Here is a 115343-nt window from a genome sequence, read left to right as displayed (position 1 = left end):
GGAGTTCCCAGCGGGTTCTAGGCATGTTTACAGGAGGATTTGTTTACACCATTATCCTGCTGCTTTTAGTCAGAGATAACGGAGGAGACTTATTCATTGTTCCAAGCTTGTCGATCCTTGTGGCATTTGCTTGTCTGGGAGCGTTCGTCTTCTTTATTCATCACTCCGTTACCTCTATAAAAGTGAGTAACCTGATTCTCCAGATTACGAATAAAACCATGGCGGCCTGGAAAGAAAATTATGAGGAAGATCAAAAGCTGAAGGCATCCGCAGAGTGTGAAGAATCAGACTCCCTTAAAGCGGAAAATGGAATTTCCCTAAAAAGCAGAAAAGCCGGCTATATCCAGCATGCGGAATTAAAAGAGCTGATTCGCCTTGCAAAAAAAGGGGATTTAGTGATTGAAATTACGAAAAAACCCGGCAGCTATGTCGATGAGGGCACCCCGCTTCTGAAAGTCTGGAAATCCGGACATTTACAAGATGAGATGAAGGACCACTTGATCAGTAAAATCATTATCATCCCTGAACAGGAACCCATCAAGGATGTAGGATTTGGCATTCAAAAGCTCTCTGAAATTGCAATTAGGGCCATTTCTCCTGCCTTTAACGACCCTTATACAACCGCAAATGCCATTGAACACATTGCCAGGGTATTATCAAGACTTGGTAAAAACTACGTTCCGCGTCCGTTCTATATGGATGAGGAGTCCTCTCTCCGGGTGATTTTCCATAAGCCGTCATTTGAAGACTTACTTTATAAAAGCTTTTACTTAATCCGGCACTACGGCAAGGAAGATACGGCAGTCATGAGCGCTGTCATCAATGCCCTGACAATTGTCGCTGATTCCAACGGAAAAGAAATAAAGGCTGTAATATGGGAATATTCCTGTTACATTCTTGAGGGATTAAGAGAGATCGAGCGGGTTAGCTACGATAAAAAATTTCTCGACCTGAAGTTTCAAAGATTGGCCGAAGCGTGTTTACAGGAAAATAGTTTTTCAGGTATATGATGAAGGATCAGACCGTACAGGAATTCTCTGCACGGTCATCTTTCTATCCGGCCAATCCCTTTTGCTCCATGGCTGTTCATAATGTTTACGGCCTGCTCTGCTAAAAAGTCCTCGATATGAATGATGATGACAAATTCCTTCTCTGCTTTCCCCATTCTCTTACTCGCTCCTTTTTTTTTATAGAAAAATTCAATGGAAAATCCGAACGCGAGTCCAAATACAAGCCCCATCAGTCCCCAGATCACCGGTCCCCAATAAAAAACCAGACCATAAATCACCCCGAGCAGCATAAAAATAGCCCCAAAAACTCCGGCTAAATCTAAAAGACTCTTTCCATCATCTGAAAAATCCGTATCAAAAACGGACTGATTGTCATCATACCGCTCTAAAGGGACTGCCAGGATTTGTTCACTGGCCACACCGGATTTTTCAAGCTCGGTAACCAGTAATTCAATCGAAGTAGAGTATGTGAAAGTCGAGAATAAATAATTCAGCTTCACCACATCCTTCTTTACAGCGGCATTTTAAAATAGCTATGCTGATACCTGCTTTTTACATGCTTCTCAAGCTCACGATCAAATAATTTATTATGTTCGACAGCATTCACGTAGCTGTCATAAGCAAGAAACACATATATAGACGGCAGAAATAAAAACCACTGCGGCTCTGCAGTTTGCTGGATGAGTTCGAAATCACCTGTAAAAGAATAAAACAAGCACTTATAAAATCCGGCAAAATACGCGGTAATCATCCATAAAAAAACACCAAATACGATGGCTGGAAGACGATTCAGGTAAAAATGACCGAGTCCGGGGGCCATAAGGGACCAGAAAAGGGCAAGAAAAGGCTTTTTTTTCTCGAGTATGCTGATCTCCATTGCAGATATGTTCGTTATGTTAAGAGGAGAACCCTCTCTGATAGATAGTATGTAATACTTGTTGAACTCAATTGTTTGCCTGTAGCTGTCCCATATAATAAATACGTAAAATACTGCATACAGCCAAAGCCATTCTTCATTCATAACATTTACCGCCTTCTCAGTGCGGCCTGTCATGCTGTAGAAAATGCCTTCATTCAGATGGGCCATATTATTGGCAAAAATTTCCCACACCATTAGCAGTATACCTGTGATGTATTTCCCTAAAAGAACATGCCCAAATCCAGGGAATGATGCAGACCACCAAGCAATGATAAAAGGATTCCTTAAATGAAAAAGGTTCGTCATATAGGGGTTAACGGTGGCGATGAGTCTCCGTCTATGATATGAATCTGCCGGCATCGGGCGTCTCCCCTTTTCTAAAAGTTCCACCTTATTTTGTACGTAACGATACGATCCTATTCCTCTTTCACTCTTTCCTGATAAGTTAGTACATCGGACAGTTTGATTCATGAGAATCGTTCTTGCCTGAATCAAGCCGAAAGTTTCCAAAATAAAAAAAACTGCCGGTTGCGGCAGCAGGTTTTTGCTAGGAATCGTTTGATTCTTTTCGCTCTTTATCTGCCAGTTCTTCAAAGGATTTAACCTTCCCATGCGGATGCTGATTCTGCTTGCGGTTTTCCCATTGCCTTTCTTTCTGGCTTTTTGATTGAGTCAGCGTAATCATCCTTTCCTGGTTGTACTGCCTTTAGTTTAAAACAGAAGAGCGAATTTATTCTCTTCATTTAAGTTTTACTGAACCCAACTCTTAAATTCCGCTGCAGGTGACTGGCATCCTTCTCCTGCTCCAGCTTTTGAAGGCGGCTGAAAAGGCTCCCACCCGACCGTGCCGGACATGAAAATGGATCCTGAGCTGGAAAATAAGCAGAAAAAAACCCGGGAACTCACATTGAGTTTCCCCGGGTTTTTATTATGACCGCCACATTAGCGATCCTTTCAAGAGGTGCTGGCCACGCTTTGATCCACCTGTTCCAAAACTGTTCCGGGACTCTCTTGAACTTTCCTTGTTAGTTCGAGGTATTTAATATGGTGATTCTCCATGTCCCGTACCTTGAATGAAAGGGAGTCGAGCTGGACGATGTCACCCTTTTGAATATCAAACTTCTCAGTGAGTACCCAACCGCCAATTGTATCCACATCTTTATCATCGATGTCCAGACCAAACAGGTCGTTGACCTCGCTGACAAGAACTTTTCCGTCAAGGATATAGCGGTTTTCGTTGATTTTCTGGATGTTTGGAACCTCATCCATATCAAACTCATCACGGATTTCGCCAACAATTTCCTCCAGAATATCTTCCACGGTTACCAATCCTGCAGTCCCGCCATATTCATCAATTAATATAGCCATATGAATCCGTTCTTTTTGCATTTTTACAAGCAGGTCCTGGATAGGAATGGATTCGATTACCTGTATGATTGGCCGCACGTATTGCTGGAGAGAAAAAGATTCCCTGCCTTGGTTCTGAATTAGATTAGTGAACACTTCTTTTATGTTCACCATTCCAATAATATGATCTTTATCACCGTCTGTAACCGGATACCTTGTATATTTTTCATTTTGCATCATTTCAATGTTCTCTTCCATTAGTGAATCGATGGAAAGGGAGACGATTTCTGTTCTCGGCACCATAATTTCTTTAGCAATCCGATTATCGAATTCGAAGATTTTATTGACATATTTAAATTCAGATTGATTAATCTCACCGCTTTTGTAGCTGTCTGAAAGGATAATGCGCAGCTCTTCTTCACTATGCGCCAATTCATGCTCAGACGCAGGTTTAAGACCGAACAGCCCTGTAATGAATCTTGCTGATCCGTTCAAAGACCAAATAAACGGGTACATAATGGTGTTGAACCATGTCAGAGGACGGGCAAGCAAAAGGGTGATTTTTTCTGCTTTTTGAATCGCGAGCGTTTTCGGAGCCAGCTCTCCAATAACCACGTGGAGAAATGTCATGATCGCAAATGCGAATGCTATGGAGAAAACAGGGGTCAGCGCAGCTGGCATTCCTGTTTGTTCAAAAAGCGGTTTAAGCATATGCTCAAACGTTGGTTCTCCAAGCCACCCAATACCCAGTGCTGTCACGGTTATACCAAGCTGACAGGCGGAAAGATACCCGTCAAGATTCGTAATCACCCGTTTTGCTGCTGCGGCATTTTTGTTGCCTTCCGCAACGAGCTGGTCAATACGAGAGCTTCTTACTTTTACAATAGCGAATTCAGACGCCACGAAAAACGCGGTTAATCCAATCAATATTGCAATGAGCAATAAATTTACTATGTCCAAATATGTTCCTTGTTCCGTTCAATACGGAAAAGGAAGTCACCTCCTGGGTTAATGAATAAAAATTCCTTTTATAAATGGGGAAATCCGCATGTATTAAAGGTGCTGGGCTAACCAGCTGATAAAATACCGTTCCAAGGTTTATTTAATGCGGTTTTCAAATACTATTCCACACCTGATCTTTCTCCATGTGAGTTCCTGCGTTTCTTCAACGCAATGAATACTCTTTGGCTGAAGATCTTATCGGTGCTTCAGCTGAAAAGCTTAATGTCATTTCACCGGCCCAACGACTGCAGCCAATAAGGATGAAGCAGCTTGCTGAGTATGTGCTGATCTTAATTTAACGGCCTTGTTCACTGCCCCATCTTATCACTCCAATCTGTAGATAGTTACTAGAATCATATACGATAGAAAAGTATAGAGTCAAACATAACAATTTCTCAATTTCCTTATAAATATGACGATTATCCTTGAAAATGACTTGTTTATATAGGTTTCACGCAATTTTTCAGTGTTTTGGAAGGTTTTTCATCCCTCCATGTTATTTTACTTCTGACCTGCTTTACATCCCGTTAAGAAAACCCGCAATCCGCGGGTTAGTTGATCTGTCTAAAGATCCTGTTAGCCAGGCGGCGGAAGGATCGTCTACTCTTGCACCTGCAGCAGATGGGCTGATTTCTTCTGCTTATTTAAAAGCAGGAACAACTTTTTCAGAAAACTGCCGGTAATCAATCAGATAAAAGTCTGCTCCCTCAGAATCGTTCTGAAAAAGACAAGTTTTGATTCCAAGCATTTTCGCAGGCAAAATATCCAGCTCCCGGTCCCCAATGGCAAGATCTATTCGATGCCTTTTATGCAGATACTCGTAAGAAGCAGGGTGGGGTTTACGGGGGAATCCATCATCCCCTGCTACAATTTCAGAAAAATAGTGCTCCCACCCATAATGGCTTAAAATCGCAGCAACCTCATTCCTTGGCTTATGGGTCATAATCACATTCCTGGATGCAAACCGCAGCACCTCTTCCACATAAGGAAATGGCGGCTTTAAGCCAGGTGATAACGCTTTTTCAGCCTGCTTAAATTGAGCAATTTCCTGTTCTGAAAGTCCGAAAAAATCAGCAGCATGCGAAAAAGATATTTTCAGCTGTTCAAAAATGCGCTCCTTTTTAACTTCAGGCTTCAGGAGCTTATACATCGTTTCGGTAAAAGCTGGATATGTGTTAAAAAGCGTCCCATCAAAATCCCATAATATATTCATCTTCTCTATCACCCTTAGTTTTAGCTGAGTCCTCTGTACTTAGCCGTTGTGAGTTCCTGAATGTATGGTTCTAAATCCGGCATTTCCATTTCTCTTGCTATGCGTATTGAACGTTCAATGTCATATGGTACCCTGACGAGCTGTATTGAAAAAGGAGCCGTTTCTTCGTCCCCTTCTATCCCTTCCATAATGGCATAGGATGCCTGCGGCATATCAAGCGGATTGCCCACACTTCCGCAATTAAACAGCATCTTATCTTTATACTGATGGATAAAAGCCTGATGGACATCCCCATAGGCTGCGATATCCGGAGTCTTTGTCTCTGTTCCAGTCATTTCGGTACTCTCAAACATGCTAAGACGGCGCTCCAATGAATCCCATGGCTGGATTCTTGTGTACACGCTGAACGGTGAGGCGTGAAAAAGCCGGATTAATTTTCCGCTCATCATCAGTTCTGCTGAGAAAGGCAGCGCTGTTAAATAATTCATATCCTCATCAGTGAGCTGCTGCTGGTGCCATTTAAGTGTTTCAAATTCTGTTTCCTTCGTAATAAAATCATCCCAGTTTCCCTTCACTGTTATTTCACAATGAAGTTTAATTTTTGCAATAGCATCGTGGGATTGCGGCCCTTTGCCGACCAAGTCCCCAAGGCACAATATTCTATCCAGCTTTCTTTGATGAACATCCTCTAAGACCGCCTCTAGTGCCGGCATGTTTCCATGAACATCTGAAATCACAGCGATTCGATTCATGAATGGTCACTCCTTTTTCCAGACAGCTTCAATTTTAACACAGGATTCATTTGATTGGCTTCTTTTTAAAAAGCAGAGCAGCCAGGTACAACAGACTGATATATCCCAGCACCGGATAAATGGAAGAAATCAATTTTCCGTATCCAATAAAGCTCAGGAAAAAGCATAATGCTAAAATAATGGCGATCACGGACATTCTCGGAAGCCTTATCAGCTTAGAAAGACGGCGTTCCATGCCATACAGATTCCCGATGATCGAGGTCAGGACTTCCCCGAATATGACAAGCACATATAAATAATACGCTGCCGAGAAGACGCTATTCATTACCTCAGCCATCGGAATTTCAAACTTGATTGCGCCGGGTATATGAATTAGCGCCAAATGGCTTCCGAGCATGATAAACATGAGAATCATTCCCCCAAGCATCCCTCCGTGTTTAAGCACGTCCTCATCCTTGACTTCATAAGCAAGAGGCACGAGTACTGCCTGGGCCAGAGCAAGGTTATAGGCGGCATAACAAACAGCAGAGAGAATCCAGCTGAAGTCGTGCCAATTTACAGCAGAATAGAGAACAGGCAGGCCACCGTCTTTAATGGAGCTGCCCATGATCGCAGCGCTCAAAAGAATCAGCATAGGCACCACAAGCATATTTACACCAACGACTCCGTGCAGCCCCCTCGACATAACCAGTAACGTAATCAGAATACTGGCCAGTACACCAGCGGAGGAAGAAAGTCCGAACCGTTCTTCAAAAATGGCACCTGCTCCGGAAACCATCACAGAAGTCACGCCGAAAAGCAGCAGCAGCATAATGCTGTTAACAGCCTTTCCGGCTTTTTTTCCCATTAGATATTCATTCATCTCTTTAAAGGAGGGTGCTCTCACTCTTGCTGCAATAATCATCAGCTTTGTGCCGAGGTGGACAAACAGCCCCCCTGCAAGAAGGATTCCCATTGTGCCCGCTGCCCCAAAACGTGAAAAGAACTCTACAATTTCTTTTCCTGTTGCAAATCCTGCTCCTACTACTGTTCCAACATAGACAAACGCAATTTGCACAATTAAGAACTGTTTATTCCGCATACAGGTTCGTCCCCCCTCTTCTCTTCTATAAAGGTATGAGACAAGTTTCTTGAAAAGAAGGAAATGATGCAGTAATGTCTGTACAAAATCCTATAAAGAAATAATCTAAGCAAAATACTTGAAAGTCAAAAAAGGTCAAACTATAATAAAAGTCAAAGATGGTCAAAGTCCATTTCTAAACTAATATCAGGAGGTTGTTTTTTCATGCAATGTCAAAACTGCAAGCAGCATCAGGCAACCGTTCAATTAAATGTTCAAGTTAACGGGTCACTTAAACAAATGCACCTTTGTGATACATGCTTTTCTCAATACCAAAACCAGATTCCTACCGGGTTCAGCGGAGGTAATTCAGGATTCTCTTCCTTCCCATTTGACCAGCTGTTCAAAAATATGGGCAGCGGGCAAGAACAGGGAGCGGCAGATAAAACAAAAACTCATTCAGCCCGAAACGGCGGAGGTCTTCTTGACCAAATGGGCCGGAATTTGACGAATGCAGCAAAAGCCGGTCTAATTGATCCAGTAATCGGGCGTGAAGAAGAAGTCAGCCGCGTTATAGAGATTCTTAACCGGAGAAATAAAAACAACCCTGTTCTGATCGGAGAACCGGGAGTTGGGAAAACAGCTGTCGCTGAGGGGCTGGCACTTAAAATTTCTGAAGGAAAAGTCCCTTCTAAATTAACGAAAAAAGAAGTATACCTGCTTGATATAGCATCACTCGTGGCAAATACAAGCATGCGCGGCCAATTTGAAGACCGGATGAAAAAGCTGATTGCCGAACTGCAATCCAGGAAGAACGTCATCCTGTTTATAGACGAAATTCATCTTGTCGTCGGAGCCGGATCTGCTGAGGGGTCCATGGACGCAGGAAATATACTGAAGCCTGCATTGGCACGCGGTGAAATGCAGCTGATCGGCGCAACGACGTTAAAAGAGTACCGCCAGATTGAAAAGGACGCTGCTCTTGAGCGCAGGTTCCAGCCAGTAATGGTTCATGAACCATCCCTTGACAAATCTGTAGAAATTTTAAAAGGCATTCAATCCAAATATGAAGATTATCATGGAGTCACATTCAGTGAAGAAGCGATTCGCGCTTGTGTAACGCTGTCCCACCGCTACATTCAGGACCGCTTCCTTCCGGATAAAGCAATTGACTTGCTGGATGAAGCCGGTTCAAAAGCTAATTTAAAGGCGGATCGAGTTGAGGAAGCAGATATCCACGAACAATTAAGCAAACTGGCTTCTGAAAAGGAAAAAGCAGCTGCCGAAGAAAATTATGAACTGGCAGCCAAGCTTCGCCACGATGAAATTCTGCTCGAGAAACAGCTTGAGAAACAAGAGGATCAGGAAAAAATGATAGTAGGTTTAAATGAAATACAGACAATTATCGAGCAAAAAACGGGCATACCCGTTGGTAAAATTCAAGAAGACGAGCAAACGAAAATGAAACACCTGGAACAGCATCTGGCGAATAAAGTCATCGGCCAGGAGGAAGCGGTAAGTAAAGTAGCAAAAGCCGTCCGCAGAAGCCGGGCAGGATTAAAACGGAAAAACCGCCCGATTGGTTCCTTCCTGTTTGCAGGACCAACCGGAGTCGGTAAAACCGAACTGACAAAAACGCTTGCTGAAGAACTCTTCGGCACGAAAGATTCAATGATCCGTTTGGATATGAGCGAATATATGGAAAAACATGCAGTATCAAAAATTATTGGATCGCCGCCAGGTTATGTAGGGCATGACGACGGAGGTCAGCTGACAGAAAAAGTCCGCAGGAATCCGTACAGCATCATCCTTCTGGATGAAATTGAGAAGGCTCATCCAGATGTTCAGCATATGTTCCTTCAAATTCTGGAGGATGGACGCCTTACAGACAGCCATGGACGCACAGTCAATTTTAAGGATACAGTCATTATTATGACAAGCAATGCCGGCTCATCTGAAAAAAGGATTACGGTCGGGTTTGATACAGAAGCGACTTCTGCAATTAAAGAAAGCACACTTCTCGATTCATTGGGTTCCTTCTTTAAACCCGAATTCCTTAACCGTTTTGACGGCATCATTGAATTTCAGGCTCTCGAAAGGAAGCATATGCTTTCCATCGTTGAACTGATGCTGGAAGAACTTCAGGAAACACTAAACGAAAAAAATCTTAAGTTGACAGTTACATCTGAAGCAAAAGACAAGCTGGCTGAACTCGGGTATCATCCTGCGTTTGGTGCCCGTCCGCTTCGCCGCGTCATACAGGAACAGCTCGAAGACCAAATTACAGATCTTCTCATCGAACACAGTGAATTGAATCATGTGATGGCAGATATCAAAGATGAAACCATCAGCGTCAGCAAATCAGAATAACTAATATCCCCGGTTCGTCATGAACCGGGGATTTCTTTGAGAAAGTTTCTTTAATCCAAAAGGATTGGTTAGGCTGATGGAATTGGAAGATGCCTGACTCCTAGGCAGGGCATAAAAACAGCAAAATGACTGTCTGGAATCACCAAAAGAAATCAAAAACAAGGGAACGCCAAAATGGCATTCCCTTGTTTTCCGTTTGAAAGCTTAAGCCTTGAAAGAGAGCTTACAGCATTTTGTCATCCACCTGATCAAGCCAGTTTGTAATCTCACCCACGACTGATTTTACGGTTCCCTTATCAAAAGGGGATCTCAGGCCGGCCGCTTCAACAAGACTGAGGAAGGACTTGCTTCCGCCCTGCTTGCACAGGCTAAGATAGCTGTCCCAGGCAGCTTCGCGATCTTCATGAAGCTGCTTCCAATATTGCAGCGCGCATATTTGAGCCAATGTGTAATCAATATAGTAAAATGGAGAATTATAAATATGACTCTGTTTCTGCCAGAACCCGCCATTCTCCAAGTAATCACTGTCTTCATACTTGCGGTGTGGCAAGTATTTCTCCTCGAGGTGCCTCCAGGCTTTATTTCGTTCCGCAGGGGATGCGTCCGGATTTTCATAGATAAAATGCTGAAACTCATCAACCGCAACCCCGTAGGGAATAAATGTAAGCGCTCCGCTTAGATGAGAGAATTTGTACTTCTCGGCATCCTCTTTAAAAAACAGCTCCATCCATGGCCAAGTGAAAAATTCCATGCTCATCGAGTGAATTTCACAAGCTTCATAGGTAGGCCACTGGTATTCCGCTACTTCAAAGCCCCTGCTCATGTAAACTTGAAAGGCATGGCCGGCTTCATGGGTCAAGACGTCGATATCTCCTGAGGTCCCATTAAAGTTGGCAAAAATGTAAGGGGATTCGTAGTCAGCGATATATGTACAATACCCCCCTCCCGCCTTTCCTTTTTTGGCAAGAAGGTCTAAAAGGTTTTTATCTGCCATAAACCTGAAAAATTCATCTGTTTCAGGAGAAAGCTCCTTGTACATTTTCTTGCCGTTCTCAACAATCCATTCTGGATCCCCTTTAGGAACTGCGTTGCCTGCTGTGTACTCTGCTGCATCATCATAATAGGCCAATTCAGCAAGTCCCAGCCTGTTCCTCTGGCGTTCATACAGACTGGAAGCGATTGGAACAATGTATGTAACAACCTGATCACGGAATTCTTTCACCATATCAGCGTTATAATCCACCCGGTTCATTCTTGCATATCCAAGCTCGGTGAAAGTACGGAACCCTAATTTTACGGCGATGCGCGTTCTTACTTGAACAAGCTTATCAAAAATTTCATCAAACTGTTCATTTCTGGCTGAAAAGAATTCGAATTTTGCTTCATTGGCCCGCTTTCGCAAGCTTCGATCAGTGGATTCTGCAAGAGGCTGCAGCTGGACAAGGGTGTATTCCTTGCCTTCAAACTCTATTTTTGCTGAAGCGACAAGCTTTGTATACGCACTCGACAGCTTGTTTTCTTCCTGGAGATCTTCAAGTACTTCTTCTTTGAACGTTCTCAGCTGCATCTCAGCCAGACTGAAAAGCTGGGGACCCCATTTCTGTTCAAGCTGTTTGCGGAATTTTGATGAGATGAGTTCTTTATAAAAGTCGGATATTAAAGCTTGCAGGTGCGGCTGAAGTTCATCCATAAAATCCTGCTCAGCCTTATAAAATTCATCGTTCGTATCGATGGAGTGCCGAATATAGCAAAGGTTTACCATTGTATCGGCTTCGTTCCGGATCCGATACATTTCTTTCATTGCCCGGTCCTGATCCGCAGCATTTTCTGCCCGCCTAAATTGGTCAAGAGCTTTATGGAAATGGTGCTTAACTGTATTCAATTCGGGTCTTTTATATATGTATTGTTCAAAACGCATCTCATCACTGCCTTTCCTTCTATTAGCCTGCTTCTGTATTATTCTTCACTCATTCGCAAATCCCTTCCTTTTTCCTATTAAGATTGGCACGATTGTTCCGATATAGGAAGTAGATAAAGGGAATTAACCCTTTTCGGTAAATTTGCCGAAATAAAGATATAAAAGGTTTGGTGAATGAACGAATGGATAAAACATCGCTGATAGGTCTTGTTTTAGGAGTTGTTGGAGTTGGAGTCGGAATGGTTATGAAAGGCGTAAGCCCGGCTGTTCTTTTAAATCCCGCTGCCATCCTGATCATCATTGTCGGAACGATAGCCGCTGTTGTAACAGCCTTTCCGATGGATGAAATTAAGCGCGTCCCTAAATTATTCGGGGTCTTATTCAAAGAAAGAAAGATTCCATCCATCCAGGAGCTCATTCCAATGTTTTCTGATTGGGCTCAAGTTGCCCGGAAGGAAGGCTTGCTTGCACTGGAAGCAAAGCTTTCAGATGTTGAGGATCCATTTTTAAAAAACGGCTTGAGTATGGCGGTGGACGGACAAAATGCAGATTTTATCCGGGATGTCATGAGTGAAGAAATCGAAGCGATGGAAGACAGGCACTCCTCTGGAGCCGCCATTTTCACACAGGCTGGGACCTATGCTCCTACACTTGGTGTTCTCGGAGCCGTTGTCGGATTAATTGCAGCTCTTTCCCATATGGACAACACAGAAGAGCTGGGCAGTGCAATCGGAGCGGCCTTTGTTGCAACCCTGCTCGGAATTTATTCAGGCTATGTTCTTTGGCATCCTTTTGCCAATAAACTAAAGCGCAAGTCCCGTCAGGAAGTTAAAATCAGGGAAGTGATGATTGAGGGAGTCCTTTCCGTCCTTGAAGGACAGGCACCAAAAGCAATCGAGCAGAAGCTTGCCACGTACCTTCCTGCAGGAGAACGCTCAAAGCTGATAACGGAAGGAGAAAATCCGAATGGCTAGAAGGAAGAGAAAGGAAAAGCATGAGGAGCATGTAGATGAATCCTGGCTCATTCCCTATGCGGATCTCTTGACTCTTCTCCTTGCCCTGTTCATCGTTCTCTTCGCAATGAGCTCAATTGATGCAAACAAATTTCAGATGATGGCCAGAGCTTTCAACAGTACATTTGTCGGAGGAACCGGAGTATTGGAGTACCCCAGCCCGACACCTGATGGAGAAATGGAGCAGCTGGATATGACAAAAACTGAGCAGAAGCAAGAAAGCGAGCAGGAGATTGAAAAGCTGAAGGAAGCAGAAAAGAAAATCAGGGAGTATATTGATAGAAAAGGGCTTAACGACAAACTGAAGACCTCTCTTACAGACGAAGGGCTCCTTATTACCATCAATAATGATATTTTGTTTGAATCAGGCAGTGTTTTTGTACGAAACCGTGATGAAGACCTTGCAAAGGAAATCTCTCAGCTGCTGGTTATGGAGCCTCCGCGAAGCATCATTGTAAGCGGACATACAGATAATATACCCATTAAAAACGCTCAGTTTGAGTCGAACTGGGAACTAAGTGTCATGAGAGCTGTTGAATTCATGAAATTGCTTCTTACAAACCCCTCTCTTTCACCGGAATTATTCAGTGCAAAGGGGTATGGAGAATTCCGGCCCATATCTGATAATGGGACTAAACTTGGAAGACAGAAAAACAGACGGGTTGAAATTTTAATACTGCCTCTCGTTCAAAAGCAGCAGCCGGTTTAAATCATTTTATTACATGATTAAAAAACCAGCGGAGCAAAAAAAGAAGAAAACGCAAGAGCCGCTCATTCAGACAGCGGTTCTTGCGTTTTCAGTTTCAGAATTGCCTTATTCTATTTTATTTCTTTAGCATGGAATCCGATTCTCTTCAGCATCTCAATCGCCTGATCTTTTTCATCTGCTGATAGTATTCCTATTATCTCATCTATTTTTTCCTGATGAGAAGGAAAAATTTCTTCAATTAATTTTTTCCCATTATCCGTAATATGAGCATACGTTACCCGGCGGTCTTTTTCACATGCCTTACGGGCAAGCAATCCTTTTTGTTCAAGCTTATCTACCACATACGTTATACTGCCGCTGGCCAGAAGTATCTTCCCGCCAATTTGCTGCAGCGGCTGGTCTCCCTTATGGTACAGCAGTTCAAGCACACCGAATTCAGTAGGATTTAAGCCAAACGAAGTAATGTGCTTATTCATTCGGTCGTTTATTGCACGATAAGCACGGGATAATACGACAAAGAGCTTCAGTGATTGTTCTGATCCATTCATATATATCAATCCTTAAAGTAAAAAAATCTTGAATTCTAAATAAATAATAGTAAACTATTCATCCAAAGTCAACCTTCTCCACTTAGTCAAAGCTCCCGCCAATGCTGACGATCGGCAAGTTACTCTCAATTCTTCTCTGGAGGTTTCCAACCACTTCCTTCATCGCTTTATCCCATTTTGCTTCATCGTACTTCTTGTGAAAATACACATAAAGAACAAAATCCCTTAATTTCAGAAAAATTGGGATGCTGGTGGCCATTTCACTGGAATAACACCGCTTAGTCTCATAGCCTTTGATAAGCTCATGAAAAAAACAGCTGCACTTATCTTCAAAGCTGTTTTCTCCTTTTCGTTCGAGTCCCCACGCATAATAATAAAGAGGGATAGCCAAATCACTTGCAAACCAATGATAGGAGCTGTCATCAAAATCAAACAAGTGCAAGGCACGGTCATGCCAATGAAAATTGCCCGTATGAAGATCAGAGTGAATAAGTCCAAAATCATGTCTAGGGAGGCTTCTCAGCATTTGCAGCAGCCTCTCCTTCTGCTGAAGTACGGCATTGCCTGGTCTCTGCTTAAAGCGCTCGATATCCAAAAGCTCTTCTTCATCCCATTCAGGTCTGGCCGGTGCTGCGGAAGATTTCTTAAGCTGATCAGCGGCGAGGTGCAAAAGGCTGATGGTTTTCCCCCATTCATGAAATAAATCAGACTTCCATTCCGGTCCGTCCGGTACAACCCTTTCTCCAGGTGCTTTTTCAAATAGGCAGCTGTAGAAGGCCGATCCATCTGAACAAGAATGAATACAAATGCGTTTTCCATTAGAAGATATGGGGCGGCACACACGGACTCCTTCCTTATATAGAAAAGCAACAAAGTCCAGTTCCCCTTCTATCTGCTCAAGGGACCGGTGGCTTGAATGGGTGATTCTCAGGATTGCAGGCGCCCCGTCATAGCAGATCTCAAACACATAGTTTTCTGCTTCCCCCAGTTTCTTTAGAATGGACAGCTCCACACCAAAAAAGCGGGCTGATGTTTCAATGACCTCATCAGTAAACTGTTCTTCCACTGCCTTTTCCATATCAGATTGCCAATATGCTTTCGATTTCATTCAAAACTTCATATGGAAGAATCACAGAAGAAGCCTTGGCATTCTCTTCAATTTGCTCCGGGGTGGAAGCACCGACTAACGTGCTCGCTACATTTGGATTCCGCAGTGTCCAGGATAGCGCCAGCTGGGCTATCGTTATTTCGAGACTGGAAGCCAGCTCAGACAGAAGAGTGACTTTCCGGTTCATGATGTCATCCAAAATTTCTTTCACCCACGTATTCACTTCCTCATTCGATGCCCTGCTGCCCTTTGGAATTTTTCCTTCCATATACTTTCCTGTCAGAACTCCCTGTGCAAGCGGCGACCACACTACTTGCGATATGCCGTTTTTTTCGCTGATGGGCATTATTTCATCTTCAATGTCACGGTGCAGCATATTGTATTGAGGCTGGTTAACCACGATTCGTTCGAGTAAATACCTGTCCGCTACATGCACCGCTTCCTGAAGCTGTGCAGCTGACCATTCGCTTACTCCCGCATAGAGGATTTTCCCCTGCCTGATTAAATCGTCTATAGCCCGAAGCGTCTCCTCAAGGGGCGTTTCCGTATCGTATCTATGACAATAAAAGACATCTACATAGTCTACATTCATCCTTTTCAAGCTGGAATGAACCTGTTCGATAATATGCTTTCTTGAAAGTCCGCGGTCATTCGGCCCTTCGCCAACCGGCCAAAAAGCCTTCGTAGTAATGACATACGATTCTCTTTCAAAAGATTTAAGCGCTTTTCCCATCACAGTCTCAGCCATCCCTTTTGCATATACATTAGCGCAATCAAAAAAATTGATTCCCATATCATAAGCCTTATGTATAATCAGTTCAGCAGACTTTTCATCGATCGTCTGCCCAAATGTAAGCCAGCTTCCCAAACTGATTTCCGAGACCTTCAATCCTGACCGTCCCAATCTGCGATAGTTCATCCCGTTCCCCCCAAAAGTATTCAGCGTTTTTTGCAGTCAAATGACAGCTATCTATAAAATCACTCTTAACTTATCAGAAATTTCCAACATCGTAAAGGAATTTTGACATGAATGATTCAACGAATAGTGACACGAGTCGCTAGGAAACGGCAGAATTGTCGAAATCTAGTGAAGGGATTATAATAACAGGAAGGATTGTGTTATATTTTAATGAAATGATGAAATTAGAGGTGCAGAATGAACGACGTTTACATTGGAAGTATTTTATCAGCCTTGTCCACCGGATTGGGTGCTGTGCCGATTCTATTTTTGAAAAATACGCTCACTCATAAATGGAGAGACATCCTGCTCGCTTTCTCCGCGGGGATTATGATGACGGCCTCTATGTTCAGTCTAATCCCTGAAGCTTTGAGAATTGGAGGAATGCTCCCGGTTATACTGGGCTTGTTTCTGGGTGTGCTCACCCTTACCATTCTAGAGAAGCAGATCCCCCATATTGACCTGGAGCATAATAAGAGCGGCATTCAGTTTGATGAAAAAGCGATGCTGATTGTAGCGGCCATCACCTTGCATAATTTACCGGAGGGCCTTTCAGTCGGAGTAAGCTACGCTGCAGATGCCAGCGATACTGGCAATTTAATTGCATTTGCCATCGGGTTCCAAAATGCCCCCGAAGGGTTTTTAGTTGCGCTATTCCTCATAAACCAGAATATAAGCAGGCTGAAAGCATTTTTAATCGCGACCGCAACAGGTGCTGTTGAAATAGTTACCTCTTTAATTGGATTCTATCTAACTTCTTATGTAAGTATGCTCGTACCATATGGCCTTACTTTTGCAGCTGGTGCCATGCTATTTATTATTTATAAGGAATTGATTCCGGAAAGCCACGGGGATGGGAATGAACGTACTGCTACCTATGCCTTTATAACCGGCATCGTGTTTATGCTGCTTCTTGTAGAGGCTTTCTAATGTTTCCTTACGCTTAGTCCACAGCAAAAAATACAAAAAAAGCAAGACTGGCTTATTTACATTGCCAGTCTTGTTTAATGTTCTGCAGCAGTCTGTCTCTGTTCTGTTGAAAATCTCCACGATGCCATCCGGTTGACGAATTTAGATAAGGAAGTCGAACTCTCATTCTCCGCCCATTCTATTTGCTGAAACTGGTTCAGGAGCTCGTCCAGCTCCTGGCTGAACCTGACTACTTCACAGCTTGTATAGCTCATTGATTCGGCTGCGGCAATCATTTCTTCTCTTTTTTTATCAATCTCCGTAATCAGCTGATCTTTCTGGAATTGTGGGATCACGTCTTTTCCTCCTCTTAGGATTTAGAAGCTCATTAATAAAACCTAAGTATTCATTCATTCCTAGAGAAAAATTTGCCGAATCATATATAAATATGTTACATAATTGTTAATATTTAGATTTTATTATTTTATTCCCAAACTTGGAAGGCTTTAAACCATTTTTTTATATAAAAACATATAAAAAGATAGTATTTGGACTAAAATTCTCCAAAAACTATCTTTTTTGGTTTTTCTATTCGTTCATGACAGGTGAATCCTGTAAGCTGCTAAAATGCTTTACTCTGCCTTACCAGCCGCTGCTTTTCCCTGTCTTACATCATCAATAAAGGTTACACGAAATTCTTTTTCCTCCAGCTTGCTGATGATCTTATTCAGTTTTTTCTCTGTCAGATCATGAGACAGATTGACGACAATTCTTCTGAGATAGTCTCCGTTATCCAATGTCAGGAGGCCTTCGATGTTAACATCCTTTATGGTGCTGACCAGCTCTTTTATCGCGCCTTTATGTTCTTTTGTTGCTACCGTCAGAAGGTATCCGCCCGTCCTCAATCCGAAGGAATCTTCCAGAACATCCATAATATTTGCGTGGGTCATAATACCGGTAAATTCCTGATCCTCCGTAAGTACAGCGAGAAATGGCAATCTCTTAATGGACATAAATGCTTTAATAAAAGAATCTTCCTCGAGAATGTATGCGTCCTGGTCCTTAACTAATGATGCGATGGAATCGTTGTCCTGACCCTTTTGTTCGTAGTAATACTCCAGGAGGGATGCTTTATAAATCAGGCCAGTAAATTTTTTCCCACCTTCATCCAGCACTGGGATGCAGCGGTATCCTGTCTCCTTTAAGCGGTCGTATGCTTCTTTTACGGTGTTTGAAAGATTACAGTATTTTACTGCTTCCTTTTTCACGTAATTGTAACGGATTTTCATGATAACCCTCCTAGTAAAGTAGACTGATATCGATTGTAGAAAATTTTACACATAAGAATGAAATAAGTAAAGAATATTTCGATTTTTCTGTTAAGAAGATCTTTTGTCCATCTATTACATGTGTGATCAGTGTGATTTATGACAGCTTCCAATCCTATCTGTACCCGCTCTAAACAGAACCGTTCGCCAGCTATTACACACACTCTCCTTATATCCTTAGGCTTTATGCCTGATTTCCGCTCCTCCAATTTGTTTTCGACTCACAGAAAAACCCCGGTATGCTTCACTTTACGCATACCGGGGCTTTAGCCTTTCTCTCAGCAGGACTTTTCAGACAGCCCCCTCATTCGTTTAGTTTGCATTCGATTCTTCTTTATCATAAATCGGCACCCAGCCTTCTTTCGTGACGAAAATTCTGACCGCTACTACTTTGCGGTCATCCTGAAGGGTGAAATAATGACGGATGTTCTCGGGTACTGATATTAGATCCCCTGGAACAAGCTCGACATTAAAAAAAGAACCGTCCTTAGCCTGAATAATAAAAACCCCATGCCCGCTGACAATAAATCTAACCTCGTCATCTGAATGGTGATGCTCCTGCTGAAAATTCTTCAGCAGCTCATCAAGATTAGGCGTTTTATCTGAGAGTGAGATTATGTCCTGCGCCTGGTACCCCCGCCTTTTGGAAATATCCACAATTTCCGCCTTGAATACTTCCAGAATTTCTTCTTTATTCTCATCGGTCAATTCAAAATTTTCCTTAAGGTGTGCTGGAAGCTTTTCGATATCCCACTTTTCATAAATGACTTCCTGGCTTTCCAGAAAAGCTGAAACCTGATCCTGATCGGTGATTCGCTCTCCGCTTTGCTGATAAAGAATTGAGGCCATTGCTGTTTCCCCCTATAGTTTAATAGATTGGTTTACCCTGCATTGCAGAAGCTTAACATGATACGAAAATAAAAACTCGCATGCTTCCAGATACTTCTTTGCTTCCAGCGCTGTCCGTCCCCAAACCGTTATTCCGTGATTCCGGATCAAGACGGCACCCGCATCTTTATGAACATGCACTCCAAAAGCTTTGGCAAGAGCGGGGATATCTGCATGGTTTGGAATAATCGGCACCGAAAAGGATGCGTTTTCCTCCCACAGGCCGAATGCTTTAATGATCTCCTGATTCGTGAAGGTAACCATCCCTTCATTTGCAAAGATTTCCGAGATGACATTGTTATCAACGGTGTGGACATGAAGGCTGCACGCGGCGTGTGTTTTCTTGAATATCTCTAAGTGAAGCAGTGTTTCAGCCGAAGGCTTTAAATGGGTTTCCCCAGCAGGCTCTCCATGCTCATTCACTAAAAGGAAATCATCATCGGTTTCTTCCCGCTTGTCCTTGCCGCTTGCAGTTACATAGAACGCCAGCGGGTCGTTCCCCGTTCTAATAGCCAGGTTTCCGCTGGTGGCTGGAAACCAGTCTCTCTCAGCCAGTTCTCTTTTTATAAGTGCCAATTCCTTCAGCGGCTGTTTTTCTTTTTGACTCACGCTCTTCCCCCCTTTTTTTCAAGCAATCCGGTCAATCCATTACACCGCCAACATTAAATCGTCACCGGTCCATCAGAATCACAGAAAATGACAGGCTTCATTTTTCAGCGTTGCCATATTGACCCCATAATTCAAGGGCCAGAGCCAATGGTTTATCGGTTTTTGCCCGTTCTTCAAGTGAGATGTGTTCAAGAACGGCTTCTCCTGCGGAACGGAAGGCCGCAGCTCCTCCAGAAGCACCAAGAGGATGCCCATGGATGCCGCCTCCTGCATTAATGACACAGTCTGTTCCAAAGTCGTTCATGATAACCGGAACTAGACCTGGATGTATGCCGGCAGAAGGTACCGGAAAGGTTTCCCTGATGCTGCTTTGGACGGTGCATTCCTCAGCAATTCCCAATGCTGCTTTTTTCTCCAAAGCTACACTTCCGTATGGAGATGGAAACAAGGAAAGATCTGCGCCAGCCAAACGTGTCAGCTTCCCTAAAAGGAGCGGATAGGAAAATCCATAAAATGGCGAAGAAGCGAAAGCGCCGCTTACCGCCGGATGGGACATGACCGGAACATTCACTTCCTCATCCTCTGCCAGAGCCTGAAGAACGTCCAGTCCATACGCGTGCACATTCAATAAAAGAGCTGTCGCGCCAGCTTCGGCCGCCCATCTTGCCCGGTCCCGGAGCTCAAATGTCCTTCCCGTCAGATTCACTGCATATAAAGAACGTTTCCCTGTTTCTTTTTGCAGTTGGTCAATGATTTCCCGTCCTTTCTTAACCCGTTCCAAAAACGGAGTCAGGGGATTTTCAAACAGGATTTCATCGTCCTTTACTAAATCCATCCCTCCTGCAAGCTGCTCATAAAGCTGCTTTTTCAAATATTCCAAGTCCTTGCCAATCACGCCTTTAAAAATGCTCATAAACAGCGGACGGTCATTTACACCAAGCTTTTCTCTAATTCCGCTGATTCCAAATTTAGGGCCCGCAAATTTCTTTGCAAGTTCACTGGAGAATTCGAGATCCAGAAGCTTGATTTCCCCATCCAGCGACAATTTCCCAAAAGCAGTCGTTAAAACAGCGGGAAGGTCTTCAGAAAAATTGGCTGCAGGGTAGGCAATTTTAATGAGACCGCGCGTCAGCTTTTTACCGAAGAATTCATTCGCACGCACGTCTCCGCTTAATCTTTCCACGGACAGTACTGTGCCTTTATGTTTTTTCAGCTGCTCCTTTTCAAGCTCGTGAAGATCTGTCCACGAGCCTATGGTCAGCCCGAGCGCAATCCCCTCCGCTTTTTCTTCCAGGCGGTCATTTGAAGTGTGTACAAGATAGGTCGCAATCAGTTCACTCATCGTCAAGCCTCCGTCTTCATAGCAATATAAAAGCCTCTTCGTCATAAGAGAAGAGGCTTTGCATAATAGTTATGCAGTACCTTATCTCTCAGTGCTGACACTGCAAGATTTAGCACCGTGCTTGAACGTTCAGTTCAAGTCGGTTGCCGGGCTTCATAGGGCTAGTCCCTCCGCCTGCTCTTGATAAGTACGGTATAGGCCTGCAAAAAATCCGCAGGCGAAATTTTCAATTAATTTGGATTATTGCAGGGATTTGGAAATGTGTCAAGTCATAATTGAAAATCATTCCATTACGGCCGGAAAATGTCAAGCTTCCCAATCCTTTCGGCCGCCTCCCAGATCCTGGCTTCATCCGTAAGCAGACCAGCACGCAAATATCCTTCGCCAAATTGGCCGAACCCGCTTCCCGGTGCGGTAAGAACATGAGCTTTTTCCAGAAGAAGATCTGAAAATTCCTGGGATGTAAAGCGCTCGGGAACGGGCAGCCAAGCGAAGAAACTCCCCTTAGGAGCTTGAATGTTCCAGCCGATTTCCTTAAAGGCATCCACCAGTGTATTCCGGCGTCTTTCATACATCCGGACAAGCGCTTTTAAGCTGTCCCCTCTATCCAGCAAAGCTGCTTCGGCCGCATCCTGAACAGCACCAAAAACACTTACATACATATGATCCTGAAACAGGTTGATTGCTTCTATAACACTGGCATTTCCAGCTGCAAACGCTACCCGCCACCCCGCCATATTGAACGTTTTCGAAAGAGTATAAATTTCAATTCCCGTTTCCTTTGCACCAGGGGTCTGAAGATAACTTAACGGCTTTTCGCCGTCAAACCCAATCGCTCCATAGGCAAAATCATGAATGGTACAAATATGGTGCTGCTTGGCAAAATCAGCGGTTTCTCTAAAAAAAGCTGCATTGGCTGCTGCTCCCGTAGGATTGTTCGGATAATTTAAAAACATAAGCTTTGTTTTAAGCAAAACAGGATCAGGAATTTGATCATAATCCGGGAGGTACTCATTTTTTTCAAGCAGCGGAAGCATGTGCATCCCTGCGCCGGCCATCTCTACGCCAGACCAGTAATCCGGGTATCCAGGATCTGGAACAAGCGCCACATCACCAGGGTTTAGTAAACATTGTGGAAGCTCAACAAGCCCGGCTTTCCCACCAAACAGGATGGCTATCTCCGTCTCCGGATCTAATTCAACCCCATATTCTCTCTTGTAAAAGGTTGAAGCAGCTGCTCTTAAAGACTGTTTACCTCTGAAAGGGGAATATTTGTGATTGGCCGGTTCTTCTGCAGCTTTTTGAAGCGCCTTAACGATATGTGCAGGTGCAGGCTGATCCGGGTTTCCCTGGCCCAGATTGATGATGTCACAGCCCTCTTTAATCTTTTCAGCTGCTTTTAAAGACAAGGCAGCGAAAAATTGCTCAGGAAGCCGTCTTAGTAAGCGGGATGGTTCAAAATATGTCATTCTATTCCACCTTCTCGAAAAATTCTTGAAATGATAGTCACAAATCATATAGTGTTAATACAGAAAAGTAAAGAAAATTCTGATTGAAAGCGGGGGTCAAAGTGAAACAGTCAATTGCGTGCATCCAATTTGATATCGCATTCGGCAATCCGGAAGAAAATAAAAAAAGAGCGGCAGCTGCGATCAGGGAAGCCGTTAAAGTCAATCCGCCGGACATTCTTGTATTACCCGAATTATGGAACACTGGATACGATTTGACAAGACTGGATGAGATTGCGGACCCGGCAGGAAGGGACTCGAAGGCTTTTCTTTCGGCCTTGGCTAGAGAGCACCATGTCCACCTGGTGGCAGGGTCCATTGCCAAAAAGTCCGGTAAAGAGATAACAAATACAATGCTCATTTTCAGCAGGAGCGGAGAGCTGGTACATGAATACAGCAAAATTCATTTATTTAAACTGATGGATGAACACCATTATTTGACAGGCGGCAAAAGCAGCGGACTTTTTTCTCTGGATGGAATCCAATGCGCAGGCTTTATATGCTACGATATCCGCTTCCCTGAATGGATGCGGGATCATGCAGCCCATGGAGCAGAAGTATTGTTCGTCGCCGCTGAATGGCCCCTCCTCCGCCTTAACCACTGGCGGGCGCTCCTCATAGCAAGAGCCATTGAGAATCAGGCCTTTGTCGTTGCCTGCAACAGATGCGGGTCCGACCCCAAAAATAAATTTGCCGGACATTCTATAATCATTGATCCATGGGGATCAGTTTTGGCCGAGGCGGGGCAAGGAGCAGAAACACTCCGCGCTGAATTGGATTTCGCAGAAATTGCTGAAATCAGAAGACAGATTCCCGTATTTCAGGACCGCCGGCCTGAATTGTACCAATCGTTCTTTAAAAGCTGACCTCCCTATTTAATTTTTTATATATAAGGGTTAAATCACTCAGCCTGAAGCTTATGAATGGTTTTATCAGATTCTTTCTGATGCCGGGCCTTTAAAACATACTAAAAAAAGATTGACAGACTTATTGTGGAGCTGGTAAGATTTTCATCAATGATTGATTGCAAAACAATTAAAACATTCAAAAAAATCTAACACATATACTCTTATCGAGAGTTGGGAGAGGGAATTGGCCCGTTGACCCCAACAGCAACCGACCGTAATTCCATTGCGAAATGGGGCGCAGCAAGAAGCGCCGGAGCAAGACGCTCCAAAAGGCACGGTGCTAAATCCGTCAGAAGCTTTATGCTTTCTGGGAGATAAGAGGTGCGGAGACAGCCTCTTCAAGCCTCTTTCTCAAAACGAAAGAGGCTTTTTGTATTTGCACTTATCTAAAAAACGGCTTTTCAGGAGGCGAAAAAATTGGGTATACCACATTCAGCATTTTATGAACCGTTAACGGAAGCCGCCGCTGCGGCACTCGCGGTCAGGCTGGGCCTCGTTCCAGACACGATTCTTCACTGCAGGGAAATTGGCGATGGGAATTTGAACCTTGTTTTCAGAGTACATGATCCAAAATCAGGCAAAGGGGTGATTGTTAAGCAGGCTCTTCCATACGCAAAGGTAATCGGTGAATCATGGCCGCTTACCCTTGACCGGGCACGCATTGAAAGCAGCGCCCTCGTTAAGCATGCAGAGCTTGCACCAGGGCTTGTCCCGGAGGTCTATTACACCGACCAGCCCCTAGCCGTAACTGTAATGGAAGACCTGTCACACTTACAAATTGCCAGGCAGGCATTGATCGAAGGAAAACAGCTCCCGCATCTCGCTCAGCACATTGGAGAATTTATGGCCAGGACGCTCTTTTATACGAGCGATTTCGCCCTTGAGCCTCATGTGAAAAAACAGCTTGTTAAACAATTTACGAATCCTGACCTTTGTAAAATTACAGAGGACTTTGTGTTCACCGATCCATTCTTCGATCATGATTCAAATGACTTTGAACCGGAGCTCCGGAAAGCGGCGGAAGAGATCTGGGCAGACACCCATTTAAAACTGGAAGCTGCCAAGCTTAAAAAGAAATTTTTAACGCAGGCGGATGCCTTAGTGCATGGAGACCTCCACACAGGAAGCATTTTTGCAGGAGAAACAGAAACGAAAGTCATTGATCCTGAATTTGCGTTCTTCGGCCCGATCGGCTTTGATCCAGGACAGTTTATTGGAAATCTCCTGCTTAATGCCCTATCCCGTGAACCGGATAAACAGGAGTTTCTGTTTCATGCGATCGAAACAGCATGGAACACATTTGCGGATGTGTTTAAAGAAGCTTGGAAAAACAGCAGTCTGGACTGCTACTCTGAAGTGGAAGGCTATCTTGAACATACATTGGCGCAGATATTTGAGGATACAATCGGCTTTGCGGGCTGTGAGGTGATCAGAAGGACAATCGGCCTCGCCCATGTGGCCGACCTCGATGGCATCCAGCCGCACAGCCGGAGAATAGAAGTGAAAATTCAGTCGCTGGAGCTTGGGAAAAAATTGATCAAGCAGCGGCGCAATCTTACGGAACCAGGGCAGCTCAAACGGTTTTTCCGTCATGCTATTGCCCCCTGATTAGGAGGACTATAAACATGCTTCAGCCATCTTTCATCGTACCCCGTTCAGTTGAATGGAAGGATACTTATATTTCCATGCTTGATCAGCAAAAACTGCCGGCCGCAGCCGAATACATTCGCCTGAACAACATAAAAGACGTTTGGGAGGCTATACAAAGTCTGAAAGTGAGAGGCGCCCCGGCAATCGGAATAACAGCAGCATTCGGGCTTGCCCTTTCTGCATCCCGCTACAGTGAAACAGAAATTGGTTTATTCCTGAAACGGCTAAAAAAAGAGCAGGAATATTTAGCTGGGTCGAGGCCAACGGCCGTAAATCTGTCCTGGGCTCTTAACCGTCTTCTGAAATCATGCGGCAATGTTCAATCAGTGAATGAAGCAAAAACCAATCTTATACATGAGGCCATTCAAATTCAGGCAGAGGATGAAGAAACCTGCAGACAAATAGGAGAGCATGCGTTAAAGCTCTTTTCTAAAAACGACCGGATCCTGACCATCTGCAATGCAGGTTCAATAGCGACTGCCAGATACGGAACAGCGCTTGCTCCCTTCTACTTGGCAAAGGAGCAAAATTTCCCGCTTCAAGTGTTTGCATGTGAAACCCGGCCGGTGCTTCAGGGATCAAGACTCACTGCATGGGAGCTTATGCAGGCAGGGGTCGATGTTACTTTGATTACAGACAGCATGGCTGCCTTTACCATTAAAAACAAGAAGATCAGCGCCATCATTACAGGAGCAGACCGCATTGCGAAAAACGGTGATACCGCTAATAAAATTGGAACATACAATCTTGCTATTTTAGCAAATGCCTTCAGCATCCCGTTTTATATTGCTGCCCCACTCTCTACTTTTGATTTAAACATGGAAGTCGGAGAACAAATCCCAATTGAGGAACGCGACGCTAAGGAAATTACTCATATAGCAGGAACCCAAGTATCCCCAGACGGCGTCCAGGTCTTCAATCCTGCCTTCGACGTAACTCCTGCAGAGCTGATAACAGGCATAGTGACAGAAAAAGGGGTCATGAGAGGAAATTACAGCGTTAAAATCGAAGAGCTTTTTTTACCCGAACCATCTGTATGAAATCCGGGAATCCGTTCGAACGGGCATGCTGAGGAACAATCAGAGCTGAAAAAACTGAGGATGCCGGCTTTTATGTATCCTCAGGTTTGCATGTCTGAACGCTGTTCAGCCGGATCAGCTTTGCAGCTGGGGATCCTCCCAATAAAAGATTTGAGTGTTCATTCTTCAATCTTTGCCCATAGCTCCTTTGGATTGAGCTCATAAATGCTGTTTTCACGGTACATGATTGCATTGACAATCATTTCCCGCCGGAGGGTGGCATAATCTTCATGATATTTGGTGATCGCTTCATTCACTTCTTTTTCTGTATACTTCTTCCCAGCTTCAAAATCTTTCGCAATATAGCAGAGAACCATAAGCTTTCGTTTGCGCTGGGATGGAATGGTTTTAAACTTCCCCTCACTAGTTAAATAATTTTGCACAATTTTCAACTGATCCCCCGTTAGCTGCTTCACTTTGTTTTCCTCCTCAGCATTGATAAGTTTTCCAATATCGTTTGCATAATTTTCAATAACCTTGCTTTGAAGAAAGTAATAAATGGTGTTTTTTTCTCTTTCTTGACGGACCAGATTGACTTCTTTCAGTTTGGAAAGATGGTGGGTGATGGTCGGCGGAGTGAGTCCGAGAATCCCTGCTAATGCCTGGCCGTGTTTAGGCCCGTTTGCCAGGATGGCAATGATTTTTAGCCTTGTTGCATCTCCCATTGCTTTATGAAATTGGACTAAGCGGTTTAATTGCATGTATGCACCTCATAATTAGATATATATCTAATTAGATAATAGTCTTATTTGTATTCTATTGTCAATTACTTCTGAAGCTTTATAATGGCTTGAGCCTGTTCTTTTGAGATGAGGCTGCACTTATTAAACAGCGCTGCACAGGCTGCAATTTTCACATTTCTTGCCGGCCGGATGATCACAGTAATCCCTCCCCCTTCTTGCGCTCAGGAAACTTTTTTACCCTTGTTAAATACTATGTCACGGCTCCATATTTGTGACAAGTTTCCGGCAGCGTGAATCAAAGCGCCAATGCACGGGTAAAACGGGAATTGGCAGCCGGTAACCAGCATTCCAATACAAAACACCGGATTAGTCATCCGGTGTTTTGTATTATGCCTTTTTGTATTCTGTTTTTTCGAGCTCCAGTAACGCAGCTTTTAAGTCTGTTTTCGACCCTGCATAACCGGTGAGAGATTTATTTTTTCCTATTACCCGGTGACACGGGACGATAATCGGGAGTTTATTGTTCTTATTGGCCTGTCCGACGGCGCGAACTGCTTTTGGGCTTCCAGCTTTTTCAGCAATTTCGGAATAGCTTAGGGAACTTCCGTATGGAATCAATTTTAATGCTTCCCACACACGCATTTGAAAGGGAGTCCCTTCGGATTTAAATGGCAGATCAAATTCAGTCCGCCGGCCTTCAAAATATTCTTTCATCTGGGTTTTAGCTTTCTCTAACACAGGAAAATCAGCCTCTTCACATGGCAAACGGGATAAATCAGAGCCTGGAAGCAAAACCTCCAAAATATCAGTCCCGTCCGATACAATCGTTATCTTTCCTATAGATGTATAAACCTGAGCGAATCCTATCACTTATTCCACCTCTTTTTTTCCTGCAGGAAGAGTAATATAAAAGGTAGTACCTTTTCCTACATAACTTTCCACTTCTACCTTGCCCCGGTGTTCCTCGATTATCTTAAAGCTTACCATAAGACCAAGACCTGTCCCGCGGTCTTTTGTTGTGTAAAATGGCTCTCCTAATTTTCTTAGCTTGTCTTCAGGAATTCCGTTCCCTTCATCCTCAATGGATATGATTAAGTGATCGGGGTCCGGCATTTTCAGCTTAGTCCGTACCTTTCCACCGTTTGGCATCACTTCAATCGCATTTTTTAAAATATTAATAAAGACCTGCTTCATTTGATTGGGCTCGCAGAATATGGATGGGATCTCGCCTTCTGCTGTCAGCTCCAGCTGAACATTGGAAAAAATGGCTTGTGCGTTTAAAAGTTCCATTGTCTCCTTCATAATTTTCACAATGCTGTTTTGTTCAAAATGCACAGCCTGCGGTTTAGCCAGCACTAGAAACTCGGTAATGATGCTTTCAATTCGGTCCAGTTCGGATTTTATCACATGAAAATACATGCCAAAGTCCTCTTTCACACCGCTTTCCAAAAGCTGGATGAATCCTTTCAGCGCTGTCATCGGATTTCGGATTTCATGGGCAATTCCTGCTGCAAGCTCCCCGACAACATTTAACGTATCTGATTTTCTAAGCCGCTCTTCGAGTTCCTTTCTTTCAGTTACATCCCTGAATATGGCCAAATGCATATTTTCATTTAAATTCAGCTTTAATGAAAAATCAAGGATTTTTGTATGCCCTTGTTTGGATTGCAGGCAGATTTCATTTGTGCCCTCCTCTTCTTTTTGAAGCTCAGCAAAAAAATCGGAAGGAGCTTTAGTCTGATTTGGAAACAATAACGTATACAGGTTGCATTTCTCAATTGCCTCATGATTCATCTCAAAAATTTTGGCTGATACTGGATTGGCAGCCATGATGGAAAAATGGCTGTCAAAAAGGATGATTCCCTCCATAGCTCCATTAAAAATTTTACGGAATTTTTCCTCGCTTTGCCGCAATTCTTTCTCCATGCGGTTCCTGTCGCTTACATTTCGTAAAATGGTAATATGCTGGCCTTTAAAAATATTGGCTTTAGAAGTGAATTCCAGCTGTTTGTACTGTCCGTTCGGCATATGGAAATTAAGTTCCTGGCGGATGGATCCTGTATTTAAATATTCATCAAAAGCATCATGATAACGCGGGTCTCCCTGATCAATAAAGTCTGTAATTGAGCTTTTCAGCAGCCCTTCCATCGGAAGTTCGAAAATACGTGTCGCCCATCTGTTCGCTTTTTGGATTTTCCCCTTTTTATCCCATATGATGATGGCATCCATAGCGTTTTCAAAAATTTCCCGGAAGCGGACTTCGCTTTCATAAAGCTGGGCTTCCATTTCCCGTTTCTCTGTAATGTCCCTCATGATCGACATATAATAGCCATTGAGGATATTCGCCGTAGTTGTAAACTCGAAGATTTTTCTTAGGCCGCTTTTCAGCCTGACTGGCAGGTCGCCTTTCGCTTTTCCTGATTTAGAAAGAAGTGACCAGGTTTGATCCATTTCCCCTTGACTTTCCTTATCAATGAAATCCTTCAGCTTATAGGAGGAAAGCTGGTTTTTCTGCAGTTCGAAGCTCTCGCAAAAGGAGGTGTTTGCATCTACGAGCCTGCCATATTGATCGTAGATCACAATTCCATCCAGTGCCCGGTGAAAAAGATCCTGAAACATTTGCTCATTGATGGTTCTTTCTCTTTCCAGTATTTTCTTTGAAGAAATATCCCTCATGATCGATAAATCAAACTCACCGATCGCTTTCTTTTTTGCGGCAAATTCAATAAACTTTAGCTGTCCGTCATCGAGCTTTATCATTAATTCCTCTTTTAAAGCACCTTTTTCCGATAGCACGTCCCTTTGTCTTTTTATTTCTTCATTAGCAAACAAAGCAAGATAATCATACAATGATTTTCTAAGGAGCTTATCTTTCGTTTCTTTAAACATTAAGCAGGCTGCTTCATTTGCATCTATAAAATTCATGTCCTGATCAAAAATAATGATCGCGTCCAGTGCCTGATTAAATATGACCTGGTGCTTAGACAATTCTTTTTTAAGTTGGGTATTTTCCTCTTTTAAGCGTTCCAGTTCAATCGTTAACCGAGCAATTTGTGCCTCCTCTATCAGCTGACTCATTCCCCGTACACTCCCTTTTTAACTTCCATGTTCATATATGTTTTATTTCTACAGCAAATTCCATAGTCCTTCATTCCTCTATCTTATATTCCATGATTTATCCGAAAAGGGTTATTTTTCCTTAGAGATTTATCGTGAGAATGTTGATTTACCTTCTATCAGGCATCGGCTTTCCCGCATCACCAGAAAATCTCAGCAGAGCTTATCGGAAACACTACATATTTCTCAATTATGTAACAGCAGGATTAAATCTCTCTCACAATGAATGATTTTTAAGGTTTGATGCCGCCATTCTGTTTTACACTAATCAGGCATGGGTAAATGGTCTTTACAGTATTTCCCGTAACTATTAGCAGAACAGGCAGGTGATGTGCATTGAAAACAAGAGACAGTTACTTTGATAACGCGAAATTCTTGTTGATTATTCTTGTTGTATTTGGCCATCTCATCCGTTCATTTATTGATAATAATGATGTGATGCTTCACCTTTATAAGTTTATCTACACCTTTCATATGCCTGCATTTATTCTGGTATCTGGCTATTTTGCCAAGGGGTACAAGAAAAAAGGCTACGTTCGAAAAATCGCCAAGAAACTCATTATCCCCTATTTAATTTTCCAAGGAGTTTATTCGGTATATTATGTTCTTATTCATAAACAGGATAAGCTGGAGCTGAACCCTTTAGACCCGCAATGGTCCCTTTGGTTTTTGCTAAGCTTATTCTTCTGGAATCTGATGCTTTTCCTTTTTACAAAGATTAATTGGAAGGCGGCTCTTGGAACTTCCTTTCTGATTGGGATCGCAATCGGTTATGCTGATTTTGACAGCAGCTTTTTAAGCATCGGAAGAACCTTTGTATTTTTCCCGCTGTTCCTTATGGGGTTTTATATGAAAAGAGAGCACTTCCATCAATTAACCACGGTGAAAGGAAGAACCGTGTCCGTTCTCTTCCTTGCGTTAACCTTCAGCATGTATTTTTTCCTGGAGTTTGATTTTGAGTGGCTTTTCGGTTCAAAGCCTTACTCGGCATTTGGAGAGGAAATTGCAGCCAGTGCTCTCATACGCACAAGCTTTTACATGATGACCGTCGCTTCTACACTGAGCTTTCTGGCCATTGTTCCGCAGCGGGAAGCGTTCTTCACCTCTTGGGGCACAAGAACCTTTTACGTATACCTCCTGCATGGATTTATTATAAACGGGATTCGGAACAGCGCTGCGGAGGAATGGCTGAGCGATTACCAAAGCATCGCGATATATGCTGCAGCCGCTGTGCTAGTCACATTCATTCTGTCATCGAATTTCGTCAAAACCTTAACGGAGCCTATTGTAGAATTAAAAGCCACACGCCTTAAAAACAAGTTTAAATCTATACAGCAAACATAGCACGCTGGCTGGTCCCAAGTAATGCGGGATCAGCCTTTTTTAGATGAAAAACGTTTCCCGCAGGCTGGAATGTGTTAAAATGAGTAATGTTTTAAAGCAGAATAATCTTATTAAAAGTGGTGGAAATTCATGAACATTGTGCTTAGCACATTAAATGCAAAATACATTCATACAAGCTTGTCGATCCGTTGCCTAAAAGCCTATGCGCAGCCGGAATACGATGCTGAACTGGCAGAATATACGATTAAAGACCCTTCTATAAACATCGTAAGTGATTTATTCAATCGAAACCCTGATGTTATCGGGTTTAGCTGCTATATCTGGAATATTGAAGAAACCATCAAGGTCATTAATATGCTAAAGAAAATCAGGCCGGAGCTTATCATCGTTTTGGGCGGTCCGGAAGTCACCTATGATACGCTCGAGTGGATGGAACGGGTTCCACAGGCAGATTATATCGTTATTGGAGAAGGAGAACAAACATTCAAACAGCTTCTTCAGGCTATTGAACAAGGTCATCCGATGAATGCTGTGAAAGGGGTTGCCTACAGGGAAGACGGGAAAATCAGGATTCAGCCTCAAGGAAACAAAGTGGATCTTAAAGAGCTTCCATCCCCTTTCCGCTTTCAAGAAGATCTCGGCAGCCTTGCCAAGCGTGTTACGTATATAGAAACAAGCAGAGGCTGTCCGTTCAGCTGTCAGTTCTGTCTTTCCTCGATTGAAGTAGGGGTACGTTATTTTGATCGGGAGAAAGTAAAAGAGGACATTCGTTTTCTCATGAACCACGGCGCGAAAACCATTAAATTTGTAGACCGGACCTTTAACATAAGCCGCAGCTATGCAATGGAAATGTTTCAGTTCTTAATTGATGAACACAGACCCGGCACGGTCTTTCAATTTGAGATCACCGCAGATATCATGCGTCCCGAAGTGATACAGTTTTTGAATGAACATGCTCCTAAAGGGTTATTCCGGTTTGAAATTGGAGTACAGTCCACAAACGATGAGACAAACGATTTAGTCATGCGAAGACAGAATTTCAGCAAACTTACCCGAACCGTTACGATGGTTAAGGAAGGGCAAAAAATTGAACAGCATTTGGATTTGATCGCCGGGCTGCCAGAAGAGGATTATCATTCCTTTAAAAAAACATTCAACGATGTCTTCGCAATGAGGCCTGAGGAACTCCAGCTTGGGTTTTTAAAAATGCTGAGGGGCACCGGACTTCGTCTGAGAGCGGCCCAGCATGATTACGTTTATATGGACCACTCTCCATATGAAATCTTAAAGAATAATGTACTGAGCTTCCATGATATCTCCAAAATTAAACAAGTTGAAGATGTGCTGGAAAAATACTGGAATGATCACCGGATGGATCAAACGATTGAATATCTGGTGGAGCACGTTTTTGAAACTCCTTTTGACTTCTTTCAGCAATTCGGCACGTTTTGGGATGAAAAAGGCTGGAGCAGAATCGGTCATCAGCTGGAGGATTTGTTCAGACGACTCCGTCTGTTCATTACTTCCATAGCTCCTGATCATTTAAGTGCTGCTGTCGCGCTTATGACATTTGATTATTTAAAAAACCAGCGCTATAAACCAAGAAAAGCCCTTTGGGAGGATACTATGCTTCCGAAAGAGGAGCGGGACCGGTTTTATAAACAATTGCTCAAGGAGCCCCAAAGACTCGGCTCTGTCTATGAGCAGAACCCTCTTACAGAAAAAGAGCTCTATAAGCACACAATAGTCGAGCAGCTTCCCTTTGACCTTGAAGAATACAAGCTGCACGGGAACTTGATCTATACTCAGACTTGGATGCTCATTCATTATGATTCAAATTCAAATGAAACACATATTTACACAACGAATGTGAACCTGGATCAGACCCGGGCCATATAAAGGGGCTGCCTGGATCGTCCTAATGAAAAAATGATTGGTATGAGTCCCCCGGTGTTCACAAGCATACCGGGGGGTTTTTGTATACATTCTAAGCAGTTTCTCCCGCGCTTAGCTGATCTCCCATAGAGCTGCTTGAAGCTATTATTCCTTGCAGGAATTCCGTTTCAATTGTTCTTTTATATCATATATTTTTCCTGAGTTGGCGTCACCAAATTCACTTCCGAATTCTTCTTGAAGTACATGAGGATCCATTGGCTTTTTGTGATTCTGCATCTCTTTGCTATGCTGTTTCTTGCTCATTTGGCTGTCCCCGTTTTACCCTGCAACCCTTTTTTTGAATTGCGGTTGGCATATTTCTTAGGATTTTCATGATTGAATTCTGCAGAAAATTCCGCATCAGCCATGCTTTCTGTCGGAGTATGATTGTTTTTTAGAGCCTGATGATTCGCAGCCTTTCGTTTCATAAACATCCCCCTAATGATTAAATTACGCAGCATCTCACTGCAGAATTATTTTTTCTCGGGAACCGCTTTTTCATGCTGGCAGTTTTTTCAGCGTCGTTCCTGGTGCTCATAAGCAATCAGGACAATATTTTCTCCAGTCCGATTGCGAAAATCATCCTCAAACTTCTGAAGCTTGCTAAGCTCCTCTGCATTAAGCTCAGCTACGGGAAATTGCGCAGGTTTATCCATTAAACTCCCTCCTTTCTCCGTTCATTGTTCCCTCTGTATAAGAACTTATGAAACAGCACGATGTCTGCTGAAAGAGGCAATGTCACGCTTCCTTTAAAAGAAGGATCTGCTGCAAAAAATAAAAACCTGTGCGTTTTCCCACACAGGTTATCCGATAATAATTCTTTCGGTTGGGTACTTGAAATTAGCTTCGGTTTCATTTTTATTCATCATCAGCAGCAATGTGACAATCCCTACTCTCCCTATAAACATAAGCAGAATAATGATGCATTTTCCTCCAGTGCTTAATCCCGCAGTAATGCCGAGCGAAAGCCCCGTCGTTCCAAAGGCTGATGCCACTTCAAATATTATTTCAAGCAGTGTAAAAGGTTCCGTAGCCGCAAGAATGACAATGGATACAAAACAGATGAAAATCGCTACAAGGGTCACAACCATGGATTTGATAATATCCGCGTGATGGACCTCCCGCTTAAAAAGCTTAATGGATTTCGTTCCTCTTGCAAAATGATAGATGAAAAGGAGGTTTAGAGCAAAGGTAGTCGTTCTGATTCCCCCGCCTACAGAGCTCGGTGAAGCACCGATAAACATCAGAAAGCTGATGAATAGAAGCGTTGCGTCTGTGAACTGGGAAACATCCATCGTTGAAAGTCCGCCGCTTCTCGTTGTAGATGATTGAAAGAGGGCATAGAAAAATGACTCATGCCATGGCCTGTACTTAAAAAAGCTTTGAGATTCCAGAATTAGAATGCCAACGGTTCCTAAAAGAAGGAGTCCGATGAAGGTTAGGGTCGTTACCTTTGCAAACAATGTAAACCGGTGTTTTTTCTCGTGGAACAGGTAAGCTTTTAATTCAATTAATACCGGAAACCCAATGGCACCGAGCGTAAGCAGCAGAATGTTAATAAACTGGATAAAGTAGTCTTTTGCAAAAGGGATGAGAGACTGTCCCGTTATATCAAACCCTGCGTTCGTAGTCGCGCTTACTGATGCAAAAAAACCCTGTAAATAAGCCTCTTCCCATGAAGGGAAATACTTCAGCATATATGTGCCTAATATCAGACCGCCTATCACCTCTATAGCAATGATCAGGATCAAGATTTGTTTAAGCAGATTGACCAGACCGGATAAATTGGACTGATTTTGGTCTGTCATAATTAAACGTCTTTCTTTTAACCCAATCCTCCGGCGTAAAATAAGCCAGATGAATGTGCTTAATGTCATAATGCCAATGCCGCCGAATTGAAGAATAAACGCTAAAATAAATATCCCGGGAGTCGTAAACGTGTCTTTTATGGAAATGGTTGTCAGACCGGTTACACTTACGGCGCTTACAGAAGTAAAAAGCGCGTCAATAAAGGTCCATTTCGCCTCTGGATTCCTTGCGAACGGAAGGCTGAGGAGCATTATAGATGCTGTAACAGCAATAAAATAATACGAAACAATGATTTTGGCCGGAGAAAGCTTTTGCCTTCTCAGCCTTTCAGCAATATGCATAGTAGACCGTCCTTCAACTTTAGTAGCTTTTACTATCTTAATGAATATTTCCCCTAAAAAAAAGGCTTATTCAGCAATTCGTTTATGAAATGTCTTTATAATGCCGTCATATATGCGTTTCTGATCAAAATTCCAACTATTGAGATAATTGAAAACGCACCGCTTTAATCCTCTGATCGTGAGGACGGTGGTATTATTATTTTCCTTCTCTTATCCCATTTAAACCATCCATCTCTGACTTAATGACTGAAGAAGAACGGCCATCCAGCATGATCTCTTTTACAAGGACTCTAATTGATAATCCGGACAAAAAAAACAAGCCTCTATGAGAGGCCTGTTATGAGGGATCAGCGCTGCTCCAGTCTCGCTATTCGATCCTGAAGATCAGGGTGAGTGGAGAAAAGAGAACGTTTGCGCTTGCTATTAATTTTAAGCGTTGCTAAAGAACTGTCTTCATCCCGGGTGCGTTCTGAATACTGCTGCAGGCTTCTTAGAGCATGAATCATTTTATCTTTCCCTGCAAAATCTGCTCCTCCGCGGTCAGCATGATACTCGCGATATCGGGAATATCCGAACACGACAAGGCTTCCTAATATGGAGAAAAGAATTTGGAACACGAGGATAGCTATAAAATGAACAACACCTGCTAATTCTTCCCGTACAAATCTAGATACAGCCCAGGCAGCAATTCTCGCGAGGAAGACTACAAACGTATTGACAACCCCCTGCAGAAGGGTCATCGTGACCATGTCTCCATTTACAATATGGGCAATTTCATGGGCGAGGACGCCATCTATAGCATTCTCATCCATTTCTTCAAGCAGTCCTGTAGAGACAGCTACAAGAGAACGGTTTTTAGAGGGGCCTGTCGCAAAAGCGTTAACTTCCCGTGAACGGTAAATACCGACTTCCGGCATTTTTCTCATCCCCGCAGTGCGGGCAAGTCTGTGTACACGCTCTACTAGATCCCTTTCTACAGGGGAAAGATTGTCATCAGGCTTTAATACTTGAACGCCCATCATCATTTTCGCCATCCAGCGGGAGATCGCCAGTGAGAACAGTGCTCCGGTAAAACCTACGACGGCACTAAACGCAAGAAGGGTTAAGAGATCGATTCCACCAGAGGCCGTTATATAATTGCCAACGCCTAAAACCGATAGAACAATTCCAATGGTCGTAATGACAAGAATGTTGGTTAATATAAATAATCCTATTCGCTTAAACATTTTTCACCTCATGGTTTCAAGTTCATATGAACTTATTATACAATAATTATAATCCCATCCTAATTTTATGACAAGCAATATGATCTAATGCTAACTTTCCAAGTTTAGAATAAACAAAAGAGGTGTGCGATGAACGAACCAAAACTAACCAGATTGGAAATGTCAGGCTTGCTCCATGCACTTGACCGGCAAAACGGTATGGAACTTGATAATTTTTTAAATACAAGGAACCAGCATACATCAAGTCTCATACCGGATTTTGTGAAACGGTATAATCGGAATAGAGCTAGCGCTTCAGGGCTTTCAACAAATGATATTGTGGCCTTAGGAAATCTTTGTGAGCTGACCGCCTTTAAATCAACCTCAATTCAAAACTGGATTAAACGTGATGTTAAAGAGCTGATCGGCCAACCGGCGCTCGGGAAAAAATACTCGATTGATCAGGCAGTCATTCTTTTGATCGTCCGGGATTTAAAGTCCATATATGATTTCGATACAATCCGCAAAATGATGAATAAGCTGTTTAATACTCTTTCAGACCGCACAGATGATCTGATAAGCCCTGTCGATTACTATGAAGCATATGCTGTAGTTCTTGACAAGCTCATTAACGAATCGTTCCACTTTCCGCCGGCTACGGACTTGGAAGAAAAAATCGAAATGGAAGCAGATATCATCCGGACAGCCTTTACACGCATTCCCCAAGACTCTTGGATTCAGATAAGACCCATTTTAGTGCTAACCGTTTTCTCTGTCCTTTATTCCCATTTGCTGAACAGAGCCCGGCAGTATCAGGAGCATTTTCTCGATCCATCCTAAGCAAAAGGTCTCGTTTGCGTATAAAGTCCAAGATCCTGGCTTTTGCCTGTAACGATTTGTTCGCAGATCAGTTTAGACAATACCATACTGTATACCGTTCCATTATCACCGTATCCCATCAAAAAGAAACAATCCGGCCAGTTTTCGTACATTCCGACAACTGGCAGCCCATCATGGGTACCCCCGTACAAAGCGCTCAAATAATAGTCTGCTTTTACATCATAATCAGGAAACAGTTTGTTTAATTCCTGAATAAGCAGGTCTCTTTTGTTTAGAAGCTTTGCGTCTCTTTCCTCAGGAATATTTGTAGCTTCGTCAAGGCCCCCTGCAATAATTCGGTTATCCGGAGTCGTCCTTAAATAGATGTATGGACGGGCCGACTCCCAAATCAGGCTTCTCTCATGCCATCCTTCAAAGTCCTCCATAACATTTGTCACGATCGTATACGTGCTTTCCATAACGGCATTTTTCTCTTTCTTCATTTCCAGCGTCTCGTAGCCGCCGCAAATGATGGCATACTTCGCCGCTATGGTTCTCCCTTTATCGGTGTAAAAGTGATTCTTCTGGCCTTTTCGTTTCATTCCATTAATTTTTGTTTGTTCAAAATATTTTGCCGCTGGCTTAGCTGCTTCAAAAAGCCCGTGAACAAATTTTAAAGGATTCATTTCCGCATCATTTAAATAATAAAGAGCGGCTTTCTTGCTGAAAGGATAACGGGAAGCAATTAGATCTTCATCCCACCATTCGACACTAAATCCGTGTTTTATTAGATACGAATATTCTTCTTTGAGCTTTTTCACATCATCTTTGTAGCTGGCATAGTAAAGACTGTTCCGGCGGGTGAAATCCGCTTGAATCGGCAGATCAGCACAAATGGCCTCAATGTCGCTGATTGCTGTCTCACAAAGCTTTAAATGTTTCGAAGCATTTTTTTCCCCGAAAGTATGAATCAATTGTGTAAATGTTTTATCTCCTGCATATTGGATGAGGGAAGTATTGGAAGATGTGCTGCCTTCGCCGAAAGACCTCTTGTCAGCTACCGCAACCGAAAGCCCTTGCTTGGAAAGCAAATAAGCACATTGGGCACCAGATCCCCCTCCTCCGATAATAAGGACATCCACAGTCATGTCTTCTTCAAGACTTGGATAGGAGGCAGGTGATTGAAATGTATCAGGCCAATACAATTTTCCGTTTTGAAGGTTCATTGGTTCATCCCCTTTTTACCGATAGCATGTACCAATGAATGACTTGTTATAAGCAAACAACTGAATGAAACCCTCTGTTTTCCATGAATAGTTTCAACTGGCAGACGGACAATAGAAGTACAGCTGGAAAGCTGAAAGGAGGGTTTAATTATGGCTAGAACCAATAAATTGCTGGTCCCTGGGGCAGAGCAAGCTCTTAATCAGTTCAAAATGGAGGTAGCTCAGGAGTTTGGAGTGAGTCTTGGAAAAGACACAACTTCCCGTTCCAATGGCTCAGTAGGCGGCGAGATGACTAAACGTCTGATTACACAGGCTCAGCAAAGCAATCACGGAAAAACTGAATAATGTGGAAATGCGCCGTGCGAATATGCCCGGCGCTATGTATGTAAGTTATGCATGAGAAAAGTGTGTGGCTGATAAACAAGGGGACGTCAATTTTGAGTCACCTTAAGAAGGCTCTTTTTTTAGTTCTCTTTTTGCTTTTCCTGGTTTCTTATCACCTGCCTGTAATAGCCCCGATCCTCCTCAAGCTCTTTCCTCATTTGATATTGTATCCTGATTTTTTCTCCACTAACATAGTGCACGGACTGTGCAACCTGTTTGTTTTTCTCTTTTCCAGATGAATCCCGCTTGTTTTCAGATCTTGAATCATTTGATCCGTCATCCTCGTCATCATCCGATTCTCTTCCATCTTCTCTTTTGTCATCTGAATCCTCATCGTCTGATTCTCTTTCGTCATCCGATTCTGAGTCCTCATTCCTTGATTTCAGGTCATCTTCTTGAGGCGGATACACCTTCTTTTTATCATCTTTTTGCTGTTTCTTTTCGTTTTTTTTGCGGGCATCTGATTCAGGATGTTCAGGAGCGGCTTCCCGCTTTGGCGGGACAGACGGAGGCTGTTTGGCCTTCTTTTCCATCTCTTTAACAGCATCCGGATCAGGCTTTGGTTTATTGGTATCCTTTTTTGGCTGTGGCTCTTTTTTACAGGAAGGTTCCACACATGGTCTTTCCCCATCTTCTGTATGACTGTTGGTGTTATTTTTCTCTGAGGCTGGTTTTTCAGGGGAATCGGGTTTTGGGGCAGGCTCATTTTTTCTTTCCGGTTCCTTCTGCTCCTGATTATTGTCAGGTTCATCAGTTGCCTTTTGATTTTTAATATACGCGCCTGTCGAGATTCCTTCAGCTAATGCTTTATTTCGAGTCATCATATCAGACTGCAGCGTCTCAATTGAGAGCTTGTTTTTAACATAAGAATTTTTTACAGACTGCACTTGATTCAGCAGAATTTTTCTAAAATGATCATCTTGGTGATCAATTACTGTCGTAATTAAAATGTTTTTTCCGTTTTTTACATATCCCATCGATTGGCTTTGAGAAATAATGCTATCGATTACTGACTGAAAGCGTTTTTTGCTCCAGTCAGGGAACGAAGAAAGCAGCTTCTCTCCCTCTTCATTTAGAGGGTCTAGCTGTATAACCTCCATATTCCCATTAATCGCCAGCTCAAAGCTGGGATTGATATCGATCGTCATGTAGGCGTACACTTTGTCAGAATTAAAAACTGGATACAGGCTGAAGAAAATTAAAATAATAGCAATAGCTGTAATAAAACCAATTCTTAATTGCTGCAAACCCAATAGTCCTGTGCGTTTAGGAAAAGAGGATCTCTCCGCTTCTGCAGCAGAAAATGAAATTTCTTCTCCGATTTGATAGTGGCTTTTCACATCCAGGGTTTTGACAAAGTGCCCGTCTGCAGTGAGGACAATGGCATAACTGTCCGTAAGATCGATGATGACCCCTTGTTTCATGCTTCAAGCACTCCTTTAATGTAATCCTTCAGATAGAGATAATCCCCTGTCATTATAACGGCCATGGCAATGATATATTTCCGATTCCGCTCAACCGTTTTTCGGCTGACTGAAACAAGCTTTTCAAGCTGTTTGACCGGGAGCTGTTTTTTTTGGAACAAAATTTTAACCAATTCCTCATGCTCTACAAGGGTTTTGGCCACTTGAATGGCATTTTGTCTTGCATCTTTATGCTTTGGCGAATGATCTATCAAATCCGCAATCGTTAAGTGAAACTCTTTTAAGACAGTCTGAAGGTGCAGGATTTCTTCTTTTCGGTGCTCTTGCTCGACTATTTTCTGATACTCCCCAATGGACAGATCTGCTTCGATCTTACTCTGGGAGGCTTCTCCTTCTTCATGCTCCTGAAGATCCATATTGACGGTTTGCGCATTCCGGGCTTCTTTTCGAATGTAGTCGATTACTTTTCTTTTTATAATCAATTCTGCAAATGCGAGAAGAGAATTTCCCCGCTCTGTTGAATACTTTTCTATCGCTTCATTAAAAGCAATTAATCCAATACTGAATTCATCATCTGTTTCATCTATATATCTTTTGCACACTGATGAAACGGTTTTTGCAATAAAAGGTTTATATTGGTCTATTAATTTATTTTGTAAATCCAGGTCTCCGCCCTGAATTTTGAAAACACTGTCTTCTAATGTATGCTTTTTCCTGCCAAATTTAAATAAAAGGCTGAGCAACGGATTCACCTCAGTTTCTCCCGATCATACTGCGTTTATCATAGCTAAATTATGATTAGAGCGCAAAGGAAGAAATTTGGAATTATCTATATAACCAGCACCAATGCTGATTTCAGCCCTTTTTCACAGGTGAAAACACCGATATAAAAGAGTGTTTTTCGTTATTTTTATCATTTCCCCTTATAAAAACCCTTATTTACGGGGTTAAACTGGTTTTTGTTACTTAAATGTAACGCTAATGACACATTGTTACATAGACCATCACGATATTCCCCTTACTCACTTAAGGAAGAAAGAACCAAGTCTATTGAACTGCTTCCTGCATCAAGCTTACCCTTCACCTCCTGATAAACGATTCGCATCCGTTTTTCAATTTGAGGGGAGTGTATGGAAAAGTTTTTATAATAAGCAAAAAGAACTAAACCCAGCCGTCATTTTAAGAAAGGAGTGACCAATGCGTAATTGGCATTGCGTAACAAAAATGTAATAAAAAAAGCTTGCTGATGATCAGCAAGCTTTTTTACATTATCCGTTTTCCGCTTTTTTATATGATGCTGATTCTTCATCAGCAGCGGGGTCTGATTCTTTTGAAAGGAACCAGCCACCGATTCCTATCAGGGCAAGGACGGTCCAGAAAATCCCTTTCCATAGCGGCGATTCAATAAAATGCTTTGAAATGAAATCTATTTCAGGATGAGCAAGTGTATACAATCCAAGCTTGACTCCTACCCAGCCTACAATCATAAATGCTGCAGATTCAAGATTCGGGCGCTTTTTCAGCAGCGTAACAAATGCATTTGCGGCAAATCTCATTATGATGACACCGATGATTCCGCCTGCAAGTATGATAATAAACTGTCCGCCGTCAAGTCCGCCAATTTCAGGCAGATTTGTAGGGGAGAGGGTTACGGCTAATGCTACCGCAGCGAGGATGGAATCAACAGCAAAGGCAAGATCCGCAAGCTCGACCTTAAGAACAGTCCCCCAAAATCCAGATTGCTTTTTAGGCTTGCTTTCCTCATTTTCGTCCTTTTTCAGTACATGGCGTTTTACTAAGTGGCTGATGGAGATATATAGAAGATATAAAGCTCCTATAGCCTGCACCTGCCACACATTTACGAGGAATGAGATCGCAAACAGTGCCCCAAACCTTAAGACCACGGCTCCGGCAAGTCCATAGAACAGTGCCTTTTTCCGCTGCTCTTCCGGTAAATGCTTAACCATAACTGCCATAACGAGTGCATTGTCTGCTGCCAGTATTCCTTCCAGAACAATCAGGATCAGCAGCACCCATCCATACTCTAAAAACAATGAAGCATCCATATTTTTCTTCCTCCTAATGGGTTTTCTCTTTCCGTCCCATTAGCGGCGCAAAAAAGACCTTTGCCGCTAATGGGCAAAGGTCTTGCGGAACATGTTTAAGATAACCGTTCATGTCAACAAAGCCGATGGATAGAAATCCATGAAATGACGACTTTGCTCTCAGATTTTAAGATCTGAGCTGCTACTCCCCTTTGACTGAGAGAGAATATTAATTTGTTACCTTCATAGTAACGAAGTTTTAAAGACTTGTCAATGGAAAGGCAAACAGGCAGGTATTGTTCTAAACCTTGCAGGCTCGTACATAAAATGAGTAAGAACGTCTGATAATGAAAGGATGCTTTTGTTCATGAACTGGCTTGAAGCCGCAATACTCGGGCTGATTCAGGGGCTCACAGAGTTCCTGCCGATCAGCAGTACGGGCCACCTGTACATCTTCAGAAACCTTTTTGGCCTGCAGGAAGCCGGCCTCTTTTTGGATACGATGCTTCACATCGGTACACTTATCGCATTACTTGTTTTTTACAAGGACCTGCTATGGCGCCTTATAAAAAAACCTTTTAGCCGGCTTGTATGGCTTTTAGCTGCCGGAACGGTTCCTGCAGTTATAGCAGGACTGCTGTTCAGCAGCTTTTTTGATGAAATTTCCAAAACAGGTGTGACGATTGGCTGGGAGTTTTTATTTACCGGGCTATTTCTGTTATTTGCAGACAAGATGAAAAAAGGAGCTCGCGGGCTTGAAAATTTAACACTGACAGATGCTTTTTGGATTGGTTCCTTTCAGGCACTTGCCATTTTCCCCGCCATATCCCGGTCCGGCCTCACAATCGCTGGAGCTCTGATGAGGGGGATCGAAAAGGAAACAGCTGCTTACTTTTCATTTTTGCTTTCCATCCCCGCCGTTTTCGGTGCTTTATTATTTCAGCTGAAGGATCTATCCGGGTATACAGGCCCTGCCATCGGCTTTCCTGCGATGCTTCTCGCTACCTTATCTGCTGCTTTTTTTGGATATTTAGCCGTCGCTTTTATGATTAGTTTTGTAAAAAAGCATTCACTTCGATGGTTTGCCTTCTATGTGTTCATTTTAGGCGGAGGCATACTGCTTCTTCAGGGTTTTGGAGTCTTTTAGTGACACGCTTTTCAAACTGGACTTCCCGCTTTAAACAGAAAAAACCCGAGAATACTCATGCAGCCGGGTATTCTCGGATTGATCATTAGCTGCTCTTCACTGGGTTTCCTCCGAATCCATCCCTTTATTTCGAAGCCTTCATGATTTCCCTATATGCCTGCCCGGCTGCTTTCCAGTTTTTATTCCGGCCAAACATTGTTTGAAAAAGGGTTTTGAATGGTTTGTATTTGCCCTTGTATGGAAACCATTGAATCTCGGTGTTCCGTTTCCCGCTATCTGTCATGACAGATTTCTCATGGCAAAAGATTCGGAGACCTTGCTCACCATGGTAGCGGCCGATTCCACTGTTTTTTGCCCCTCCAAAAGGAAGATTCGGGTTCATCACCGTCAGCATGACATCGTTTATTGCGGCATTCCCAGTCACCAGGCTTGCTACGACCCGTTCAGCCTTTTCCATATCCCCCGACCAAACACTTGCGTTGAGTCCATAGCTGGTACCGTTCGCAAGCTCTATAGCTTCCTCTTCTCTGTCAAAAGGCATGATTGGCATCACAGGGCCAAACGTTTCCTCCTTCATGATGTCCATCTCTTGATTTACGTTAAGGAGAACCATCGGTTTTATGAACATGGAATCATTATCCCAATTTTCCGGTGCATCGCCTGCAGCAAGTACCGCTCCTTTATTCAGCGCATCTTCAACCTGTTCTTTGACAATCTGAATTTGCTTGGGAAACGTCATTGAACCAAGATCATCATGAATCGACGTTCCTTGTTTCAGGTTCATCGTCAGCTCCTGTACTTTCCGGACAAAGGTTTGATACACAGAGCGCTGCACATACACCCTTTCCGTACTCATACATACCTGCCCGCTGTTCGTAAAAGCTCCCCAGACCGCCGCTTTTGCTGCCCGTTCCAAATTAGCATCCTCAAATACAATCATAGGATCCTTGCCGCCAAGCTCAAGCGTTGTCGGGATCAGATCCCGGGCCGCTTGCTCTTGAATAATTTTCCCGGTCTTTACAGATCCAGTAAAGAAAATATAGTCCGGCTTCTCTTTTATGAGTGCCTCCCCAAGCTCTTTTCCTCCCTGGGCGACCTGGACAATTTGATCAGGAAAACGGGATTCCTTGAAAAGAAGTTCAATTAGTCTTCCTGTAAGCGGCGTCACCTCGGAAGGTTTTAAAACTACGGCATTCCCGCCTGCCATTGCACTTAAAACAGGAATAAGAGAAAGCTGCAGCGGATAGTTCCATGGAGAAATAATCAGCACTGTACCCCTCGCCATGTATTCTATATAACTTTTCTTGCCCCAAAACAGCACGGGAGTGGATTGGCTCTGCCTGTTTAATGAAGCTTCTGCCGTTTTTTCTATATGCTGAATATAATCAATGACAGGCATTATATCTGTAGCCAGTGCTTCTGCCTTCGGTTTTCCTGTATCGGCATGTATGATGGTGCTCAGCTGGTCAAGCTTGGATGCCATTAGCAGTCTTAATGATTGAAAATAGGCAAGCCTTTCGCTGACAGATTTTCCTTGCCAATCTTTTTGTGCCTGTTCAGCCTGCTGATAAATTCTTGCTGTACTGCTTAACGAAACCTCTTCAATTTCTTTCATTTCTGTACCTGTGGCTGGATTGATTGTTTTAAGCATAATTTTTCTCCTCCTCAGCTGATTGCTTGTTTTTATAATAATGAACGAGTGCCGGTGCGTATTCCCTTATATTCGGGCATGTGAGTCCTGAGCCTTCAAGGTGAGCAAGTAAATTGGTGCAATCGTAGCGGACATGATACTGAAAATAATCAAGTGCCTCTCTTTTCGTATTCAGCCAGGAGCAAACCCTTTTAGAAAGGCCCATTTTTGCCACCCTCAAAGGCAAGCTTCCTGCGGGGGAAATGCTGAGCAATTCTTTCAAAAACTGTTCATACAGTTCTCCTATTGTACCGGGATCAGGGTCTGTTACATGGAAAACATGTCCTGCCGCATTCTTTTTATGGGAAAGGTATAAGACGGTTTTTACTAGAAAATCTACAGGAACCGTGTTAAACGGCACCATCCCATTACCGAGTCTGGGCATGCAAGGCAAAAACTTCAGTTTGCTGAACATATTCAGCATATAATAAGGGCCGTCAAATTTGCTGGTAACTCCTGTAAGAGAATGGCCTGTTACGATTCCGGGCCGGATGATGACTGCAGGCAGCTCATTCATCCTTTCCCGGACTTTCTCCTCTGCCGTAAACTTGGTCGATTCATAATGGTTTTTAAACCCGTACTGCCTGAAGTAATCCTTCTCAAGGATCAGCCCCTCCCTCTTACCGGACACGTAAGCCGTACTGAAATATGTAAAACAATCCAGCTTCATGCCGCATGCCCACTCTACTACATTCTCCGTTCCGGTTACATTCACCTTTTTTGCCGATTCGGGTTCGACTGCCAAATCATAAATAGCAGCTAAATGAAAAACGTGAGTGACCTCATTGCTGATTTCTGATTGTAAAGCCTTGCTGATCCCAAGCCCTTTTAGCGTGATATCACCCGTGACCGCTTTTGCCTTCCCGCCAGTTAAATACAGAATCTCCTTCTCGGCTTGCTTTCTCCATTCCGGCAGTACAAGTACGTAGTAAAAATCAAATAGATTTTGGATGACCGCTTCTTTAACCATTTCCCTCGCAATGAATCCCGGGAAACCTGTTATAATACATTTCTTCATTTATTCCCACTCCCTCCCGAATTTGCATATTTTTCTATTCATCATACCATGGAAACGTATACAAACTAACGGTATTACTTACGGAAGAGGCGATGCGGATGCATACAATGTGGAAAGGGTCTGTCAGGTTTGGATTAGTCAATATTCCAGTAAAGCTCTATGCCGCTACGGAAGACAAGGATGTCAAACTGCGAAGCCTTCATAAAGAGTGCCATACCCCTATTAAGTATGAAAAAAAGTGTCCGAACTGTGACCGGGAGCTTGAAGCCGGGGATATTGTAAAAGGGTATGAATACGTAAAAGGAAAGTACGTCATTTTATCCGACGATGATTTAAAGGAAATAAAGGGGGAGCACGGGGACAAAGCAGTGGAAATCGTAGATTTTGTCAAGCTTGAAGACATTGATCCCATTTATTTTAATCGCAGCTACTTTTTAGGACCTGGCGAAAATGGTTCTAAAGCATACGCGTTACTGCGGGAAGCCCTGCAGCAATCCGGAAAAATAGGCGTGGCTGAAATGACGATCCGGTCTAAGCAGCAAATGGCGGTTGTCCGTGTTTATAAAAATTGCTTAGTAATGGAAACCATTCACTATCCGGATGAAGTTCGTTCAGCTTCAGAGGTGCCTTCAGTCCCCGAAAAAACGGATATTCAGAAAAAAGAACTCGATACGGCTATGCTGCTTATTGATCAGCTGACGGCTGAATTCGATCCTGAGCAATACAAAGATGATTATAGAGAATCGATGCTTAAGCTAATAAAAAGCAAAATAGAGCAAAATGAAGGGACAGCCATTCCGGAAGATGATTCCCGGGAAAATGTTGTTGACCTAATGAGCCAGCTTCAGGCCAGCATTGAAAAATCGAAGCCGAGACCCCCAAAAGCAAAGGAAGCGGAGCCTGAAAAAAAAGAGAACGGAACAGCAGGGAAAAAGAAACGGACGGCAAGAAAGAAGGCTTAACGTTCTGCAATCCAATGAGAAGCCTCCCACAATGAAGCAAACTGAGCATCCCCAAGATCTGGCTGATCACCAATATACAAAACGGTGGTTCCTGCACTGCGGCCTGCAGCGATATCAGCCTCCCGGTCACCAATCATGTAAGAACGGGATAAGTCTACATTGTGTTTAAGAGCAAGCATAAGAATCATTCCCGGCTCAGGTTTTCGGCAACTGCAGCCGCTCCCTGGAGTATGAGTGCAGCTAATTGTTTCGTGAATGACTCCCCCTTTCTCAGCAATCTGCTTAGTCATTTCTTTATGCACTTCCTGAAGAGCATGCTCTGACATGTATCCAAGGCCAACTCCGCCTTGATTAGTTACGACAAATACCAGGAAACCTTTGTCATTCAGCAGTTTAACTGCCTCACCCACTTTATCAAGCAAATAGAACTGATCCGGCCGATTCACAAATTTAACACGCCGGGTCAGAACTTCATTGATCACTCCATCACGGTCAAGAAATACAGCTTTTTCCATAGCAAGCACGGCTCCTTTTTAAGCTTTTCTGCATTCCACAACAGCAAGCAAACGGTCTCGATTAGGTTATTTCAATGAATGAGGTGTTCATCTTGAAGCCGATGCTCCCAGTTTTGTCATCCAGGATCCCCGAAGGCCCTGAATGGGTCTATGAAGTGAAGTATGATGGCTTTCGTGCCATTTTATACATAGAAGAGGAATCCGTTTCCATGGTAAGCAGGAACGGGAAGGACTTAGCCGTGCTATTTCCTGAAATCATTGAATTTGTGTCTGGTAAACTGCCTGCATTAAAGCCTTATCTTCCCTTGACCATGGATGGGGAACTGGTGTGCCTTAAAACAGCCTTTACTGCCGATTTTCAGGAGCTCCAAACTCGCGGACGCCTCAAATCCAAAGCCAAAATCCAGCAGTACTCCTCAGAACAGCCTTGCAGACTGCTCGTTTTCGACCTTCTTGTTCTAAATGGACAGTCAATTTCAAACGAGCCTTATTATAAAAGAAAAGAAAACCTTCATATGCTGTTTAATCAATTATTGTTTCCACTAATGCCATCAGCTGACTCCTTGACCCCGCTCCAAATGATCCCTTATACACTCAATCCGGCAGAACTTTGGGAGCAGATTGAGCTTCATGGTGCAGAAGGAATGGTCGCAAAACAGCCAAAAGGAAGATGGGAAGCAGGGAAAAGAACGGAAACGTGGAAAAAAATAAAGAACTACCGCCGCACTGCTGTTTTCATCACTGCGTACAATCAGGAAAACGGCTATTTCGAGACAGGTTTGTACAAAGATGATACTGTGATTTCTCCAGGATCTTTTTCACATGGGATAAAAGGAAAAGAAAGGGAGGCCCTTATTCAAACCATTAAGAATAATGCCCTTTCCCGCAGCAGGGATCATTTCAAGATCGCGCCTGCATTATGCGTTCAAATCAAATTTCTATCCTTTTTAAACGAATTCAGGGAACCCTCGTTTGATTCTTTTCTATTTAAAGGGGATCCTTCCCTCTGCACATGGGAGCAGCTTCAGCTCGACAGCTCCCCTCTTCATCATGACGTCCAGATTACTCATCCAGACAAACCGGTATGGGAAAACCCATCTATTAATAAAAGGCAATATATCCTTTACCTCATCCAAATAGCCCCCCATATGCTGCCCTTGTTGAATAGCAGAGCTCTCACACTCATCCGCTATCCTCATGGGACTTCAGGTGAAAGGTTTTATCAAAAGAATGTACCGGATTACGCTCCCTCATTTGTGCAGACTGCTGAAGATGAAGGGATCGAATACATAATTTGCAGGCATCTTTCAGATTTAGTCTGGCTTGGAAATCAGCTTGCGCTTGAGTTTCATCTTCCATTTAAACGGTATTTTGAATCGATGCCGATGGAAATTGTTTTTGATTTGGATCCTCCATCAGGAGATAAATTCAGCCTTGCGATTATGGCAGCCAAAGAGATTCATCAGTTATGCAAGGAGTTCGGCCTCGCCTCTTATCCGAAGCTGTCCGGCGGAAAAGGGATTCAAGTTCACATTCCCCTATCCGGTAAAAAATTGACCTTTGAAGATACGAGAACTTTTACAGGTTTTATCGCGGATTATTTAACTAAACGCTTTCCAGATCAATTCACAACAGAGCGGTTTAAGAAAAAACGCGGAGGCAAGCTTTATCTGGATTATTTGCAGCATGGAGAAGGGAAAACCATCGTCGCTCCCTATTCACCTAGAGGAGCTGAGGGAGCCCGGGTGGCAGCACCCCTTTTATGGGAGGAAGTAACTGATGAGCTGTCTCCGGAAGAATTTACGATTGTTTCCGTTTTTGAGCATATTAAAAAAAGAGGCTGCCCTTTTGAAGGATACCTAAGCAGCCCCCAAGACGAAGCAGTCTCAGACATAATAAAATTTATTAAGAAGGCAAAACAGCAGCTATGATGATTGAATCGTTCAGAGGTTTTTTTTGCTGCCGTCCGCTCAATTGATTAAAACGTAACTTTTCTCCTCGTTTCCTGATCAAAAAGACTATAAAGCACTGGGATCACATAGAGTGTCAAAAGCGTACTGACAAGCAAGCCGCCAATTACGGTCATTCCCATCGGACGGTTGATTTCGGTGCCTTCCCCAATTCCTAAAGCAAGAGGCAGCAATCCGAGAATGGTAGTGAGCGCGGTCATTAAAATAGGGCGCAGCCTGACTGAGGATGCCTCAACAAGAGCATTCGGCAGGCTCATCCCCTGCTTTTTCCTTTGATTGATATACTCCACTATGACTATCGCGTTGTTGACGACGATTCCAACCAATACGATAATCCCAATCACAGACGACAAACTGATCGGGGTATCTGTCAGTAAAAGCGCACCCGCCACACCGATGGTCATCAATGGAATCGTAAACATGATCACGAACGGAAATTTGAATGATTCAAACTGGGCAGCCATCACAATATAGACGAAAATGACAGCAAGAACAAGAGCAAGAACCATGTCATCAATTGAGCCTTCCAGCAGTTCCCTGTCACCGCTAAAAGAGATTTCCGTTTCAGCAGGTATAGATAAATCTTTTATTTTTTTATCTGCTTTATTTGAAACCTCGCTTAAATTAGCGGAGTCCTTGTAAAGGATAGAAAATTGCACCGCATCCTGTTTATCGATTCGTTGAATAGATGCCGGCGCCTCTCCGCGTTTTACTGAGGCTACCTCGCCGAGTTCGATAAATCCCCCTTGTGGCTTCTTGATCAGCAATTTCTTCAGCGATTCAGCACTGTCCGTCACCTTCCCGCTATAACGGACGGTAACGTCATAAATTTCATTGTCCTCCTTGCTGTCAAGCTGGAAAGCATTCGTTCCTCTTGTAACGGTTTCGACGGCCATTCCTATCTGGGCTGGAGTGAGCCCTTGATCCAGTGCCTTCTTCCTGTCTACTTGAATCTGAATTTCTTCTCTTGTTTCATTTAAATCTGTTTCAACTTTATTTACCTCAGGCAGTTCCTTTAATGCCTGCTCCATTTTAAGAACTGTTTCATCCAACCGCGCTTTATCCGCATCCTTCACATTGAATGATAATGTATTAGGTGTTGAACCGGTTGTAGACTGGAGGTTAAAGGATAGCTCTGCTGAAGCATTAAGATCAGCGGCTTTTTTTTCGAGTTCCTCTTTCACCTGGTCCACCAGCTCAAAAGCCGTCACCTTCCGATTTTCTTTTTTGGTAAGCTTGACATACGTTTCTGCGATATTGGAAGAATTCGTTCCTCTAAATGATTCTTCCTGTGTAGTCCCGATTAAGCTTACGGTCACATCCACCGCTTCATTCTCAGATAGGCTGGACTCGATGGCATCCACTACCTTCTCTGTCTCAGCCAGGGAAGTCCCATTGTCCAATTCAGTACGGATCGTGAAAAAACCTTCATCTGTGTTCGGCAGAAAAACCGCTCCAACATTGGTTAATCCGGCTATACTTGCGGCAAAAAGGGCTCCTGTTGCGGCCAGAACAACCAGCCGGTGCCTCAAGCACCAGGAAACCGACCGCTCATACCCTTTCATCACGCGTGATTCTCTTCTTTTCGACTCAGTCATTTTTGGAGGCTTTATCAGCAATTTAGAAGCAAGCATCGGCACAACGGTTAAGGCAACGACAAGTGATGCAAAAAGACTGAAGGCAATCGTCAACGAAAACTCTTTAAATAAATCGCCGATCAGCCCTGTTATAAAAATAACCGGGACAAACACTGCAATCGTGGTTAAAGTAGAGGCAATAATCGCAGGCCCCACTTCCTTCGCTCCTTCATAGGCTGCCTTTTTTGGAGCTTTTCCCATTGACAGATGCCGGTAAATGTTTTCGATTACGACAATCGCATTATCGACAAGCATGCCAATCCCAAGGGCAAGACCGCCGAGGGTCATAATATTCAGGGTGAACTTTGAAAAATACATCAGCACAAACGTCACAATGACTGAGTAAGGAATGGCAATACCGATAATAAGCGGACTGCGGATATTCCGAAGAAATAAAAACAGTACAATCATGGCAAGCGCACCGCCAATAACGAGCGTGCTGAGCATATTGCCGATGGCGCGGTCTATGTAATCCCCTTGATCAAATATAATGTTATATTCAATATTTTTATATTTATCGTTCTTGAGCAATTCCTCCAATCTTTCCTGAAACTCAGCAGAAACGGCTGCTGTATTTGCATCAGATTGCTGAAGGACGCTCAAAAGCAGCGAAGGCTCCTGATTTTCCCTCGTAATGGTTTCCTGTTCCTTCTGCTTTAGAGAAACATCTGCCATATCTTTAAGCAATATGTTTTCCCCTGTTTCAGGTGATTTCCCAATTGCCAGGTTTTCCAGAATATCCACAGAATCTATAACACTAAGTGTTCTCGTCGTCAGCTCTTTACCGTCAGAAATAATTGGATCACCAGGTGACGATACGGAATTTGCCCGGATTCTATCGACTATATCAGCCTGGGAGAGCTGATACTGTTTCAGCTTTTCCTGGTCCAGTTCAACCGCTACCTCATTTGTTAATTCACCGGTAAGGCTTACGCTGGCAACCCCTTTAATTTTGGCTAGTTCCTCTTCCAGATCCTCTGAAAGGACCTGCAGATTGTCTGATTCGTCTGTTTTAGCGGACAGAGACAGCTGGATAATGGGGAACTGTGATGGATCAAATTTAAGAAAACGCGGCTTGTCTGCCCCATCAGGAAGAGGAGCAGATGTCATTCTCTCAATGATCTCATTCTCCAAATCCTCAATATTGGAAGTCCAGGAAAACTGGAGCAAAATCAAGTTGGAGTTTTCTTCAGAGGTTGAAGTCATCCGGTCCAGCCCCTCAAGGGTTGAAAGGGATTCTTCGAGCGGCTTGCTGACCTTTTCTGAAATTTCCTTTGGTCCGGCTCCCTGATAGCCTGTAACGACAACGCCAACAGGAGGGTTTAATTCCGGGATTAGCTTGAGCGGAATCCCGATAAAGGATACTGCACCTAAAATAAGGACAAGGATCATCGTGACCAATGTAAAAATAGGTCTTTTTATAGAAAAGAGGCTGATTTTCATTTAAGTGACTCCTTTTAATCATTCGTTAACCAGATTCTTTCATAGTTTTCCTTTAAATACAATTTTTAACTCGTTTATCCTTCCGGAGATTTATCCCGCAGCCGGCTGGTGCCGCTATTCTGCCAGGGTCAATGAACAGGAGCTTACAAAAAGATCTGGGATGCCCGCTAGCCTGATTACCCCTCTTCAGGGTCCTGCTGTAAGCCTCTTCTCTCGGTCCCTTGGGTACCTGCTCCGGAGTCCGCAGGAAGTGGGGTGCTTCTCGCCTAAGATGATAAAAGGGAAACGCCGGTATGCGTCTCCCTTTTAACGGTCTGCTTTTTCCAGACAGCCTCTTCCTTCTTCTGTCAGCTTCCTGTAATTCAATGCAGCTGTGATTTGGATTGTTTTGCAAGCAATTCCGTTATTTGATGCTCCGGGAGCGGTCTGCTGAACAGAAACCCTTGCATATGATGGCAGCCATGGGTCCCCAGAAAATGCGCCTGCACTTCTGATTCCACTCCTTCTGCAATCATTTGAAGACCTAGATTTTCAGCAAGCCCGATAATCGCTTTAATGACAATTTCATCTTGCTTGCTGCTAAGCATATTGTGAACAAAGCTGCGGTCAATTTTTATTTTATCGAGAGGAAGCTGAGTAAGGTAGCTTAATGAGCTGTAACCTGTTCCAAAGTCATCAATGCTTAAATGAATCTTAATGTTTTTCAGTTCCTGAATGGTCCGGATAAACATTTCACTGTTATGCATGGACAGACTCTCTGTAAATTCAAGCTCGAAATGATTCGGGCTGATTCCATTTTCTTCTAACACACGGGATACCATTGAAACGAGATCCGGCTGGTAGAACTGTTTGATGGATAAATTCATGCTGAGACGCAAAGCAGGGGAATTTGTCGCCTGCCATTCCTTTAGCTGACGGCAGGCTTCATGCATGCTCCACTTGCCTATTTCAATTATCAGTCCCGTTTCTTCCGCGATCGGAATAAATTCAACTGGAGAAACAATTCCCAGAAGCGGATGGTTCCATCTCAGCAAAACCTCCATTCCGGTAATACTGTTTGTCCTCGTATCGTATTGCGGCTGGTAATAGAGCAGGAGCTCCTTCCTTTTTAAAGCGTGCATAAGCTCTTTTTGCAAAAAATACCGTCTCTCTATTGCCTGGCTTTTTTCTTCGCTGTACGTCCCAATAGCCGACTCTTTATTTATTTTTAATGCCAGATCACTCTTCTTCAGCAGCATATCCGGATTTGTTCCGTGGTCCGGATGAATCGCTGCGCCAAAGCTGACCTTCACTTTGTATTCGCGCCCTTCTGTAAAAAAACGGGTTTTGAAGTTCTCTGCCGTTTCGTTTGCGAGTCTGTAAAAAACATCTATATCGGTAATGTTTTCGATTACAACCACGAATTCGTCATTGAAAAAACGCCCGACAAAATGAGGGGCTGGGACACTGCTGCGAAGCTCCTGCCCAATTTCTTTTATGATTTTATCGCCAATGTTCTTTCCAAACATTTCATTGATATATTTAAACCGGCTAATGTTAACTTTAATAATTGCTGAACGGCCGGAATCATTTAACGTTATTTCCTCTAATTTTTTCATAACGGTCCGGTCATTAGGCAGCATCGTAAGTTCATCGAAGCAAGAAGAAGCGCGCAGTTCCTCATAGGCATTTCTCATGTCCGTAACATCATGAAAATTTAAGAAGACCCCGCCCTGCTCATCATCTTGGGTTAATACAGGAACAGACGTAACACAGCATACCCTGCCGGAGGGAAGACAGACTTCACCTGAATATGGCGTTTGTAATTTCACAGAGGAATGAATCAATTTTTCAGATTCAGAAAAACACTCCTCTGTCAAAACACATGATAAACTGACTCCTGACAGCTCATGGACGGGAAGATTAAAAAGCTTGGCTGCCGATATATTTGCATTCAGAATCCTTCTATCTTCTGCAAGATGTAATATAGCATCAGGATGAAATTCATACAGGAATTCAAAAGAGTTCTCCTGCTTAAAGGCTTCCTTTTTTAACGGGCGATTTAGAGGCATTAAACTCCCTCCTTCCAAAAAAACAGATTATGTATTATGTATCGACATGTTTTGGTCTTTCTGCAGGGTAAAAAGGCTTATTCTGCAAGTAAAGGAGAAGTTTGTTTAAAAAGCACGGTTTTGCAAACACTACCGGTATCGTTCTGTCTAGGAGATGTCTGATATGCCCAATTTCTTCTGGTACCTTCTCCTGTTCATCTTCACCGGTTTAATGCTCTATTCAGCAGGGATAAAAGATAAAAAAAGAGCCATTGTGCTATGGCTGTTCAATTCAGGTTTATCCTACTTATTTGAATTAGTCGTGTACGTCATGTACAACTGTTATCTGTACAAGCCTGACGTGTTTAAGGATCCCTTTGTGGATAGTACCTTCGGTTCCATATTCAGTCAAGGTCTCTCAGTCCCAGCTGCCGCAACCGTAGCTGCTCTTTTTAAATCGGGGGCAGCTTCCATTCTTATATTCAGTTATATATTTTCAGCCATTGAAGTCCTTTTTCTGCATCTGGATATATATGAACATGTTTGGTGGAAAACTTCATATACCTTTTTCTTCATACCGGTCTTATTTTCCATATCAAAACTTTGGTATTGGCTCCTAAAAAAAGGACGGATCCAAACTCTTTTTATTACCCATTACGTCTGTATGATTACCCTCTCAACCACCATTACATGGCTGTTGTTCGCAATCCGCCCGACCGTACTGTTTCATTTCGGTCTTTTTGAGGAACCAAGCCGGGATCATACGTTTGCAAACGCCATCTACTTTATAGCAGTCAGCCTGTTCTATTCGATTTTCGCTTTTACAAAATGGAAAACCTTAAAGCTTCTGCTCTTTATCCTTTTACTGGCTGCTGATTATTTGCTGGTTCAACATCATGTGATTCTGATTCATCATGCTATGGATGGTGCAGGTCTTGTCCTGACGCATCTATTTTTTTTGGGGGCCAGCCTGCTGCTGGAAAAGCAGCTGCATAGGCATGAAGAATAGACAGTGAGAGCCTGGCGCAAAACGCCAGGCTCACTTTCATTACCTGAACAGCAAATGCTGACTGTGGAGTCCGGCCTTTTTCAAGAGCTGAATCAGCTGATCCTGTTCCTCAGTTGAAAGCCCTGAAAAAGCACGCGTAATTCGAAGAGCATGAATCGGATAAATTTCATCAAGGTAAGTTTCCCCTTTGGCTGTAAGCTTTGCATAAATAGACCGCTTGTCACGGGGGTCCTGCTGGCGGACGATGTATTCGTTCTTTTCCAGCTTATCAATTACATACGTGACATTTCCGCTTACAAGAAGAAGCCTAGATCCGATTTGCTGAAGCTTTTGCGGACCTTTTGTGTACAGCAATTCCAATACAGCAAACTCTGTCGGGTTAAACCCGTGCTCTTTGCTATCCCTGATTGAATGCTCGGAAATACTCTTAAACGCTTTCGCAAAAACCCTGAATAAGGCCAACGCCCGGTCGGTTTCTTCTTGAGTATAAGAAAATCTCATATTCATCGCCCTCTTAAATATTCTCAAAATTCTCAAATTTTATCTTTATTTTACTATGAATACAAAGAGAATTAAAGGGCGATTTTATCCATTGGTGCAAATTGCCTGTTTTTTCTGAAATAAGGGATACTGAATCAATATAGAGAAGATGGATAGCAAGCAGAAAAATGGTGTCTTTCCTGTGAACGGATCGGAGAAAGCTGAAGGGTATGATGAAGCACTCTTTTCCGGTAAGAAGCCGGCGATTTACAAAAAAGGAGTCTGCATGTCCGGCAAACTCTTTTAAGGTGATGCCGGCTTGCGTTTAATGGCCGGGATGCTATGGTAAAAGTAAACATACTCATTTTTCAGCTCAGAAATGGTCATTTTTCGAAGAACTTCATTATTATAAACCCCAATCGCAAGCAGCTTTTGGGAATAGTAATTTCTTTGTTCCTCAAGTGCGAATTTTAAAAGCTTGCTCATTGTTCTTACCCCCTTCTGCTTTTTATTGGCTCTGCCTGCCGCCGCCCTGTACTTTTCGCTAAGCAGCCAGCTGCATGATTCTGCGAAAACTCTCTGATAAGTAAAAGGCAGTCCTCCCGATAATCTTCCAAAAATAGCAAGGTCAGCCGAAAACTTTAAAGTTGATAAAGCCATCTCATACTTCTACATTACCCAATCTTTGTAAGCGGACGGTTAATCCATTGTAAAAATTACTGAGCCTGATATTAAGATTGTTTAAAAGTATGTGATTTATGAAAATGGTGAACAATGATCCTATCCTATACGAAAGAGGGATCGCCCATGGCTGTTGTACTTTTTGCTTTTGATCAGAAAAATAATTTTTATTTTTTAAATAAAAATGAACCTGATGCAGCAGCTCTTATGCTTCTCTCAAACGGGCAAGCTGATCTTTCATTGTATGTTTTCGAACATGGAGAGTTCAGGGAGATCACCGTACTGTATCATCCCGATTTCCTTCAAGGGTGGCTTGCGGATTTTCAGAGAACCGTCCATTTAAGGAGATTGCCTGTTCCTCTTGATTTGTCCGTTTTGGACAAAGCGCAGTAATTCATACGTGTCTTTTCCTGCTGTCCTCAACAGTTCCTCAAGCAGCAAATCCCTTTTCAAATCCAGCTCGACCAGAGTTTGGGCAAGCTTTATTGCTTTGCCGCGTTCCATTTCTTATGCCCCCTTCGTTCAACTGGTTCTAAGTTTAGCTCTCATTGGTAAACAGCCAGAAATCCCAGACAGACTTCCTGTTATTGTTAAGCTATAGTTGGTTTCAGTCCATTGTTTAAAGCGTAAAGCGTGAGACTACAGAGAAAACAGCCGGATAGGCGCGACCCCCTTGCTGAGAAGTGAAGAGAAGGCTCACCGCCCGCCCCTGAATGAGCGACCGCTTGCTGCCTGCAATCAACCGCCAAAATGAACATAGCCTGCTGTTAAAGCAAGTTTAGCTTACACTCTTCCCCTATTCCCGGTTTTTGATATAAAATCTGACATGTTGTTTTTAAGAAGAAGCATAAATGGAAGGAAATCTAACACAACCGGAGATATTCAAGGCTTACTGTTGTATAGTGGAGGAAAGATTTGTTTCCTCAGAGGAGTGAGTCAAATGCATGAAGAACGGTCTTACAAGGATAAAAAAGTCATCTCAATCGGAACGGTAAGCGAACTTACAGGTTTGTCCGTCAGACAAATCCGGTATTATGAAGAGCGTCAGCTGATTTCTCCTCAGCGAAGCTCGAAGGGAACAAGGAAATATTCATTCTTTGATGTAGAGCGGCTCATGAACATAGCGGACCTCAGAGAAGAAGGAGTACAAACGACTGAAATTTTAAAAGACATTCGAAAAAAAGAAGAAAAGCATAAAAACCCCGCTCAGCTGCGAAAAAAAATGCTGCAGGGGCAGCTTAACGCTCATTTTCAGTATAAAAGCAACTAACGTGTTCATCTAAAAAGGATGTTCCTGCCCGGAACATCCTTTTTTTCAGCCCTTAAATTCATTCACCGACATAGCCAGTTTTTCAGAAAGTCCTGATAAATGTATAGAATTTTCTCTGACTTTCTCCATCGCAGAATTTGCCTGTTCAGCAGCAGCTGCCGTTTCCTCAATACCGGCAGCTGCTTCTTCAGAGACACTGGCAATATTAGCTATCGCCTCATCCATCTTTCTTCCTCTGCTAAGCAAATCTTCTAGCCGGCTGGAAATCATTGAGATGCCTGCAGTCACTGCGCCAACTTGACCGCGGATCACCTCGAACGTCTGACCTGTTTTTTCAATTGAAGTTTTCCCTATCAGAACCTGCTCATACCCTGAGCGCAGCTCTCCTGCAACCGACTTTGTTTCAGACCTCACGCTTTGAACGATAAGATCAATGTCTCCTATTGAAAGGGATACCTGCTCGGCAAGTTTGCGGACTTCATCAGCTACCACCGCAAAACCCCTCCCGTGTTCTCCTGCTCTGGCCGCTTCTATCGCGGCATTCAAGGCAAGCAAATTCGTTTGGTCCGCAATGGACTGGATGACTTCCATCAGCTTTGAAATTTTTTTGGATTGCTCATCCAGACCCGCCACCTTCGTAACTGAAGTCTCCATAATGCTATGGATTTTATTCATTTCTTCTATAGAATGTTTCATCAGCCTGCTTCCGGCTTCTGTTTCCTTGAGCACGGCTCCAGATGATTTTGACGCGGATTCTCCTCCTGCCGCCGCTTCATTGATCTTCGCAAGAAAATGCCCCATATTTTCTGACATGTCTGCAGCCGTGCCAGCCTGATTTTCAGCTCCCAGCGTCAGCTCATTCATAGTAAAAGCGATTTGTTCACTGCCTTCCTTAACTTGTATCGATGAGCTTTGAAGTCTGTCACTTTGATATTCAACCTCCCTTGCGGCCGATTTAATTCCATCGACAAGTGAAATGAGGGTATCGTTCATCGTGTTTGCCGAATTAATCAGCAGTCCCAGCTCATTCTTGGAATTGGAGGGAAGGGCTTCTCTGGTAAGCTGTCCTTCAGTTATTTCATTCAGTTTTTTTGTAAGAAGGGAAATGGGACCTGCGATCATTTTAGACATTCGAAAAGCTATGTATAGTCCTGCTGAGACAATAAGTGCAGAAAGAATAAGGATGATGAGTGAAGCAGTTTCTCCTCCGCTTATAATCTGATTACCCGAATCCATGATCTGTGTTTCTCTTTGCTGAGCAATTTCCTGATATTCTTTTATCAGTTCATTGGACACGGTTTGCGGTTCTTTCGCTAATGTTTGAACAGCCTGGATTCTGAACCCACCTTCATACGGTTCAATCACTTCCTCCTCTAACAGCTTTTGCCAGTTTCTCGTTTTGGCAATTAAGATTTTGATCTCCTCTGAAGAATTCAGATCCAATAACTGCTGCTGTAAAGCTGCTCCTTCTTTTTTCAGTGCTTCGTATTCTTCTTTATAAGAAGGATTTTCATAAAGAAAATAGGCTCTGATGGATGAAGCCTGCTGTGCAAGATTATAGGATAGCTTTTCATCCAGTATCAGCGCAGCCGTTTCTTTATTAACAATCCGTTCTGTATCCATTTTAGTTTTGTAAATAACTCCGAAGTTCAATGCTGCCATCAGTACACTTAAACCGATCAAAATACTAAAGCCCGTTACAAGCAGCTTTCTGACACTTTTCGGTTTTTTTTCTTTTTTTATCATCTGTATCCCCCCTGATTCTAAATTCCCCCTCCTATTTTACTATTAGAAAGTTCTAAAAGAAATGACTTTTATGTATATTCAGCAAATTAATGAGATTTTTGTCAAATAATGCACTTTTTTGTCTAACTCTTTTCCTAAATAATCCTTTCATTACTGATTATTCTTTCGATATAATATAAGCAGAAGGAATCGTTGCCATCCGGAAAAGGGAAAACAATAAAATGAAAAGGGAGGGAGTTCGGTGAATCTGTATGAATCGGTTGTGGAAAAGTATCGCCAGAGAATGGTTGATATTGCCGGGAAGCATGGATATACTGCAAAAGAAACGGTAAGAGCAAGCCAGCATTTGGATAAACTTCTCAATATGAGCTCCCAGCCGACTCATCAGAGTACAAACCGATCCTTTGGCCCTATAAAAAAAAGCTGATTCAGAATGAACTGAGTCAGCTTTTTTATTGTAAATGCTGGAGAAATGAAGTGGCAATGCCAAAGTAGATAAGCAGGGACAAAATGTCATTCAGGGTTGTAATCAGGGGTCCGGATGCTATGGCAGGATCAATTCCGAATTTGTTGAGCACAATTGGAATGACGGTGCCGGCCATCGTACCAATGATCAGGGTTAAAAACAAGGATGAACCGACTACCAGTCCGAGCAGCGGATTTCCCTGCCAAATCACAGCAATAGCAGTAATCAACATTCCGCAGACGGCCCCTATTAACAGTCCGACCCTGAGTTCCCTGAGTATCAGCCCTGCAACCATTCTGGCATCCAGATCATTTTGTCCGAGGCCGCGAATCACTACGGCTAGAGACTGAGTACCTGTATTCCCTGTCATACCCGCAATCATTGGCATAAAAAAGGCGAGGGCTACCACCTCATTTAATGTTCCTTCAAATACACTAATAATGCTTCCGGAAACCAAACCGATGAACAGCAGCAAAATCAGCCAGGGGAGCCGGCGATATGCTGCGGTTAATGCCTTCGTTTCAAAATCAATGGATTTTCCGGAGGCGGCAAATTTTTCATAGTCCTCATTGGCTTCTTGGATTACGATATCAATCACGTCATCTACTGTAACAATTCCTGCAAGTACGTGGTTTTCCTCAACTACTGGCAAAGCCAGAAAGTCATACCGTTCAATCAGTCTGGCTACTTCCTCCTGATCGGCATCTGCTTTAATGGATATAACACGTGTATACATGATGTCTTCAATCAGTTCATCACGTTCACCTAAAATCAGGTCTCTGTAAGAAATGACTCCTACAAGCTGCTTTTGTTCATTTATGACATATAGATAATTGATTGCTTCTGCAATTTCCGCGAAGGATTTGAGCTTGACTACAGCATCCCGGACCGTATAATGGTTCGGAATCCATACATATCGATTGGTCATGATCCGTCCAGCTGTCTCTGGCGGGTAATTCATCAGCGTTTGAACTGCTTCGGACTCTTCTTGTTCCATACTTGAAAGCAATTGATCTTTCAGCTCAGAATCCAGTTCCTCCAAAAGCTGTGCCAGATCGTCATTATCCATTTTATTCATTACATGAACGCCTTTAACCTTGCCGATTTTATTAAAAAGGGCAAGCTGATAAGGTCTTTCTAATTCCTGCATCAGAACCGTAATATCGTCAACATTCATAAAGGATAAAAAGCGGGCATAGTGTTTTTCAGGCATTTCTTTAAAAACACTCGCCATATCGTAGGGCTGGAGCTCTTCAATCAGTTCCCTGAATTCCTTGCGCTTGCCATCACGCAGAAGAAGGATAATCCGCAGCAGGATTTCATCATATGTCATATTTTTCACCATGAGGTGTCCTCCTTACTATTCCGCGGAGGCCTCCCAGACAGCAAAGAGTAAAGGCAGGTTCCATTCCGCGAAATGCATACTGTGAGTATCTGAATCAATCGTCTGTGACATTTCCGATCGGGGAATTTCCATGCCGTTACCTCCCAAAAAATTAATTCAAGTGATATGATTAACTTACTGAGTGCTCGCTAAGCAGCTAACCCTATAAAAAAAACACACCGGGAATGAAGGCGTGCAAAAAACAAGCATTTCATTCTTCCATCGTAGAGCTTTAGCACTGTGCAGCATAGGAAAAAGATCCAGCTGCATTAAAAATCACCTTAAGCCGATGATTCCTGTTGACCCATTGGCGTCTTTGGACATTTTTGGGCAGCAGCGTCTCTCCACACAGGAGCCTCACCTAACGAAGAATATATTGTATTCACACATTGACATTACATAATTTCACGAAACCTGTCAATCAAATTCAAACTAAGCCGATTTCTTCTTCATCTTATGCAAAAACGAGGATGGATGAGGGGAATAAAGCGCCTATTTTTATGAGGAAGGTGTCCGCGATGAGAATTGAATACCTGAGCAAAGGAAAACCTAAACGGCTGATGGATCAGCACGGAAAAGCATATGAATCAGGAATCAGCAAATCACCAGCTGCAGAGCTTACGGTCTCAGCAGAAAAAGTATTTGACGATGATGTTGCCAATCACTCATTTCACGGCGGTCCTGACCGGGTACTGTGTGTCTATCCATATGAACATTATAATGTATGGAAGGAAGAATTCGGCAAGGAATTGCAGCATGCAGCCTTTGGTGAAAACTTAACACTTTCCGGGTTGACCGAGAAAGAGGTCTGCATAGGGGACCAATACGAAATCGGAACTGTACTGGCAGAAATATCGCAAGGACGCTATCCTTGTGCGACGATCAACCGGCATACCGGTATCAATCAGCTTCTTTCAAGAGTGATTGAGACTGGCTATACAGGCTATTTTTTTAGAGTTATCAGGCCTGGAGTAATTAGGAATACAGATTGTATTCAGCTGATAAAGCGGACAACATCCATCTCTGTAGCAGATATTCACCATACCTTCTTTCATAACCGCAGGGACGCTGCAGCCATTCAAAAGATACTGGAAGTCCAGCAGCTTGCAGAGGATTGGAAAGGAAAATTGAGGGCTTTATCCAAGAGGCTTGAAGATTAACTGCGCTGTTTTGCAGAAGGCAATGCCGGCCGGGGTGCAAGAATTGTCTTGTCTCGAGTATTTTGTTATTTAGCAAGAAGGCTGAAGAGATTGTTTTGTGATCTAAAGCAGAATTTTCAGCTCGGACCACGTTCAGACTGAAAAAATGGGCCGGAGCAAAGCTCCAACCCCAACTATGTCTGCTAATTCTCTGTACTCGAGACTACAAAATGAACATTTGTCTTTGCCCTCACTTCTTCGGCCAGGGAACCCCGGATGGTTGGAAAACTCAATCTCCCGCCACTGTACATGGGAATCCGGTTGAAACTAAAATTAAGGCTGTGAGAGTAAGGAATCTAAAGCATGATCGGCCTCTCCTTACCTATCCTCAGATGGCAGGCCCACATCTTCTTCAGAAAGCAAATGATAAGATTCTTTTAAAAATAGCGCAGCGCCATCTTTATTCTTCGGATGCTGAACAAGCCTTGCTGGGTCTATATTCAGGATTTGCTTTTCATCTTCGCGGTGTTCCAATCTGGTCCCCCCCTTCACATTTCCCTTAGTATTCCAATTGCCGATAAAAAAACCCCTTTTTCATCAAGTCTAAGTTCAATTGGTCTGATAATTGCAGCTGGGCAGGCGGCGGTAGTCCTCTCCGCCGCTGTTCGCCTGCAGGGTCTTACGTGTCCCGCTGCTCTTATCTTAGCCCGGAATCTGCCAAAACCGACACTATGCTTTAACAAAGCCTTCATTTTAAGGAGGCAGCTGCCGTTAGCTTCTGGAATTAATCTTCGAAAGAAGGCGAAGAATTTCCAGGTACAGCCATACTAGCGTGACCAGCAAAGCAAATCCGCCATACCATTCCATATGTTTAGGCAGTCCGCTTGCAGCCCCGTGTTCAATAAAATCAAAATCCAAAACGAGATTCAAAGCAGCAATCACGATAATTACAAGAGAAATGATTATTCCAATCATATTTGATTCATGGAGAAACGGGACTGCAATCCCAAAAAAACTAAGAACGAAAGAAATCAGATAAACCATAAAAACGCCCATCGTGGCTGCAGCCACGCCAAGCCGGAAATTACGAGTTACTTGAATCAGCCCGCTTCGGTATACAAGAAGCAGCCCAAGGAAGATCCCCATTGTAATAAGTACGGCCTGCATAACGATTCCTTCATATATACTTGAATAATAAGCAGAAATTCCTCCAACGAACATTCCCTCAAGAACCGCATATACAGGAGCTGTAATGGGAGAGGCTTTTGGGGCAAAGCTTGTAATTAACGCAAAGATCAGTCCCCCGATGGCTCCGGTTATCATCATCGGCGCCACATTATCCCCTTGCGCTGCATATGCCCAGGTTGCACCTGCTGATACAACTAAAATAAACAGCAGCAAAAAGGATTTGTGCACAGTCCCCATTAGGGTCATCCGTTTACCGCCTGTATAGCCGAATTGTTTTTCAAAAGACTTCATTACAGGATTAGCCGTTCTCAATGTGAATCCTCTCCTTTTTCTTAATTATCCTATTACGAAACGTATTTAAAAATGGTTTCACTTTTCCTTATTATGTTGCTTTATTAAAGCATGGTGTTGATTTTTCACACCTGTTGATTGGAGCGGAAGGCGTGAGACTCCGAGCTAAGAGCAGCGGGACAGGTGAGACCCCGCAGTCGCGAGGCTCACCGCCCGCCCCGCGGAAAGTGAACGCGTGCAGCGGAAATCAACAGCCAAGTTTAAGTATTTAATACGGATCCGCCTTAGAAACCTTCTTCTTTTTAGCTCATATTCTCCATATAATGAATGAAAAACAAGCTGATCGGAGCGTGAGTGGAATTGAAAAATCCATTAGCAGGAACGACTAAGCAGATCTTCAGGAAAATCGAATCGTTTCAAAACCGAAAAATGCTATATATGTATCGAGAGTACCTCCAGCAGCTGACAGGCGGGCTGCAAACCTTCCATTCTTTAATGGATTCACATATGCAGCTAAAACTTGAATGCCTGTACATAAAAAGAAGGCTGATCCAGTCCAGGCTGATCCACCTGGATCTCAGACTGCTTCAGTCAAAGGATTTTGTCTTTTCAGATGAACTGAAAAAAGTGTGGATAGGCAAAACCATGAACGAATTAAAAAACAATTGGCAAAAATGATTTGGATGGGTCCCGCTCCTCCATTGTATTTTCCATCTAAGACTCCCCTCTCCTGCTGAACAAGTTAAACAGATTCGCTTGCCATCTGCGTCTCAGCTAAATTTCAAAGAACGATTTCATCTGAACATAGTATGATATACCCCTCTTATGTATGAGGAATAACCCAGTAATAAAGAATTTTTTTATCTTCAGCTCCAGGAACGTATGACACCGAAAGCTGTATGTCAGCCTTTTTCGCGATTCTTGCTTATGGGCAAATACCTGCTAGAAACGGCCTTTTCCACTAGACTTCCGTTTTTTTAACCGGTTCAAATGTTTCAGATGCAAATTAACGTGGAACACCTTAGTAGACACAGATTGAAAGAGGAGGCATTCAAACATGCAAGAGCATAAGCTTTATATTAACGGTGAATATGTTGATTCTTCTTCCAGCGAGTGGATTGATATTGTTAATCCTTCAAACGGGGAAGTGATATCCCGTATTCCGGACAGCACAGAAGAAGATGCAGAAAAGGCGATTGACGCGGCTTATAAGGCACAAATAGAGTGGGAGAAAGTCCCTTCTAATAAACGGGGGAAAATTGTCCGTCAAATTGGTGACGAAATTGAGAAGAATCGGGAAAAAATGATTACCCTGCTATCTGAAGAGCAAGGTAAGCCGTATGAACAGTCCTCTGCGGAAGTAGACCTTGCTGTTGATTATTTTCGATACATGTCTGAATGGGCAAGAAGAATCGAGGGAGAAGTCATACAAAGTGACCGTCCAAATGAGAATATCTTTCTTCATAAACGCCCGATCGGAGTTATCGGCGGCATCGTTCCATGGAACTTTCCGGTCTTTATCTTTGCAAGAAAAGTAGCTACCGCTTTGATCGCAGGATGCTCTATCGTATTAAAGCCGAGTCAGCAGACTCCAAACACCGCAGCTGAATTAACCAAAATCATCTCGAACCTGGACCTTCCTAAAGGTGTTTACAATATGATTACCGGTACAGGCTCCACGATCGGAAACGCTCTGGCCAGCAGTCCGAAAGTAGCGATGATTACGATGACAGGGAGCATCGGAGCCGGAACAAAGGTTATGGAAGCTGCTGCCCAAAACATCACGAAAGTCAATCTTGAACTTGGCGGTAAAGCTCCGGCCATCGTAACGAAGCATGCTGATCTGGATTTAGCGGTAGAAAACATTAAAACTTCCCGGATTACCAATGCCGGACAAGCATGTACGAATGCAGAAAGAGTTTATGTGCATGAATCCGTTGCCGACGAATTTATTGATAAACTTGCAGCTGCATTCAAAAAGGTGAAAGTCGGAGACGCCGTTAACGACCGAGATGCAGAAATGGGGCCGTTAGTCAGCGCCGACCGCTTGAAAACGGTGGAAGATGCTTTGCAGCAGGCAATTGATGAAGGAGCAAAGGTCATGGCTGGCGGCAAGCGTCCTGAAGGATTGAACGGCGGCTTCTTCCTTGAACCAACTGTTCTTGCCAATGTGACGGATGACATGGATATCATGAAAGACGAAATCTTTGGACCTGTTCTTCCGGTTACTACCTATACGGACCTGGATGAAGCGATTCGGATGGCAAATGATTCCATATACGGGTTATCTTCATCTGTCTATACCGATGACTATAACGAAGCGATGTACGTATCCAATAACCTCCGCTTTGGCGAAACTTTTGTCAACAGGGAAAACTTTGAAGCCGTTCAAGGCTATCATGCCGGCATGAGACAATCCGGCCTTGGCGGTGCAGATGGCAAGCACGGGCTGGAGGATTTCCTTGTGACGCAGGTTGTCTACATGCAATATAAGACCGATATAAAATAAGCAGCATGGGCTGTCTAAACGTCCAGCTGAGAAACCCCCGTTGTTCACACTGAAACGGGGGTTTCATTATGAAAATCGTTTTGTTTTTATCAGGCTGCTTTGAGCGGAAAGCGACATACTCCGAGCTATATCCTGCGGGACAAATGAGAAGACCCCGCAGCTGCGATGCGAGAAACCGGCCGATGGGGACAAAACCGGGTGGAATTTCTGCCCTTAGAACAGCGCGAACATGCTCGAATTATGCCGAAAAGTCTTTATATGAAAAGTACGGACAATAAAATCAGAATACGGACAATAAAACTGCAAGTACGGACAATAAAACCAGAGTACGGACAATAAAACCAGAATACGGACAATAAAATTTAGGTGCGTAGCAAATACCAATATGCGGGACAAAACCGGGTGGAATTTCTGCCCTTAGAACAGCGCGAACATGCTCGAATTATGCCGAAAAGTCTTTATATGAAAAGTACGGACCATAAAATCAGAGTACGGACAATAAAATCTAGGTGCGTAGCAAATATCAAGAGCTGTCTGGAACGGAAATCAGCGGGAATTGACCTTCTATAAACCTGGATTGTTTTAAACGTGCTCCCTCTTTTCAATAAAGACAAAAGAATGGATGCAGCCTTACTTCCATTAGTGACGGAAAAACAGGGTCTTTTTTGCGGGCAGGTTAAAGCTTCTTTTTCATGAGCAAAACGCTGACTTTATATACGGATAAAATCCCAAGCAAAATGGCTGCAGCTGCGGCCGTTCTCGCTACTGCCGGTGCGGCAGACATCTGGTTAACCGCTATAGCGACAAGAGCCCATATAAAGACCAGTCCGTATGCAAGATCATTTTTACCCATAATCATATATGCACCGAGTAAAGCTGAGACCGCCAGCATGATGATCGTCCAGGCAAGCTCTCCAAGTCCAAGAAATGAACTGATATCGTTGGCTTCAAATACAATAAATACATTCACAATCGACGCTACGGAAATCCAGCCCATATAGACAGAAATCGGAACATTGAGGAAAAAAGTGGTTTGACCGGATTTTTCAATTAAGGAATAAATAGTAATCAGCGTTCCCAGAATCCCTGCCATTGCAAAAATAGTCAGATTAAATAATTCATAATGAAAGAGCACAATCCATAGAGCATTAAGCAGAGCATTCCCAGCAAAGTAAAAGCCAATTTCCCTGTAAACGTTTTTCTCTGCAACCGGGGCAAAAAACGCGCGCACAACCCATATCGCGAGGAGTATATAAATAACGCTCCAAATGGCGAATGCATAGCCCGCCGGTTCAAACAGCACAGGGATTCCCGCTGATACTTCACCCGTTGTCTGTCCGTTTATAGGGAGAGCATTTGCCAAAAAATTTACCCCTACCATAACTATATAGGCCAGCACATTGACTATTGCAAGAACCTTAAAGCTTTTCATCTGATCCATCCTTTCCTATACTTCATACATATCCTCCAATGATTGAGAACATGTCTTAAACTTTTCCCTTTCCTTAAACTACTCACTCTTCCTCAGCCGATTTAAAACCTATGGAGAGGGTATAGATAACTATCTTTATTTGCAGGAGGTTAATGGATTGAAAAGTCAGTTTGCCGAAACGAACTTGCCACTTTTTTCCTCTTCTTTATGGAGACCCGTTGAACAGGAATTATCGTTCCCTCCGCTTGCAGAATCCTTAAAAGTTGATGCGGTGGTTGTGGGAGGTGGAATTACAGGAATTACAGCTGCCTATCTCCTGCAAAAATCAGGAGTTCAGACCGCCTTAATTGAAGCAAAAAGTATTCTTAGCGGTGCAACCGGCCATACGACAGCCAAAATCACTTCCCAGCACGGACTGATCTACGATTCACTTATTCACAATCATGGAGATGAACGGGCAAAGCAGTATTACATGGCAAACGAAGAAGCCCTTGGATTTATTCGGGAGACAGCAGATCTGCTGTCAATATCCTGCCAGCTTCGTACTCAAAATGCCTATTTGTATGCCTCAACGGACAGCGGGGCAGAAAAGATCCATTCTGAATACAAAGCATATGAAACGCTTGGAATACCAGCCGAATTGACTGACAGCACTCCCCTTCCTTTCTCTGTAACATCTGCTATCCGCCTTAAAAATCAGGCCCAATTTCATCCGGTTGCTTATTTGTCAGGTCTGCTGAAGGAATTCGTTAGCTCCGGGGGATTTGTTTATGAGCATACCCGGGCTGCAGAGCTTGTAAAATCAGAAATGCCGGCAATTGTTACATCTGAAGGACATAAGGTAAGCGCGAGGCATGTCATCATTTCTTCCCATTATCCGTTTGCAGATTTTTCCGGACTGCAATTTGCGAAATTGGAACCTGAAAGATCCTATATTCTTGCAGCCAGAACAGCGTCTCCATTTTCTGAAGGCATGTATATCAGTGCAGATGACCCAGTGCGCTCATTGAGAACTGCAGAAGATAATGGAGAAAAGCTTGTCCTGATCGGCGGCGAAGGACATAAAACCGGCCAGACTGAAGATACTTACCAATGCTATGAAGCACTCGCTGAATACGGCCTGAAATATTTAGACGCAAGTGACATCCGCTACCGATGGTCAACCCAGGATTTAAAAACACTGGATGGAGTCCCCTACGCGGGACCCATAACAAAGCAGCAGCCCAATATACTGATGACCACCGGCTACGGTCTTTGGGGAATGACAAATGGAACAGTATCTGCTCAGATTGCTGCAGATTCCATTCTTGGAAAGGATAACCCTTTCGCAGACTTGTATTCTCCATTTCGTTCAGCTTCCAAGTCAGCCTCAGCGTCACAATTTATTAAACAAAACACAGACACTGCCAAAGCATTCGTAAAAGGAAAGTTCAATCACTCAAACAAGGAAGTGGATGAACTGCAAAAGGATGAGGGAGCGAAGCTAAAAGTAAACGGGCAGAAGGCCGGTGCTTACAGGGACACTGCAGGAAACGTGACCCTCGTAAAGCCTGTTTGCACCCATATGGGCTGCGACCTGGAATGGAACAATGGAGACAGGTCATGGGACTGCCCTTGCCACGGCTCCAGATTCAATACGGATGGAGAGATTCTGGAGGGTCCTGCTGTCAAGCCGCTACCTAAAATCGACTGATGGGCGGCTGCGCTTTGAAAAAGGAAGATACAGCAGAAAAAAACTTACAAGCATGACCGCCTCCATATTATAAAGATACCAAGGCCATGCCCCTAAAAATTCCAGAAGGGAATTCCCTTCTGGTTTTTTCATGAGGTATAAGTAATTCGAGCCCAGCAGCTGATTTAAGCCGTAAACAGCAGCACCATAAAGAGTGATGACCGCTGCCGTTATCCATAACGACTGAAGACCAGGTTTATAGCCTTGAAAAACAAACATAAGGCATGCTATGATCACTCCTCCGTGCGAAAGGAAAAACAAGAAGAAGATAAGGTGGGGAAACGAGTACGTACCGAGATCCGGAGTCGCAATCGCTTGAAACGAGCTGGCCAATCCTGCATACCAAAGAAATGCGAACAGTAGCCGGCTACTGGTGAACAGCATGATAATTGATAACAAAACAGCCAAATCACTCAGATGGAGAGGGAGATCTTCAGAGACGGACCACTCTCCAGCCGCAAACTTCCAAATCTGCTCTGCCGCTTCCGACCCGAACAAAAGAAATCCGAGAGAATAGCGAATAAGATTAAATCTGGTGCGCAGAAAAAAAATCAGAAGAGAAAAGATAAGTATGATGAAGAGTGTTAAAACGTGCTCAAGCGAGAATACCTGGAAGGAGCCGCTCATAAATAATCACCTCATCCTCATTCTGCGCATCTATGAATGGGCTTATCCACTATAACGAAAAGCATGATTTCATTACTTATCACAAGCGAAACCATCTCCGTCACGGTCAAGCCGATGGGGATCTCCTGGTCCTGCGGCCTCAAAAAACGCCTGAGCCTCTTCATGGGACTTGAAATCCCCGCAGTCACGGTCTTCTCCGTTTGGATCAAACACCTCGCGAGTGCCTGAATCAGGAATTTCAGCCTCTCTTTTTTCTTCAAATCCATTTTCCGATGCATAGTCTTCAAGAGACCAGATATTCTTATTATCCTGCTGAGCTTGTTCCTCTGTTCTTTCGAAGGAGTCCAAATACTTTGTGTTAGGCGGATATACCGCAACTCTTGCCAAGCCGTTCTCAAGCAGCTGTTCATTAAACAACTTTCCGTCTATCCAAATGTACGCGAGCATCCGGCCATACCGGTCCCTTTCTTCTACCCAAGGCTCCAGCTCTACATCCTTACCTTCCAGATGCTTTCGTGTAAAGTCTGATGACTCTTTTCCGAATGGCTGAGGGTTTCCTTCATATTTCCCTCTGCTTTCGGGAGTATCCACAAGGATCAGCCGGACTTTTTCAGAAAGCCCATTTTCAAGCTCTACTTTAATCGTGTCCCCGTCTGTAACGGAAATCACTTTAGCAGGAATAGTTTTGCCTTTTTCTTCAAAATCGGCCACCTGCTGTTTTTCGCTGCCGGGTGCAGGGCCTCTGGCTGATTCAATATCCGCACAGCCGGTTAGCACAGCAGTTGCGAGTAAATGGATAGCAATTATTTTAATTTTCAACTCTATGAAACTCCTTTACAGGGATGGTGCCTTTAATTATAAGGTTTAACACCTTTATATACAAAGAAAGAAAGCAGGTTTTGTCTTTATAGTTTTCCTTCCGGCGCTTGCCATCTATATATAGCCGCTCACCCTAACAGGTTCCACCCTATGCATCAAAAAAAAACACCACAGGAACCCTGTGGAGAATCAGCATTTAACCTGCTGGAGTCTATTCATTCTGACAAGATCTGCAGTCTCTGTAACATTGACTAAAGCCTAACGGAAACAAAGTGCTGCAGACATTTGAACAAAACCTTGAACAATTCCCTGATCTGCAGTGATTGGCAGCACCTTGGACATTTTCTTTTCTCCTTGCATGGCGGCCGCCAGTACCTTGGATTTTTCTGCAGGTGCCGTTATCTGAACTGCCCTGCACTCTGTTTCTGCAGCCGCCGTTATCTGAACTGCCCTGCACTCTGCTGTTTCTGCAGCCGCTATTAGCAGATTTGGCTTGGACGCTGCGGTATCGATGACCGCTGCCGTTTGCAGCCCCCATTGCATCATTCGTTCGATTTCCCCATAAAAAGCTCATGTAGTCCCCTCCTTTCGCTGATAGAGTATGCAGATTCTATCAGCTTGGAAACTTCATTTGCCCCTGATAGAAGAGAAAATTTCTTTTAACGCGGCGCCCATAGAATGACGCCAGCCCCAATCAGACATAATGCCGCTCCTAACGCGTCATAAAAATCAGGTGCCTTTCCATCGATCCCCCATCCCCACAAAAGGGCCAAGACGATAAACAGACCGCCATAAGCAGCATAAACCCTTCCAAAATTAGGGAAATCCTGCAATGCAGGCAGAATTCCATACACGATTAGTACAAGCCCTCCAAGTACCCCATACCAAACCGGCAGGCCATTTTTAATCCAGAGCCAGATTAAATACGCGCCGCCTATTTCGGCCAAGCCTGCCAAGACGAACAGAATAATAGATTTAGACAACACCATCACATGCTTTCTGCTGAATTTACTTACTCCAATAACTAGAATAACATACCAATATTTTATAAACCAAGAGGCTTCAGTGGAACTGAATAACCTCCCTGCCCCCTTCCTCTTAATTCAACAGGAAGGGTTAAGAAATGCATTCGATTAAGTAGATGACTGGACCGGAAGAAAAGAGTATGATAGGTTTATCAAAATATAATATTGCCGCCATCTCTTTAAAAGAAGCAGAATCTTCACAAAGGCAGCTTAAGAAAATGGAGCGAGGGGCCTATTGTTCCCTGAGGTGATAAATCAGATGAATATAATAGAAGAATTAGCAGCAAAAGTGACGGTTAAAAGCATCGATCCTTTTGACCCGGTCCATGTTAAAAACATTCCTGAAGGCTGGAGCTTACTCGGAAGGGGAAATTACGCTGCTGTCTTTGAACACAAGGAACTTCCAGGAAAAATAGTAAAGCTATATGCAGACAACCGGGGAGGTGCTGATAAAGAAAGACGCGTTTATCAGCAGCTTGGGAGTCACCCTTTTTACTCGGAGATGTACAGTTCGGGAGACCGTTATTTAGTTTTAAGAAAATTGGAAGGCCTGACCCTATACGAAGCTTTGCGCAAAGGGAAATTCATCCCCAGACAGGTCATTGAGGATGTGGATTCTGCCATTTCCTTCGCACGCAGTAAAGGTCTCAATCCAACCGATATTCACGGGAAAAATGTCATGATGAAGGGTGGGAGAGGCTACGTTATTGACGTCTCTGACTTTCTGGAGGAATTCAGCTGTCCAAGGTGGAAAGATTTTAAGAAAGCCTATTTCCGGCTGTATCTTCCGCTCACCAGGTATAAAAAGCTGAAGATTCCCCGGTGGATGCTCGAAAGAATTCGCAAAGGCTACCAAAAATATTTAAAAATCAGCGGCTACTATAAAAGAAAGAAAAGAAGCAGAGAAACAAAACGCCTGGCTAAAAAAAGCTAGGCGTTTTGCACTTTACAGCAGGACAGCCCGCTTTAATTCTCTTGCAGCCAGCAAGGGACTTTCAGCCTTGCTGATACTTGATATGACAGATACCCCGTCAGCACCAGCTCTTCTGACAGCCCTTGCGTTTTCAGCTGTTATTCCGCCTATGCCGACCATCGGCACATCTATTCCGGCATTCCGGATTTCTTCCACTATAGCTGTTCCTTTTGCTTCTTTTGCATCTTCTTTTGATGAGGTGGGATAAACGGGACCTACTCCCACATAATCCGCTCCATCTGCAAGCGCCCGCTCTGCTTCCTCTGCACTGTGAACGGAAACACCTAAAATTTTCCCTTTTAAAAGGGTGGTGAGCTCACTTGCCTTTGCATCATCTTGTCCGACATGCACTCCGTCTGCTCCGATTGTGAGAGCGAGCTCCACATCATCGTTGACAATAAAGGGAATTCCTGCGGTTCTGCAAATGCTTTGAAGCCGAACTGCCAGCTTTTCACGTGCTTCGGCGGATTGAAGCGACCCTTTCCCCTTTTCCCTGAATTGAAAGATGGTCACTCCGCCTTCTATTGCTTCCTTAAGAGTTTCTTCTATCCCTTTAGGACAGTCCTGAGTTCCTGCGATGAAATAGAGAGACAGCGCGTTTTTAATCATTGGCTCTGTTCCTTTGCTGGTATGCCCAATGATTTGTCGGCCCATGACCTGCTCCTATTTCCAGCGTTTCTTCAATAGCGGCCTGGATAAATTGTTTTGCTGTATCAGCGGCCGCCTGCAGGGAAACCCCTTTAGCCAGTTCCGCTGCAAGAGCAGCTGAAAATGTGCAGCCTGTCCCGTGAGTGTGTTTTGTATTAATCCGCTTCCCTGTCAGCCTGGTGAAGCTCTCTCCATCATAAAACAGATCAGAAGACTGCTCTTCGTCGCCATCATGGCCGCCTTTAATGAGGCAGGAAGCAGCCCCCATTCCGACTATGGCAAAGCAGGCCTCTTTTTTATCCGCTTCAGAGCGAATCTCCTTTCCTGTTAGCGCCTCTGCTTCCGGAAGGTTCGGGGTGACAATTGAAGCAAGCGGAAGCAAGTCTTTAACCATGGCCTTTATTGCCTCCTTCTGCAGGAGAGTGCTGCCGCCCTTTGCAATCATGACCGGATCAATTACCACGTTGGTCCATCCGAATTTCCTGATTGATTCTGCAGTACTTTTTATGATGTCTGCGCTGAAAAGCATCCCTGTTTTGACAGCATCAGGAGAAAGATCCTCCCCTACAGCCTCCAGCTGCGAGGTTACAGCCTCGGCCGATAATGGATAAACTCCATGCACACCGAGCGTATTTTGAGCTGTTACTGCTGTTAACGCGCTCATTCCATAAACACCAAGCTCTTGAAATGTTTTAAGATCAGCCTGAATCCCGGCACCGCCTCCACTATCGGATCCGGCTATCGTTAATGCTTTTTTCGTCATATTACACCCTTCCCGCTTCAATAGCTGACCGTTCTGACACATCTTTTTCACTGATTAATGAGAGCTGATTAATAAACTCCATCTGAAAGCTTCCCGGTCCCAGGTCCTTCACAGTCCTTACGGCTGCTTCAGCAGCCGTACCATAGAAAGCAAGCGCAGCCGATGCGGCGGAAAGATGATTCTCTTCGACCGCCAGAAAAGCTCCTACAGTTGAGCTTAAGAGACAGCCGGTGCCCGTCACTTTCGTCAAGATTGGGTGACCGTTTGAAACGGAAATAACCTGGGCTCCGTCTGAAATATAATCAACAGGACCGGTAACGGCAACAACTGTATGAAGCTTAGATGCTGCCGAAATGGCAAGCTCCTTGATGTCCCCCTCTGCGTTTCCTGAATCCACGCCTTTAATCGTCCATTTATCACCAGCCACATTGGCAATTTCAGCTGCATTTCCCCTAATGACCGCTATTTCTACCTCTTCTAAAATTCTTTGGGCTGATTTAGTCCTCAGTTCTGTTGCTCCTGCTGCTACTGGGTCCAATACAACCGGCACGCCATGGTTATTTGCCGCTTTTCCCGCAAGAAGCATAGACTCCACTGTCCGGCTATTCAGGGTGCCGATATTCAATACCAGGGCCCCCGCCATTGCAGCCATTTCCTCCACCTCTTCGATTGCATCTGCCATAACCGGGGATGCACCCAGGGCAAGAAGCCCATTGGCTGTAAAATTAGCTACGACAATATTCGTGATATTATGTATAAGCGGATTGGTCTTTCTCACTTTGGTCAGTAAAATCCCAGCATCATTTCCATTCATTTTTATTCATCCTCTCCGGATAAGAGCTGCATCCCGCAAGCACGGCCGAAAGCGCAGGCATGTGGAAAATAACCTACTGCAGGGTTCGCATTGTTCTGCCGCAGCCCTGAACTGCCCCTCCTCTGCCATTTCCCTGCTTCCAGAAAGGGAGGGCGCCTGCCGAAGGATCCTCCACCTGATAAACAGCAAAAAAGACATTTCGCATAGGAGCAAAATGCCTTTTATCATCAGAACATGATAAAGCTGTACATTCTCCCTGCGCTGGCATTATCCAACAGGTTCCTCCGGTCTGCGGCAGATTAGCCCCACTCTCAGCCTGCTTCTGCAAGCTCCCGTTCCCTTATATTTACTAGTAGTGTATCCTTCCATGAGCGATTAAGCAAGCTTTAAACAAGCTTCTCTTCATCCTCATTCCGGTCAGAAGCAATTTTTCCAAGAGACTCATTCATCTTGAACATCACAATAAGGAGTTCACAATAAATCCGAATCGCAAACGGACCGAGCAGCATTGTAAAAAGTCCCATCAATACTTGAAGACCTGGCGTCATTGAATCTGAAGAATTAACCATCATGATGAATCCTGTAAGGACACTGATCCCGCTTCCGATATAAAAAATAATCGTTATAATAGCCGGTGTAATCATCTTATTAAATTGGAAAAATTCCTTCAACTGCACTCATCCTCCCGATTGATTGTACCTTCAAACAAAAGGTATGCATGCTGAAGCTTAGACATTCCCGATAATAGGAAATAAGCTTTACGGGGACCGGTGTGCAGGTACGGATGCTTATACTCAGGGACAGCCTCACGTATCGGAAGTACATCTGCCCAAGACATTCATCTTACAATAATCCCTTTATTTTATATGCTGATGATTCATTAGGAACCCTTTCCTGCCAATAATGAATGGGAAACACATCCATTATCCTCTTTTGTAATTGGTACATAAAAGCGTCATTACTTTCGAATAGATTATGGGTATAGAATATAAATAAAGAATACGTTTTATTTAAGGGGAGCACTGGAAAAAGATAAAGGAGATCATTCATTATGAGGCTGACCTCTAAGATTTGTATGGCGTGCTCAGTATTATCCGTACTATTGTATTTCCTGGCGAAAATTCTTTATTTTACAAAGTATGCCCATTTTATGAATCTATCATCCATTCTTCTAGTTTTCGTTATCATCGTTGCTTTCTTTTTTGATGATCATATAGGGTATTAGAATCTTAGGACTGCCAGGTGACTGCTGGTTCGGAACTCCAATGCGAGTGCACAACATCCTTCACCCTCTCCAGAAGCTAAACCTTCTAATCTGGTGCATTCTATCGAACACTTCTAAATGGAAAAAGCAGCGGCCGGGGAGCCGTTGCTTTTTTACTTTTTATAGTGCGTTCTCATATTTTTTGTTAGTTGCTTCCACCTTGCTTTTTCATCTGCCTGAGCCTTTTAATCCTCTTTACCCGCCATGCAGGCAAGGTCTCGGATAAGCCGCAGGGCTTAATCAAAAAACATCTGCTGGTTACTCTGCCGGCAATAATTATACGGCAATTTTCTTAACAAGTTGCAATGCTGAATCAATAAAGCGCTGTTGACTTTTGCTCCAGGCATTCGCTTTAAAAAACCACGCTTTAACATAGCCAAAACAAAAGAACCGCCCATACCCGCAGCGGCTCTCAAAAGTTTCCACATCAGACAAAGCTTGATCGATTATTTAGAAGCTTCGGCAGACGGCTTTTTCGTATCTGCTCTCTCTTGTTCACTTGCCCTAAGAAATACGAGCCCGTTGCCTTCCGCTTTTTTGGAAAGACCGATCGAGACTGTATTTTTGCAAAGCTGGGCATAGACCTCAGGTTCTGTCAGTGCTCTTCCAAATTCTTTTTCTTCTTTTTGAATAAGAAGAGCTGCTGCTGCAGATGCATGAGGGGTAGACATAGAAGTCCCGGATAGCTTTGCATATTTGCCGCCGGGGTAGGTGGATAAAATATTCACTCCGGGTGCAACGAGATCAATTTCATCGTTCGTATTCGAAAAGTCTGCCAGTTCCTTTTTTTCGTTTATAGCCCCTACCTGAACTACTTCCTTATAAAACCCTGGATAAGCCTGCTCAGATGTTTCTTCCCTTCCGTCGCCCTCATTGCCTGCAGCACAGACGACAAGAATTTGCTTAGCAACAGCGTCGCGGATTGCCTCATGAAGTTCAGGAACATCCTCAGGACCACCAAGTGACATGGAGATTACGCGTACTGTTTCCCCGTTCTCCCCCTTCCATTCGGCTGCATAGCGAATGGCATCGGTGATTCCTTCGTAAGAACCGCTCCCATCGTCTCCAAGAACCTTCAATATCAACAGCTGTGCCTCAGGGGCTGCTCCTGTTACTCCCTGCCCGTTCAGACTTGCTGCCACGGTGCCTGCAACATGTGTCCCATGGAAATGGGAGTCACTGTAATCCCCCTCATCGCCTTCAACAAAGCTTTTGCCGCCGATAATGCGGTCTTTCAAATCCGGGTGGCTTGAATCACAGCCTGTGTCAAGGATTGCGATGACAGCGGCCTTTCCCTTTACTCCCTGTTCCCACAGCTCCGGTGCATTAATCATCTGAATTCCATAAGGGGTTTCTTCCGTAGCCGAATCAAGTACTTCCTCTAATTTAAATGGAATTAATCGAACCCTGCTCATACCCTCGTCCTCCTTTGAAATAGCTGACTATTAGTATCCATGGCAGATAACAGAACGTTTGTTCTTATTCTACCATACTAAAAAAATCAAATCCAGCTATTTTTTACTTCAGCTGTCGAAGATCCTCCATATACCGATAAACCGGAAGCTGTTTCCCCTTTTCAGAAGGAATAAATCCAAAGCTTTCATAGCTGTCCACGGACTCGGGCTCAAGAGATAGAGAGAGCAGATTGGACTGAGGCTGAGCCGTTAAAAAGATGATACTGCCTTTCTTAAGTGTTCGCTTCTGCTTGCTGATTTCAGCTGATATTTCATGAAGCTGAATTCCTTCATAAAGCCGGTCTTCTTTCTTATTGGATACGGTGAACACTTCGAGGGGAAGAGTTTTGTCTTTTCTAAGTGTAAAGCTTTTTAATCCCTGATTTCTAAGCTTTTTTGCAGCTTCTTCCTGCCCGGGCTCCAGGATATACGCCGTCGGTCTTTCTCTTACAAGTGTTGCTTTCGCATCAGAAGCACTCTTATATTTCACAGGAACCTCTTTTACCCTGCCTTCTTCTATGTCGATCATTTCAAGAGTTTTGCCTTGAACAGCCGTGTTTTCACTGTCTATGACAATCTTGTCCCGATCATTTGGGAGAAGTCCTTTTTTTACAAGCTTCAGCCTTTCTCCAGCTACCTGTACTTTTACTTTGCGTGCATTGTCAGCAGTCGTTTTAATCAAGTTTTCATGAGTGGCTATCTGAGCGGCTACCCTTCTTGTAAAATTCTCTCTTCCGATCCCAATGCCCCGGGTCTCTACTAAAAAGGAGATAGCAGGTGACAAACCGAAAGAATTCCGCCCTATTCTCGCTTCCGTACTTCCCTCTTCCAATTCGATTTCATTGCTGCTGCTCAGAACCGCTGTATAGTAGGGTTCATTCGAGAAGCCTTGTTGATCCAATGCCTCTTCTGTGTCCTCAATATAAAGTTCATCTGAAATGTTCCGGATCCGCTCCGGGATATTTAGATTTTTCCCTGACAGCAGCAGGACGTCATGATACTTTAGAAGTCCCAGTTTGCTGAATTCCTGGCCTGCTCCATATTCATGCGCGTCAATTACAACCTCGGGCATGAACTTGTTAAACTCGCTGTGAATAGCCTGAAGCTCTCTTGTCTCAAGCTTCACATGATCCCGGTTTCCATCCAGCCCGTTTTTAAGCTGACGGCTGAACAGATAAGAGCCGTCGGGATTCACTCTCGGTACGATAATGACATTAATATGGTCCAGAACATCATTTCCGAATTTTCCGGATAGCTTTTTTGCCATAGCGAGGACTGCTTCTCCTGCAGCAGGCTCATTCCCGTGAATTTGTCCCTGAAGCCATACTGTAGGCTTTCTTGAAAGAGAGGACGGGTAGATCTTTTTATCTTTAGAAAAATACAGACCTAGAATGGATCGGCCTGACTCAGACTTTCCTATTTCCTTAACCGTAAGATGGCTCGTTCTCTTCTGGAGATCATCTACATATTCTTCCATTTCCTCCTGGGATGTGAATGCCTCACCCTTTCGTGAAAATGCCGGGGTCATAACCTGTGGTTCCAGCTCTGGATACAAGTCCAGTACTTGTTGAGGCTGGCTGTACTCTTTCCCATAGTATGGGGTTTCTGCTGCAGAAGCAGCTTCCGGGTTTCCTCCTGTCAGAATGAGGCTTGCGGCCGCTGCAGAAGCAGCCCATATAATCAAATGCCTTTTCATTCCACCACTCCTTTCCTTGTATAAGTAAAGTATATAGAAATCATTTATTTATCTAAATATTATGAAATATGTGATTTTATGTTGAGGCTTTAGTCATGAGGTGGGATTTTGACGGGTAATGCGGGGCCATCTGCCCGTGCCAGTCGTTATAAACCGGCACGGACTATCTGCTTTGGTTACATAGTGCGGAGGCAATTCAATAACCTATTTGGAGTTAGATCATTGGCAGCTAACTTGAGATTGTATACGCAGTCATTCACTTAAATACCTTTTATAAGCCTCTTCATGAACGTTGATCAGTTTTTCAATCCCCATATCCTGAAGCTTTATTGAGAATTTCTTAAAATCTACTTCTTCTGCACCCATCATCCATTTCTGGATCATTTCATCCCTGTACGCCGTAATCTCCGATTCTATATCATTTTTTATTTTCTCTTCTGCTTCTGTGAAATTCAGAGCCGGAACTTCTTTAATAAAGTAATCATTCTGAACGTAATCTTCTACACCTTCGAGGGCGAGGGGATCCATCCATTGCTTTTCATATTCAAAGTCCTGATGATAAGCGAACATGATCTGGGCACCTATAGAGCGCAGCGCTCCCGGGACATCCGGACTGTTTAACACATCCTTTTTAAATACGGGCTTTCCATTCTCCACCGTATACGTTTCCCCTTCCACGCCGTAGTTCATCAGCCTTCTCCCCTCTTCTGTAAAGAAGTAGTCCAAATATTTTATCGCCGCTTCAGGGTCCTTAACGGAGTGGCCGATTGCGATCCCTGTGTAATTATTAAACGGTGATCGAATGGTCGGTTCTATACGTGTTCCGTTTGAGTTCTCTGGAGGAGCCATGGGGATTAGCAGGAAGTCCTGCGTGTGTTTTTTAGAAATATGATTATACGTTGTGGTACTCGAGAACCAGTCATGAGTTGAACCGCCTCTGTTTTCTCCGAACAATATATCCCGCGACAAGGCACCCCGCGTGAAAATTTCAGGATCTATTAGCCCTTCATCATACCATTTCGCCAGGTTTTGCATCGCGATTCCGAATTCTTTTTGCATCGGACCGTAAACCACTTTACCATCATCGACATAAAAATCACCGAATCCTCCCCAGAGGGTGGCCAAATCAAAGATTCTTGTATTGATTCTCGTAAAAAAAGGAATTTCATCTGCTTTGCCGTTTCCATTCGGATCTTTCTCTTTGAAAGCCTTAAGCACCTTGTAATACTCCTCCACTGTCTGCGGCACCTCAAGTCCAAGGTTATCCAGCCAATCCTTGCGGATAAACCAGCCTTCAGCTGCTTCTCCGTCTGCAATAAAAGGCAGATAATACAGATGGCCATCAGCAGCCTTTGAAACCTTCATGATCTCCGGCATCCTATCGAGATAGCTTTGAATATGGGGAGCATGTTCTTTAATTAAATCTTCAAGCGGGATAAAGGCTCCTTCCTTTCCATATTTATTAAGATTTTCTTTTTTCTCAAAAACAAAATCCGGGATTTTTCCGGAAGCAATCATCAAATTGAATGCCTCTTCGCTTTTAGTTGAGATTTGGGGAGCCACACCTTTGAGGCTTATATTTGTAGCTTCCGCAGCTTTTTTGAATGTGCTCCAATCATCATTAAATATAACCGTTCCGTCATTATAATGAAGATGAATCGTCATTTCCAACGGTTTTTTGCTTGCTCTAAAGCGATGATCCACTTTTTCTTCTTCGTTTTCCGTATTTTCTTTTTTGGGTGCGGCAACTGGATGGCTGCACGCTGATCCTGAATACATCAGCAAACCTGAAGCAAGCATAATCAACAGTTTATTTCTATTTCTCATTTTTTCTCCCCCTCCCCAAAAGCACTCCCATACAGCACGGATTTGCAGGAATAGCGGGTTCCCTTATGGACACCCGCCTAAATTATTATTAAGTGAATAAATGGTTTCAATGAGATGAACGATTTCTTTTGCTTCCTCTATGAACATTGTCCGCTCAGCTGCTGAAGATAACAGCCGTTGAGACTCCTCATATAGCCCATTGAACGGATCAACATTTGAATGGGAAAGCACGGACCAGTTGCCATCTGAAAAAACCCTTGCACCAGCGCCGGTTTCCAATAAAATTTTTCCTTTTGTGAATTGGAGCTCGGTTTGATTTACAAAATCATCGTTTTCGCCGCAAAGCTCAATTTTAACCGGGATTCCCTTCTCCGTTTTAAAGAATGCGCAACCGGAGCTTTCTATGTCCTGGTAGCGGGTGTGCCATTTTAGATCTGAACTGACCGCCTCAAGCCTCTGGTCTGTCAGCCATAGAATCTTATCGAAAGAATGAGCTCCAAGGTTCATAAAAATTCCTCCGCCGCACTGATCTTTCTCAAAAAACCAGCCGGGCCTGGCGGAATGAAAATAGGGCAGATGCCTTTTGTCTAGGATCCCCAAGAGGTTCCCCAGCCTACGGGATACTATGATCTTTTTCACTGCCTGTTTTTCAGGAAAATAGCGCTGAACATGAGCAGTCATTACTTTTATTTCCATTATATCGCAAATATGTTCAATTTCCAGACAATCCTGATAAGTGATTGCAAGCGGTTTTTCAATTAGCAGATGACATTTCTGTCCGGCACACCAGATAGCTGCTTCCTTGTGAAGATGATGTGGAAGCGAAATCACAACTGCATCCGGTTTCTCCAAAAGTGTCATAGTTTTGTAATCTTTATAATAAGCAAGGCCCTGTCCGGTGATTTGCGCTTTTTTCCCTTCATCAAGATCAGCCGCCGCAATGAACTCAAGCCCGGGCACCTGGCTGACTGCCTGTCTATGATTGCTGAATATGGCTCCAGCTCCAATAATGGCCAGCCGAAAATGCTGCATCCGCTTCCTACTTCAGACCGGATGAGCCGGCACCGTGGACAAAGTATTTTTCTGCGAATAAAAACACGATTAATATCGGCAGCAGACTCATTAACGCAGCGGCAACCATATATTGTTCGTTTCCGTAGAACTGGCCTCCAAGCGCGAGAACTCCGAGCGGAAGTGTGTATTTTTCTTCTGTTGAGATAAAGATGGCAGGTGCAAGGATCTCGTTCCACTTTGAAAGGAAAGTAAAAATAGCTAAAGTAGCCAAATAAGGCTTGCACATTGGCAGGAAAATCTTCCAGTACGTTTGAAATGGATTGCAGCCATCGAGTTTTGCGGCTTCTTCATAGTCCACCGGAATATTCATAAATGCCTGCCTCATTAGAAAAATTCCAAATGGCTGGCCGAGCCATTCCAGAATCCATAAAGGGGTGAGGGTGTCCAGCATTCCAAGCTCCTTAAAAATAATAAACTGCGGGATGATCGTTACAACCGGCGGGATCATCATCGTCCCGAGAACAAGCATGAATAATGTATTTTTGAGAGGAAAATCAAGCCTTGCAAATGCATAGGCGATCATGGAACTTGAGAGAACGCTCCCCGTAATCGCCAGGACGGAGACGATCACGCTGTTGAGCGTATATTGTCCGAAGTTCGACAGCTGAAAAACCTCAGGATAATTGCTCCATTGTACTGGATCCGGAATCCACACGGGAGGCACCTTCGTGTATTGGGCATAGGTTTTCAAAGAATTTGAAATTGCTGTTAGGAACGGGACAACCATGATTAGCGAACTGATGGCAATAATCACATAAGCTGTCCATTTTCTCTGACGGGAATGCTGCATATGTCCGAAGCCCCCTTCTTTTTATTTATCGTAATACACCCATTTCTTTTGGACGAAGACTTGAATCATCGTAAAGATAAAGAGGACGGCGAACAATACCCACGCAATAGCAGACGCATAGCCCATCTTAAGAAACGAGAAGCCTTCCCGGTAAAGGTAAAGCATGAGCACAAGACTGGAGTTGTTCGGTCCTCCCATTTGCGCCACATCATGAATTCCCCCTGTCATAACATAAATCTGTTCAAAAGCCTGAAACGTATGAATCGTGCTCAGAATTAATACGAGAAATGTGGTTGCTGATATTAAAGGCATTGTAATTTTAAAGAACTTCCTAAGGGAACTTGCTCCATCAATGTCAGCTGCTTCATAAAGCTCTCCGGGTATATTCTGCAGACCCGCCAGGAAAATGATCATCATATAGCCGACGCCTTTCCACACAGCAATCCCGACCAGCAATGGAATGACCATCGCTTCATCATTCAGCCATTTTTGAGCAGGCAGCCCCAGACTTGTCAGAATATGATTCCCCGCTCCGAAACGGGGATTAAATATAGCATCTGCCACGAAATTGATAACCGCCCAGGAAGATATTACGGGTATAAAATGAGCCATCCTGAAAAGCTTCATTCCTTTTAATTTTTGGTTGAGGGCAACCGCTAAAATTAATGCGAGAATTGTCTGCAAAGGGACAAATAAAACAGTAAAATACAAAGTATTTCCGAATGACTTCCAAAACAAAGGCTCCTCAGCCAGCTTAGAATAATTGTCCAAACCCGCCCACTCAGGGGGAGTGAGGAGATCATAGTTCGTAAAGCTGAAATAAAGGGATGCTGCAAATGTAATCCCAATAAACACAAAATGAATAAGGTAAGGGAGGACCATGATCAGTCCCCACTTCCTCCCTTCATTCCACCAGCTTCTTTTAGGCTCCGGTACAGAAACGATGGTCTCCTGACTGCTTATCTTTATCTCCTTCATAAGGTTGTCTGCACCCTTCCATTACTTCTTATAAAATTGATCCAGCACCTTCTGGATTTCCTGATCTGCATTTTTCAATGCCTGGTCTGAAGTCGTCTCCCCTCTGAAAGCCGGATAAATCGTGTCTGTAAACTTTTGATTCCATTCATTCCACACAGCGTTTGTATAAAGGGTTTCTGCAAACTCAAAGCTGTCGACAAACGCTTGTTTGTTTGCCGGAGTCTCACTGGATTTTAGGAACACATCGGAATCCACGACCGATTTTTTTACAGGAACTGCTGCACCAAGCCTTGCCCATTCTTCCTGGACGTCATCGTTTGTAACCCAGTTTTGAATAAACTTCCACGCAGCCTCAGCCTTCTTGTCATCTGTTTTCGAACTGATTACCCATGAGTTTGCAATAACGGAAGTCGCTCTTTTCCCATCGGGTCCTTTTGGCATCAACGTTACATCGTAATTAAGACCGGCTTCATTTGCTGCCATCGTCCGTGCATAAATTCCAGTCACCATCGCAGCTCCTCCGCTTGGAAAAGGAGAAAATGGACTTTGGAAGCTTTCAAGATCAACCGGATCAATAATGACGCCCTTGTTCATCCCGTCAATGATCCAATCAAGCGCTTTTTTATTTTCCGGAGAATTCACTACAGATTTTTGAAGGGATTCATCCAGGACATCTCCTCCAAATGATTTCAAGATCGGGAACCAGCCCTCCGTAATGTTAAAGAAAGAATAGCCATACTGTGAAACGGAATCCGGATTAAAACCTGACTGAGTCGCGTTTTTACCATTTCCATCCAGCGTCAGCTTCGCAGCAGCTTCCTTAAGATCATCCCATGTCCATTCTTCTGTCGGATAATCGACCCCAGCTTTATCAAACATATCTTTGTTATAAAAAAGAGAAGCAATTTGCACGCCTTCCGGAACGGCCCAGTACTTTCCTTCCGGATCTTTGTTAAAATCAAAACCGTAGTAATCATCCGTATTTAGATTTTTTTCAATCCAAGGTGTTAAATCGCGAATCGCATCACGTTCTGCGAATTTCTGTACAAAAACCCCATCCGAAAGCCAAATATCAGGCTGGCTTCCTGCTGCTATCTGCGTATCAAGCTTTTGAAAGAACTGTCCGTATGGAGCTGTCTGTGTTTTAATTTCGATGTTTGGGTTTTCCTTTTGAAAGTTTTTAATGACTTCACTCATGCTTTTATCCGTTGTCCCGGAAGAGTAGTACCCAAGGGTTAAGGTCATTTTTTCAGTATCTTTTTTACCTTCACCGCTCCCATTACTTGCTGTGCTGCTGCATCCTCCCATCAAAGCCGTTATGATGAGGACCGCGATAAGAAATCCATTCGTCCATTTTCTTTTCATATCCTGTTTTCCCCCTATAGCCTTTTTGAGTTAATAATGGTTTATAAATGCTTGGCAATCCATTCGATTGTAGAGTCAACGTGCTGAGGATGAGCTGCAATATCATGTCCTGAATACGGATAAACGAGCAGTGACTTTTGTGATTGGATTCGATTGTAAACAGCCATGACCGAAAGGGGAGGACAAATGACATCCTTTAATGAGACCGAAATGCGGATATGCCTCTTAATCCGGTCTGCAAAGTTCAAATGGTCAAAGTAGGAGAGAGCTGTTAACACCTTATCCGTTCGATCCGGGTATTTGTTTAAGTAGGATTCAATGTAGGTTAATGAGCCTTCAAGCTTTTGTTCGAGCGCGAGCTCAATGTGGCACATATTCGGAACATCAGCGATGAATAAACATGGCCTCTCGTCAAGGGCTGCGATAGCGAGGCTGATCCCGCCCCCAAAGCTTGCTCCCATAACAGCTACGCGATTAGGGTCAATCGCCGGATGATTCATGATAAAATCAACTGCACGGATAGCATCCGTGTAAACCCGGAAGTAATAATACTCCCTTTTGTTTCCCAAACCCATCGTTGCCCAGGAACCGGCATGGCCTCTAGAATATGAGGCTGAATCACCCGTCTCTCCATGTCCTCTGCAGTCAACTGCCAGAACCGCATAGCCCTGAATAAGCCAATGCATGTATTGAGCCGGAGACCCCTTAGATCCCCCATATCCGTGGAATCGGATAATACACGGGTGAGGCTTGGGTGTATCCGGAAGAAGCAAATACGAGTGGATGGGTGTTCCATCCATCCCTCTATAAATTACTTTGTAAACATTTGCCTGGCGAATTGGATAGTTTATTTTTCCATCTTCTGCCATTAATGGAATCTTTTTGCTCTCTTCCAATGCTTCCTGCCAAAAAAATTCAAAATCATCTTGCTTAGTAAGTGGCGGGAAGTAGGTGTTCCATTCATTCAATTTTTGTTTATAAAGCTCCAAAACTGAACCATCCCCCCTTGACAAGACTTTCAGAACAGATACCTTTTTGCTGGCTGAGGATCCAAGCAGCACATTGAGTTATTGAATCATCCTCCTTGTAAGCGCTTTCTAGTTCCTGTTGTCATCTTATAGGAAAGAAGCAGGATATAACTATCTCAATTTTCTGTACCTTTACACATTTTTTACGAAATTAGAAAGAAATAGAGGTTTATCAAAAGAAATGAATATAAAATGGGGCGTTCACTCGACTTGCAGGGGAGAAAATGCGGGCGTTTTCATTTAAACGAGCAGTCTGAAATCAGCCTGCTGCTTGCACTTGACACCCTTAAAGCAAATTAAAGCAGGGCCTGCCTAGAAGCCCTGAAGAAGGAAAATAGGTAATAAAAAATCCCCCGCATACCGGGGTATTTATTCAAAAAAATCGCTCGATCCAAAGAAGTGGTTAGACTGCATGTAAAAGCAGCGGGGGTGGGTGAGAAATCCCGCTGCCGAGAAGCGAAGACAAGAGCCCGTTAAAAGGGTGCAGCCTGAAGCGGAAATCAGCCAGAACATACCAATCGTAGAAGGGAGAAAGCTTACTGTGCAATCCCTGCTGATACGAATTAATTTTCAATCCATTTTCACATATTGCCCGGGTGATAATCCTACGTATCTTTTGAAAAGACGAATAAAAGTATTTACGTTATTATAGCCGACAAGACTAGCCGCCTCACTGACTTTAATGTTTCTGTCAGAGAGGAGTTCCTTTGCCTTTTGAATTCGGAATCGATTAAGGTACTCCTTATAATTCTCACCTGAATACTCCTTGAAGATGGTGCTGATGTAACTTGGCGTCAGCTGAAAATAATCGGAAAGGTCCTGCAGTGAAAGGTCTTCATTATAATGCTGATGGATATAAGCGACAATCCGTGATGCAGCAGATGAACTTTCTCTTACAGAAGTAATTTCAGCAGATGCCTTGGAGAACGTCCTGACAATTTCTGCTTTCAGGGTCTCACGGTCCCGAATGGCACTAAGCTCAAGGTGAAGCATTTCATCAGGAATTCTTGAAGAAGTTTGAATAATCCGGTTTACCGTCCCAGCCATTGCAAATACGAATTGGGATAAAGCGGTTTTATTCAAGTTCTTTTCATCGAGGTTTTCTTCCAGTATCCGGTTTAATATTTGAAAGGCCTTCTCTTTTTTTCCCTGAATAAAATAATGAATCAGTTCTTTTTCTACTTCAAGCGGATAATAAAAAGTCTGCATTAACTTTACGGAGAGGTCGTCCCAGCATAATATTTGCTTTTTTTCCACTGAAAGCCGGTTTTCAAGCAGTTCGCTAGCCTGCTGGAATGACTGGTCCGAGCTTGCTAAATCATCCGCCTCCTGACCGATTGCAGCCGTGATGTGCCGGCTTATCGAAGAATCCAAAAAATTTATGGCTGCCGTCAGTTTCTTTTTTAACTCTCCAGAAGAAATTCCGGCTGTGATTAAAGCGGATCTTCCAGGAGAAAGCTCTGCAAGCTCAAATGGCACGTCTTCACCAAGAACTTCCTTCAGAAGCTGTACAGCCTGGACATTAAGCTTTGATCTTCCCTCCTGAAGAAGCGGCATACGGCTGTAATCGAATTCAATAATTGATACAGTTGTTTTTCCTTTGTAGCAATCAAGCTGAAACTGTTCCATGCCGCGAAGAATTTGATGTTTAGGCAGAAGACCATGTATGGCATCCCATAAAAATTTCATTTTAAGAGGGACTTGGTTGTCCTTAAGAACTTTTGACAGTTCCCGGTTCGCTTCTCTCATCCGCTTTGCTGTTTCCTGAAAGAGAACAAATTCATCCTCACCAGCCGCCATTGGATCGTCCTCTTCTCTAATTGCAGCTACCATTTCCTGTACAGGACGGTACGTATGACGGATAAGCGGATACGCAATGCCGAATCCGGCAAGCAAAAGGGCAGCAGGAATAAGGGCCGCCGCAAGCCATTGGCTGTTTTGACCGGATTGTTCAGCATTTAAAGGGGCCGCGTATACAAATTGCACATCCTTCAGGCTTTTAGAGCCGATCGTATGAATGATTCGGTTATCCTTTTCTATTTTCCAGTATGAAGGAACTTGTTCGTTTTTCTCAGATATCACAGTTAAAAGCTCCCTGTTTAAAACGCTGTTTTTCTTTTCACCTGAATCAAGCGGAAGAATCTCCTTTCCGGAGATAATCATCAGGTCGGTATTCTTCGTTTTTTCTGTCTCAGGCAGCAGGTTAATTTTATTGAACGAGAGGAAAAACAGAGCCGTTTTTTCATAGCTGATGCGATATTTTTTTACAAAAGAAAAAGTATCACTGTCCTCATTAAATGAGAGGAGGACCGTTTCAAAATAGCTGGACCAGCTTGTGTCCTCCGCAAAATTCTGGAAATTCCTCCTCGCTTCCTTTGTAACGTGAAGCTCATTAAAAAACCGGTCGGCTGGCATGGTGTGTTTTGAGGTGATGACCGTGTCATCATTTTGGAGCATCAAGGAGATATCATAATCATAGTTGGAGAATGCTGTTTTGTTGCGCTGAAGCTCCTGAAGTACCCTGCCCATATGGTAATACTTTAATTCTGTATGGGAAAAACGCGTAAAATCCTTGAAGGCTTCACTTGTTTCCAGCTGAATCATCCCATTCAGGGCTACTTGAATACGCTGATCCATCATTTCCTGCACCTGCTGCAGCAAAAGCTTTTGACTGCTGTTTCTCTCAACACGGCTTATTTCCATATTTTTCATGTAATAAACTGCAAAGACCCCAACTGAGTAAAGAATGATAATGAAACAAAAAGAATAGAAAAGTGTCCGGTAAAATTTATTTTTCCACATTGTAGATGCCCCCTCTGCATCAGACCTTTGTTCTATATGTTCGAGTCCCCCTCTTCCAATTCCTTCTATTCTTACGAAGCAGCTTCGGCTCCAAGTCCCTTTTTGTCATCAAAAAAAGCAGTGCACTGCTGTCCTCCAGATTTGAAATCCAATGGATTGTCTTGTAAAATAAAAAATTGTGTAAGAGTCCGGCTAGAATATTTTTGGGCGATGTTAAAGCTCGATGATGAATGTAAATACGTGTTGATGAGTGCCGGCTGGAACGGCGGGACAAGCGAGATTCTGCAGCAGGCAGCGCAGAGGAAGCTCACCTCACCGCCATGCAGGAAGTGAATACCTGCAGGCTGCAATCATCCCCTAAGTTTAAACAGAGCTTATACTTTATAAATGATAAAAAAACAAAAATGATTGGAGGCGTATAGCAATGCTTCTTGCGGAAACCAGACCTGGGCGGGAAAAGGACGCAGAAGAGCTATTGGAAGAAAAAGAAGACTTGGAAATGCAGCTTTTCAGGATGCAGGCGAACATGAAAGAAATTGCCCAAAATGGAAAAGGGGAAGTGCTGGGGATTGACCAGTCCAAGGAAGACAAATGGGTGATCGTGCACGCGATCGATGATGGGAGCGCCTGCAAAATTATGATCAATGACTGTGAATCTTCCTATCGCGGCATGTGGGATTTTTCCATTCAGGCCACTTACAAAGCAGCAGATACCATCAAGATCGGAGATATTAAAGGACCTGCAAACAAAGGGTACGGCTCCATCTGTATGAACTATTTGAAACAAAAAGCGCGTCAGCACAATATTCCCTATATCGTCGGCGACATTGCTGAGCGGGATTGGGATCATGTTGACCGTCTTATCCATTTTTATAAAAAACATCAGTTTGAAGTAGCGCTTGATAAAGAAAAGAAATGCGGAGAAATTGTCTGGAGCGGATAGGGCTTTTCGGAACAGATACCGCGAACCCTCTGCTCCATGCGCCAGATCATCGGCTGATGAAAACAACAGGCGGTTCAGCCAGAATAAAACAAGAATCTCCTATATACCTCAAAACCCCCCTCCCTCATTCCAGCCTGAGCAGGTATAATGCAGAGTAAGGGGTGAGAGGATGAATTACGGTGCCGGAGACATTCTTATACAGATTTTCAGCTTCAGCCTTCTCTTTTTTGCAGCAGCGGTCATTGTCCGCTTTTTTCCTTCCAGTTCCCGGTCAAAAAGGCAGCTGGACCGATTAGATATGAAATTGGATGAGCAGCATAGACAAAAAGAAAAAAACAGGCAAATCCGGTCCAGCTGAGGCCGGATTTTTATTTGTGCAGGTTTTCGGGTATCACTAATACTATTCTGAACCGAAAGGAGCTGGATAGATTGGAATATGGGAAAGACTATAAACACATTCCGGCTGTTTCTGTTAATAGCGGCTCAGTGGAAGAAGCAGCCCCCGGAGTTTATTGGAAAACTATTCAAATCGTAAATGTGTGCCTCATCCAGGATCAATTTGCCACGGATAACTGGGTGCTAGTGGACGCCGGCATGACAGGTTCAGCGGACTCCATCATTCAATTTACAGAGTCGCTCCTTCCAGACGGCCTTAAGCCAAGAGCTATTCTTTTAACTCATGGCCACTTTGACCATGTTGGAGCCATTATTGAATTAATAAACCACTGGAACATTCCTGTATACGCCCATCCATTTGAAATTCCTTACCTGACAGGGAAAGAAAACTACCCGGAAGGAAGTACGCTTCCGAAAGGTCTTATGGCCAAGCTCTCGCCTTACTATCCGAATGAAGCAATCAACCTTGATAAGCATGTTCAGGAGCTTCCATTGGATGGAGAAGTTCCCTTTCTAAAGGGGTGGAGATGGGTTCATACTCCAGGCCATACGAAAGGCCATGTGTCATTTATAAGAGAAGAGGACCGGGTTCTGATTGCGGGAGATGCTTTTGTAACAGTCAAGCAGGAGTCCCTTTATCACGTTGTGGTTCAGGATCTGGAAATCAGCGGTCCACCGCAGTATTTCACTTTTCATTGGACAGAAGCAAAAGAGAGCGTTTCTAAACTCGAGGAGCTAAAACCTTCTGCAGCTGTGACCGGACATGGGAAGCCTGTTAGAGGCGCCAAGCTTGCCGGCGGTTTGAAGGATCTCGTCACGAATTTTGATAAGGCTGCTGTCCCTTCAAGACATCACTGAAAACGTCCAGCGAATGTGCGTCTGCAAATTCATCTGTAAAAGACGCAGCCATCTATCAGTTCGTTTCACCGTAGAAATGCTTTATTTTCATCAGGGTTTACCGGCCGGTTTCTTATCTGGATCGGCCGGTTTTGGTTATCGGTCAGTTTTGTCTTCTTAACGGCTGATGATGAGTGGCTTAAATCCCCCGCGTTACATCAAGAATTTTAGTTTGCTGTCCTGTACCTTAAATAATTGAAATTAGAGGTTGGAACCTCTTTAATAATTTCGCCATTAGAGTCCGTGTACACTTCATATTCCCGATACGTTTCGACCTTATATTCAATCCCTTTATCTTTCACCTTTTTTGTTCCGACTAGCTTGCTTTCAACTTCAAATGGATTTTGACGGGGAAATTCCCCTGCCTCCCCCTGCACCGAAACAATTTCTTCCCCCCCTATAAGAAGAGGACTGCCGGTCTCTTCAGTTTTTGCATCCCATGAACTCATATACAGCGAAGCTCCTATAATGCATACGGCCATCAGTACCGGCCAAATACTTTTCCTCATATCCATAAGAGGTTCTCTCCTCTTCCTTTTTGTTTCATTTTATTCAAAGGGGGATGCATACATGTCCAAAAAAAAGTCCGTGCAACATGCAGCAGCAGAATATTCACCATTTTAGGTTAAGCTGAGTGTTTCAGAGCTTGTCCCTCTTTCGGCTGCCATGAGGCTTTGCAAAAAAAAAACATGGGAACGCTATGAGTGCATTCCCTTGCTTTGATAAGGAGATTTATCTTTTGAATATTCAGTTTAAAATACTCTCCATGCCTTCTCCATTGCCTTCATCCCGGTATTCAACCGCTTTTCCATCTTCTGTTTTATGATAAACGGTATAGCGTTCCACTGTGTTTTCAGGGGTATACCAGATGAATACCTGGGCTTCCATTTTCCCGGCAATAATCCCTTCAATATCCGGATCTGATACGGCAGGCTTGTATCCGTTCTCAGGCATATAATCATAGCGGTAAGCCGTGGTTCCATCAGCCGTTTTTACTTGCTCAGGCTTTTTATTCTGGAGTACCTCCTCTGCCTCTTCTCTCGTCAGGCTGATTTGGATTTCGTCTCTCAATTCAAAAGGAGAGACATAGCGGGCTGGTTTTTCTTTCTGTTCCTGTTCCGCTTCCGCTTCCCCGCTCTGGCTGGACTCAGCAGATTCTGCGTCCTCTGTCTCAGCACCATCTGTCTCTGCATTCTCTTCCTTGGCCGTTTCGTTTTCAGCCGGTTTTTCCTGCTCGGCTGTTTCTCGTTCATTTGATTCCTTAGTTTCTTTTTTAGGTTCTGTTTCCTGCACGGTTTTTTCTGATTCCTCCGAGCTGCTTCCATTTGTCTCCTGTGATTGGCAGCCTGTGGAAAGAATCAGCGTGAGCGCTGCCGTTAATGCAGTCATCTGTTTGTACATGTTGAATGAGACCTCCCGAATATATTCATAAACTAAATGGTACCACAAAATAGTGAAAAGCAGGAAAATCATTGAAGTTCCTACTGTATATGTCGATTGATGCCAGTGATTGGTTTCATATCCATTAATATCCTGCCGATTTCGCCTGCATGCTCACTTAACTTGCAAAACCATATTTATGTGAGGAATCCCATCCTCCATATAACAGCCCGTTACTGCCCTGAATCCAAAAGATTCATAAAATGCCTTTAAATACTCCTGTGCCTGAATCTTAACCGCTTTTTCTTTTTTTTCTCTCACTATGACATCCAGTGCTTTATCTAGCAATTCTGCAGCAAGTCCCTGCCTCCTATAATCAGCATGCACCAAAACCCTGCCGATTGACGCCTCTTCAAATGACACCCCGGGAGGCAGCAGCCGGGCATAGGCGACTATAACCCCGTCCATTTTCCGGTAAAGGTGTAAGGACACGAAATCCTTTCCATCCGTCTCCAAATATGGACAGTTTTGCCACACGACAAACACGTTCGTTCTTTCTTTAAGAATCTCATAAAGTTCGATTGCAGTTAAGTCAGAAAATGCTTTCAGCTGCCAGCTCATGTACAGCCCCCCATTAAAATTCCCTTTTTGAAAATGGCTGGAACCACTTTACCCCTTTACGGTTTGCCGGCAGCACCTTAAGATCAGCAAACAAATGGCTTGCGTATCCGGCCACACATGTATAAAGCACACCGGAAATCTGTAAATCCTGTTCCAAATAAAAACCGATATACCCGAAGAAGATCAGACCGATCAATGAATGGGTAATGCCGCGATGCGGCTGTGTGGCTGCCGCACAAATATAGATTCCCATTAAAAGAATCCATCGTTCATTAAGCATCATACCTGCTCCGCCAATAACAAATCCGGTTATAAGGAGAATGGTTCTCTTCTTCATGAAAAACCTTGGAAGGGTAATCAGTCCTGCACCAAGAAGAATCCCCAGCCACTGTCCGGTTCCTCTCTCAGAAAACGCACTGTCACTTGCTAAAAGGACACCTATCAGAGCAAGCAAACCATATTTCCATTTTCTTGAGGTTAACGTATTCGAGAGCTTCCCGTTAACATCCAAATCCGGCACAAGGCCGGAGAGTACTCCGATTCCAATTAATGAAGCAGCCGTCGTTGAATCTGTCTGCTGCCAATAAGCAACAGCCATCCCTGCGGCGCCTCCCAAAACTGCATGTGTGCTTCCTCTCATATTCATTCCGCCTGTTCTAGCTGTTATGTATTCTTACTCATTATAGCAAACATACGATCTCTTTAATAAGCTAATTTTTTGACCTTTCTCAGTTTATCGATTATAATGTTATTCTATGTCCCAGTAGCTCAGCTGGATAGAGCGACAGCCTCCTAAGCTGTAGGCCGTGAGTTCGAATCTCGCCTGGGACGTCCTTTAAAAGTCTGCACACCTATTCATACGGGTGTGCAGACTTTTTTTCTTCTGCCTGATCTTTACTGCCCTGCCGACTGATCTGTCATTTCATGGCACTAAAGAGATCCAAGCTTAAAATCCTTCGCATTCCAAGGACAGTTCGCTGTGGTAAACCCCGAATGCCGTGCCATCACTCACTTCCCTTACATAGTAATAGTTTGTACCAATCATAAATGGAGGGAAAAGAAAATGATCGTTCTTTTTCTTGAAAGCCACCCTATGTGGATATATGGATTGCCAAACGGATTTAAGGATGCTGGCCACACCGCTGTCATTTCAGGGCCGATAAGCAGCGAGATACTCACTGGAATGATAGACAAAGTGAAGCCGGATTTAATTGTATCAACCGGCTGGACTGAGGAGCATTGGGAGGCAAAACAGATATGGATCAGGGAAGCTGTTTCCAAAGCCAAGATTCCGCTCGTCTACTGGGCAACTGAGGATCCGCTGCATACTCACAATTTTACACTGCCATTAATCAGAAGGATGAAGCCCGATTTTGTATTCACTGTTTCTTCTTCATTATGCAAAATGTACGAGGATCTCGGGATTAAAGCAGCTCACCTGGATTTCGGCTATCATGAAAGTGTTCACCGCCGGACTCTTCCCCTGCCGGAATACCGGGCGAATATCGCGGTTGTCGCCAATGCTTATCCTGACTATATTAAAGAAAACCCAGATGTGTTTCGTTCCTCCTCATTGCAAACTCTTATCGCACCTCTCATTCAAAATGGCATCCGAGTAGACTTTTGGGGAAAGAACTGGGAGCATATGGGCAAGTATTTAGGCCGCCCCATTCCAAGGGAGTGGATCCATGGATATGTGGATTACAGAGATGCATACAAAATCTACAACTCCGCCAAAATCATCATCGGCTTGCAAAACTGCGAGGATCAGTTAACCCAGCGAACCTATGAAATTCTTGGGTCCGGCGGGTTTCTTCTGACATCTGATACACCGGCTGTCAAAGAAAAATTCGTACCTGGCCGCGATCTGGCTGTCTCATCAAACCCTCTGGAAACCGTTCAAAGGGTTGAATATTTTTTAAAGAACCCGTTAAAAAGAAAGCTGATTCAAAATAGAGGGTTTAAAGCCGTCGAAGATAATTCCTATCACTTCAGGGCTCTTGAGATGCTGAAGATCATAAAGGCCAGAGGCATTTTAAAGGAAACACCGCAATCTCCTGGAGAAGGAAGATGGATCAGCTACGAAACGTGCGAAATCCACCATGTCCAGCAGCATGAGACGTTATGGTCCATTTCAAAGAAAAATAATGTCTTCATTCAGCAGCTAAAAGAATTAAATCAATTATCTGGAAATAAGATCTTTCCGGGCCAAATCCTTATACTACGAAACAGAAAGGCCGCTCCTTTTCCGCGAACAATGAATGTCTGTTTAAGATTTTTATATGACTTATCCATGGAATGGAAGAGAATGAAATCAGCTATATTTGCATAGAGCATGATTCTGTTAACAGCCCCCTGATCCTGCATCTGCATCTGAGGGGCTGTTTAATCATATTACTATGCCAGGTTCTCATATAAAACTAGCGGAAAGCACACCATTCTTATTAGGTTTTTTGAACAACATTGAGCCTGTGTCAAAGTCCGGGCTCACCTCTAAAAAAACCATGCAAAAGTCGGCATTCTCCAGTTCATATGAATCATTTTCCGGTTCTCTTCCCCCCTCGAACCCTTCTTTTTCTGCAGCAGCCTTATTTATTTATAGGCAGTTGGCTACAGCAACCGTTTGCGCTTGGGAATTCTTGCATAAAACAGCCCTCCTAAAGTATGATTGAATATTCTGAAATTTAAGGATAAACTATCCTTAAATTTACATAGGAGGTGTTTTTTGTATGAATTTATCAAAAAAGCTTATATCTTCTGTTTTGCTTTTTTCTGCCTTTACCGGATTGGCCCTCTCTCCTGAAGATTCAATCGTGGCCGCTTCTTCGGCTAAAGAGAATCCTTTAATGATGAAGGATGGAGAAACGGTTTCAGTCGTACAGCTTAGTATTCCGAACAGTCAGGCAATGGACAGGCTGACTGAGCTTGGGATCGATTTAGCACACAGGGTTCATTACCATGGCAAAGAAATTGAAGTGGATGCTGTTGTCACTCCTTCTGAAATTAAGTTGCTGAAAATGCACGGGATTCACGTTAAGGATACGCTCATAACCGAAAAGGAGTGGAAACAGAGGGCTGGAGAACGGAACAAAATGGTTCAGGAGCAAAAACAGCTTGCAGCATCTGAAGACACAGTAAAGATTTTACGGGCCAATTATTTTAAGAATCAGTCTGACATGTTCCTGTATGTAGAAGCCAAGTCATCTGCAGGCATGGCATCCAGTACAATCCTGACAGCGAGCTGGAAGGAGAACGGAGAAGAAAAGACAGCCGTTCTTTCTAAAATTGAGGATGCAGGTGAATACCTTTATCATTCTTTCATGCTCCCGATTACAGACAAACCTAAAAATGTGAGCATTACAAGTTCATTAGGCGGGGAGTCTTCGTTAAAGGTAACAGAATGGCTGGGAGACAAGCCAGACCGTCCGAGCAGGCATTACGTGCAGAATTTTGTGGATCATTATATGGACCCTACCGAAATCAATGCCCGGCTCGAAAATTTGGCGAATACCTACCCTGATATTGCAGAGATCGTAGAAATGCCAAACAAAACGAATGGATACCGGCGTCTGGCGCAAGCAACAATCGGGAAGAATTCAAGCGCAGCCGTTGTGGTTACTTCCAGAGCATGGGGGCATGAGGGCGGCAACGGAATGATCCTTGAAATGAAGAATGGCGGAGCGAATCTCCCTTTACAGGTGGAGTCTGCCCCTCAGAAAGTAACCGTCCAGCTTGCTACAGACAACGAAGCAAAAGTGAAAAGTACAGCCCGTGATGTAGTGAACATTCTGAACAGGGACGCGGGCCATATTTTGTCAGCCAGCACTTATCGCGGGAACAGCGGGACGAGCATTGTTGAACCGGGTTCGGCCAATCTTACAGACAATCTGAAAGCACCGGGCAATGTTTCCAGAGATCCTTTTACGGTCAAAGCGATCCGGATTGGAAAGCACCGCGATGGATCAAAGCCTGGTGTACTCGGGTATTCACAGGAGCATGCCAGGGAATGGGTCACTCCTCTTGTTTCAGTCGAGACAGCGGAACGTCTGCTTCGGAACTATTCTCATGACAGTGAAACAAGAAAGCTTGTCGATCACCTAGATATCTTTATTATTCCAACCATGAACCCGGACGGCGCCCATTACAGTTTTTATGATTTTAACATGCAGCGGAAAAACATGACCAATTATTGCGGTGAGGCTCAATCAGACTCGGGTCTCCGTAACTCCTGGGGAGTCGATCTAAACAGGAATCATGCTGTCGGTTCTGTTTTTGACGGTTACGTTGGCGCCTCTTCTTCAAACTGTTTAAGCAGTCTGTTTGCAGGCCCCAGTGAAACATCAGAACCTGAAAGCCAGAATTTAGTATGGCTGACGGATCAAAATCCGAACATCAAATTCGCTATGAACATTCATAGCTACGGGGGATACTTTATGTGGTCCCCGGGGGCCTATACACCGGAGCGTGAAACGCTTCCCCGCCCTTCTGCAGGAGATGAAGCTTATTACTGGCAGGCTTCTGATCACATTTTAAATAAAATTCAGGAACATCGCGGTACGGTTATTCTGCCTAGCCGAACAGGTCCAATTCCTGATGTGCTCTATTCGGCAGCAGGAAACTCAGCGGACTTTCTCTGGTATGAAAAAGGAATTTACGCTTGGAATTTTGAAGTGGGTGCAGATCTTTGGAACAAAGAGAAGCAGGAATGGGAGCTTGTAGGTTTTCAGCCCCCATTTGAAGAAGGACACGAGGAAGCAATGGAATTTTCAAACGGGCTGCTCGGATTAATGGACGTTGCCTATGAATACTCCATGGATAAGAAAGCTCCAAAATCAAAAATTTCACCTAACGGCCGGCGGTTCAAAAACTCAGTTGAAGCAACCTTCACCACCAATGAACCGGCTACGATTTACTACACCCTTGATGGCACAAGACCAACCTATCGTTCAAAAAAGCTCCAGCTAAGCGGAACGAGAGAACAAGCTGAGTCGCTGGAGATCAACAAGACCACTACCGTCAACTGGTTTGCAGCAGATCCAAGCGGAAATGCCGAGAACAACTATAAACCCGGTAAAAATGTACGCTATAATTCCAGGACCTTCCTAATAAAATAAGCCATTTCTTATCGAATTGTAGTCAAAATGAATGTGCCGTTTCTATTGGACCCTTTTCGCAATAAGAATAAAAAGCTATAACTCCTATTCCAATAAGGGTTATAGCTTTTTTCATTGCATATTTTTCCAATCATGTTTTTCCCGCCTGCTGACAAAATAAGTATTGTCAAATTGGTTTATATAATGGGAGGAAAAGATTGATGAGAAAAACGTACAGGACACTGTTGGCTGTGCCAGTTATCGCAGCCGGTATCCTTGCCGGATGCACTATGAACAATGACACCGCCCGTGAACATGCAGCTGAAAACAGTCAGCAGCAAAAAGTAAAGGTCAGCAGCGGGTATTTAACGGCGGAAAAGACGGCATATCATACTGATACTCCAAGCACGAAAACCAGAAACGTCGATTATTCAAATGTCAATCAGTCACAGCCGAATATGGAAGGACAGCTGCCAAATGGAATGATTCCCGGCGCTCCGATGCCACAGCAGCCTGACACTGGACAGACCCCTCAAGCTCCGGGATACGGTCAGGCACCAGATCAGACACCACCCCCCGAACAGCAGCCAAATCAGGGACAGCAGCCTGACCAAAATCAGCAGCCAGGGAAACCCGAGGCCGAAGACATGACCTCAATCGAAAATCAAGTGGTCCAATTAACAAATAAAGAAAGACAAAAAAATGGGTTAGAGCCGCTTAAAGCAGATAACTCACTGGCAAATGTAGCCCAGGAAAAATCAGATGATATGCAGGAAAACAACTACTTCTCTCATACGAGTCCCACGTACGGTTCCCCATTTGATATGATGAAAAAATTTGGTCAGGAATATCAAACAGCCGGAGAAAACATTGCGCAAGGCCAGCAATCACCGGAAGAAGTGGTAAACGCGTGGATGAATAGCCAAGGTCACAGAGAAAACATTATGAACAGTGAATTTACCAATATAGGCATCGGGTTCAATAAAGAAGGGAATTACTGGACACAGATGTTTACAGGGAAATAACTCTAAGGGCTGTTAAAAAAAGCCTGCTGAGTGAGACGATTCACATCGAAAACCCTCGGGCTGCTTCAAGCATCCCGAGGGTTTTCATGCTGGCTGGAAAGCCTCTTCTTACACCCGCTTGCCAAGGCCGATCTGTAAAAAGGGCACTCGTACAAGCATATAATGTGACCGGTCATATACTATCCTAAAAATTGCTTTTCCATCGTAAAAAAAGAAAAGGAGCAGCACAAGGGAAGGTTGAACCGCATGAGCAAATCTCAACGCTATGTTAGCCTCACTTTTGATGATGGACCCTCTTTATATACTCATCAAATCCTCGACGTATTAAAAAGCTACCAAGTCCAGGCCACATTCTTCCTCATAGGAAATGAAGCAGAGAAATTTCCGGAGCTGACTAAGAGAATAGATAATGAAGGACATATAATCGGCAATCATACTCGGAGACATCCGGACCTTACCCTTCTTTCAAAAAAAGAGCTTAAAGAGGAAATCAGCATTGCTTCAGAGCAAATAAAACACATCATTGGCGCGTCCCCTGCATTGTTTCGCCCCCCTTTCGGCAAGCTCAGCAAACAGGCACTGCAGACAATTAAAGAAATGGGCATGACGAACGTTCTATGGAACGTAAACAGTTTGGATTGGCTCGAATATATGCCTGCTGAACTTGTACACCAGCGAATTTTGGCTACGCTGAGAAAAAACAGCATTATTCTCATGCATGATGGCACCGAGTACGGAAGTGGTGCCAGAAACAATACAGTTGCTGCCCTTCCAAAAGTTATAGGCAGCCTGAAGGAACTGCAATACCGGTTTGTGACAATTCCTGAATTTTATCAGCAAGCTTTCCCTTTAGAAGAATGGGATATATGGCTCTTATCCCGTTTATTAGCAGATCCGATTTATGATGTATTTCGTATGAAAGGGTTGAAGTGATGGAAGATGAATCGATCAAATTTTCGGTAATTATCCCTGCTCATAATGAAGAAAAATTTATTGGCAAGTGCCTTGAATCCATAATAGCAGCAGCAAAGCCTTATAAAGACAGGGTCGAGATCATTGTTGTATTAAACCGCTGTACGGACAGGACAGAAGCGATCGCGAAATCCTACAATTGCATAACCATCAAAAACGATGACAAAAACCTGTCCAAAATCCGAAACGCAGGAGCAAAGCTTGCAAGAGGGGAAATCCTCATTACCATTGATGCGGACACCCGGATGAATCGATACGTGTTAACCATTGCAGACCGATTGCTCTCATCAGGACTGTTCATCGGCGGGGGCGTTACGGGCTGGTTTGACAGGCTGTCCATTGGAATGGCAGCGTCCTTAACCTCACTAGTCATCCCTGTATTAATAAAATACGGGTTCATATCAGTTGGTATATTCTGGTGTTACCGAAAGGACTTTGAAGCCATCAACGGATTCAATGAGGATTTGTTAATGGCGGAAGACTGTGATTTTGCCAAACGCCTTTCAATCTGGGGATTAAAAAATAAGAAGCTGTTCGGTACTATTCCTTTTGCTATGACCACTTCTGCCAGGAAGTTTGACAAGTTCGGAGACTGGGTGCTTATTAAGAGACCTGAGTTAATTCTGGCATTCCTGAAGAAAAACGACCGCAAGCATGCCGATGAGCTATATTATGAGTATGAGGAGTAACATGATGGACTGAATCGTATTGGATTCAGTCCACTTTTTGTTTATCTCCAATTCCCAATCTCTTAATGAAACGCATGCAGGTTTTTAATCGTCTAAATTAAGGTCAAGCTCTGTTAGGAAACTGCTGCCGCCTGGTGCGCTAAATACCCTTTCTCCAACTAATTTAAAACTTTTAAAATATGGGAGCGCTTATCAATCTGTTTTAATGGTGGTATAATGATAAATTGTGATATTAATATGCATGACCAAGGGCTTCACACTAAAGGAGACGATTATGAAAAAAATCAGCATCTTGATTCCTGCTTATAATGAAGAAGAGGTATTATACAGTCTTTATAGCCGTGTAAGCAGCGTAATTGATGAATTAATAGAATATGATTTTGAGATACTGTTTGTGAATGATGGAAGTAAAGACGGCACCCTTTCCATTCTTAAATTTTTGAGGGAAAAGGATCACCGGGTAAACTATCTTGACTTATCCAGAAATTTCGGGAAAGAAGTAGCGATGATTGCGGGTCTGGATTATGTAACAGGTGACGCACTCGTCATTCTTGATGCGGATTTGCAGGATCCGCCTGAACTGATACCGGAGATGATCCGCTATTGGGAAGAAGGCTATGATGATGTTTATGCCAGACGGAGGTCCCGAACGGGTGAAACGCGGGTAAAAAAATGGACCTCCGCTCAGTATTATAAGCTGCTCAGAAAAACGACCAGAATACCGATTCAGGAGGATACCGGTGACTTCCGCCTGCTTGACCGCCGCTGTGTGGAGGCATTAAAGAAACTTAGAGAAACGCAGCGGTATACAAAAGGGATGTTCAGCTGGATCGGATACAACAAAAAAGAAATTCTTTTTGACAGAGATCCGCGCGCTGCCGGCGAGACAAAATGGAATTATCTTAAATTAACCGATCTTGCCATTGAAGGAATCACTTCGTTTACGACCTTTCCGCTGCGGGTCTCTTCCTTCGCAGGAATGATTATATCATTCCTGGCTTTTATCTTTATGATTTGGACCGTGGCTAAAACCTTGCTGTATGGAGACCCTGTGAGCGGATACCCATCCCTTATGGCAGTTATCCTTTTCCTTGGAGGGATCCAGCTCCTGTTTTTAGGTGTTATAGGAGAGTATCTGGGAAGAATCTTCAATGAAACGAAAAAACGTCCCTTGTATTTTGTGAACGAATATAACGACGAAAAAGTGACAAACCGTGCTTCTGAAAAGGAGTATCGTCATGTCCGGTAAATTTAGTCCTGCTCAAAAAGAAGTGGTCATGTATGCCGTTTTTGGTGTACTGACCACTGTTATTAATTTTGCCGTTTATTTTGTCTGCTTGAACGTCTTTCAAATCGATTACCGATTTTCTACAGCTATAGCTTGGATTCTTTCTGTGCTGTTTGCTTTCATTACCAATAAACTTTATGTCTTTTCCAGCAAAGAATTCGATTTCCCAACACTGGTAAAAGAAGCCCTCTCGTTTACAGGATTCCGTCTGGCCTCTTTTGCTATAGATCTTGGGCTGATGATCCTGCTTGTCGAATTGATCAGAGTGAATGACACCTTTTCCAAAATCGCCGTAAACATTGTGGTGATTGTTCTGAATTACACCGTCAGCAAGCTATTTGTCTTTAAAACTAAAAAAGAAACAAGCACTTCTACCGATTGAAGCTGTATAGGAGAGTAGACTGTATATGAAAACGATTTTCAGTAAAAAGGGAGCATTATCCATTTTATTTTTATTTGTGGCTTCCTTTGTGACACACTTTTATTTTTTGCAATCTGATGCCTACTTCACAGTTAATTCAGATGCCCTCTCCCAAATGGCTGTCTTCCACAAATTTCTGGGTGAAAACTTTCGATCCGGCAATATGATGTGGTCATGGAATTACGGGATTGGCGGTGACTTATTCGGTGAGTTTGGTTATTACTACAGCACGTCCCTGTTTTTTTGGGCCTCTGCCTTCTTTAATATGGATACAATCTTCCATGTCGTTCAGCTTAAAATAGGCCTCAGCATCCTAAAATCCTTTAGTTCCATGCTAATCATGTTTATCCTGCTGAAATACCTGAAGCGGACTTATATGGCCTCTATTATTGGAGCGCTTTTATATGGCGGATCGATTTTCTTCCTTAAGCATTCGCTGCTTTGGGATTTTATGGTTGATTCCATGGTATGGCTGCCGCTGATGATTCTTGGGTTTGAAAGATGGATGAAGGAGAAGAAATGGGGGCTGTTTACAGCCGGCCTGTTCCTCATGCTCTCTACAAACTTTTACTTTGCCTTTAAGTCCAGTGTGTTTCTATTGATTTACGCTGTTTTTGCTTTTATCGGTACGAAACAAACTCTTACCATTAAAGGCCTGTTCCGCTTTTTCTTTGGATGGGGGAAATTTTATCTGCTTGCATTTGGGCTTGCTGCTGCAGCGTTCATCCCTTCTATTTATGCGCTCTTTCAAGCAAACCGCGGCGGAAAAGCAAATGAGGTCCCGCTTGCATTCGCTCCGGAGTATTACGCAGGGATTTTGGAAACGACGTTCAACCTGGACGGTACTTATTCCATTCTGGGCCTGCCGGTAGCCATGCTCTTTTTATATACGGTTGGCTTCACATTTTTAAACCGGAGAGAAAAATCGTTTTTGTATATGAGCCTTTTCATGTATGTATTATATTTTATTCCGTTTGCGCACTCGTTTTTTAACGGATTATCAGAAATGCAAAGCCGATGGGTCTACTTGCTCATCTTTTCTGTTTCAATAACATCTGCATTCCTGATAGACAGAATTGCAGAAAACGCTGGGAAAATAAAGGCTTCCAGAGCACTCATTCCATTCCTGGTTTTAGGCTTTGGCTTGTTTGCGCCCATTTACAGCAGAAATGCAGCATTTGCATCCTATGAATGGCTCATATTAGGATTGACGGCCCTATGCTTACCATTATTCCTTCTCGCGGGAAAAATGGGCAAGACAGCCTTCTATCTTTTCCTGTCAGGGATCCTGGCACTGAATACATTTGGAACACAGGCTGTTTTTTCTAAAAAATCGCTCGGAACGTTCTATGGACAGAGCACAATGGACAGCGGGGTCCTCAGCCAGCCGGGACTTGAAAACAAAGCTGAGCTTGAGCTCATCCGGTCTATTCAAAGCAGCGACCAAAGCTTCTATCGAATGATCAACGATGGAAATAAATACCACAACGCTCCGATGTATCAGGATTATCACGGAGCCGGAGCTTACAGCAGTCTTCTCAGCGGCAATCTTCAATACTTTCTGAAGCAGCGCCATAATGTGTTATTCGATCATGACTCCATTAATAAGTTTAACCATTTTAACAATCGGTTTTATTTGGAAAGCTACATGGGTGTCAAATATCATATGGTTCCGAAGGATTCCGCGGCTCCGGTATATAACGCTGACATGGTGGATCAAAATGAATCACTAACGGTATATGAGAACCCTTATGCCCTTCCAATTGGTTTTATGCAGACCCAATATGCTGCTGAAGATGATGTGGAGAAGCTTTCCTTCACTGAGCGGGATCAGCTGCTGCTGCAAGCTGTTTATACCGAAAAACCGGTAAAAGAACTAAACTGGGAAAAATTCAATTTCAAGAACTTGGATTCAGAACGGATTGACCAGCAGAAGCCGTTCACATTGAAAAATGTAAAACAATCCGGAAAAATCTTTATTGTCAATGAAAAAGGAACCATTTCCATTCCTATAGATCAACAGAAGATTGGAACGGATGATGAAGTCTTTGTCGAGGCTGATTTGAAACAGGAACAGGGAGAGCGCTTCAATATGAAGGTTGAAGGCATCCATACTCAAAAGCTCCCTGTTGAAAACAAATATGCCTATCCTACAAAAGGATTTGTCATAAATCTTGGCCATTCCTATGAAAAAGATTCCGTTACCATTAAACTTGACCCAGGTGAATATCGTGTCTCCTCCATTAAAGTGTATCGCCAGAAAATTGACACTGACAAGGCAGAGCAGCTGCAAAAGCAGTCGTTAACCGATATCCATTATGAAAAGAATAGGGTCAAAGGAAAAATTGAAGCAATCCAGGATGGAATGCTGACTACATCCATTCCTTACAGCAAAGGCTGGAAAACATATGTGAATGGAAAAGAAGCAAAGACGCTCACAGTTAACCATGCTTTCGTCGGCACCCCTTTGAAAAAAGGAACCTACGATATAGAATTTGTGTATACGACCCCTCTGCTTAAAGAGAGCTTAATCATTTCAGCAATAGCCCTGCTTATCACCATTTTTTCTATGATTCGAACCAGGAGAAGAAAAAAATAACCAAAAGCCAGCCGCGTGAAAAGCGGCTGGCTAATTTATTGGCCTGAATAAAGCATCCCCGACCGACCCCCGGACACTATCAATAAAGGGTACTGCAGCAGTTTTCTGCGGCCGCGGAAACAAATTATTTCCCTCCCGTGAAAGAAATTCCTTTTACAAAGTATTTATTAAAAAATGCATAAAGAATCAAAATCGGCAGGGTGAAGACCATGGATGCTGCCATAATGTAATTCCAATAGCTGATGTATTGTCCTTTAAATGAGTTTAATCCCAGAGTGAGCGTAAACATTTCCGGGTCCGCCAAAATAACAAGCGGCCTCATAAAATCATTCCAGAAAGCCATGAAGACGAAAATCGTTTGGGCGGCAAGAGCCGGTTTAGCCAATGGAAGGACAATCCTGAAGAACGTTCCGAATTTACCCAAGCCATCAATCGCTGCCGCTTCTTCCACTTCTTTTGGAAAGTTAATAAAGAACTGTCTCATCATAAAAATAAACGTAGCATTAACTGCACCGGGTATTATCATTCCCTGATAGGTATTGAGCCACCCAAGCTCTTTTAAAAGAAGGAAATTAGGGATAAGGGTAACCTGGAAAGGAATCATCAGCACCGCTAAAATAATGATAAATATACTCTTCTTACCTGGAAAGCTTAATCGGGCGAGAGCATATCCCGCCATGGAATTGAACAGTAAATTAAGCAGGGTTCCCAGAACAGCTATTAGGAGGCTGTTGAAAAGCCAGCGCCCGAAAAGAGGCTCGGTCGTAAAAATTTGTTTGTAATTCTCTAATGTAAACGTTTCAGGAAGAAAGTTGATTGAACCGCTTACAATTTCCCCAAGTGTTTTAAAGGAAGAGGAAAGTGCCCACAGGAACGGAATGATGGTAATGATCGCATATCCAATCAGGATCGCGTATAGAGCCCCTCTGCCAAATGATTTCTTTTTCACAGAACCCCTCCTCAGTATAGTGATTCTTCTTTAGAAAACCTGCGCTGCAGCAGGGTTGCTGCCAGGATGATCAATGCGAGCATAAAGGCCAGTGCTGTTGCATAGCCCATTGTTCCAAGTGTTTTAAAGGCATATTGATAGATTAACAGGACGACCGTTAATGTTGAGTTGTTTGGTCCGCCAGAGCCTCCCGAAAAAATATACGACTGGTCAAACAGCTGGAAAGTGCCAATCAGTCCCATGATGACCACAAATGACGTCACCGGACGGAGATGCGGGACTGTAATATGCCAAAACTTTTGGAAGGCATTTGCTCCGTCAAGCTCTGCTGCCTCATAATAGCTCTCCGGCACATCCTGTAAGGCTGCTAAATAGATGACCATATAAAATGGTGCAGTAGCCCATATGTTCATAATCATGATAGCGATTAAAGCCACACTAGGGTCATTAATCCAGTTGTAGGTAGGCAGGTGCAGAAAATCCAGGACTTTATTAATCAGTCCGTTTTGATTGTACATCCACATAAATATAAGGGTAAGAACCGCAGAGGACGTAAGGGTCGGCAAAAAGTAGACGACTCTGAAAAATTTTTGGCCTTTCATGCCTGCATTTAACGATGCAGCCAGCACAAGGGCCAGAACCGTCTGGACCGGTACGACAACTGCCACATAAAAGGCGGTATTCTTAAGTGCGATCATGGCTCTGTCATCCAATGCTATTTTCGCATAATTGTCTAATCCCCGAAATTCAAATGAGGAGGTTCCAATTAGTTCAACTTTATTGAAAGACAGAAATACGGCGTAAAGAATGGGAGCGATTACAAATAACCCGATGATAATCAAAGCAGGAGACATAAACAAATAACCCTGACCTGCTTCTCTTCTTGAACGGCTGGCTTTCAAACAGCATCACCTCTCATTTTCATTATTTATTCTGTAACTTTTATCTCTTTATTCGCTTGTTTTTCAGCGTCTTCCAACGCTTCTTTTAAAGGCCGTTCACCTAAATAAGCACTTAAAAACTGGTTATTGAAATTGTTCATGACAATTGGGAGAAATGGACCGTCCTGCCAGACGGTGGCGTATTCCGCGCCTTTTACAAGCGGCCCCCGCAATTCATCTTTATCAAACCCAAGCTCTGAAGCAACCGATTTACGGGTCGGAAGTGCAAAACCTTTGCTTGTCCACTTTTTCATTCCTTCCTGGCCTGTTAAATAGGAAATTAGCTCCCACGATTCTTCCTTATGATCTGACTCGGCATTCATGGCGTATCCGACTGTAAAGGACATCGTTCCCTTTTTTCCATTTATGGCTGGGATTTCTGCGGTGCCATAATCGATATTAGGAAAGGTTTCATCTAAATAAGGGATGTTCCAATTCCCCTCCATAACCATCGCTGCTTTACCCCGTCCGAACATTTCACCTGCATTGGTGCCCGCCCCTGCTTCAGATGGCTGGGCAGCCGTTTTATCTTTGAGGCGCATATCAAGGATGGGCTGAAGTTCATTTACCACTTTGTCATCGGCAAAGGTTGCCCGATCTTCAGTGATGACCTGTCCGTCTCCTGATTCAGCCATGTAATACATCCTTTCAATATTAGGAAGGACTCCAAGTCCATAAACATCGCCCTCCTTTGTAAGCTTTTTCGCTGCAGCCTCCATCTCTTCCCACGTTTTTGGAGGTTCACTGATTCCAGCCTCTTTAAACAGATCCTTGTTATAAAACAATGCGAGCGTCGAATAATCCTTCGGGACTCCATAAAGGGTTTCGCCTTGTTTGAAAGCTTCCAGCATGGGTTTTTCAAAGTCTTCCAGATCAAAATCTTCTGTTACATATTTATTAAGCGGTTCTACAGCTCCAGTTTCCATTAGCGCTGGAGCTTCAAATGCATCCAGATAAAATACATCTGCGGCTGTGCCGCCGATAAGCCGGGTTTTTAATACATCCATATACTGATCATTTATTACATTGAATTTAACATCAATATGCGGATGCAGTTCCTCAAAATCAGCAATCACTTCTTCGAGAAGCTTCTTTTCTACTGGATTGCCTCCCCAGCCGCTCATAACGAGTTCTGTTTTCTTCAATCCGCTATCCGCTTCCTGGCTGCTGCAGCCGGAAGCGATCGCTAATCCTAATAGAGCCGTAATGCCAAGCATGGATATCCACTTTTTTTGTTTCATCCGTTTAGCACTCCTCCCTTTTACTTTTGAATAATTTCAAAGCCTGTTGTATTTTCAATTATGGCTGTTTTTGTTTTTCCTTCTTCCTTAACCAGTCTGATGGATACATGCCCCTTTCCTACTCTGATGCGGGAAACAAGCAGCTCATTCATTTCCTCCAAAAGAACGGGGTTTAAATAGATTCTTTTGTTCAGACTATCCGGAAATAATCCCAGAAGGGACTGGATGATGATGAGCGGTGTGCCAGCTGCCCAAGCCTGAGGTGAACAGGCAACGGGGTACTTGACTGCTTTTCCGATAGAAGATGAATAGCCGCAGAAAAGCTCCGGCAAGCGCTCATATTCAAACTGGCTGGCTGCTTTTATTAAACCGGATATAACTGTTTTTGCCTGTTCATGCTGGTTAAGCTTGCTCATTCCAATCAAGGTCATGCTGTTATCATGTGGCCATATGCTTCCATCATGGTAGCTCATCGGATTGTAGCCTGCTTCTCCTTCTCCCATTGTCCGGATTCCAAATCCTGAAAACATTTTTTCCGAGGTCAGCATGTCAGCAACCGCTTTTGCCCTTTCTTCTTCCAGCATGCCTGAAAAAAGAACATGCCCAGGGTTGGAAGTGATGGTTCCAACTTGTTTTTTATCCCGATCAAGCGCTATCGCATAGAATTGGTGCTCTTCCATCCAGAATTTATTTTCAAATTCCTGTTTTAATTCTTCCGCCTGCGTTCTAAGCGCGGCTGCTTTATCCTTTAGATCCAGTGCTTCAAATAGATCGGCAACTCCCGTTTTTGCCTGATAGACATATCCTTGAACCTCCGCCAGGGCAATGGGGGTCTCCGCGTATTCTCCACTCCTGTGGACAATGGAGTCACCTGAATCCTTCCATCCCTGATTGGCGATCCCATTGCTTGATTCCTGATGATACTCCACGAACAAATCCCCATCCCTGTCCCCAAACTCATCAATCCAGGTAAGGGCTTTGACCACACTGTCCATCAGTTCTTCAGCAAGCTGTAAATCTCCAGTCCATCTTACATATTCAGTCAGGAGGATCAGGTAAAGCGGTGTCGCATCAATGGTACCGTAATAAGGTGTGAAAGGAACCTGATCTGTGTTTGCAAGCTCTCCAAACCTCATCTCATGCATGATTTTCCCCGGCTGTTCATCCCTCCACGGATCAACTTTTGTCCCTTGGGTACTGGCCATCGTTTTTAACGTACCTTTAGCCGCCTCAGGATTAAATGACAGCATTTGCAAAGCTGCAATCAGGCTGTCCCTGCCAAAAGGAACGCCGAACCACGGAAGACCTGCAACCGGGAAACCTCCATGTCCGATATCTGTCATTAAGACACGCAGATCGGACCATCCCCGGTCCACCAGCTGCTGCAATGGAGTCAAATCTGTCTTCATAAGCGGCGCTTGCCGGTTCCATTCTGAATACGAGTCTGTTAATTTTTCAAGCGCCTCATTCGCTGGAATCGGGATGCCAATTTCGTATGAACCATTAATGACGGGCTGTACCATGATGGTGAAAGCCTGCTCCTGGCTGTGTTCCAATTCGAAGTTGTACGTGAAATCTCCATTTTCCTTTACTTCATCCGGTGACTTGTCCCATGATATTCTGGTTGTCCGCTCCAAATCGTCGGACCCGGAATAATTTAGTTCATATGAATTTTCATCATATACTTGACCGGTTTTTGCCCCGACATTTCCTTTTTGGAACCCCCGGACGATAAACATATCCTTAAAATCCGCATCAAAAGCCAAATCAATCGTGAATTTCACAGCTTTAGGATAGTAGTTTGTCAGATAGATGGTTTCATATAAAACACCTTCATATATAAAACGTTCTCTTTCGATTTGAACTGATTCTCTCCACAAGATCAGCTCGCCATCCCTTTCCATGTGCGGATTTGTAAGCAGCACACGCGATACCTGATTCGCTGAACCATCAGAGGAAAGGAGGACAGGTTTTTCCCCATTGATTTTAAGCTCCATTTTGCTGAGAAACCTTGTGTCCTTAGTGTATAGGCCCAGGCCGTAGGAATGGTTTTGGGTAATGTCCCCGTTAGGCTCTGATAGTAAAAATAAATCATTTTCTTTTATAACTAAATAGTCCATGTCTGCCTCCTGGTTATCCGAAACGTTTCGGAAAATGTATAAAACGCCTCGATAGCTTCTTTAGTATGAAAATTGAAATCCTTCCTGCTCTTTAGTCCTTGCCGTTTATATCGTCCTGTATCTCAGGCAGCTTAATCTCCATGTTTGACTGGTGCAGTTGACTTTCGTACTTTAAGCTCGGTTTCCAAAAGAAGGTGAGCTGGCTGACTGTCTTTATTAAGCATGTCCATAAGCAGTCTGGCTGCATGAAATCCAAGCATTTCGCGGTTTTGAGCGATTGTGGTCAAACTCGGGGACACATAGCCTGCCAGCAGAATATCATCATATCCAACTACCGATAAATCCTCTGGCACAGAAAGGTTTAGCCTTGCCGCTGCTTTAATTGCCCCAAAAGCCATTAGATCGCTTGCACAGAAAATGGCTGTTATGCAAGGGTGAATTTTAAGCAATTCAAAGACCGCTTTTTCTGCTTCATATTCCTTAAAATCACCATTGACAATCCATTCTTCCCTCCCCGGAATTCCCGCATCAGATACGGCTTTTTTAAAGCCCTTCAGACGTTCTTCGCTAACATAGGCAAAGTCATGTCCATTAACCATGGCAATGTTGCGATGCCCGAGCTCCAGTAAGTGCCTGACAGCCTTTTCGGCACCTAATGAATTGTCTGTGGAAACATACCCTACATGTTCTGTCTGAATAGGGATGTCGATTAACACACATGGAATGCTGCTCTCTACTACCTCCTGCAAATATGGATCGTCAGTTTTAATCCCCTGCAGGATTACACCATCTACCCTTCTCTCCCGGCATAGCTGAGCATAAGTCTTTTCTCTCTGTTTTGTAGAATTAGTATTGAATAACACGAGGTCATAGTCTGTTTCTGCAGCACATTGGTTAATGCCGGAAAGAACTTCAAACGTGAAATTATCCTTTACGCTTTCTTTATTAAACCCGGAAACAAGCAATCCAATCGTTTTGGATTTATTCATGACGAGACCCCTGGCTAGAATGTTCGGACTGTAATTAAGTTCTTTAGAAATCTCAATAATTTTTTTCCTGGTCTTTTCGCTGACATCAGAATATCCATTTAATGCTCTGGACACCGTGGTTACAGATACCCCTGCCACTTTGGCAATATCCTTAATTGTAGTCATCCATAAAACCTCCAAAACGTTTCGGGTCCAGTATATGAGTCCATTCTACATTCACCTGCAAGCGATTGCAATCTTTAATTGGTTTAAAATTTTGATTAGGCTAATCCGTTTTTAGGTTAAATCATTTGCTAGTCTTTTAGAAATAAGATTCATTTTTATCCGAGAGGGTAACGGATAACTAAACGGTTATGAGGAGGAGAGAGTTATGGCTGTATTGGAATTAACCATCACCCCTGTAGGTACAGATGATACAAGTATGAGGAAAAATGTGGAACTTGCCGTTTCAATTATCAGAGAAAAAGGCTTTAACTGTGATGTGACGCCTTTATCGACAGTGATAGAAGGGAATGCGGATGAATTATTTGATCTTGCAAAGCTTGTCCACAGCGAATTACTGACTCAGGATGGAACGGATCGGCTTATCACTTCTATTAAACTGGATGACCGCAACGATAAAAAACTGAATCTGGATAATCAAGAGAAGGTCTGAGAATGGAGTTCAAGGGAGCCTGCATCATGCAGCGGCATAAGTTGTAACCCGCTCCAGACAGCACAAAATAAATAAAATGGCAGCCCTTGCAAAAAGGCTGCCATTTCAGCGTGTTGCTTTCGTAAATGCACTATACAAATGTACTGTTCCCATTCAAAGCTCGACCATGCTCTTTAAAGCCGGGCTCTTACTGGGCTTTCTTATGTGAAGCTGTTTCTTCAACGTTCTCCTTCTCTTTTTTGGCGGAAGAAAGCTCGCTCTGGAAAGATTTAAATAGAGCGGCCGTCATAAAGATTAGAATAATCCCGAGCGGGAGCGCGGAAATAATCGTGGCTGCCTGCAGCCCTTCTACACCACCCGTTCCCATTAATATCGCTGCAATAGCGGCCATAATCAGTCCCCAGCTGACTTTCACCAGGGTTGGAGGATTCAAACTTCCATTTGAGGTCTGCATACCAAGTACATAAGTAGCAGAGTCAGCGGATGTTACAAAAAAGGTGGTGATGAGCAAAAGGGAAATAATAGTCAGGACCGTTCCAAATGGCATCAGCTTGTATACATAAAACAACGCCGTTTCCAGACTTTGACCTGATACATCCGCACCTTGAATGAGTTCAAAATAGAGGCCTGTCCCTCCGAAGACCCCAAACCACAAAGAGCACACAAGAGTTGGAGCGATGATGACCGCAAGGATAAATTCCCGGACCGTCCTTCCTTTCGAAACTCTTGCAATGAACGTTCCGACAAATGGCGTCCACGAAATCCACCATGCCCAGTAAAAAATGGTCCAGTCTTTTACCCATTGATTATCCTCTTGGTTGAAAGGCGAAAAACGCAATCCCATACTCGGCAGGTTTTGTACGTATGACCCAAATGTCGTAGAAAACAGCTCAAGCACAAACTGTGTAGGACCAAGAAATAGAAAAGCAAAGAATAAAAGAACGGCCAGGAACATATTTGTATTGCTTAAATATTTAATTCCTTTAGATAATCCGCTTGCTGCGGAATAAATAAATAATATGGTTGTAAAACCCATAATGATCAGCTGGGTGGTAAAGTTAACAGGCCAGCCGAATAAATAATTGAAACCGCTGTTAATCTGCTGTGCTCCTATACCAAGGGAAATGGCCACTCCAAACAGAGTAGCAAAGACAGCAATTATATCAACTGCGTATCCAATTGGCCCTTTCGTCTTTTCCCCTATTAACGGATACAATGTGGCGCTCATTAAACCAGGAAGCCCTTTACGAAACTTATAGTAGGCAAGCGCCAGCGCTACAACCGCATAAATCGCCCAGGCATGAAAGCCCCAATGAAGGTATGTATACCGCAAGGAAACTCTGGCTGATTCTTCCGTTCCTCCATCTCCGAACGGCGGAGTCGAAAAGTGAGAAGCGGGCTCTGAAACTCCATAAAAAAGGAGTCCAATACCCATACCTGCACTGAACAGCATAGCAAACCAGGTCGGGGTGCTGTATTCGGGACGATCCTCATCTTTTCCTAATCGTATTTTCCCATACCTGCTGGAAGCGATGATGATGGCAGCAATAATAAAGAAAGAAGCTGAGAACTGGTAGAACCATCCGAACTTATCCAAGAACAACGTTTTAATACCGGTCATAACTTCTAATAAATTGTTCGGGAACAGGGCTCCCCATCCTACAAAAAGCGCCCCCATGCTGATTGCAATCCAGAACATCGGTGTAAATTTCCTCAAATGCATTCCTCCTCATAATGGTTAAAAAGCTGAGCAATCATACTTTTTGCTCTTTATAAGACTCTCATAATGCTTTAGTTATTTGAGACTCCCACGGCTAAAGCCGCAAGCCCTACCTTACGGTGTGACGGGTGGGATTCTTGAATGACTAAACGTTCGCAGTCCATTTCTGTTTTGAACAGCCTTCAAGACAGGGGCATCTCATTGCCCCTCCTAAGACAGTGCATATAGCATCTTAGGC

105 protein-coding genes, 1 tRNA gene and 4 riboswitches (1 of these 110 running past the window's edge) are annotated in these 115343 nt (G+C 43.6%); of the genes, 37 read left to right on the top strand and 69 right to left on the bottom strand.

The window, feature by feature from the left end:
- Nucleotides 1-1010 carry the 3' portion of a DUF2254 domain-containing protein gene (locus tag ACQCVE_RS10655; RefSeq protein WP_426862760.1) on the top strand. It extends 310 nt beyond the left edge of the window, so only the last 1010 of its 1320 coding nucleotides appear in the window; its start codon lies beyond the left edge, outside the window; its stop codon occupies nt 1008-1010.
- Between the two features lie 35 nt (nt 1011-1045).
- Here the strand turns inward: ACQCVE_RS10655 and ACQCVE_RS10650 are convergent, their stop codons facing one another.
- From ACQCVE_RS10650 to ACQCVE_RS10620, 7 genes are all read right to left on the bottom strand, one after another.
- Complete coding sequence (locus tag ACQCVE_RS10650) at nt 1046-1510, bottom strand: hypothetical protein (protein WP_426862758.1); 465 nt, start codon at nt 1508-1510, stop codon at nt 1046-1048.
- Between the two features lie 11 nt (nt 1511-1521).
- On the bottom strand, nt 1522-2289 hold the full coding sequence (locus ACQCVE_RS10645; protein WP_426845013.1) for a hypothetical protein: 768 nt from the start codon (nt 2287-2289) through the stop codon (nt 1522-1524).
- A 187-nt stretch (nt 2290-2476) separates the two neighbouring features.
- Entirely contained in the window at nt 2477-2605 is a 129-nt protein-coding gene (locus ACQCVE_RS10640) for a DUF6254 family protein (protein WP_426862848.1), read from the bottom strand.
- A 278-nt stretch (nt 2606-2883) separates the two neighbouring features.
- Nucleotides 2884-4236, bottom strand: coding sequence for a hemolysin family protein (locus ACQCVE_RS10635; protein WP_426862757.1), 1353 nt, complete (start codon nt 4234-4236; stop codon nt 2884-2886).
- 682 nt (nt 4237-4918) lie between these two features.
- Nucleotides 4919-5491, bottom strand: a complete 573-nt coding sequence (locus tag ACQCVE_RS10630) for an HAD-IA family hydrolase (RefSeq protein WP_426862755.1) — start codon at nt 5489-5491, stop codon at nt 4919-4921.
- 20 nt (nt 5492-5511) lie between these two features.
- Nucleotides 5512-6243, bottom strand: a complete 732-nt coding sequence (locus tag ACQCVE_RS10625; protein WP_426862753.1) for a metallophosphoesterase family protein — start codon at nt 6241-6243, stop codon at nt 5512-5514.
- Between the two features lie 46 nt (nt 6244-6289).
- Nucleotides 6290-7324, bottom strand: a complete 1035-nt coding sequence (locus ACQCVE_RS10620; RefSeq protein WP_426862751.1) for a YkvI family membrane protein — start codon at nt 7322-7324, stop codon at nt 6290-6292.
- Nucleotides 7325-7528: 204 nt separating this feature from the next.
- Here ACQCVE_RS10620 and ACQCVE_RS10615 point away from each other — a divergent pair, with 204 nt between their 5' ends.
- Nucleotides 7529-9673, top strand: a complete 2145-nt coding sequence (locus ACQCVE_RS10615; RefSeq protein WP_426862749.1) for an AAA family ATPase — start codon at nt 7529-7531, stop codon at nt 9671-9673.
- A gap of 223 nt (nt 9674-9896) precedes the next feature.
- On the opposite strand, the gene ACQCVE_RS10610 is transcribed toward ACQCVE_RS10615, so the two are convergent.
- Nucleotides 9897-11591, bottom strand: a complete 1695-nt coding sequence (locus tag ACQCVE_RS10610; RefSeq protein WP_426862747.1) for a M3 family oligoendopeptidase — start codon at nt 11589-11591, stop codon at nt 9897-9899.
- A 182-nt stretch (nt 11592-11773) separates the two neighbouring features.
- Between ACQCVE_RS10610 and motA the strand changes: the two genes are divergently transcribed.
- Nucleotides 11774-12565: a flagellar motor stator protein MotA gene (motA, locus tag ACQCVE_RS10605; RefSeq protein WP_426862745.1), complete on the top strand. Its 792-nt coding sequence runs from the start codon at nt 11774-11776 to the stop codon at nt 12563-12565.
- Complete coding sequence (motB, locus tag ACQCVE_RS10600; protein WP_426862743.1) at nt 12558-13313, top strand: flagellar motor protein MotB; 756 nt, start codon at nt 12558-12560, stop codon at nt 13311-13313. Before motA ends, motB begins: the two co-directional genes overlap by 8 nt.
- Nucleotides 13314-13423: 110 nt before the next feature.
- Here motB and ACQCVE_RS10595 read toward each other — a convergent pair whose 3' ends face one another.
- The 3 genes from ACQCVE_RS10595 to ACQCVE_RS10585 form a co-directional block, all read right to left on the bottom strand.
- Nucleotides 13424-13861 (bottom strand): MarR family winged helix-turn-helix transcriptional regulator, encoded by a 438-nt coding sequence (locus ACQCVE_RS10595; RefSeq protein ID WP_426862742.1) that lies wholly within the window; start codon nt 13859-13861, stop codon nt 13424-13426.
- A gap of 82 nt (nt 13862-13943) precedes the next feature.
- Nucleotides 13944-14969 (bottom strand): phosphotransferase enzyme family protein, encoded by a 1026-nt coding sequence (locus tag ACQCVE_RS10590; RefSeq protein WP_426862740.1) that lies wholly within the window; start codon nt 14967-14969, stop codon nt 13944-13946.
- Nucleotides 14941-15888, bottom strand: coding sequence for an aldo/keto reductase family protein (locus ACQCVE_RS10585; RefSeq protein WP_426862739.1), 948 nt, complete (start codon nt 15886-15888; stop codon nt 14941-14943). The genes ACQCVE_RS10590 and ACQCVE_RS10585 overlap by 29 nt, the downstream gene beginning before the upstream one ends.
- A gap of 237 nt (nt 15889-16125) precedes the next feature.
- On the opposite strand from ACQCVE_RS10585, the gene ACQCVE_RS10580 reads away from it, so the two are divergent.
- Complete coding sequence (locus tag ACQCVE_RS10580) at nt 16126-16857, top strand: ZIP family metal transporter (RefSeq protein ID WP_426845001.1); 732 nt, start codon at nt 16126-16128, stop codon at nt 16855-16857.
- A gap of 74 nt (nt 16858-16931) precedes the next feature.
- On the opposite strand, the gene ACQCVE_RS10575 is transcribed toward ACQCVE_RS10580, so the two are convergent.
- From ACQCVE_RS10575 to ACQCVE_RS10550, 6 genes are all read right to left on the bottom strand, one after another.
- Nucleotides 16932-17192, bottom strand: a complete 261-nt coding sequence (locus tag ACQCVE_RS10575; protein ID WP_426845000.1) for an aspartyl-phosphate phosphatase Spo0E family protein — start codon at nt 17190-17192, stop codon at nt 16932-16934.
- Nucleotides 17193-17468: 276 nt separating this feature from the next.
- Complete coding sequence (cbpA, locus tag ACQCVE_RS10570) at nt 17469-18125, bottom strand: cyclic di-AMP binding protein CbpA (RefSeq protein ID WP_426844999.1); 657 nt, start codon at nt 18123-18125, stop codon at nt 17469-17471.
- A gap of 351 nt (nt 18126-18476) precedes the next feature.
- Nucleotides 18477-19013: a 1,2-dihydroxy-3-keto-5-methylthiopentene dioxygenase gene (locus ACQCVE_RS10565; protein WP_426844998.1), complete on the bottom strand. Its 537-nt coding sequence runs from the start codon at nt 19011-19013 to the stop codon at nt 18477-18479.
- A 12-nt stretch (nt 19014-19025) separates the two neighbouring features.
- On the bottom strand, nt 19026-19661 hold the full coding sequence (locus tag ACQCVE_RS10560) for a methylthioribulose 1-phosphate dehydratase (protein WP_426844997.1): 636 nt from the start codon (nt 19659-19661) through the stop codon (nt 19026-19028).
- Between the two features lie 97 nt (nt 19662-19758).
- A complete protein-coding gene (locus tag ACQCVE_RS10555) occupies nt 19759-21003 on the bottom strand; it encodes a 2,3-diketo-5-methylthiopentyl-1-phosphate enolase (RefSeq protein ID WP_426844996.1) in 1245 nt (414 codons plus the stop codon).
- 78 nt (nt 21004-21081) lie between these two features.
- Nucleotides 21082-21193, bottom strand: a riboswitch (SAM riboswitch).
- Between the two features lie 100 nt (nt 21194-21293).
- Complete coding sequence (locus tag ACQCVE_RS10550) at nt 21294-22472, bottom strand: pyridoxal phosphate-dependent aminotransferase (RefSeq protein ID WP_426862737.1); 1179 nt, start codon at nt 22470-22472, stop codon at nt 21294-21296.
- A gap of 101 nt (nt 22473-22573) precedes the next feature.
- On the opposite strand from ACQCVE_RS10550, the gene ACQCVE_RS10545 reads away from it, so the two are divergent.
- From ACQCVE_RS10545 to mtnA, 3 genes are all read left to right on the top strand, one after another.
- A complete protein-coding gene (locus ACQCVE_RS10545; protein ID WP_426862735.1) occupies nt 22574-23377 on the top strand; it encodes a carbon-nitrogen family hydrolase in 804 nt (267 codons plus the stop codon).
- A 200-nt stretch (nt 23378-23577) separates the two neighbouring features.
- A riboswitch (SAM riboswitch) is annotated at nt 23578-23740 on the top strand.
- Nucleotides 23741-23836: 96 nt separating this feature from the next.
- Nucleotides 23837-25027, top strand: coding sequence for an S-methyl-5-thioribose kinase (mtnK, locus tag ACQCVE_RS10540; RefSeq protein WP_426862733.1), 1191 nt, complete (start codon nt 23837-23839; stop codon nt 25025-25027).
- Nucleotides 25028-25044: 17 nt separating this feature from the next.
- The gene (mtnA, locus tag ACQCVE_RS10535) at nt 25045-26109 is read left to right on the top strand and encodes an S-methyl-5-thioribose-1-phosphate isomerase (protein WP_426862731.1); all 1065 of its coding nucleotides are present in this window, start codon (nt 25045-25047) and stop codon (nt 26107-26109) included.
- A 158-nt stretch (nt 26110-26267) separates the two neighbouring features.
- On the opposite strand, the gene ACQCVE_RS10530 is transcribed toward mtnA, so the two are convergent.
- From ACQCVE_RS10530 to ACQCVE_RS10520, 3 genes are all read right to left on the bottom strand, one after another.
- On the bottom strand, nt 26268-26849 hold the full coding sequence (locus ACQCVE_RS10530) for a metalloregulator ArsR/SmtB family transcription factor (protein ID WP_426862729.1): 582 nt from the start codon (nt 26847-26849) through the stop codon (nt 26268-26270).
- A 369-nt stretch (nt 26850-27218) separates the two neighbouring features.
- A complete protein-coding gene (locus ACQCVE_RS10525; RefSeq protein WP_426862727.1) occupies nt 27219-27701 on the bottom strand; it encodes a methylated-DNA--[protein]-cysteine S-methyltransferase in 483 nt (160 codons plus the stop codon).
- Nucleotides 27702-29909, bottom strand: coding sequence for a PAS domain S-box protein (locus ACQCVE_RS10520; protein ID WP_426844989.1), 2208 nt, complete (start codon nt 29907-29909; stop codon nt 27702-27704). It abuts the gene before it with no gap.
- Between the two features lie 375 nt (nt 29910-30284).
- On the opposite strand from ACQCVE_RS10520, the gene ACQCVE_RS10515 reads away from it, so the two are divergent.
- Nucleotides 30285-31292, top strand: a complete 1008-nt coding sequence (locus ACQCVE_RS10515; protein WP_426844988.1) for an acyltransferase family protein — start codon at nt 30285-30287, stop codon at nt 31290-31292.
- Nucleotides 31293-31421: 129 nt separating this feature from the next.
- Complete coding sequence (locus ACQCVE_RS10510; RefSeq protein WP_426844987.1) at nt 31422-33191, top strand: B12-binding domain-containing radical SAM protein; 1770 nt, start codon at nt 31422-31424, stop codon at nt 33189-33191.
- A 141-nt stretch (nt 33192-33332) separates the two neighbouring features.
- Here the strand turns inward: ACQCVE_RS10510 and ACQCVE_RS10505 are convergent, their stop codons facing one another.
- The 5 genes from ACQCVE_RS10505 to htpX all read right to left on the bottom strand — a co-directional run bounded on the left by ACQCVE_RS10505 (nt 33333) and on the right by htpX (nt 36603).
- Nucleotides 33333-33491 (bottom strand): hypothetical protein, encoded by a 159-nt coding sequence (locus ACQCVE_RS10505; protein WP_426862725.1) that lies wholly within the window; start codon nt 33489-33491, stop codon nt 33333-33335.
- The gene (locus ACQCVE_RS10500) at nt 33488-33655 is read right to left on the bottom strand and encodes a hypothetical protein (protein WP_426845119.1); all 168 of its coding nucleotides are present in this window, start codon (nt 33653-33655) and stop codon (nt 33488-33490) included. The genes ACQCVE_RS10505 and ACQCVE_RS10500 overlap by 4 nt, the downstream gene beginning before the upstream one ends.
- Nucleotides 33656-33742: 87 nt before the next feature.
- On the bottom strand, nt 33743-33883 hold the full coding sequence (locus ACQCVE_RS10495; protein WP_426844985.1) for a hypothetical protein: 141 nt from the start codon (nt 33881-33883) through the stop codon (nt 33743-33745).
- A gap of 147 nt (nt 33884-34030) precedes the next feature.
- Nucleotides 34031-35413 (bottom strand): TrkH family potassium uptake protein, encoded by a 1383-nt coding sequence (locus ACQCVE_RS10490; protein ID WP_426845110.1) that lies wholly within the window; start codon nt 35411-35413, stop codon nt 34031-34033.
- Nucleotides 35414-35724: 311 nt separating this feature from the next.
- Nucleotides 35725-36603 (bottom strand): protease HtpX, encoded by an 879-nt coding sequence (htpX, locus tag ACQCVE_RS10485; protein ID WP_426844984.1) that lies wholly within the window; start codon nt 36601-36603, stop codon nt 35725-35727.
- Nucleotides 36604-36732: 129 nt separating this feature from the next.
- On the opposite strand from htpX, the gene ACQCVE_RS10480 reads away from it, so the two are divergent.
- On the top strand, nt 36733-37422 hold the full coding sequence (locus ACQCVE_RS10480; RefSeq protein ID WP_426844983.1) for a DUF1836 domain-containing protein: 690 nt from the start codon (nt 36733-36735) through the stop codon (nt 37420-37422).
- On the opposite strand, the gene ACQCVE_RS10475 is transcribed toward ACQCVE_RS10480, so the two are convergent.
- Nucleotides 37419-38627, bottom strand: a complete 1209-nt coding sequence (locus ACQCVE_RS10475) for an NAD(P)/FAD-dependent oxidoreductase (protein WP_426862723.1) — start codon at nt 38625-38627, stop codon at nt 37419-37421. The two genes, ACQCVE_RS10480 and ACQCVE_RS10475, sit on opposite strands and share 4 nt — an antisense overlap.
- A gap of 150 nt (nt 38628-38777) precedes the next feature.
- Here ACQCVE_RS10475 and ACQCVE_RS10470 point away from each other — a divergent pair, with 150 nt between their 5' ends.
- Nucleotides 38778-38972: a small, acid-soluble spore protein, alpha/beta type gene (locus ACQCVE_RS10470; RefSeq protein ID WP_426844981.1), complete on the top strand. Its 195-nt coding sequence runs from the start codon at nt 38778-38780 to the stop codon at nt 38970-38972.
- Nucleotides 38973-39091: 119 nt separating this feature from the next.
- Here the strand turns inward: ACQCVE_RS10470 and ACQCVE_RS10465 are convergent, their stop codons facing one another.
- From ACQCVE_RS10465 to ACQCVE_RS10455, 3 genes are all read right to left on the bottom strand, one after another.
- Nucleotides 39092-40435 (bottom strand): anti-sigma-I factor RsgI family protein, encoded by a 1344-nt coding sequence (locus ACQCVE_RS10465; protein WP_426844980.1) that lies wholly within the window; start codon nt 40433-40435, stop codon nt 39092-39094.
- A complete protein-coding gene (sigI, locus tag ACQCVE_RS10460) occupies nt 40432-41187 on the bottom strand; it encodes an RNA polymerase sigma factor SigI (protein WP_426844979.1) in 756 nt (251 codons plus the stop codon). The genes ACQCVE_RS10465 and sigI overlap by 4 nt, the downstream gene beginning before the upstream one ends.
- A gap of 516 nt (nt 41188-41703) precedes the next feature.
- Complete coding sequence (locus tag ACQCVE_RS10455; protein WP_426862721.1) at nt 41704-42501, bottom strand: TerC family protein; 798 nt, start codon at nt 42499-42501, stop codon at nt 41704-41706.
- 87 nt (nt 42502-42588) lie between these two features.
- Nucleotides 42589-42703: riboswitch (yybP-ykoY riboswitch) on the bottom strand.
- A gap of 144 nt (nt 42704-42847) precedes the next feature.
- Between ACQCVE_RS10455 and ACQCVE_RS10450 the strand changes: the two genes are divergently transcribed.
- Entirely contained in the window at nt 42848-43627 is a 780-nt protein-coding gene (locus tag ACQCVE_RS10450; RefSeq protein ID WP_426862719.1) for an undecaprenyl-diphosphate phosphatase, read from the top strand.
- 124 nt (nt 43628-43751) lie between these two features.
- On the opposite strand, the gene ACQCVE_RS10445 is transcribed toward ACQCVE_RS10450, so the two are convergent.
- Together ACQCVE_RS10445 and ACQCVE_RS10440 are read right to left on the bottom strand one after the other, a co-directional pair.
- Nucleotides 43752-45278, bottom strand: coding sequence for an aldehyde dehydrogenase family protein (locus ACQCVE_RS10445; RefSeq protein ID WP_426862718.1), 1527 nt, complete (start codon nt 45276-45278; stop codon nt 43752-43754).
- Nucleotides 45271-46335 carry an SDR family oxidoreductase gene (locus ACQCVE_RS10440; RefSeq protein WP_426862716.1) on the bottom strand — a complete coding sequence of 355 codons (1065 nt, stop codon included), beginning with the start codon at nt 46333-46335 and terminating at the stop codon, nt 45271-45273. Before ACQCVE_RS10440 ends, ACQCVE_RS10445 begins: the two co-directional genes overlap by 8 nt.
- A 98-nt stretch (nt 46336-46433) precedes the next feature.
- Between ACQCVE_RS10440 and ACQCVE_RS10435 the strand changes: the two genes are divergently transcribed.
- Nucleotides 46434-47297 (top strand): Ku protein, encoded by an 864-nt coding sequence (locus ACQCVE_RS10435; protein ID WP_426844974.1) that lies wholly within the window; start codon nt 46434-46436, stop codon nt 47295-47297.
- Here the strand turns inward: ACQCVE_RS10435 and ACQCVE_RS10430 are convergent.
- Nucleotides 47294-47812, bottom strand: a complete 519-nt coding sequence (locus ACQCVE_RS10430; protein ID WP_426844973.1) for a D-glycero-alpha-D-manno-heptose-1,7-bisphosphate 7-phosphatase — start codon at nt 47810-47812, stop codon at nt 47294-47296. The genes ACQCVE_RS10435 and ACQCVE_RS10430 overlap by 4 nt on opposite strands.
- A gap of 101 nt (nt 47813-47913) precedes the next feature.
- On the opposite strand from ACQCVE_RS10430, the gene ACQCVE_RS10425 reads away from it, so the two are divergent.
- Nucleotides 47914-49743, top strand: a complete 1830-nt coding sequence (locus ACQCVE_RS10425; RefSeq protein ID WP_426862846.1) for a DNA ligase D — start codon at nt 47914-47916, stop codon at nt 49741-49743.
- A 47-nt stretch (nt 49744-49790) separates the two neighbouring features.
- Here the strand turns inward: ACQCVE_RS10425 and ACQCVE_RS10420 are convergent, their stop codons facing one another.
- The gene (locus ACQCVE_RS10420) at nt 49791-52862 is read right to left on the bottom strand and encodes an efflux RND transporter permease subunit (protein ID WP_426844972.1); all 3072 of its coding nucleotides are present in this window, start codon (nt 52860-52862) and stop codon (nt 49791-49793) included.
- 362 nt (nt 52863-53224) lie between these two features.
- Nucleotides 53225-54913 carry an EAL domain-containing protein gene (locus tag ACQCVE_RS10415; RefSeq protein WP_426844971.1) on the bottom strand — a complete coding sequence of 563 codons (1689 nt, stop codon included), beginning with the start codon at nt 54911-54913 and terminating at the stop codon, nt 53225-53227.
- Nucleotides 54914-55076: 163 nt separating this feature from the next.
- Here ACQCVE_RS10415 and ACQCVE_RS10410 point away from each other — a divergent pair, with 163 nt between their 5' ends.
- A complete protein-coding gene (locus tag ACQCVE_RS10410; protein WP_426862715.1) occupies nt 55077-55901 on the top strand; it encodes a hypothetical protein in 825 nt (274 codons plus the stop codon).
- Nucleotides 55902-55940: 39 nt separating this feature from the next.
- Here the strand turns inward: ACQCVE_RS10410 and ACQCVE_RS10405 are convergent, their stop codons facing one another.
- The 3 genes from ACQCVE_RS10405 to ACQCVE_RS10395 all read right to left on the bottom strand — a co-directional run bounded on the left by ACQCVE_RS10405 (nt 55941) and on the right by ACQCVE_RS10395 (nt 57566).
- On the bottom strand, nt 55941-56402 hold the full coding sequence (locus ACQCVE_RS10405) for a MarR family winged helix-turn-helix transcriptional regulator (protein WP_426844969.1): 462 nt from the start codon (nt 56400-56402) through the stop codon (nt 55941-55943).
- A gap of 282 nt (nt 56403-56684) precedes the next feature.
- Complete coding sequence (gene fbpA, locus ACQCVE_RS10400) at nt 56685-56867, bottom strand: Fur-regulated basic protein FbpA (protein WP_426844968.1); 183 nt, start codon at nt 56865-56867, stop codon at nt 56685-56687.
- Nucleotides 56868-57401: 534 nt separating this feature from the next.
- Nucleotides 57402-57566: a hypothetical protein gene (locus ACQCVE_RS10395; RefSeq protein ID WP_426844967.1), complete on the bottom strand. Its 165-nt coding sequence runs from the start codon at nt 57564-57566 to the stop codon at nt 57402-57404.
- A 436-nt stretch (nt 57567-58002) separates the two neighbouring features.
- Here ACQCVE_RS10395 and ACQCVE_RS10390 point away from each other — a divergent pair, with 436 nt between their 5' ends.
- Nucleotides 58003-58332, top strand: coding sequence for a MerR family transcriptional regulator (locus ACQCVE_RS10390; RefSeq protein ID WP_426844966.1), 330 nt, complete (start codon nt 58003-58005; stop codon nt 58330-58332).
- Between the two features lie 45 nt (nt 58333-58377).
- Here ACQCVE_RS10390 and ACQCVE_RS10385 read toward each other — a convergent pair whose 3' ends face one another.
- Entirely contained in the window at nt 58378-60078 is a 1701-nt protein-coding gene (locus ACQCVE_RS10385) for a methyl-accepting chemotaxis protein (protein ID WP_426862713.1), read from the bottom strand.
- 241 nt (nt 60079-60319) lie between these two features.
- Here ACQCVE_RS10385 and ACQCVE_RS10380 point away from each other — a divergent pair, with 241 nt between their 5' ends.
- Nucleotides 60320-60505, top strand: coding sequence for an aspartyl-phosphate phosphatase Spo0E family protein (locus ACQCVE_RS10380; RefSeq protein ID WP_426862711.1), 186 nt, complete (start codon nt 60320-60322; stop codon nt 60503-60505).
- Between the two features lie 25 nt (nt 60506-60530).
- Here the strand turns inward: ACQCVE_RS10380 and mgtE are convergent, their stop codons facing one another.
- A complete protein-coding gene (gene mgtE, locus ACQCVE_RS10375) occupies nt 60531-61889 on the bottom strand; it encodes a magnesium transporter (protein WP_426862709.1) in 1359 nt (452 codons plus the stop codon).
- A 249-nt stretch (nt 61890-62138) separates the two neighbouring features.
- Nucleotides 62139-62304, bottom strand: a riboswitch (M-box (ykoK) riboswitch).
- Nucleotides 62305-62446: 142 nt separating this feature from the next.
- Here mgtE and ACQCVE_RS10370 point away from each other — a divergent pair.
- Entirely contained in the window at nt 62447-63088 is a 642-nt protein-coding gene (locus tag ACQCVE_RS10370) for an MOSC domain-containing protein (protein ID WP_426862707.1), read from the top strand.
- A 357-nt stretch (nt 63089-63445) separates the two neighbouring features.
- Here the strand turns inward: ACQCVE_RS10370 and ACQCVE_RS10365 are convergent, their stop codons facing one another.
- Nucleotides 63446-63601, bottom strand: a complete 156-nt coding sequence (locus ACQCVE_RS10365; protein ID WP_426844961.1) for a transcriptional regulator SplA domain-containing protein — start codon at nt 63599-63601, stop codon at nt 63446-63448.
- 237 nt (nt 63602-63838) lie between these two features.
- Nucleotides 63839-64567 (bottom strand): Bax inhibitor-1/YccA family protein, encoded by a 729-nt coding sequence (locus ACQCVE_RS10360; RefSeq protein WP_426844960.1) that lies wholly within the window; start codon nt 64565-64567, stop codon nt 63839-63841.
- A 339-nt stretch (nt 64568-64906) separates the two neighbouring features.
- On the opposite strand from ACQCVE_RS10360, the gene ACQCVE_RS10355 reads away from it, so the two are divergent.
- The 3 genes from ACQCVE_RS10355 to ACQCVE_RS10345 all read left to right on the top strand — a co-directional run bounded on the left by ACQCVE_RS10355 (nt 64907) and on the right by ACQCVE_RS10345 (nt 67333).
- A complete protein-coding gene (locus tag ACQCVE_RS10355; protein ID WP_426844959.1) occupies nt 64907-65224 on the top strand; it encodes a hypothetical protein in 318 nt (105 codons plus the stop codon).
- A 379-nt stretch (nt 65225-65603) separates the two neighbouring features.
- Nucleotides 65604-67055 (top strand): aldehyde dehydrogenase, encoded by a 1452-nt coding sequence (gene aldA / locus ACQCVE_RS10350; protein WP_426862705.1) that lies wholly within the window; start codon nt 65604-65606, stop codon nt 67053-67055.
- A gap of 68 nt (nt 67056-67123) precedes the next feature.
- Nucleotides 67124-67333 carry a hypothetical protein gene (locus ACQCVE_RS10345; RefSeq protein WP_426844957.1) on the top strand — a complete coding sequence of 70 codons (210 nt, stop codon included), beginning with the start codon at nt 67124-67126 and terminating at the stop codon, nt 67331-67333.
- A 398-nt stretch (nt 67334-67731) separates the two neighbouring features.
- Here ACQCVE_RS10345 and ACQCVE_RS10340 read toward each other — a convergent pair whose 3' ends face one another.
- On the bottom strand, nt 67732-68487 hold the full coding sequence (locus ACQCVE_RS10340) for a tryptophan-rich sensory protein (RefSeq protein WP_426844956.1): 756 nt from the start codon (nt 68485-68487) through the stop codon (nt 67732-67734).
- Nucleotides 68488-68644: 157 nt separating this feature from the next.
- Between ACQCVE_RS10340 and ACQCVE_RS10335 the strand changes: the two genes are divergently transcribed.
- Nucleotides 68645-70180 carry an FAD-dependent oxidoreductase gene (locus ACQCVE_RS10335; protein WP_426862703.1) on the top strand — a complete coding sequence of 512 codons (1536 nt, stop codon included), beginning with the start codon at nt 68645-68647 and terminating at the stop codon, nt 70178-70180.
- Here the strand turns inward: ACQCVE_RS10335 and ACQCVE_RS10330 are convergent.
- The 4 genes from ACQCVE_RS10330 to ACQCVE_RS10315 form a co-directional block, all read right to left on the bottom strand.
- Nucleotides 70163-70846, bottom strand: a complete 684-nt coding sequence (locus ACQCVE_RS10330; protein WP_426862701.1) for a TIGR02206 family membrane protein — start codon at nt 70844-70846, stop codon at nt 70163-70165. The two genes, ACQCVE_RS10335 and ACQCVE_RS10330, sit on opposite strands and share 18 nt — an antisense overlap.
- 72 nt (nt 70847-70918) lie before the next feature.
- Nucleotides 70919-71665, bottom strand: a complete 747-nt coding sequence (locus ACQCVE_RS10325; RefSeq protein WP_426862700.1) for a thermonuclease family protein — start codon at nt 71663-71665, stop codon at nt 70919-70921.
- Between the two features lie 258 nt (nt 71666-71923).
- Entirely contained in the window at nt 71924-72211 is a 288-nt protein-coding gene (locus ACQCVE_RS10320) for a hypothetical protein (RefSeq protein WP_426862698.1), read from the bottom strand.
- 113 nt (nt 72212-72324) lie between these two features.
- Entirely contained in the window at nt 72325-72648 is a 324-nt protein-coding gene (locus ACQCVE_RS10315) for a YnfA family protein (RefSeq protein WP_426844951.1), read from the bottom strand.
- Nucleotides 72649-72949: 301 nt separating this feature from the next.
- Here ACQCVE_RS10315 and ACQCVE_RS10310 point away from each other — a divergent pair, with 301 nt between their 5' ends.
- Entirely contained in the window at nt 72950-73624 is a 675-nt protein-coding gene (locus ACQCVE_RS10310) for a serine/threonine protein kinase (RefSeq protein ID WP_426844950.1), read from the top strand.
- Between the two features lie 12 nt (nt 73625-73636).
- On the opposite strand, the gene thiE is transcribed toward ACQCVE_RS10310, so the two are convergent.
- The 13 genes from thiE to ACQCVE_RS10245 all read right to left on the bottom strand — a co-directional run bounded on the left by thiE (nt 73637) and on the right by ACQCVE_RS10245 (nt 90166).
- Entirely contained in the window at nt 73637-74272 is a 636-nt protein-coding gene (gene thiE / locus ACQCVE_RS10305) for a thiamine phosphate synthase (protein WP_426862696.1), read from the bottom strand.
- Nucleotides 74265-75074 (bottom strand): bifunctional hydroxymethylpyrimidine kinase/phosphomethylpyrimidine kinase, encoded by an 810-nt coding sequence (gene thiD / locus ACQCVE_RS10300; RefSeq protein WP_426862694.1) that lies wholly within the window; start codon nt 75072-75074, stop codon nt 74265-74267. The genes thiE and thiD overlap by 8 nt, the downstream gene beginning before the upstream one ends.
- Nucleotide 75075: 1 nt before the next feature.
- Nucleotides 75076-75888, bottom strand: a complete 813-nt coding sequence (gene thiM, locus ACQCVE_RS10295; protein ID WP_426862692.1) for a hydroxyethylthiazole kinase — start codon at nt 75886-75888, stop codon at nt 75076-75078.
- Nucleotides 75889-76274: 386 nt separating this feature from the next.
- Nucleotides 76275-76559 carry a DUF4282 domain-containing protein gene (locus tag ACQCVE_RS10290; protein WP_426844946.1) on the bottom strand — a complete coding sequence of 95 codons (285 nt, stop codon included), beginning with the start codon at nt 76557-76559 and terminating at the stop codon, nt 76275-76277.
- 1039 nt (nt 76560-77598) lie between these two features.
- The gene (locus ACQCVE_RS10285) at nt 77599-78567 is read right to left on the bottom strand and encodes a S8 family peptidase (protein ID WP_426844945.1); all 969 of its coding nucleotides are present in this window, start codon (nt 78565-78567) and stop codon (nt 77599-77601) included.
- 103 nt (nt 78568-78670) lie between these two features.
- Nucleotides 78671-80302, bottom strand: a complete 1632-nt coding sequence (locus tag ACQCVE_RS10280) for a M14 family metallopeptidase (RefSeq protein ID WP_426862691.1) — start codon at nt 80300-80302, stop codon at nt 78671-78673.
- A 252-nt stretch (nt 80303-80554) separates the two neighbouring features.
- Nucleotides 80555-82129, bottom strand: a complete 1575-nt coding sequence (locus ACQCVE_RS10275) for an extracellular solute-binding protein (protein WP_426844943.1) — start codon at nt 82127-82129, stop codon at nt 80555-80557.
- Between the two features lie 63 nt (nt 82130-82192).
- Nucleotides 82193-83161: a Gfo/Idh/MocA family protein gene (locus ACQCVE_RS10270; RefSeq protein WP_426844942.1), complete on the bottom strand. Its 969-nt coding sequence runs from the start codon at nt 83159-83161 to the stop codon at nt 82193-82195.
- 7 nt (nt 83162-83168) lie between these two features.
- Nucleotides 83169-83993, bottom strand: a complete 825-nt coding sequence (locus ACQCVE_RS10265) for a carbohydrate ABC transporter permease (RefSeq protein WP_426862689.1) — start codon at nt 83991-83993, stop codon at nt 83169-83171.
- 21 nt (nt 83994-84014) lie between these two features.
- Nucleotides 84015-84971, bottom strand: a complete 957-nt coding sequence (locus tag ACQCVE_RS10260) for a carbohydrate ABC transporter permease (protein ID WP_426844940.1) — start codon at nt 84969-84971, stop codon at nt 84015-84017.
- Nucleotides 84972-84992: 21 nt separating this feature from the next.
- Complete coding sequence (locus tag ACQCVE_RS10255) at nt 84993-86336, bottom strand: ABC transporter substrate-binding protein (protein ID WP_426844939.1); 1344 nt, start codon at nt 86334-86336, stop codon at nt 84993-84995.
- A gap of 41 nt (nt 86337-86377) precedes the next feature.
- On the bottom strand, nt 86378-87325 hold the full coding sequence (locus ACQCVE_RS10250; RefSeq protein ID WP_426862688.1) for an acetylxylan esterase: 948 nt from the start codon (nt 87323-87325) through the stop codon (nt 86378-86380).
- 609 nt (nt 87326-87934) lie between these two features.
- Entirely contained in the window at nt 87935-90166 is a 2232-nt protein-coding gene (locus tag ACQCVE_RS10245; RefSeq protein ID WP_426862687.1) for a helix-turn-helix domain-containing protein, read from the bottom strand.
- Nucleotides 90167-90590: 424 nt separating this feature from the next.
- Here ACQCVE_RS10245 and ACQCVE_RS10240 point away from each other — a divergent pair, with 424 nt between their 5' ends.
- The 3 genes from ACQCVE_RS10240 (at nt 90591) to ACQCVE_RS10230 (ending at nt 92363) form a co-directional block, all read left to right on the top strand.
- Nucleotides 90591-91109 carry a hypothetical protein gene (locus tag ACQCVE_RS10240; protein ID WP_426844936.1) on the top strand — a complete coding sequence of 173 codons (519 nt, stop codon included), beginning with the start codon at nt 90591-90593 and terminating at the stop codon, nt 91107-91109.
- 169 nt (nt 91110-91278) lie between these two features.
- Nucleotides 91279-91467 carry a hypothetical protein gene (locus ACQCVE_RS10235; RefSeq protein ID WP_426844935.1) on the top strand — a complete coding sequence of 63 codons (189 nt, stop codon included), beginning with the start codon at nt 91279-91281 and terminating at the stop codon, nt 91465-91467.
- Between the two features lie 71 nt (nt 91468-91538).
- Nucleotides 91539-92363, top strand: a complete 825-nt coding sequence (locus ACQCVE_RS10230) for an MBL fold metallo-hydrolase (RefSeq protein ID WP_426862685.1) — start codon at nt 91539-91541, stop codon at nt 92361-92363.
- A gap of 206 nt (nt 92364-92569) precedes the next feature.
- On the opposite strand, the gene ACQCVE_RS10225 is transcribed toward ACQCVE_RS10230, so the two are convergent.
- The 4 genes from ACQCVE_RS10225 to ACQCVE_RS10210 form a co-directional block, all read right to left on the bottom strand.
- Complete coding sequence (locus tag ACQCVE_RS10225) at nt 92570-92917, bottom strand: hypothetical protein (RefSeq protein ID WP_426844933.1); 348 nt, start codon at nt 92915-92917, stop codon at nt 92570-92572.
- A 232-nt stretch (nt 92918-93149) separates the two neighbouring features.
- The gene (locus ACQCVE_RS10220; RefSeq protein ID WP_426862683.1) at nt 93150-93803 is read right to left on the bottom strand and encodes a hypothetical protein; all 654 of its coding nucleotides are present in this window, start codon (nt 93801-93803) and stop codon (nt 93150-93152) included.
- A gap of 153 nt (nt 93804-93956) precedes the next feature.
- On the bottom strand, nt 93957-94403 hold the full coding sequence (locus tag ACQCVE_RS10215) for a GNAT family N-acetyltransferase (RefSeq protein ID WP_426862681.1): 447 nt from the start codon (nt 94401-94403) through the stop codon (nt 93957-93959).
- Nucleotides 94404-94416: 13 nt separating this feature from the next.
- On the bottom strand, nt 94417-95043 hold the full coding sequence (locus tag ACQCVE_RS10210) for a metal-dependent hydrolase (RefSeq protein ID WP_426862680.1): 627 nt from the start codon (nt 95041-95043) through the stop codon (nt 94417-94419).
- Nucleotides 95044-95160: 117 nt separating this feature from the next.
- On the opposite strand from ACQCVE_RS10210, the gene ACQCVE_RS10205 reads away from it, so the two are divergent.
- From ACQCVE_RS10205 to ACQCVE_RS10165, 9 genes are all read left to right on the top strand, one after another.
- Nucleotides 95161-95234 (top strand) — tRNA-Arg (locus ACQCVE_RS10205).
- A gap of 232 nt (nt 95235-95466) precedes the next feature.
- Entirely contained in the window at nt 95467-96735 is a 1269-nt protein-coding gene (locus ACQCVE_RS10200; RefSeq protein WP_426862678.1) for a glycosyltransferase family protein, read from the top strand.
- A gap of 397 nt (nt 96736-97132) precedes the next feature.
- Nucleotides 97133-99517 carry a M14 family metallopeptidase gene (locus tag ACQCVE_RS10195; RefSeq protein WP_426862676.1) on the top strand — a complete coding sequence of 795 codons (2385 nt, stop codon included), beginning with the start codon at nt 97133-97135 and terminating at the stop codon, nt 99515-99517.
- A 200-nt stretch (nt 99518-99717) separates the two neighbouring features.
- The gene (locus ACQCVE_RS10190) at nt 99718-100521 is read left to right on the top strand and encodes a CAP domain-containing protein (protein ID WP_426844926.1); all 804 of its coding nucleotides are present in this window, start codon (nt 99718-99720) and stop codon (nt 100519-100521) included.
- A gap of 246 nt (nt 100522-100767) precedes the next feature.
- Nucleotides 100768-101454, top strand: a complete 687-nt coding sequence (locus ACQCVE_RS10185; RefSeq protein WP_426844925.1) for a polysaccharide deacetylase family protein — start codon at nt 100768-100770, stop codon at nt 101452-101454.
- Complete coding sequence (locus ACQCVE_RS10180; protein ID WP_426844924.1) at nt 101454-102182, top strand: glycosyltransferase; 729 nt, start codon at nt 101454-101456, stop codon at nt 102180-102182. Before ACQCVE_RS10185 ends, ACQCVE_RS10180 begins: the two co-directional genes overlap by 1 nt.
- 274 nt (nt 102183-102456) lie before the next feature.
- Nucleotides 102457-103431: a glycosyltransferase family 2 protein gene (locus tag ACQCVE_RS10175; protein ID WP_426844923.1), complete on the top strand. Its 975-nt coding sequence runs from the start codon at nt 102457-102459 to the stop codon at nt 103429-103431.
- Nucleotides 103421-103852, top strand: coding sequence for a GtrA family protein (locus ACQCVE_RS10170; RefSeq protein ID WP_426844922.1), 432 nt, complete (start codon nt 103421-103423; stop codon nt 103850-103852). The genes ACQCVE_RS10175 and ACQCVE_RS10170 overlap by 11 nt, the downstream gene beginning before the upstream one ends.
- Nucleotides 103853-103877: 25 nt before the next feature.
- Complete coding sequence (locus ACQCVE_RS10165; RefSeq protein WP_426862674.1) at nt 103878-106490, top strand: YfhO family protein; 2613 nt, start codon at nt 103878-103880, stop codon at nt 106488-106490.
- Between the two features lie 124 nt (nt 106491-106614).
- Here the strand turns inward: ACQCVE_RS10165 and ACQCVE_RS10160 are convergent, their stop codons facing one another.
- The 5 genes from ACQCVE_RS10160 to ACQCVE_RS10140 form a co-directional block, all read right to left on the bottom strand.
- On the bottom strand, nt 106615-107439 hold the full coding sequence (locus ACQCVE_RS10160; RefSeq protein ID WP_426844920.1) for a carbohydrate ABC transporter permease: 825 nt from the start codon (nt 107437-107439) through the stop codon (nt 106615-106617).
- A gap of 11 nt (nt 107440-107450) precedes the next feature.
- Entirely contained in the window at nt 107451-108293 is an 843-nt protein-coding gene (locus ACQCVE_RS10155; RefSeq protein ID WP_426844919.1) for a carbohydrate ABC transporter permease, read from the bottom strand.
- 74 nt (nt 108294-108367) lie between these two features.
- The gene (locus ACQCVE_RS10150; protein ID WP_426862672.1) at nt 108368-109621 is read right to left on the bottom strand and encodes an ABC transporter substrate-binding protein; all 1254 of its coding nucleotides are present in this window, start codon (nt 109619-109621) and stop codon (nt 108368-108370) included.
- A gap of 20 nt (nt 109622-109641) precedes the next feature.
- Nucleotides 109642-111741: a glycogen debranching N-terminal domain-containing protein gene (locus tag ACQCVE_RS10145; protein ID WP_426862671.1), complete on the bottom strand. Its 2100-nt coding sequence runs from the start codon at nt 111739-111741 to the stop codon at nt 109642-109644.
- Nucleotides 111742-111872: 131 nt separating this feature from the next.
- Nucleotides 111873-112895, bottom strand: a complete 1023-nt coding sequence (locus ACQCVE_RS10140) for a LacI family DNA-binding transcriptional regulator (RefSeq protein ID WP_426862670.1) — start codon at nt 112893-112895, stop codon at nt 111873-111875.
- A gap of 205 nt (nt 112896-113100) precedes the next feature.
- Between ACQCVE_RS10140 and ACQCVE_RS10135 the strand changes: the two genes are divergently transcribed.
- A complete protein-coding gene (locus ACQCVE_RS10135; RefSeq protein WP_426844915.1) occupies nt 113101-113385 on the top strand; it encodes an MTH1187 family thiamine-binding protein in 285 nt (94 codons plus the stop codon).
- A gap of 187 nt (nt 113386-113572) precedes the next feature.
- Here the strand turns inward: ACQCVE_RS10135 and ACQCVE_RS10130 are convergent, their stop codons facing one another.
- Nucleotides 113573-115102 carry a BCCT family transporter gene (locus ACQCVE_RS10130; RefSeq protein ID WP_426862668.1) on the bottom strand — a complete coding sequence of 510 codons (1530 nt, stop codon included), beginning with the start codon at nt 115100-115102 and terminating at the stop codon, nt 113573-113575.
- Nucleotides 115103-115343: the final 241 nt, after the last annotated feature.

Origin of the sequence: Metabacillus sp. 113a, from assembly GCF_050107635.1 — a bacterium.
Lineage (GTDB): Bacteria > Bacillota > Bacilli > Bacillales > Bacillaceae > Metabacillus_B.
Note: the sequence above shows the minus strand (reverse complement) of the source record. Positions and strands in the feature narration are given on the sequence as shown.

Bases quoted from the DNA above. Each gene is read 5' to 3' on its own strand.
- ACQCVE_RS10145 (WP_426862671.1), bottom strand. From the start codon at position 111,741: ATGGACTATTTAGTTATAAAAGAAAATGATTTATTTTTACTATCAGAG.
- ACQCVE_RS10200 (WP_426862678.1), top strand. From the start codon at position 95,467: ATGATCGTTCTTTTTCTTGAAAGCCACCCTATGTGGATATATGGATTG.
- ACQCVE_RS10180 (WP_426844924.1), top strand. From the start codon at position 101,454: ATGGAAGATGAATCGATCAAATTTTCGGTAATTATCCCTGCTCATAAT.
- ACQCVE_RS10195 (WP_426862676.1), top strand. From the start codon at position 97,133: ATGAATTTATCAAAAAAGCTTATATCTTCTGTTTTGCTTTTTTCTGCC.
- ACQCVE_RS10505 (WP_426862725.1), bottom strand. From the start codon at position 33,491: ATGAGCAAGAAACAGCATAGCAAAGAGATGCAGAATCACAAAAAGCCA.
- ACQCVE_RS10140 (WP_426862670.1), bottom strand. From the start codon at position 112,895: ATGACTACAATTAAGGATATTGCCAAAGTGGCAGGGGTATCTGTAACC.
- ACQCVE_RS10410 (WP_426862715.1), top strand. From the start codon at position 55,077: ATGCCCAATTTCTTCTGGTACCTTCTCCTGTTCATCTTCACCGGTTTA.
- ACQCVE_RS10420 (WP_426844972.1), bottom strand. From the start codon at position 52,862: ATGAAAATCAGCCTCTTTTCTATAAAAAGACCTATTTTTACATTGGTC.
- ACQCVE_RS10565 (WP_426844998.1), bottom strand. From the start codon at position 19,013: ATGGCCTCAATTCTTTATCAGCAAAGCGGAGAGCGAATCACCGATCAG.
- ACQCVE_RS10390 (WP_426844966.1), top strand. From the start codon at position 58,003: ATGCATGAAGAACGGTCTTACAAGGATAAAAAAGTCATCTCAATCGGA.
- ACQCVE_RS10175 (WP_426844923.1), top strand. From the start codon at position 102,457: ATGAAAAAAATCAGCATCTTGATTCCTGCTTATAATGAAGAAGAGGTA.
- ACQCVE_RS10310 (WP_426844950.1), top strand. From the start codon at position 72,950: ATGAATATAATAGAAGAATTAGCAGCAAAAGTGACGGTTAAAAGCATC.
- ACQCVE_RS10550 (WP_426862737.1), bottom strand. From the start codon at position 22,472: ATGACATATTTTGAACCATCCCGCTTACTAAGACGGCTTCCTGAGCAA.
- ACQCVE_RS10450 (WP_426862719.1), top strand. From the start codon at position 42,848: ATGAACTGGCTTGAAGCCGCAATACTCGGGCTGATTCAGGGGCTCACA.
- ACQCVE_RS10220 (WP_426862683.1), bottom strand. From the start codon at position 93,803: ATGTACAAACAGATGACTGCATTAACGGCAGCGCTCACGCTGATTCTT.
- ACQCVE_RS10275 (WP_426844943.1), bottom strand. From the start codon at position 82,129: ATGAGAAATAGAAATAAACTGTTGATTATGCTTGCTTCAGGTTTGCTG.
- ACQCVE_RS10430 (WP_426844973.1), bottom strand. From the start codon at position 47,812: ATGGAAAAAGCTGTATTTCTTGACCGTGATGGAGTGATCAATGAAGTT.
- ACQCVE_RS10190 (WP_426844926.1), top strand. From the start codon at position 99,718: ATGAGAAAAACGTACAGGACACTGTTGGCTGTGCCAGTTATCGCAGCC.
- ACQCVE_RS10620 (WP_426862751.1), bottom strand. From the start codon at position 7,324: ATGCGGAATAAACAGTTCTTAATTGTGCAAATTGCGTTTGTCTATGTT.
- ACQCVE_RS10320 (WP_426862698.1), bottom strand. From the start codon at position 72,211: ATGATGCAATGGGGGCTGCAAACGGCAGCGGTCATCGATACCGCAGCG.
- ACQCVE_RS10520 (WP_426844989.1), bottom strand. From the start codon at position 29,909: ATGAGTCAGCTGATAGAGGAGGCACAAATTGCTCGGTTAACGATTGAA.
- ACQCVE_RS10580 (WP_426845001.1), top strand. From the start codon at position 16,126: ATGAACGACGTTTACATTGGAAGTATTTTATCAGCCTTGTCCACCGGA.
- ACQCVE_RS10385 (WP_426862713.1), bottom strand. From the start codon at position 60,078: ATGATAAAAAAAGAAAAAAAACCGAAAAGTGTCAGAAAGCTGCTTGTA.
- ACQCVE_RS10595 (WP_426862742.1), bottom strand. From the start codon at position 13,861: ATGAATGGATCAGAACAATCACTGAAGCTCTTTGTCGTATTATCCCGT.
- ACQCVE_RS10345 (WP_426844957.1), top strand. From the start codon at position 67,124: ATGAAAATCGTTTTGTTTTTATCAGGCTGCTTTGAGCGGAAAGCGACA.
- ACQCVE_RS10245 (WP_426862687.1), bottom strand. From the start codon at position 90,166: ATGTGGAAAAATAAATTTTACCGGACACTTTTCTATTCTTTTTGTTTC.
- ACQCVE_RS10185 (WP_426844925.1), top strand. From the start codon at position 100,768: ATGAGCAAATCTCAACGCTATGTTAGCCTCACTTTTGATGATGGACCC.
- ACQCVE_RS10240 (WP_426844936.1), top strand. From the start codon at position 90,591: ATGCTTCTTGCGGAAACCAGACCTGGGCGGGAAAAGGACGCAGAAGAG.
- ACQCVE_RS10170 (WP_426844922.1), top strand. From the start codon at position 103,421: ATGTCCGGTAAATTTAGTCCTGCTCAAAAAGAAGTGGTCATGTATGCC.
- ACQCVE_RS10235 (WP_426844935.1), top strand. From the start codon at position 91,279: ATGAATTACGGTGCCGGAGACATTCTTATACAGATTTTCAGCTTCAGC.
- ACQCVE_RS10470 (WP_426844981.1), top strand. From the start codon at position 38,778: ATGGCTAGAACCAATAAATTGCTGGTCCCTGGGGCAGAGCAAGCTCTT.
- ACQCVE_RS10435 (WP_426844974.1), top strand. From the start codon at position 46,434: ATGCATACAATGTGGAAAGGGTCTGTCAGGTTTGGATTAGTCAATATT.
- thiE (WP_426862696.1), bottom strand. From the start codon at position 74,272: ATGATTAAAAACGCGCTGTCTCTCTATTTCATCGCAGGAACTCAGGAC.
- ACQCVE_RS10395 (WP_426844967.1), bottom strand. From the start codon at position 57,566: ATGGAACGCGGCAAAGCAATAAAGCTTGCCCAAACTCTGGTCGAGCTG.
- ACQCVE_RS10530 (WP_426862729.1), bottom strand. From the start codon at position 26,849: ATGCAATTAAACCGCTTAGTCCAATTTCATAAAGCAATGGGAGATGCA.
- ACQCVE_RS10215 (WP_426862681.1), bottom strand. From the start codon at position 94,403: ATGAGCTGGCAGCTGAAAGCATTTTCTGACTTAACTGCAATCGAACTT.
- ACQCVE_RS10415 (WP_426844971.1), bottom strand. From the start codon at position 54,913: ATGCCTCTAAATCGCCCGTTAAAAAAGGAAGCCTTTAAGCAGGAGAAC.
- fbpA (WP_426844968.1), bottom strand. From the start codon at position 56,867: ATGAGCAAGCTTTTAAAATTCGCACTTGAGGAACAAAGAAATTACTAT.
- ACQCVE_RS10610 (WP_426862747.1), bottom strand. From the start codon at position 11,591: ATGCGTTTTGAACAATACATATATAAAAGACCCGAATTGAATACAGTT.
- thiM (WP_426862692.1), bottom strand. From the start codon at position 75,888: ATGAATGGAAATGATGCTGGGATTTTACTGACCAAAGTGAGAAAGACC.
- ACQCVE_RS10285 (WP_426844945.1), bottom strand. From the start codon at position 78,567: ATGAGCAGGGTTCGATTAATTCCATTTAAATTAGAGGAAGTACTTGAT.
- motB (WP_426862743.1), top strand. From the start codon at position 12,558: ATGGCTAGAAGGAAGAGAAAGGAAAAGCATGAGGAGCATGTAGATGAA.
- cbpA (WP_426844999.1), bottom strand. From the start codon at position 18,125: ATGAAAATCCGTTACAATTACGTGAAAAAGGAAGCAGTAAAATACTGT.
- ACQCVE_RS10445 (WP_426862718.1), bottom strand. From the start codon at position 45,278: ATGCTTAAAACAATCAATCCAGCCACAGGTACAGAAATGAAAGAAATT.
- ACQCVE_RS10475 (WP_426862723.1), bottom strand. From the start codon at position 38,627: ATGAACCTTCAAAACGGAAAATTGTATTGGCCTGATACATTTCAATCA.
- ACQCVE_RS10260 (WP_426844940.1), bottom strand. From the start codon at position 84,971: ATGAAGGAGATAAAGATAAGCAGTCAGGAGACCATCGTTTCTGTACCG.
- ACQCVE_RS10225 (WP_426844933.1), bottom strand. From the start codon at position 92,917: ATGGATATGAGGAAAAGTATTTGGCCGGTACTGATGGCCGTATGCATT.
- ACQCVE_RS10440 (WP_426862716.1), bottom strand. From the start codon at position 46,335: ATGAAGAAATGTATTATAACAGGTTTCCCGGGATTCATTGCGAGGGAA.
- ACQCVE_RS10270 (WP_426844942.1), bottom strand. From the start codon at position 83,161: ATGCAGCATTTTCGGCTGGCCATTATTGGAGCTGGAGCCATATTCAGC.
- ACQCVE_RS10615 (WP_426862749.1), top strand. From the start codon at position 7,529: ATGCAATGTCAAAACTGCAAGCAGCATCAGGCAACCGTTCAATTAAAT.
- ACQCVE_RS10510 (WP_426844987.1), top strand. From the start codon at position 31,422: ATGAACATTGTGCTTAGCACATTAAATGCAAAATACATTCATACAAGC.
- ACQCVE_RS10480 (WP_426844983.1), top strand. From the start codon at position 36,733: ATGAACGAACCAAAACTAACCAGATTGGAAATGTCAGGCTTGCTCCAT.
- ACQCVE_RS10555 (WP_426844996.1), bottom strand. From the start codon at position 21,003: ATGAGTGAACTGATTGCGACCTATCTTGTACACACTTCAAATGACCGC.
- ACQCVE_RS10645 (WP_426845013.1), bottom strand. From the start codon at position 2,289: ATGCCGGCAGATTCATATCATAGACGGAGACTCATCGCCACCGTTAAC.
- ACQCVE_RS10625 (WP_426862753.1), bottom strand. From the start codon at position 6,243: ATGAATCGAATCGCTGTGATTTCAGATGTTCATGGAAACATGCCGGCA.
- ACQCVE_RS10590 (WP_426862740.1), bottom strand. From the start codon at position 14,969: ATGAAATCGAAAGCATATTGGCAATCTGATATGGAAAAGGCAGTGGAA.
- ACQCVE_RS10425 (WP_426862846.1), top strand. From the start codon at position 47,914: ATGCTCCCAGTTTTGTCATCCAGGATCCCCGAAGGCCCTGAATGGGTC.
- ACQCVE_RS10405 (WP_426844969.1), bottom strand. From the start codon at position 56,402: ATGAGATTTTCTTATACTCAAGAAGAAACCGACCGGGCGTTGGCCTTA.
- htpX (WP_426844984.1), bottom strand. From the start codon at position 36,603: ATGTTTAAGCGAATAGGATTATTTATATTAACCAACATTCTTGTCATT.
- ACQCVE_RS10585 (WP_426862739.1), bottom strand. From the start codon at position 15,888: ATGAACTATCGCAGATTGGGACGGTCAGGATTGAAGGTCTCGGAAATC.
- ACQCVE_RS10455 (WP_426862721.1), bottom strand. From the start codon at position 42,501: ATGGATGCTTCATTGTTTTTAGAGTATGGATGGGTGCTGCTGATCCTG.
- ACQCVE_RS10265 (WP_426862689.1), bottom strand. From the start codon at position 83,993: ATGCAGCATTCCCGTCAGAGAAAATGGACAGCTTATGTGATTATTGCC.
- ACQCVE_RS10280 (WP_426862691.1), bottom strand. From the start codon at position 80,302: ATGAAAAGGCATTTGATTATATGGGCTGCTTCTGCAGCGGCCGCAAGC.
- ACQCVE_RS10340 (WP_426844956.1), bottom strand. From the start codon at position 68,487: ATGAAAAGCTTTAAGGTTCTTGCAATAGTCAATGTGCTGGCCTATATA.
- ACQCVE_RS10255 (WP_426844939.1), bottom strand. From the start codon at position 86,336: ATGAAAAGAAAATGGACGAATGGATTTCTTATCGCGGTCCTCATCATA.
- ACQCVE_RS10370 (WP_426862707.1), top strand. From the start codon at position 62,447: ATGAGAATTGAATACCTGAGCAAAGGAAAACCTAAACGGCTGATGGAT.
- ACQCVE_RS10330 (WP_426862701.1), bottom strand. From the start codon at position 70,846: ATGAGCGGCTCCTTCCAGGTATTCTCGCTTGAGCACGTTTTAACACTC.
- ACQCVE_RS10465 (WP_426844980.1), bottom strand. From the start codon at position 40,435: ATGAAACAAGGGGTCATCATCGATCTTACGGACAGTTATGCCATTGTC.
- aldA (WP_426862705.1), top strand. From the start codon at position 65,604: ATGCAAGAGCATAAGCTTTATATTAACGGTGAATATGTTGATTCTTCT.
- mtnA (WP_426862731.1), top strand. From the start codon at position 25,045: ATGCTTCAGCCATCTTTCATCGTACCCCGTTCAGTTGAATGGAAGGAT.
- motA (WP_426862745.1), top strand. From the start codon at position 11,774: ATGGATAAAACATCGCTGATAGGTCTTGTTTTAGGAGTTGTTGGAGTT.
- ACQCVE_RS10210 (WP_426862680.1), bottom strand. From the start codon at position 95,043: ATGAGAGGAAGCACACATGCAGTTTTGGGAGGCGCCGCAGGGATGGCT.
- thiD (WP_426862694.1), bottom strand. From the start codon at position 75,074: ATGACGAAAAAAGCATTAACGATAGCCGGATCCGATAGTGGAGGCGGT.
- ACQCVE_RS10630 (WP_426862755.1), bottom strand. From the start codon at position 5,491: ATGAATATATTATGGGATTTTGATGGGACGCTTTTTAACACATATCCA.
- mgtE (WP_426862709.1), bottom strand. From the start codon at position 61,889: ATGGTGAAAAATATGACATATGATGAAATCCTGCTGCGGATTATCCTT.
- ACQCVE_RS10150 (WP_426862672.1), bottom strand. From the start codon at position 109,621: ATGAAACAAAAAAAGTGGATATCCATGCTTGGCATTACGGCTCTATTA.
- ACQCVE_RS10495 (WP_426844985.1), bottom strand. From the start codon at position 33,883: ATGGATAAACCTGCGCAATTTCCCGTAGCTGAGCTTAATGCAGAGGAG.
- ACQCVE_RS10135 (WP_426844915.1), top strand. From the start codon at position 113,101: ATGGCTGTATTGGAATTAACCATCACCCCTGTAGGTACAGATGATACA.
- ACQCVE_RS10155 (WP_426844919.1), bottom strand. From the start codon at position 108,293: ATGTCTCCTGCTTTGATTATCATCGGGTTATTTGTAATCGCTCCCATT.
- ACQCVE_RS10165 (WP_426862674.1), top strand. From the start codon at position 103,878: ATGAAAACGATTTTCAGTAAAAAGGGAGCATTATCCATTTTATTTTTA.
- ACQCVE_RS10500 (WP_426845119.1), bottom strand. From the start codon at position 33,655: ATGAAACGAAAGGCTGCGAATCATCAGGCTCTAAAAAACAATCATACT.